This is a genomic window from Psychroserpens mesophilus, assembly GCF_050617655.1.
Lineage (GTDB): Bacteria > Bacteroidota > Bacteroidia > Flavobacteriales > Flavobacteriaceae > Psychroserpens > Psychroserpens mesophilus_A.
This window is the reverse complement of record NZ_JBODQC010000011.1, coordinates 1-80880: the sequence shown is the minus strand read 5'-3', so window position 1 is coordinate 80880 and position 80880 is coordinate 1. Positions and strand designations below refer to the sequence as shown.

The following is an 80880-nucleotide window of genomic DNA, read 5'->3' as shown; positions in this document are numbered from 1 at the left end:
CTTTTTTAATCTTTTTTGAAACTTTTTTTATTAATACTCGCTATACCCTTATTATGAGACGATTGAAGATTATGATTTCATGTTACCCCTAGTTCTCTTTAATATATATGCATTTTTTTTTATCTGTTAACTTATTATTGTATCTAAATATATAAGATGTTATCTTTGCGTTCCTAATTATATTCATTATATGATAAATATTACACTACCTGATGGTACTATAAAAAATTTTGATAAAGGAATAACTCCTATCGAAGTTGCTAAAAATATAAGTGAAGGCTTTGCAAGAAATGTTATTTCAGCAAGCTTCAATAATGAAACTATTGAAACTTCTACTCCATTATTAACAGATGGTTCATTGATACTATATACATGGACAAATGATGAAGGCAAAAAAGCTTTTTGGCATTCAAGTTCCCATGTTTTAGCCCAAGCCCTCGAAGAACTCTATCCAGGTATAAAACTATCTATTGGTCCAGCTATTGAAAATGGTTTTTATTACGATGTTGATTTTGGGGATAATGCGATTTCAGAAAAGGATTTTAAAACCATTGAAAATAAGATGATGGAAATTGCCAGAGGCAAGCACGATTTTAAAATGCGCTCTGTTTCTAAAAATGAAGCACTCTCTTTATACAAATCTCAAAACAATGAATACAAAGTTGAATTGATTGAAAACCTTGAGGATGGCACAATCACTTTCTGCGACCATTCTACATTTACAGATTTATGCCGTGGAGGACATATTCCTAACACTGGAATTATCAAAGCTGTCAAATTATTATCTGTAGCTGGTGCTTATTGGAGAGGCGATGAAAACAATAAGCAATTGACACGTGTTTACGGAATATCATTTCCTAAACAAAAAGAACTAACTGAGTATTTACACTTATTAGAGGAAGCAAAGAAGCGTGATCATAGAAAACTTGGGAAAGAACTTGAATTATTTACTTTTTCACAAAAAGTAGGTCAAGGTCTTCCTCTATGGCTACCAAAAGGTGCCGCTCTCAGAGAACGTTTAGAAAATTTCTTAAAAAGTGCCCAGAAAAAGGCTGGATATGAAATGGTTGTTACACCGCATATTGGACAAAAAGAACTGTATGTTACATCTGGACACTTTGCTAAATATGGTGAAGATAGTTTTCAACCTATAAACACTCCTGCTGAAGGTGAAGAATTCTTATTAAAACCTATGAATTGCCCTCATCACTGTGAAATCTATAACACAAGACCATTTTCTTATAAAGAACTACCTAAACGATATGCAGAATTTGGCACAGTATACAGATATGAACAAAGTGGTGAATTACATGGTTTAACCCGAGTTAGAGGATTTACTCAAGATGACGCTCATATTTTCTGTACTCCTGACCAATTGGATAAAGAATTTAAAGATGTTATCGATCTTGTTTTATATGTTTTTGGCTCATTAGGTTTTGAAAATTTCAAGGCTCAGGTATCTTTGAGAGATCCTGAAAATCCTGAAAAATACATAGGTAGTGACGAAAACTGGAAAAAAGCTGAAAATGCCATTTTAAATGCTGCTATAGATAAAGGTTTGGATTATGTTGTTGAAACTGGTGAAGCAGCTTTCTACGGACCAAAATTAGATTTCATGGTAAAAGATGCGTTAGGCAGAAACTGGCAATTAGGAACAATTCAAGTCGATTACAACCTGCCTGAACGATTTGATTTAACTTATAAAGGTAGTGATAATGAGCTTCACAGACCAGTTATGATACATCGTGCACCTTTTGGAAGCATGGAACGTTTTATCGCTATTTTACTTGAACATACAGGTGGAAATTTCCCTATATGGCTTATGCCAACCCAAGCAATTATATTATCAATTAGCGAGAAATATGAAAAATACGCCGAAAAAGTTTTAAATTTGCTAGAAAATAACGAAATTCGCGCCCTCGTTGATAACAGAAATGAAACTATAGGTAAGAAAATTCGGGAAGCTGAAATGAATAAAACCCCTTTTATGATTATTATTGGTGAGAACGAAGAAAATGAAAATAAAATTTCTGTTCGTCAACATGGTGGTGAAGATTTAGGCATGATTAGTGTAGATGAATTTTCAGAAATTGTTGATAGTGAAATAAAAAAGACATTAAAAACATTTAAATAAAATAATTAAGTTTAACTAAAATATATAAGCCATAGCAATACGAAGAAGAAATTACTCCAAGCGAGTAGTAAAAGAAGATCAACACAAAATTAACTCTAAAATTAGAGCTGAGAAGGTACGCCTTGTTGGTGACAATGTAGAAGTTGGAATTTATTCTACTAAAGAAGCACTTGCCATTGCAGATGAACAAGGGTTTGATTTGGTTGAAATATCTCCTAAAGCTGATCCTCCAGTATGTAAAGTCATGGACTATAAGAAGTTTCTTTACGAACAGAAGAAACGTGAAAAAGCTCTGAAAGCAAAAGCTTCGAAAGTGACAATAAAAGAAATTCGTTTCGGTCCTCAAACTGATGATCATGACTACGAATTTAAAAAGAAACACGCTGAGAAGTTTTTAAGAGATGGAGCTAAATTGAAAGCTTTTGTTTTCTTTAAAGGTCGCTCAATTGTTTTTAAAGAACAAGGCCAAATCTTATTATTAAGATTAGCTCAAGATCTTGAAGACTTAGGAAAAGTAGAACAAATGCCAAGATTAGAAGGTAAGCGTATGACCATGTTCATTGCGCCAAAAAAAGCAAAATAAGCTGAAAAGTTCAGCTATTAAGATAATAAGCGAAACGTAAATAAAACTAGGAAACAATGCCTAAAATGAAAACCAAATCAAGTGCTAAGAAACGTTTTAAACTCACTGGCACTGGTAAAATTAAAAGAAAGCACGCTTTTAAGAGTCATATTTTGACAAAAAAATCGAAAAAGCGTAAGCTGGCTTTAACTCATGACACTTTGGTTCACAAAGCAGATGAGGACAATATTAAAACAATGTTACGTTTAAAGTAAGATCGTTTTAATCGGTTAAAACAAATTATAAACCCTGGAGTTAGGCAAAACAATTTAGCAAGTGTCAATATTTGACCGCCTACTACAAAAAAAACAATTTAAGAAATGCCAAGATCAGTAAATTCAGTAGCGAAAAGAGCCAGAAGAAAAAAGGTTCTTAAGCAAGCAAAAGGTTACTTCGGAAGACGTAAAAACGTTTGGACAGTAGCAAAAAATGCGGTTGATAAAGCGATGCAATATTCGTACAGAGACCGTAGAGTAAAAAAGAGAACATTCCGTTCATTATGGATTATGCGTATCAACGCAGGTGCCAGACAACATGGAATGAGCTATTCAAAATTTATGGGAAAACTTAAAGCTAATAATATCGAATTGAACCGTAAAGTTCTTGCAGATTTAGCGATGAATAACCCAGAAGCTTTTGAAGCAATAGTAAACAAAGTTAAGTAAGGCGTTCGCCTAAATAATAATAACAATTCGCTTATAAAAACCGATTCATTTCTGAATCGGTTTTTTTATATTTATTCCACAATGAATTAGAATTTCACAATTCAAATTAACTGTTCTTTTCATTATTTATAATTAACTTACAGGTTTATTAAAATTTATTTCATGAAGCACATTCAACTCATTACAACCCTTTTTCTACTCATTACTTTTAGCTCATTTAGTCAAGACAAATCTGAAGAAACATCTTGGGACGTATCCAATCCTGAAGGTAACTGGAACTTTAAAGAATTGAAATTATCTACAAACGAAGGAACCTGGATGAACCTCGATGTGAGTCCTGATGGGAAATCAATCGTTTTTGATCTCTTAGGCGATATCTATAAATTAGATATTAATGGCGGAAAAGCTAGCGTTTTAAGAGAAGGGCTTGCCTTTGAAATCCAACCACGATTTAGTCCTGATGGAGCATACATTTCATTTACCAGTGATGCTGGTGGAGGAGATAATATCTGGGTTATGAAAAGTGATGGTTCTGATGCAAAACAAGTGACTAAAGAAACATTCAGATTGCTTAATAATGCTGTTTGGACTCCAGACAGCAATTACCTTATTGCTAGAAAACATTTTACTTCTGGTCGCTCACTTGGCGCTGGTGAACTATGGATGTATCATAAAACTGGCGGAAGTGGTATTCAGCTAACAAAAAAGAAAAATGATCAACAGGATGTTAATGAACCCACATTATCTCCTGATGGTAAATATTTATACTATAGCGAAGATGTTTATCCTGGAGGATACTTTCAATATAATAAAGATCCTAATAGCCAAATCTATGTTATTAACCGCTACAACATTGAAACTGGTGAAATCAACAGAGTAACTGGTGGACCTGGAGGAGCAGCCCGTCCACAAATTTCCAGAGATGGAAAACAACTGGCATTTATCAAACGTGTACGTACAAAATCGGTGTTATATATTCATGATTTAGAAACTGGCGAAGAATGGCCTATTTATGATGAACTTAATAAAGATCAACAGGAAGCCTGGGCCATTTTTGGAGTATATACTAACTATAACTGGATGCCAAATAACGAAGATATCATCATCTGGTCTGGAGGAAAAATAAACAAAATCAATAGCAAGACTTTACAGGTATCTAATATTCCTTTTGAAGTGGATGCTACTATTAAAATTGCTGAAGCTATTGAATTTGACACTCCTGTAGCTCCTGAAACTTTTGATGCCAAAGTGATTCGCCATGTCGTAACGTCTCCTGATGAAACATCAATAGTGTTTAATGCCTTAGGTTACTTATATACTCAAAAATTGCCAAACGGAAAAGCGAAACGCCTCACATCTGGAGCCGATTTTGAATTTGAACCTAGCTACTCTCCTAACGGAAAAACCATTACCTATGTGACTTGGAACGATGAAAATTTAGGTGCAATACATACCATACCTGCTTCTGGTGGAAGCTCAACTAAATTGACTTCTGAAAAAGGAATTTATAGAAATCCGTCATACTCCCATAACGGGAAACATATAGTCTACAGAAAAGAAGGAGGCAACAATGAACAAGGCCACACTTTTGATAAAAAGACAGGTTTGTATTTGATGAATGCGGATGGATCAAATCCTAAATTAGTTACAAAAGAAGGTGATTATCCTATGTTTAATAAAGATGACTCTAGGATAATATATCAAAAAGGCGGACAGTTTTTTGGTGAATTGACTAAAGAATTAAAAAGTGTAAATCTCAATGGTTTTAAAGAACGTATTCTTGTGAAATCAAAACATGGAAACATATTGGTTCCAAGTCCTGACGGAAACTGGATTGCATTTGTCCATTTGCACAAAGTATATATGGCTCCAATGCCCAAAGCTGGACAAACTTTAGATTTGACAGATAAAAGCAAGTTTGTTCCAATCACTCAACTTTCAAAAGATGCTGGTATAAATTTACATTGGTCAGAAGATAGTAAAATGATTCACTGGACGTTAGGAAATATGTATTATTCGGCTAAAGCTTCCGAAGACACAGAGCTTATTGAAAATGGCACCAAAATTAATTTAGAAGTAAAAACAGATAAACCTCAAGGTAAAATAGCGCTTAAAGGTGCACGAATTATTACTATGGAAGGTAATGAAGTTATTGAAAATGGTACCATCGTAATTAATAATAACAGGATTGAAGCTATAGGTAAGACTTCAGAAATCTCAATACCTTCTAACGCTAAAGTTTATGATGTAACAGGGAAAACAATTATGCCTGGAATGGTTGATGCTCATGCGCATATTGGTGGTTTTCGTTATGGATTAACAACTCAAAAGCACTGGCAGTTTTATGCTAATCTTGCTTTTGGTGTCACTACAGCACATGATCCTTCGGCACATTCTGAAACTGTTTTTGCACTTTCCGAATTACAAAAAAACGGAACGCTCGTTGGTCCTCGTCTCTACTCTACAGGTTTTATTCTATATGGTGCTGATGGCGATTTTAAAGCAGTAATCAATAATCTTGAAGATGCGCGTTCATCAATTAGAAGGACCAAAGCATTTGGTGCGTTGTCTGTTAAAAGTTATAATCAGCCAAGACGTGAGCAAAGACAACAGGTTCTGCAAGCTGCACGTGAAGAAGGTATCTTTGTAGTTCCTGAAGGTGGATCTACATTTTATCACAACATCACCATGGTTATAGATGGACATACAGGTGTTGAACACAATATTCCTGTAGCTCCAGTATATAAAGATGTATTAGAACTTTGGGGACATAGCAATGTAGGTTATACGCCTACTCTTATTGTGAATTATGGTGGGATAAATGGCGAAATGTATTGGTATCAAAATACCAATGTTTGGGAAAATGAAAAACTTCTGAAATATACACCCAGAGGCATTATCGATTCACGTTCAAGACATCGTATTATGATTCCTGATGAAGAATATAAAAATGGGCATATTCTTGTTTCAGAAACAATGAAATCTTTAAGCGATGCAGGTGTTAAGGTCAATCTTGGTGCTCACGGACAATTACAAGGTCTTGGCGCACACTGGGAGTTATGGATGCTTCAGCAAGGTGGATTATCAAATCATGACGCATTAAAAGCAGCCACTATTAATGGTGCAAATTATATTGGAGCCGGAAATGATATTGGATCTCTTAAAGTAGGGAAACTAGCCGATTTAATTGTCATGGATAAAAATCCGTTAGAAGATATTAGACACTCTGAAAGTATCATTTATACCATGATTAATGGCAGAATGTACGACACTGAAACCATGAATGAAATTGGTAATCATCCCAAAGAACGTGGCAAATTCTATTGGGAAAACAACAAATATAATCAAGCTTTTCAGTGGCATGAAAACACACAGAGTTTTACCAGAGGAACATGTGGATGTCATGTAGGTTCTCATTAAAATAGTCAGTAAAGAAAACTATGATTGATGGCTAAGTTGAATAGCATGCAATTTTAAAGTTTCTGTTTTCCCTTCTAAGAGTTCCTCTCCAAGAGGTAAAGACTTAAATTTAGGTGTCAACTTAAGGTTATGCAATAGGTCTTCAGAAATTAATAATGATTCTTGATACTCATTACATTGTTCTTGTATTCGGGAGGTTGTATTGATGACGTCTCCATGGTAAGCAAGTTCTTTTTTTACTGTACCAACTTCGGTAATTATTATTTTACCGGAATGAAGTCCTGCCTTGAATTCTGGTATTACTCCATATTTTTTTATAAAATACCTGGAATTCTTTTTGAGTTTTCGATCGTATTCGAAAAACAAATTAAGACAATTTAACTTGTTTACCCCTTTTTTTAAATGCCATGTTAAAACAGCTTCATCTCCTACGTATTGATAAATTTCTGCATCATATTTTCCAACAATCCTATTTAAATAGTAAAAACAATCCTGTATGAAGCGACTATAGCTTAAATGTCCTAATTCCTCAGCTATGGTTGTTGATGATTTTAAATCAATAAACATCAAAATACGTTCTACTTCACGAGGTTTTCTATAGCGACCAATAATCATGTTGAGAATCACTCCCTTACCAAATTTATCGTTAGTTAATCTCATAAAAGAGAAAATTAATGAGCAAAGCACAAAATAGAGTGCTACAATCCAGAATATTTTATTGGAAATCCACCAGCCTCTCTGATTTGGAAAATCGACTTTTATATAAGCTTCAGCCAAGTAAGCGATGAGCGTTAAAGAAAATATTAAAAATATAAAATAAATTAAAAATTTGAAAAGTAATATAAAACCGAGATGCAATATTTTGGAAAGAAATTTATCAAAAAGGAACTCTATAATAGCATATACTGAACCTACCATTACTCCCAATATCAATCCAAAAACTAAATATTCAGAAGCGGTTGTAATCTCATTCAACTGAACCGTAGAAACCTGCTCATGATTTCTACCATAATAACGTATTAGAATAAAAAAACAGAATGCAAACGACCAGAAAGCAATCGAATAAATTAAAAGCTTAAAAAATTGTTTGAGTACGAATTTCAATTTTTTTGATTTATTTTAGTTATGCCAAGCTTATTACCTCATTCATGTGAAAATTTCAACCTTTAATATCAAATAACGAATTATGTCTTTTGCTTTTTCTTTTTAGCTGCAGGAAACAACACATTATTCAAAATTAAACGATATCCTGGAGATGTTGGATGCAAATCTAATTCGGTTTTTGGATCTCCAACTTTATGAGTATAATCTTCAGGATCGTGACCTCCATAAAATGTAAAGAACCCTTTTCCTTTAATACCATGAATGTATTTTGCTTCGCCATTGGTTTTATTCTCTCCCATGACCAGAACATTAGATTTTATTTCATCTCTTGTGAATGACGTTGTTTGTCCCATAAATCCCTTAACCAATGCTGTATGATTTTGACATAACATCGATGGAATTGGATCCCATTTTGCTGAAAATTCCATTAAAGAAAAATAATCTGTCGTTGGAGGAATTCGGCGCTTTTGGGTCATATCTATTGATGAAAATTCATACACATTAGGATTACGCTCTAATAAAAAATCTTTAAAGGCAAATGTTCTGTTATAATCTATCTTACTTTGATAACTAGGGTCACTTCCATCACCATCAAACATGGGTTCACAAATATCTACACCTTCAGCAGACAATGCAATATCAAAACTATCAGTAGCGCTGCACATAGCAAACATGAAGCCTCCTCCAACAACATAATCGCGTATTTTTTTTGCGACAGCTAATTTTTCTTGTGATACTTTGTCATAACCCAGCTTCAGTGCTAATGTTTCAGCTTCTTTTTTTTCTTGAATATACCAGGATGCCGATTTGTAGGCTCTGTAAAATTTACCATATTGTCCTGTAAAATCTTCATGATGTAAGTGTAGCCAATCAAATAACAACAACCCATCATTCAGTACTTCTTCATCATAAATGGTTTCATATGGAATTTCAGCATACGTTAATACCATTGTTACAGCATCATCCCAAGGTTGTAATCCGCTTGGTGAATAGACTGCAATTTTAGGAGCTTTTTCCAAAACTACTGCTTCCATGTTTTGCGACGGACTAGCAATTATATCGAGAATCTCTTCAGCTTTAGAATTAGAAATTACTTCAAAACTTACACCTCGAATGGTACATTCACGACGAATTTCTTCAGAATCAGGTAATAAGAATGAGCCTCCTTTATAGTTTAATAACCATTTTACTTTTGCTTGTTTTTCAAGTGTCCAATACGTTACACCATAAGCTTTTAAATGATTTTGCTGACCTTCTGAATCCATTGGAATTAGAATGTAAGACGCATAACTATTAAAAGCTATACATAAAAATACGATAAGGGCAAATGTCTTCTTCATAATCGAAAGATACTTAAAAATTATTCCCAAACTAAATGCTTTAATATAGTTTTAGGTTTTTTAGTTAAAACGATGCTTTTTTAAGATAACGCTAACTGTGATAATTGATTGTAGTAAGGCATGCATTCGTTCAATAGCGGAATTAAATGCTCAGGAAAGGGATCTGTTTTTGGTTTATAAGATGAAAATTTAGAAGATTTATGAACATTTTCATACCAATATTCTGCCCAAACACCATCTTCTTCTAGCTTTTGAGGCTGCCACTCTAACATATTTTTATCAAAAGGGATGTCAACATGATGACACAATTGTTTAAGAACATGTTCAGGATTTGACAAGACCTTTTTTGCATCTAAAACAACATACTTGATATTTTTTTCTTCAAAATAGTCAACCAAATCCATATGTAACTTATAGCCAACATCATTCATCGTTGGATGTGCTATCACTTTAGCAAATGAAGGTAACATTTCCTCAGGATTTCGAGTGAGAATAACATTGTAAATATTAGTCATAAAACTCCTATCTAAATCCAGAAGGTGATGCGTCATGTTTTTAAAAAATAAAACTGGTTTTTCAGAATAATTAAGCATCATGTTCACGACTTTATCACCATCATTGTCCATGGTTTTTAAAATAGTTTTTGCGCCAGGATGATAGTTTTTTGCGTTAGTATTCCTAAGGTAATAGGCATATAAAGGTTCGTCAAACACTTTCGTGTCTTTTCTTTGTGCGAAACTATACATCAATGCAGTTGAAATATTTCTTGGACCAGACCACAATGAAATTCTCTTAATTAAATTACTTTTCATTGCTAACAGCTTCTTTAATTAAATCCTTATAAAATCCTGAAAGTGCTCTGGTTATATCTCCATAAGTCTGTTCTCCTATTCGCCTTCCATCAATTTTTGTCACTGGTGTTAATCCACCAAATGTTCCGGTTACAAAAGCTTCATCTGCTCCATACACATCAAATAGCGAAAAGTTTTTTTGATGACAAACAATTCCATTTCTAAGACAGGCTTCAATCACTTTAGCTCTCGTAATACCATTCATACAATATTGACCAGTTGATGTCCAAACCTCTCCGTTTTTAACGATAAAAAAGTTTGTTGCATTACAAGTAGACACAAAACCATTCACATCGAGCATTAAAGCTTCATCTGCTCCTGCTTCAATGGCTTGAATGAGCGCCTGAACTTCATGGAGTTTGCTATGGCAATTCAATCTTGGATCGAGATAATCTGGAGAACCTCTTCTAATCGTACTTGTAAATAACGTGATTCCTTTGTTTTTACTGTCTTCGGAAGCTTTTTTATATTCAGGAATGATTACAATATTAGGTCCGGAAATCGTTAATCTTGGATCTTGAGAAGGTGTTTTTTTGATGCCTCTGGTAATCATTATTCTAACATGGACATCATCTGTCATATCATTTTTTTTGAGAACGCTCCATATGGTATGTATTAATTCATCTTTAGTAAATGGTAATTGCATACCAACCGTTGCAGCAGACATCCATAGACGTTCCAGATGATCATCAAGAAACACCAAAACACCTTGATGTAAGCGTAAGGCCTCCCAAATACCATCACCTACCAGATAACCACTATCAAACACAGATATTTTTGCATCTTCTCTATTAAAGAATTCGCCATTGATATAAATCTTTATGTTTTTATTTCTGTCGTCTGCAACAGCATTATGTGTTCCGTGAACCATGTGAAATGAATTAGATATGATTCTGAAAGATAAGAAAAAGATATATAGGCTTACATAACTTTAAAACGATACGATTCTTTTAAAGTTTACATATAGAGTCTTCTGGGAAAGCATATCAAAGGGAATGTTTATTTAAGTGGCTTTATAGAACGTTCAGGTCCAGACAAGAGAGAGGCAATTACCTTGGTGCCTGGAAATTGTTCTAAAATAATTTTAATAAACACTGTAATTGGAATGGCCATAATTAAACCTGGAATTCCCCAAATAAAACCCCAAAGCATCAACATAATAAGTACTGTAATTACATTTATTGAAAAAGATTTTCCCATAAATATAGGTTCTAGAATTGCTCCAAATATAACTTGTACACCAGTAATCGATAAAATAAAGAAAAATAAGGTGCTTGTTGGATCTAATTCAACAAAGGCAAAAATGGATAGAAGTATCACTGAAATGAATGAGCCGACCATTTGAACAAAATTGATTAAAAACGCAAAAAGTCCCCAAAAAATAGGAAAGCTTACATCAAAAAACACACAAGCCAATCCTGTAAAAACACCTGTTAATAAGCTGACTAAAAACTTTACTTTAATAAATGTGATTAAGTCTTTTTCTATTTTCATAAATGCCTTTATAGACGTGTGTTTTCGTTTTAAAATGGTGTTGTTCATCACCTTATGCATATTGATAGATTCTGATAGCCATAAGATGGTAAAAAAGGTAATCATCAATATATTTGTTAGAAATTTTCTAATAAAATCAAATGTAGATCCTATATTTTCTTTCTGAAAAAATTGAGCAAAAAGGTTACTATCTGTGTCATAAATAATTCCAAATTTATTCTGCAAGTACAGCATTAAATCATTGATTTTTATTTCAGCTTTACCAAAGAAACCTGTGTTGTTCGATAAAATTTGTCGGCTAGACAATTGAACCAGTTCCACACCAATAAAAACACCAATAGCGATAAGAGAAATCACAATAATTATACTTACTAACCTAGGTACATTTCTCCTACCTAACCAACGCATTAAAGGTAAAAATAGTAATGCGATGAACATTGATGAAATAAGAGGAATAAATATAAAAGACAGAAGCTTTAGTAAGTAGAATACCAAAGGAATTACTATAAATAATAAGAGTGTATTAGTGGTACGTCTTTCTTCTAACATGAGGCAATTATTTAGTCTTGATGAACTAACAAATTTAAGTTAATTAGTTAATATTCTTCCCTAAAAAATCTTAAAAAGGCACATCATTGTCATCTTCTTCTGGTGCATCGAAAGCATCTGAAGGTGATGGAAAATGATCTGTTTTAAACGTATCGTCATTTGCGGCAGCATTCATTTTAGAATGAAACTCACCAAAAGGTGTATCAAAATCATCAAGATTATCAAACTTACCTAAGTGACCGATAAATTTCAATCTGATATTTTCTAAACCACCATTTCTATGTTTGGCGACAATAAATTCACCTTGACCTTCGGTTGGAGAGCGATCGTCATCGTCCCATTCATCAATTTTATAGTACTCTGGTCTGTAAATAAAACTTACAATATCGGCATCTTGCTCAATGGCTCCAGATTCACGTAAATCTGACAACAACGGTCGTTTGCTTCCTCCTCGAGTTTCAACAGCACGTGATAACTGAGATAAAGCAATCACAGGAATAGATAATTCTTTAGCCAATGCTTTTAGATTACGGGAAATGGTTGATATTTCTTGTTCTCGATTTCCTCCTTTTTGACTTCCACCTGCTGTCATTAACTGCAAGTAATCAATCATAATCATTTTAATACCATATTGAGATGCCAGACGACGTGCTTTTGCTCTTAAGTCAAAAATTGATAATGAAGGCGTATCATCAATAAATAAAGGTGCTTTTTCTAAGGTTTTTACTTTAACATTTAATTGTTCCCATTCGTGCTTTTCTAATTTACCAGTTCTTAATTTTTCTGAAGACAGGTTCGTTTCAGAAGAAATCAAACGCGTTATTAATTGCACTGAAGACATTTCTAAAGAGAAAAATGCCACAGGAATATTACTATCAACAGCAATATTTCTCGCCATTGTTAATGTTAATGCTGTTTTACCCATACCAGGACGAGCTGCAATAATGATTAAGTCACTCGGTTGCCATCCAGAAGTTAATTTGTCGAGTTTGGTAAATCCTGTTGGAATACCACTCATTCCTTCTTTATTAGAAATCTCTTCTATTTTCTTTTTGGCCTGAATCACTAAACTTTGAGCCGTTTCGGTAGATTTTTTAACGTTCCCTTGAGTTACTTCGTAAAGTTTTGCTTCAGCGTTGTCTAACAAATCAAAAACATCTTTAGTTTCATCGTAAGCTTCTTCTATAATTTCATTTGAAATTTTAATCAAACTACGTTGAATATACTTTTGAAGAATGATACGAGCATGGAATTCAATATGAGCTGAAGACGACACACGTTGGGTTAAAGAAATAAGATAAAAATCACCACCAATCAAATCTAATTTTGCGTCTTTCTTAAGTTGGCTCGAAACGGTTAATAAATCGATAGGTTCACTGTTTTCAAATAATTTGAAAATTGCTTCGAAGATAATTTTATGAGCTTCCTTGTAAAAAGCTTCGGCACTTAAGATGTCAATAACCTCATCGACACCTTTCTTGTCAATCATCATTGCGCCAAGCACAACTTCCTCTAAATCAATAGCTTGAGGAGGTATTTTTCCTTTTTCTAAGCTAATAATTGTGCTTTTATCGACTTTATAGCCTTGTATTGGGTTGGGTTGCTTCATAACTGCGAATGTAAAACAATTGAGACCTAAAACTGAATTTACGAAATTTTCAATCTTAACAGGTCATCAACAATTTAACTGTTAATAACTTGTATATATTGTTAATAGTGATAAAAAAAACCGAAACTTATGGTTTCAGTTTTTTCAATCCTTTATGTTATAAGGATTAACCTTTAAAAACTCCCATGGATAAGTATTTGTCCATACGTTGAGTTACCAAATCTTTTGGTGATAAGTTTTTAAGTTCTTCATAATTTGATTCAATAGCTTTCTTAACTGCCAAAAAAGTAGCTTCTCGATCAGAATGTGCTCCACCTAAAGGCTCCTTGATAATACCATCGACAACCTTTAATTTTTTAGCATCAGTAGCTGTCAATTTTAAAGCTTCAGCGGCTTGTTCTTTCTGATCCCAACTTCTCCATAATATGGAAGAACAATTTTCAGGAGATATTACAGAATACCATGCATTCTCTAACATTAAAACACGATCTCCAACACCAATACCTAATGCTCCACCTGAAGCTCCTTCACCAATAACGATGGCTATTATAGGTACTTTAAGACGAGACATTTCCAATATGTTTCTGGCAATTGCTTCTCCTTGTCCGCGTTCTTCAGCTTCCAAACCAGGATAAGCTCCAGGAGTATCGATTAAAGTGACGATTGGGATTCCAAATTTTTCAGCAGATTTCATTAAGCGTAAAGCTTTGCGATATCCTTCAGGATTAGACATTCCAAAATTTCTGTACTGTCTTGTTTTGGTGTTATATCCTTTTTGTTGCCCTACAAACATGTAAGTTTGGTCTCCTATTTTGCCTAAACCACCAATCATAGCTTTATCATCTTTAACATTTCTATCGCCATGAAGCTCTAAAAATGAATCTCCACAAAGTGCTTTGATGTGATCTAAAGTGTAAGGTCTGTCGGGATGACGTGACAGTTGTACACGTTGCCAAGCTGTAAGATTTTTATAAATATCCTTTTTGGTTTGAGCTAGTTTTTTTTCAATCTTTTTACATGTTTCAGTAACATCAACTTCACTTTCTTCACCAATGATTTGACATTTTTCTAGTTGCTCCTGCAATTCTTTTATAGGAAGTTCAAATTCTAAATATTCCATTTAAACAATTGTTTAATTTTAGTTAGCATACAAAACTACATATTTTTTCTATTGTAGGCATGCGAAAGGTAAGCTCGATTTTCTCGTTTAACAAAAATAATGAATATCATCATACCAAGACAAACTTTAATCAGTTTTATCAAGTATTGAAGGTGCTTTATTTTTGCGTTTGATATTTTTCAATAAAGCATCCATAAGTACTGTTCCTAATATTAAAATAGCGCCATAATAAAACTGAGTACTCATGATTTCTTTTTCAGGAAATAATAATATAGCCAAAATAATGCCATAAATTGGTTCTAAATTATAGGTTAAGATTACAGTATAAGGACTAATTAACCGCATGACATCTACCGATCCTATAAAGGCATAAGCGGTACAAACTGAAGCTAATATTAAAAGATAAATCCAATCTGAACTACTGAGGTTAAAAAATTCTAAACTAAAACCATCTTGAAATATGAAAATAAAAAGCGTTAAGAATACCACACCACTTATAAATTCATAAAATGAAATAACTGTAGCTTGATGAACTTCAATAAACCGACCATTAATCACAGCAAATAACGTTGAAAACAATGCTGAAATTATTCCTAAAACAATTCCATTTATATACTTGATTTCACTTTGTGTAATTAAAAACACTCCAACAATGACAATGATTCCAAAAATAATTTCATACCAAATAATTCTTCGTTTATAGATTAATGGTTCAATAAACGAAGCAAAAAAAGCTCCTGTAGAAAACATTGCCAGAGTAATCGATACGTTAGATTGATTAATGGCTTCAAAAAAGGTAATCCAATGCAAAGCAATGATTATTCCTGCTCCAAAAAACTTAAGTTTCGTTTTAGTATCTACTCTAATTTTTAGTTTAATAATCTTAATGTATCCATACATTAAAACACCAGCAATTAACATTCGGTACCATACCAGAGCTGTAGAACCTATAGAAATTAATTCTCCTAAAATAGCAGTAAAGCCAGCAATGAAGACTAAAAAATGAAGGTGAAGGTAATTCTTGGTTTTAGCGTTTGGCATTATACAGAAGATATAATGCTAATATACCAAAAACCACATTAGGAAACCATACAGCAATTATTGGAGAGAAATCAGATTGTTCTGCCAGCACACCAAATACTTTATCAAAAAAAACATAAATCATTGCAGCTGTAATCCCAAAGGCTAAATTGACTCCCATTCCTCCTCTTCTTTTTACGGAAGATACAGCAACAGCGATAATCGTTAGAATAAACACAGAAACTGGCAAACTCCATTTCTTATACTTTACAACTTCATAACGACCAATATTTGAAGAGCCTCTTTGTTTTTCTTTTTCAATAAACCTATCAAGTTCTCCATACTGAAGGGTTTCTGCTATGTATTCAACAGGTGTTAAGTCATCTACATCAAATGGGAACAACGTATCTTTTCTTCTGGTGGTTTCAATGATATCACCATGCTTACCTACAAATCTTTTTTCATAATTGCTAAGTCTGTAAATAGAATCTACATACGTAATTGAGTTTGCTGAAATTTTATAGATTAATTTATTGCCTTCAAAATGTTCAAGTGTAAAATGGTTGCCTCGTTTTGAGTTCAAATCAAAACTACTTACATAAATAAATTCGTTATCATTGATCTGTCTGTAAATATTCTGAGTCTGAACAATATTCGAATTATTTTTTAAATATTTATACTTAAAAGTATTAAACCCTTTACTTGCTTTTGGTGCCAGGTACAATCCCAGTAATAAAGCAAAAGCAGACACTATTGTTGCACCTATAATGTATGGTCTTAAAAAACGTGTAAAAGATACTCCTGAGCTTAAAAATGCTACAATTTCTGTATTGTTGGCTAGCTTAGAGGTAAACCAGATTACAGATAAAAATAAAAATACTGGGAATAATAAATTTGCAAAATAAATTGTAAAATCTAAATAATATTGCGCGACTGCTGGAAACGGAACATTGTGCTCTAAAATGCCTCCTATTTTTTCAGCTAAATTCACTGTAATTCCAATTGGAATAAACAGCAACAACATCATTAAAAATGTGAACAAATAGCGTTTTAATATGTACCAATCCAGTATTTTTAACATTACAAGCGTTTATCCATTTGTTTTACCATTTTATCTTTCCATTCTCTAAAATCTCCTGCTAAGATATGTTTTCTAGCTTCTCTTACCAACCACATGTAAAATCCGAGATTGTGTATGGTTGCTATTTGCTTTCCTAATAATTCATTTACAGTAAACAAATGTCTCAAATATGCTTTGCTATATTCTGTATCTACAAAAGTGATTCCCATCTCATCGATAGGTGAAAAATCATCAGCCCATTTCAGGTTTTTAATATTAATTGAACCATGCGCTGTAAATAACATCCCATTTCTGGCATTACGTGTAGGCATGACGCAGTCAAACATATCAACACCTAGAGCTATATTTTCCAAAATATTTATTGGAGTTCCAACTCCCATTAAATAGCGAGGCTTATCCCAAGGTAAAATATCACAAACCACATCTGTCATGGCATACATTTCTTCAGCAGGTTCACCAACAGATAAACCACCTATAGCATTTCCCTGAGCTCCTGCATTTGCAATATATTCTGCAGACTGCTGTCTTAAATCTTTATATGTACTTCCTTGAACAATAGGAAAAAATGTTTGCTCATAATCATACGTAAAAGGTGTTTTTTCTAAATGCTTTAAACAACGTTCTAACCAGCGATGTGTCATATGCATGGATCTTTTTGCATAGTTATAATCACATGGGTAAGGTGTACATTCGTCAAAAGCCATTATAATATCTGCTCCAATACTACGTTGAATTTCCATAACATTTTCAGGAGTAAACACATGATAACTACCATCAATATGTGATTTAAACTTTACACCTTCTTCCTTGATTTTACGGTTTGCAGATAACGAATACACTTGATATCCTCCAGAATCGGTCAAAATATTTCTGTCCCAATTCATAAACTTATGTAAACCTCCAGCTTTCTCTAAAATTGCTGTTTGTGGTCTAAGGTACAGATGATAAGTATTTCCAAGTATGATATCTGGATTGATGTCATTTTTAAGTTCCCTCTGGTGAACACCTTTAACTGATGCCACAGTTCCGACAGGCATAAATATTGGTGTCTCAATCTGACCATGATCTGTGGTTAATACTCCAGCTCTGGCCTTACTTTGAGGATCGTTTGCTTTTAGTTCAAAATTCATAAAATAGGTGAATCAGTGAGCAAAGATAATTATCTAGATGTATTATGGTCTTAAACATTTAATAAAATTATACTTCGGAAAACTTAAAAATCTAATTCTATATTTTCATTGCAATTTAAATTGTTAGCAACTGTCCAAAATCGTTAATAAGTGACAGGTTTCAATTTTTGATTAGGCCTATGAAAACTTTATTTTTGATGCTGAAATTATTCACACTATTTATATGCCAAACACACAACAATTACAAGACTTAACAACACAAGTTCGTAGAGATATTTTACGAATGGTACACAAAGTAAATTCAGGTCATCCAGGAGGTTCTTTAGGATGTGCCGAATTCTTCGTCGCACTTTATCAAAACATCATGGACCGAAAAGATACTTTTGATATGGATGGAATTGGTGAAGACCTTTTCTTTCTTTCAAATGGTCATATTTCACCTGTTTTTTATAGTGTTCTTGCTCGATCAGGTTATTTTCCTGTAGATGAATTAAATACATTCAGGCTTATTAATTCAAGATTACAAGGACATCCAACAACACATGAAGGACTACCTGGTGTAAGAGTTGCTTCTGGTTCACTCGGACAAGGTTTTAGTGTTGCCTTAGGTGCTGCTCAAACAAAAAAATTAAATAACGATGCACACCTCGTATACAGTTTGCATGGTGATGGTGAATTACAAGAAGGGCAAAACTGGGAAGGTATTATGTATGCTGCAGCAAATAATGTTGATAATATCATTTCTACTATTGATTTAAACGGACAACAAATTGATGGACCAACAGATGTTGTGCTTCCAATGGGTAATCTTAAAGATAAATTTGAAGCTTTTGGTTGGACAGTTATAGAAATTAATCAAGGTAATACTATTGACGAAGTTATTAAAGGGATGGAAGTTGCAAAATCAAAAACTGGAAAAGGAAAACCAGTTTGTGTCTTATTAAAAACAATTATGGGCAATGGTGTTGATTTTATGATGCATACTCACGCTTGGCATGGTAAAGCTCCAAATGATGAGCAATTAGAAATTGGATTAGCACAAAATCCTGAAACTCTGGGAGATTATTAATCATCAATCAAGAAAACAATGAAAACATATACAAATACAGGAAATAAAGACACACGCTCAGGTTTTGGAGCTGGATTAACCGAATTAGGAAAAACCAATGAAAATGTGGTTGCACTTTGTGCTGATTTAATTGGCTCTCTAAAAATGGACGATTTCAAAGCCAATCATCCAGAACGCTTTTTTCAAGTTGGAATTGCTGAAGCCAATATGATTGGTTTAGCCGCTGGAATGACTATTGGCGGAAAAATACCTTTTACCGGAACATTTGCTAACTTTTCTACTGGTCGTGTTTATGATCAAATTAGACAGAGTGTTGCCTATTCTGACAAAAACGTAAAAATTTGTGCTTCTCATGCTGGATTGACCTTAGGCGAAGATGGAGCAACACACCAAATCTTGGAAGATATTGGTTTAATGAAAATGTTACCAGGAATGACAGTCATTAATACTTGTGATTACAACCAAACTAAAGCAGCTACTATGGCTATTGCTGATCATCATGGACCAGTTTATTTACGTTTTGGACGCCCTAAAGTAGCTAACTTCACACCTGAAAATCAAACCTTTGAAATCGGCAAAGCTGTTCGTTTAACTGAAGGAAATGATATCACAATTGTTGCTACTGGTCATTTAGTATGGGAAGCTCTTGAAGCTGCAAAAACACTTCATGACAAAGGAATTTCGGCTGAAGTTATCAATATTCATACTATTAAACCCTTAGATGACAAGGCTATTTTAGATTCAGTATCTAAAACGGGTTGTATTGTAACTGCTGAGGAACATAATTATTTAGGAGGTTTAGGAGAAAGTGTCGCTAGAGTTCTGGCACAACACCATCCTACGCCTCAAGAATTTGTTGCTACAAATGATACATTTGGAGAATCTGGAACTCCAGAGCAATTAATGGATAAGTACGGACTTAATGCTGATGCGATTGTAAAAGCTTCTGAAAACGTATTAAAAAGAAAATAACTGTTCTTATTATATTATTAAAATCTAGCTTAAACAGGCTAGATTTTTTTTGTCTATACCTAAAATCAGCAAAATGAAATAATAGTCCTTTGGCAGCGTTTTTGATACTATATATCAAAATCACAAAAAACGACTATTATGAAAATTTTAAAAAAATTTTACAAGCACCTTTTCAATAAGAATAAGGTGCGCAAAAAACTAGTTATCAGTACATTTGTTTTAGCGTTATTATCTTTTAATATTAATGCTCAAGATGGAACTTCATTTGGTATTAAGGGAGGTTTAAATTACAATGCCAATGGTGATTATTTTGAATCTATTGGTAATAATGCCAGAAATCCTGATCGCAACATTGGTTATCATATTGGCATTTTTGGAAAGATTGGAGACAGATTATACTTCAGACCAGAATTGGTTTACACAGCTACTAAAAGCTCATATAATAGTGACGACTTCTCAATGACTAAAATTGATGCACCTCTATTGATTGGTGCTAAAGTTCTTGGTCCTGTTAGTCTTTTTGGAGGACCATCATTGCAATATATATTAAATACAGAATTTGAAGGTATAGATATTAATGATATTAAAGATGACTTTTCTTTAGGGCTAAACTTTGGAATAGGTTTAAATTTAAATAAGATTGGAATTGATTTGAGATATGAAAGAGGGTTTAGCAATAATGAAGCGCTCTTTATTGACAACAATTTAGGTGATGGAGTTGTTAGTAGAATTGACACCAGACCTGATCAATTAATACTTAGTCTGTCTGTTGCTTTCTAAGATCCTAAAACATAAAAAAAGCCGCTAATAGCGGCTTTTTTTTTTATTTAGTTATCATCTTGATTAGATAATGCTGTACCAGAATCTAAATAGTTAGGAATTCCATCTTCGTCAGTATCGTCGTTTGTAGGATCTCCATCATTATTAAGATCTTCAAAACGAGTTATTACACCATCGCCATCATCATCTATATCGAAATAATTAGGGACGCCATCAAGATCTGTATCATCATCAGAAACATCACCATTTCCATTTAAGTCTTCTATAAACGAGAATACTAAATCAGAATCATGATCATTAGCCTCTGTTGTGTATAATTCAAATTTAAAGACAAGGTTTTCATATTGTGAAAGGCCTGTAGGAGCTGCACTAAAATAAGCTAATCCTGAAGGAATAAACATGACACCTAATCCGTAATTATCGTAAGAAAATGTTCCATCTTCGTTTTCAACAATACTGGTAGCAGTTCCAAAGCGTGGTATTACATATCTCCATGCTGGGATAAGGCTTAAAAGATCAAAGTTTGCAGAGTTAGCAGAACTATCAAAAGCTTCGCCATCAAATTGTTGCCCAAGATAATTAACATTTATAGTATCTGATGAATTTGGAGACTCTCCTCCTCCTTCATTAAGTGTTAAAGTATAATATTCATATTCGACATCAAGATATTCAATAGTAAAGGTTTCAATAGCATCAATTAATAAGGTTTGATTATCTGGATCTGGCAAATCTAAATATTCACCAGTATCTATATCTACAGGTAATTCTTCGATAACTATATCTTCATAAGTATAATTACCAGGAACTTCAAATACAGCAGAATTATAATAATGTGTATTCAAATAATTCAATAAAGAATCTTTATCAGCAGCCTGTTGTTCAGTTCTATCTCGTATTGGTATCGTTACAATGTCATCATCATCTTTTTTACAAGATGTAAAACACAAAACAGAAAGTAGTAGAACCACTATAGTATTTCTAAAAATCATAATTGGGTTTGTTTTCTTTATAAAGCCTTTCAAAATATAAGAACTATTTTAAATGACACAATATTGCTTATTTTTAAGGCGCAAGATACAATAATATATATTTTTGCATCAAACAATTAACGCCATTTTTACAACTTTAATATGCGAGTAGATAAATACCTTTGGAGTATTAGATATTTTAAAACCAGAAGCCTGGCAACTAACGCATGTAAAAAAGGTCATGTAAAAGTAAATGATCAGGTTGTTAAGCCAAGTAGAGACGTTTATCCTACCGATAAAATTGAATTGCGAAAAGACCAAATTAATTATTGTATTATTGTCAATGATGTTCCAGAAAGTAGAGTTGGCGCTAAATTAGTTGATATTTACAGAACAGACATTACACCAAAAGAAGCTTTTGAAGCAAAGGACTTACTTAAGTATTCAAAAGACTATTACAGAAAAAAAGGGGCTGGAAGACCTACAAAAAAAGACAGAAGAGATATTGATGATTTTTATGAAACTTCTGATGAAGATATCTAATATTTAAAGCAGCATTAACAAACTCTTTTTTATCTTTGAGAAAACCATAACAAGCATGAGCATTACAAAAAATACAATTTTAAATCATCAGGAAATTCAACATAAAATAAGACGTATTGCTTATCAAATTTATGAAAGCAATGTTTATGAAGAAGCTATTATTTTAGCTGGAATTCAAGACAATGGATTTATATTAGCAAAAAAACTAAAGCAAAATCTTGAAAAAATTTCAGAATTAAAACCTATTCTATGTAAAGTTGTTATTGATAAAAAAAATCCACTTGCTGAAATAAAGACCTCTCTTAGTAAAGAAGAATACACTAATAAATCATTGGTACTAATTGATGATGTTCTAAACTCGGGAAGCACGCTTATATATGGTGTGAAACATTTTTTAGATGTTCCACTTAAACAGTTTAAAACGGCTGTATTGGTAAACAGAAACCATAAAAAATATCCTGTAAAAGCTGATTTTAAAGGCATTTCGCTATCTACATCTTTAAATGAACATGTTGAAGTTACTTTATCTGGAAAACAGTTTGAAGCTTACTTAAAATAATTTGAGTAAAATAGATTCTGTAACTTGGTCTACTGATAATGAATCTGTAAGAATTATAACATCTGATTGCTCATAAAATGGAGATCTTTCAAATACATGTTTACCAATAAATTCCAATAGCTGGTCTTGAGTATCCAAATGTGAAATAAGAGGTCTGGTAGATTTTTCATAAAATAACCGTTCAGCAAGGTTGTTTATTGAAGCTTTTAAATAAATAGTCTTAGAACGTTCAGCTTCTTTAATCATCTTCAAATTGTTACCATAACATGGAGTTCCTCCTCCTAGAGCAACAATTGTGTTCTCTTTTTTTATAACGTCTTTTAAATAAAGACTTTCTTGTTTCCTAAAAAACACTTCTCCTTTGGTTTTAAAAATGTCATTTATCGTCATATTTAATTTAGTTTCAATGTAAACATCGAAATCAATAACATCATAGTTTAAAATCTTTGCCAATTTCTTAGCTACAGAAGACTTTCCTGATCCCATATACCCAACTAAAATTAACGTCATTTTCTTCTTATAAATTGATTATTAAAAACATAAGATAAGCAAGTACAAAAAAACAAAAAAATATCTAATAATAGGTTTGGATTATTAATTAAACGTTTTATATTTGCACCCTCGTTACAGAGACTTATTGACCAGTTAGCTCAGTTGGTAGAGCATCTCCCTTTTAAGGAGAGGGTCCTGGGTTCGAGCCCCAGACTGGTCACTGAAAAAAAGTTAAGCAAATGCTTAACTTTTTTTTTACCTTTATTGAAATAATGCGCACGTGGCGGAATTGGTAGACGCGCCAGCTTGAGGGGTTGGTGGACATTAGTCCGTGGAAGTTCGAGTCTTCTCGTGCGCACTTTCTTTCTCCTTTCCGTAAACAAAAATAGTTATCAAAATCTTAAATTAAACTTTAATATTCATATGCATTAAAAAAAAAGGTTATTTTTGTTTAATCTTTTTATTTTAAAAATGAACAATATTAAAAGCACCTTTAGTATTAAGGATTTAGAACATCTGACTGGTATAAAAGCTCATACGATAAGAATATGGGAGAAACGATACAATCTACTAAAGCCCGAGAGAACAGATACCAATATTAGATATTACAGTCTGGATAACCTTCAAAAGCTACTTAATATTAGCTACCTCAACAATAACGGTTATAAAATATCAAAAATAGCGTCTTTAGACAACGAAGACATTCCGAAACTTGTAAAAAAAGTCGCTGAAAATGACACCACCAATAACCATGCTATTGACGCTTTTAAATTAGCTATGCTTAACTTTGATCAAAAGCTGTTTTATGATACTTATGAAAATTTGATAAAAGAGAAATCGTTCAGTGATATTTTTTATCAAGATTTGATACCTCTGCTTTCTGAAATTGGAATGCTTTGGCAAACAGACACCATAACACCAGCTCAAGAACATTTTCTAACGTCACTCATAAGACAAAAAATATTAATTAATACTGAAATCATTCAATCTCAAAATCAAGTAAAAACTGATGAGATTTTTGTATTATACCTTCCTGATAATGAAATCCATGAATTAGGATTAATGATTATCAACTATGAAATCATTGCCAAAGGACATCAAGCCATATTTTTAGGGCAAAGTGTTCCGCTTGACAGCCTAAAAGATCTTCTAAATTATTACGATAAAATCACTTTTATATCTTATTTTACAGTCAAACCCGAAAAAGACGAGATTGACAACTATATCAAAGATTTTTCCGAAAAATTAATTATTAAAGACTCTATTAAATTTTGGGTCTTAGGACGAATGTTAAACGAAATTGATTTAAATTCACTACCAAAACAAATTGTTCCTTTTATAACAATTAAAGATTTAGTTAAAAAACTCTAAAATTTTATTTCTAAAGCTAAAATTGTTTAACTTTTGTGTAAGTTTGTTAAACAATGAAAAAACATATTGCCATAATCGGTTCGGGATTCTCAGCGTTATCTGCTTCTTGCTATTTAGCTCAAGATGGCTATGATGTATCTGTATTTGAAAAAAATGCTACTGTTGGTGGTCGCTGCAGACAATTAAAAAAGGAAGGATTTATATTTGACATTGGTCCGAGTTGGTACTGGATGCCTGATATTTTTGAGAAATTTTTTGGGGACTTCGGAAAATCTACATCTGATTACTATGAGCTGGATAAACTAAATCCTGCCTACAAAATCTTTTTCAAAGATGAAATCATCACTATTGGAGATACTCTAGACAAAATCTGTGAAGAATTTGAACGCATTGAAGCTGGAAGCTCTAAGCCTTTGAAAAAATTTATTGATAAAGCGGCATCCAATTATGACATTGCTATAAATAAAGTTGTACTAAAACCAGGAATTTCTCCCTTTGAGTTAATAACTCCAGATACTGCTTTACGAGTAGATCAGTTTTTTAAAACCATTAGTGGAGATGTCAGGAAAAACTTTAAAAACCCAAAACTCATATCAACTCTTGAATTTCCTGTCTTGTTTTTAGGTGCTAAACCTAGCAATACACCATCTTTTTACAGCTTTATGAACTATGCCGATTTTGGTCTAGGCACTTGGCATCCTAAAGGTGGCATGTATGAAGTTATTAAAGCCATGAAGTCTTTAGCAGAAAGTTTGGGCGTGCGAATACATACCAATAGTTCAGTAGAAAAAATCGTGGTAGAACATAAAAATGCTACATCTGTCATTGTAAATGGTGATACCAAACATTTCGATGTAGTACTAAGCGGAGCAGATTATCATCATTCTGAAACTTTACTTAATCAAGAATACCGTCAATATTCTGAATCGTACTGGAGTAAGAAAACTTTTGCTCCTTCTTCACTCCTATTCTATATTGGTTTTGACAAAAAATTAAGTAATATCGAACATCACAATTTATTTTTTGATACAGACTTCGAAACTCACGCTGAAGAGATTTACGATAATCCTCAGTGGCCTAAAGATCCGCTGTTTTATGCTAATTTCCCTTCTGTAACAGATAAATCTATGGCTCCAGCAGATTGTGAGACAGGTTTTTTCTTAATTCCTATTGCTCCAGGAATTGAAGATACAAATGAGCTGAGAGCTCAATATTTTGACATCATCATGTCTCGTTTTGAAAAACTAACACATCAAAGTGTGAAAAATAATATTATTTTTAAAGAGTCTTTCTGTATTAAAGACTTTATAAAGGATTATAACTCCTATAAAGGGAATGCTTACGGAATGGCTAACACACTTTCTCAAACCGCATTTTTAAGACCTAAATTAAAAAGCAAAAAGGTAAATAATCTTTATTTCACAGGACAATTAACGGTTCCAGGACCAGGAGTTCCTCCATCACTAATTTCAGGTAAATTAGTAGCTCAATTAATTAAAAAACACCACAATAACTAATATGAAAGCCATTTTTGATACCGTTTCAAACCACTGTAGCAAGACTGTCACTAAGTCTTACAGCACGTCGTTTTCATTAGCAACGAAGATGCTATCAAATTCTATTCGTCAAGACATTTACAATATTTATGGCTTTGTAAGATTCGCTGATGAAATTGTTGATAGCTTCCATGATTATGACAAGGAATTATTATTCAATAATTTCTCAAAGGATCTAGAATTAGCACTTGAGCATAAAATAAGTCTGAACCCTATTTTAAACTCATTTCAAGACACCTATCATAAATATGGTATTGATAAAAATATGGTTGATGCGTTTATGAAAAGTATGCGACTTGATTTGCACAAACAAAATTATCTTACAGATGCCGAATATAAAGATTATATTTATGGCTCGGCTGACGTTGTAGGTTTGATGTGTTTAAAGGTTTTTGTGAAAGGTAATCAAGATAAATTTGACGAACTGAAAGACTCTGCTATGAGTCTAGGGTCTGCCTTTCAAAAAGTAAATTTTTTGAGAGATCTGAAAGCTGATTTTGAAGATTTGAGCAGAACGTATTTTCCTAATACAGACTTAAATCATCTCGATGAAGTTTCAAAGCAAAGAATCATTGATGACATAGAAAGTGATTTTGCAAAAGGTCTTCAAGGGATTAAAAATCTTCCTATCGAAGCTAAGTTTGGTGTATTTATGGCGTACAGATATTACAGTCAGTTACTAAAAAAATTAAAGAAAACACCAGCTTTGGAAATAAAATCAACCAGAATCAGAGTACCAAACTACAAGAAGTTTGAATTACTCACTAGAAGTTATGTTAAATATCAATTAAATCTATTATAAACTCATGCAAACTGTATTATGGATTCTTGTCTTTTTAGGTGTTTTTTGCACCATGGAATTTATGGCGTGGTTTACTCATAAATATGTCATGCATGGTTTTTTGTGGAGTTTACATAAAGACCATCACCATAAAGATCACGATAGCTGGTTTGAGCGCAATGACGCCTTTTTTATTTTTTACGCTGTCGTGAGTATGACGTGTTTTTATTTGTGGAGCTACGAAAATATTTGGTATTGTTTACCTATCGGTTTAGGGATTATGGCATATGGAGCTGCTTATTTTCTAGTGCATGATATTTTTATTCATCAACGTTTCAAGATGTTTAGAAATGCTAACAACTGGTATGCAAAAGGTGTAAGACGTGCCCATAAAATACATCACAAACACTTAGGGAAAGCCGATGGCGAATGCTTCGGAATGTTATTCGTACCTTTCAAATATTTCAAAAAGTAAACGTTTTTTATGTATGTCTGAAAGTTCCCATTTTGATTATATCATCATTGGAAATGGATTAGCTGGTTTACAACTGGCTTTGAAACTTTCGGAAGATTCCTTTTTTAAGAACAAGAAAATTGCTCTGATTGATCCTTCAGAAAAAAACTCAAATGATAAAACCTGGAGTTTCTGGCAAAACAACACCTCTCAATGGCATTCTATTATTCATAAATCTTGGAAGAAAGCTTCCGTAATAACTTCGGAAAAAAAAATACATTTAGACATTAGTCCATATAGTTACAATACAATTAAATCTATTGACTTTTATAAGTACGCTAAAACGCAACTTCAGACCAAAAAACACATTCATTTTAAAATTGAAACCGTAACTTCTATTAAAGAAAACAAAATGGTTTTGGTGACGACTAATAAAAACACCTATTCGGCAACTCATGTGTTTGATAGTCGTATTCCTGAAGAATTTTCAAAAGAATACGACACCAGTATTTCAATCATTCAGCATTTTAAAGGTTGGATCATTAAAACGGAAACAGAAGCTTTTGATGAAACTAAAGTTATCATGATGGATTATCGTTTAAAAGACGGCAATCAAACCACATTCATGTATGTGTTGCCATTTTCTAAAACGGAAGCTTTGGTTGAATTTACATATTTTACTGAACACACTGTTCCTGATGATATTTATGATGGCTATATTAAAACCTACATTAGAGATTATTTAAAAATAGCTCGCTACACTATTGTTGAAACTGAGCAAGGTCAAATTCCGATGACCAATTATAACTTCTCTAAATTTAACACTCAAAACATTACCAAAATTGGAACTGGTGGTGGATGGGTAAAAGGTTCGACAGGCTATTCCTTTAAACATACTGAAAAAAAAATTGCTAAAATTATAGAGAACCTCAAAGCGGATAAAGTTCCTTCTGAAAAGTTATTCAACAGCAAATACAAGTTTTATGACAAGGTGTTTCTAAAAGTTCTCAAAGATGAAAATCATAAAGGCGAATGGATTTTTAAGCAGTTTTACAGCAAGAACTCTGTCCAAACAATGTTTCGTTTTTTAGATGAAGAATCTACTTTTTCAGAAGAACTTCACATCATGTGGTCGTTATTCTCCTGGTCGTTTATAAAAGCCTTTTTTAAAACGCTTTAAGCAATTCATCAATCGTATTGGTAACACGTTCACTATTCCAATCTGCTGCTCCAGATTTATCAATAACGATTTCTCCTTTTTTACTAATGATGAATGTTCTTGGGATTGAAGTCACATTAAATTCTCTAGGATATTCAGTTAAAGATTGATAGACATTAAAGCTGTAATCCTTGTTGGACATGAACGTTTTAATAACCGATACATCTTCATTAGACACAAATAAAAACACGACATTATCATTCGTTTTATAGGTTTGATAAAGTTGCTCCATACTAGGCATTTCAGCTATACATGGTGGACACCAAGTGGCCCAGAAATTAATGACGACCACCTTTCCCTTAACTGAATTAAAATCATACGTCTGACCAGAAATATCCATTAACTTCCAATCATAACTTGACATCGTTTCTCGTTCAGAATGATCAATTACTGAAGGCTTAACGATGAATGCAATCCCTTTATTTATGAACACTTGAATTGGTTGTCTTGTCTGCGGAATAATTAATAACACAATTACAACAATGAAGATAAGATTATAAATTTTTGATTTTTTTGATTTTGCCATAGGTATTTATAAAACAGAAATGTAACATCGTAGTCGGTAAAATGGTTCAAATCTAACAAGATGTTTATGTATAAATTACGTCTTAAAGTAATAAAAAAGCCCTTGAGATTTCAAGAGCTTTTCTTTATTTAATTATGCCTTTATTTAGGCTGCATTTTCTCTTTTAATTTTATTTAAAGCAGAACCTTCATTATACCAGTCAATTTGCGCCTGGTTATAGGTATGGTTGACTTTAATAGTATCTTTACTTCCATCAGCATGAACCACTTCAATCGTTAATTGCTTATCTGGAGCAAATTCATTTAAATCTAAGAAATTGAACGTATCATCTTCCTGAATTAAATCATAATCACTTTCGTTAGCAAATGTTAATCCTAACATCCCTTGTTTTTTAAGGTTAGTTTCGTGGATACGAGCAAACGATTTTACAATCACAGCTGCAACACCTAAATGACGAGGTTGCATTGCTGCATGCTCACGAGAAGAACCCTCTCCATAATTGTGATCACCAACAACAATAGATTTAATTCCTGCAGCTTTATAAGCTCTTGCAGTATCAGGAACACCTCCAAATTCACCTGTCAGTTGGTTTTTAACAAAGTTTGTTTTCTTTCCAAAAGCATTTACAGCACCAATTAAGGTATTATTTGCAATGTTATCTAAATGGCCTCGGAAACGCAACCAAGGTCCAGCCATACTAATATGATCTGTAGTACATTTTCCATAGGCTTTTATCAGTAATTTGGCTCCTGTAATGGAATCTCCAATAGGTTCAAAAGGGGTTAATAACTGCAAACGTTCAGAATCTGAAGCTACTTTGACCTCAACTCCACTTCCATCTTTCATAGGTGCTAAATAGCCATTATCTTTCACATCAAACCCTTTTGGTGGTAATTCCCATCCTGTTGGTTCATCTAGCATCACTTCTTCTCCATTCTCACTGATTAATGCATCTGTCATCGGATTAAAATCCAAACGACCAGCAAGTGCAATAGCAGCAGTTAATTCTGGTGATGCCACGAAAGCATGTGTATTTGGATTTCCATCTGCACGTTTTGCAAAGTTTCGGTTAAAGGAATGTACGATACTGTTTTTAGGTGCATTTTTAGGATCTTCATATCGAGCCCATTGTCCGATACAAGGTCCGCAAGCATTCGTGAAAATCTTAGCATCCAGTTTTTCAAAAATCTGAAGAATTCCGTCACGTTCAGCAGTATAGCGCACTTGTTCAGAGCCTGGATTGATACCCAACTCTGACTTTATTTTTACACCTTTATCCAAAGCTTGTTGTGCTATAGAAGAGGCACGAGATAAATCTTCATAAGAAGAATTGGTACATGACCCAATTAATCCCCATTCTACTTTAATTGGCCAATCGTTAGCTTTCGCTTTTTCAGTCATTTCTTTACCTACATTTGTAGATAAATCAGGAGTAAAAGGACCATTTAGTAAAGGACCTAATTCAGAAAGATTAATATCAATGACCTGATCAAAATAGTGCTCAGGGTTTGCATATACCTCTTCATCACCTGTTAAATAATTTTTAATTTTATTTGCTTCATCAGCGACATCTGCTCTGTCAGTAGAGCGTAAATAACGCTCCATAGATTCGTCATATCCAAACGTAGAAGTTGTTGCTCCTATTTCGGCTCCCATATTACAAATGGTTCCTTTTCCTGTACAAGACATGGCTGTAGCTCCAGGACCAAAATATTCTACAATAGCTCCAGTTCCTCCTTTTACAGTCAAGATATCTGCAACTCTTAAAATCACATCTTTAGGTGCTGTCCAACCAGATAATTTCCCTGTTAATCTTACACCAATAAGTTTAGGAAACTTTAATTCCCAAGCCATTCCTGCCATAACGTCAACAGCATCTGCTCCTCCAACGCCTACAGCAACCATTCCCAATCCACCAGCATTTACTGTATGTGAATCTGTTCCAATCATCATTCCGCCTGGAAATGCATAATTTTCAAGAACTACTTGATGAATAATTCCAGCTCCTGGTTTCCAGAAACCAATTCCGTATTTATTAGAGACAGACTCCAGAAAATTGAAGACTTCATTACTGGTATTAATAGCATGTTGTAAATCGGAAGCCGCTCCATTTTTAGCTTGTATCAAGTGATCACAATGCACTGTTGTTGGCACTGCTACTTTATGCTTACCAGCTTGCATAAACTGTAATAAAGCCATTTGAGCTGTTGCATCTTGACATGCTACTCTATCTGGAGCAAAATCTACATAATCTTTACCTCTAGTGAACGCTTTATCTGGCATTCCTTCCCAAAGGTGTGAGTATAAAATCTTTTCTGAAAGTGTAAGGGGTTTACCTACAATATCGCGAGCAGCATCTACACGCTCTACCATATTTGAGTAAACTTTTTTAATCATGTCAATATCAAATGCCATATGTGTAATTTATAAGGTGAATATTCGTTTGTTTACTTGATGTCAAGGATTGCAAAATTACAAATTTTTAGGCAAATTTAAAAATATGTAATAAAAAGTGTTAAACACTGAATATAAATCAATAAACAATCGTTTTTATAACATAAAATTACATTATTGTTAGTTTTTTAGGAGATAAAATAATAAATTAACAATATTAACTATTCAAAGTGCTTTTTAATTTTTGGAGAATCTCTTAAATCTGTCATTGGTTTTTCATACAAGCGATACACTAAATACGACACAACAAATGTTATCAGAACATATACTAACAGATAAATAATCAGATCTAATCCTTCCATTGGTTCTGAAGGAATTAAGTATTTCATCAACTGCATAATGATTGAATAGTGAAACACATAAATAGCATATGACAACATACTGACATATGTTATGGGTATTCTAATTGATTTTGGTGCCGATTTCATAACACTTAACAATGGTAAGGTACAGGCAATAGCTAATGACTTGATCACAAAGTACCAAACGTTCCAGAATTGTGGATAGTCTTCAATAAACCAACCCTTTAGTGGTACTAAAAAATTTATTCCTATCAATACTAAAATTCCAAAAGCACAAGCGAAATATTTAATATTATCCCAGAATTCTGGCTTAATAATTGAAATATAAGCTGCTAAAACACCATAATAAATAGCATCTATTCTATAAATTACAATCGATTTCACATTGAGTGTCCAATGTCTCATATGACGAATGGTTTGCTCATGATTGTACATTAATTTTGAAAGTATAAACAGAAGTAAAATAAAAAGAGTGACTTGCAAAAACAAACGTGGTCGAGAAGTGTTTTTTCTAATGAATAACACTAAATACAACAGTAGAGGACCTAAAATATAAGCAAACTCTTCCACTGACAAACTCCATGATTCAGGAAAAAACCAGGGCAATTGTGTGCTAAAATTATGCAGAAAAAAAACATACTTCCAAAGTTGGTCTGGCAATTGATGACCAATATAAATGAATACAAGAATGTTTATAGTTAAGGTCAGATAGTAGTTAGGAAGCGTTCTAAACCAACGTCTGATCCAAAAATAACCAACGTCTTTAAATGTAAATTCGCTGGACACATACATTTTATATAAAATTCTTCCGATTAAAAATCCACTCAACACAAAAAAGACATCGACGCCTAGAATCCCGAAAACACTAAACAATTTACGAGTAACACCTCGCATTTCAGGTGCTATCCAAAGTGTATGCGAACACATGACCATAATTATGGCCACAGCTCTCATAAGATCTAAGCCAAAAATTCGTTTTTCATAATCTATTCGCATCAAAAAAAGCCTTAGTTTTGTTTAGGTCGTTTAAAAAATAAGATTCCACTTTTAAGTGGGACTAGTTCAATTTACAATTTTGAGTTGGCCTTTTAGGCGTCTCAAAATCGAATTTCACTAAAATGAAGTCCAAAATACTAAAATATACATTGTGGTTCATTGTTTTATTAACTATTGTTGGTGGAATCTATTATTTAAAGCTTCCAAACAGGCATAAAGCTATTGTAAAAACCAAGTTGTATCATGGATTAGGCATTGTAGATGAACGATGGAATATTCAGTCAAATGATTCTTCTATCAGTTTAATTACGCCTACTTTGGTTCTCGACAATATTTATAAATCTATGGAAGGTCCGAAAGTAGTACGTTCATTTCAATTGGATGAGACTAAAAATGAATTGGTATGGATCACCTCATTTCAAACCAAAGCGTTGAGTACGAATGAAGTCGATCAACTTTCTAATGATTACATTTGTCATACCAATATAGATATATACGAAGGCGAACATTACTCAAGATGGCAACTTAATCATCGAATAGGTGAGCAATATCCTCGTTTAACATCTATGAGTAATGGTATTGAAAGCTACGCGTTTCCTAAAGGATTTGGATTTGCAGTATTTACTAATGAAAATTTATTGCTGGCTACACAATCTTTAAATCACAATATAAAAGGTGATCCTTTTGACATAAAGCATGAAATCAATATTGGTTTCAAACCGCATGACAAACAAATGAAACCTTTAATGAGTAAAACGGTTTTTGTAATGCTTCCATATGATGCTGAACACCCTTTTGAAAACCCAACAGATTCAAATCCTAATATGTGTTTGCCTGTAGAAACAAAAAACCATTCGTATAAAAATGACAAAGGCGAATCTCTTTCTGGTCATTGGGTGATTTTCCCTGGAAAAGACACGTATCATTATGATATTACACATCAACTTAAACTTAAGGATAGTACAACGCTGCATCACATTGCAACACACATACATCCTTTTGCCGAAACTTTAGCATTGCGAGATAAAACTAAAGACACTACGTTATTCATGTCTAAAGCTGAAAATTACAGTGATAAAATCGGACTTAAAAACGTGTCTTATTTTTCAAGCACTCAAGGCATTATGTTGTATCCTGAACATGAATATGAATTGGTGCTTCAAACTAATAATACGACTACAGTAAACCAAGACATGATGGCGAGTATGTTTTTATTTTTATATGATAAGGAAATGCATGACAAAATAAAAACCTATCAACCTTGAGAGTTTTATTTGGTTTCTTTCTTTTGCTTTTCACAAGCTGCAACACGACAACGAAACAGTTACCCATATTGAGCTACACCATAGATGCTTCTGGAAATAAGAATTTTTATAAAATAAACTATAACGGCTTTACAAACCAGTTAGGTGACTCTTTTTCTACGGAAGATTTAAAAGGAAAAATTTGTATTGCAAACTTCTTCTTCACAAGATGCCCAAGTATTTGTCCGCCAATGCGAACCGAATTAATTTCAATAGCTGAAACATTTTCTGAAGAAAACAACATAATGATCATCTCGCATACTATAGACCCAAAACATGATTCGGTTTCTGTTTTAAAAACTTATGCTGAAGCTACAGGGATTCCGACAAACAAATGGCAATTTATTAGAGCATCTGAAGAACACACGAAACGCCAAGCTAAATCTTATATGACAAATTTCAAACCCAATGAAGATGGTTCTGATTTCTATCATAGTAGTTTTGTGGCTTTAGTTGATCAAAAACAACAAATCAGAGGATTTTATAATGTGTTAATTAAGGAAGAGCTCGAACGTTTGAAAACAGACGTTAACTATATATTACATCAATAATATTCTAGATACGTATTTGGGACCTCTAAATAAGTATCAAGATAGTTTTTAATCTTTTTATATACTCTTTCTTCTGGATACACAATGACACCAATTGTGCTTCCAGACCATTCGTTTAAATCAATATAATAATCTTCAGCTTCATGTTTTACGTTTAATTTTATATGTTCTGGTAAGGTGTCAATATCTTTTAAATTATTGAAATGAATCTTACAATATTTCGGTTTCCCAGAAAAATAACTAAATGCCAAAATATGATCATAAAATCCCAATAAGTTAAAAACAGGAAATACAATTGCAATAAGAAATAACGCAATTGATTGAGGGTGTTTTAAAACACATAAATCTTTAAGTGAAAATGAGGATTTATAGAACAAATAAAACAGCACAAATACGTTAAACAAAGTCATAGGAAACACAATGTATCCATAACCTCCTGTTACAAAAGTTATAATAATGATAGCATGCATTAGTGTTATGGACCAGATGCCTATTTTTCTGGTCTTAGAAAAGATTAAAAACACTCCAAATAAGGCTTCTAAAAAAGGCACAGCATAGGTAAATATCAATCGCATCCATTCTGGTACAAAAGGAATACGTTTACTGAGTCCGAAAGCCCATTTTTCAAAAAATAGAGCATTCCATTTGTGCATACCACTCCAAAAGTAGGTACCTACTAAAATTAAAAGAACACATTGTTTAACGCGTTTCGGATTGTCATTAAATTGCGTCAACGCCAAAACCATAAAAATAATTTCAAAATAGAAAGGCTGGATTCTATTTTGATCTAACAACACCCAAAAGACATAAATACCAATAACAAATGCACTAAACTTCCAGCTTGGCTTAAAAACAAAGCCGAGAAAGCTAATTACAAACAGAGCTATAAGTACAACATCAAAGGTGAAATTAGGAACTGGAATGCCTTCAAAAAAAGACACTAAAGGAAACAAACGCTCCGAAAACCAAATTCTTGGCGACATGATTAACGGAATTAAAAAGGCAAAAAAAGCACAAAGTCTCACCCAAAACAGTTTATCTTTTTTAAGATTTTGAAACGTGTTTTTTAGAGTCTTCACTGTTATAGAGCTTATAGATTACTTATTAGAAATTTAAGATACTATAAAACATAAAAACAAAAGTGTTATGACACATACTTTAAATCTAAAACAAACTCTTTATGATTTGTTCATCAGAAATACCTTCAGCTTCTGCCTTGTAGTTTTTAATAATTCTATGACGAAGAATACCTTGTGCAACAGCTTGTACGTTTTCAATATCTGGTGAAAACTTACCATTAATTGCAGCATGTGTTTTTGACGCTAAAATTAAATTTTGAGATGCTCTTGGTCCTGCTCCCCAATCTACAAACTCTTTTACTAAATCTGAAGCTGTATCTGCATTTGGTCGCGTTTTGCTTACCATTTTTACGGCATATTCAATCACATTATCTGCAACAGGAATACGACGAATTACGTTTTGGTAACCGATAATTTCTTCAGCTGTAAATAAAGAATTTACGGTAGCTTGAATATCTGTTGTTGTTGCTTTTACCACTTGTACTTCTTCAGCAAAAGAAGGATATTCTAAATTTATTGCGAACATAAAACGGTCTAATTGCGCTTCTGGTAAAGGATAAGTTCCTTCTTGCTCAATTGGATTTTGAGTTGCTAAAACAAAGTATGGTAAATTTAATTTGTATTGATGACCAGCAACAGTTACAACACGTTCTTGCATGGCTTCTAATAGAGCTGCTTGTGTTTTAGGTGGTGTTCTATTGATTTCGTCTGCTAAAATGATATTAGCAAATATGGGTCCTTTTAGGAATTTAAAATGTCTGTTTTCGTCTAATATTTCACTTCCTAAAATATCACTAGGCATTAAATCTGGAGTAAACTGAATTCGTTTAAAATCTAAACCAAGTGCTTGTGCAATGGTATTAACCATTAACGTTTTTGCCAGACCAGGAACACCTATTAACAACGAGTGACCACCAGAAAAAATTGAAATCAGTATTTGATTAACAACCTCATCCTGACCAACAATAACTTTGGCTACTTCGGTTTTAAGGGCATTATATTTTTTTACAAACTGTTCTATTGCAGCAACGTCAGACATACTTTAATTTTTTTCTTTTTTTAACCAGTTACTTGTAAACTCACAATCTCTGTAATCGCCATTAATCTTGATGTAAGTATCATTAATTTTTTCTTCTTGCCATTTAGCGATTTCTTGTATCTGTTTATCCTGAAGGGTTAAGTTTTTGATTTTTAAATAATCTTTTGCAAAATTGGCTTCATGTTCATCAATTCTGTCAGTAACCATTAATAATTTATATTTTATATCGTTTACTCTATCTTGATCCTGTAATACCAAACTCACTTCTCCATCTTTTAAATCTTGAATTTGTCCGTATAACTCTGGATCCATTTTAGTCAGTTCAAAATTAAAATCCTGCGTGTAAGGATTGATTAATTGTCCACCATCATTTCGCGTCTCTTTTTCATCACTAAATTCTTTTGCAGCAGCAGCAAATGTTAATTCTCCAGCGACAATACGTTCTCTTATTTTATTGATCTTATCCTTAGCGGCTGTTTTAGCTTCTTCTGTAACTTTAGGTCTAAGTAAAATATGTCTAACATCATACTCTTGCCCTCTAATTTTTTCTAATAAAATAATATGGTATCCAAAATCGGTTTCAAAAGGCTCAGATATTTCTCCTTCTTGCATAGAAAAAGCGACATCTCTAAACTCTTTTACCATTCGAGGACGCTTTTTATTTAAAGTGTATTTACCTCCATCTTTACGAGAAGGAATATCATCTGAATAAAATACAGCTTTAGTCGTAAAACTGGCTCCATTTTCTATAACATCTGCTTTAAACTCTTTCAGTTTGTCGATGACTCTTTGTTTTTCTTCTTTAGATATCTCAGGAATGATTACAATTTGAGCAACTTTTAATTCTGTACCAAAAACTGGACGTTCATCTTCTGGAATAGTATTAAAGTATTCTCTAACTTCTTCTGGAGTAACTTCAATCTCTGATACAATTTTACGCTGCATATCTCCAGCTAACTTTGAGTTTTTGTTAAGCTCAAACATTTCGTCACGTAAGCTTTGCTCGCTATCTTTATTATAAAATGAAAGCAATTCTTCCATCGTGCCTCCTTTAGTTTCTAAAAAAGCATTGATTTGTTGTTCTATACTAGAACGGATTTCTAATTCATTAATAGGAATACTATCCTGAATGGCATGATGCGCATACAATTTATCTTCTAACAATTTACCAAACAATTGGCATCGTGTTATATCTGCTGTAGAAACGCCTCTGGCTTGAAGCTGAATAAATTCTTTATCAACATCAGAATCCAGAACGACAAAATCACCAACAACAGCAATAACGCCATCAATTTTAACGCGATCACTTGATTTAACAGTGTCTTTTTGCGTTTTAGACTCCACAACTTCATCTTCAATGATCTCTTGCCCTACAGCGATTTGCGCACACAGAATCAAGGCTATTGCAATAGTTCGTTTGGTGTTATTTATAAATTTCAAATTGTTTATTTTTAATAGCATCTTTGGTAATATCTGTTTCAAGCTTTTTTATAAGCTCTAATTTTCTTTTGTTGATAATAATCTGGTCAATAGTAGGTTTTACATAGTCTAAAGGTGCTGTATCATTCTGAAATAAAACATCTTTAATTTGCACCAAATATAGGTCTAATGAATCTTTGAGCTGTATAAAATTAGATTTTTTTAACAGTTCTTTTTTATTTTCTGAATTTACAGCTGGAATTTTATTTACAATCTGTGAGGTTTGAATCCATATGGAATCATTAAGCGAATAAGATTTAAATTGCACAGAAATGGAATCCAGGTATTGTTTGTCGTCTTCATCAAAGCGTTTAAACCGTTCTTTAATATCGTCTTCATTAATAGCATTATTTGGAATAGTGATGTATCTAAATTGCACTAATTCTTCATTGAGTTTAAAGGTTTCTTTATTGGCTTCATAAACCTGAAGTGCTTCCTCATCATTAATCACTGTATCGATACTTTTTTTAACCAAAGCTTCAAGATAGGCTTTTGTAAAAAGGTCGTTTTTATATTGATTTACTAACCTTTGGTAGCTGTCTTGTTTTTCCTCAGAAAGATTCCGCTCTGCGCCATCCACAAGAAGTAACTGCGTTGCCCAACGATTTATAAATCCGTTTACTACAAACGTACTGTCTTCTTCCGAAACACCTTCTCCTACAAGTGTTTTTATATCTTCTTCGTACAGATAAGAATCATTAACTCTTGCCACAGGAATTCGATCATCTGTTGTCTTAAAAAAATTACAGGATGATAATCCAAAAGCGCACAATATGAGAATGATATAGTTTTTAAACAACTAGTTTAGTATTTGAGATTTTACCTTTTTAAGTACTTTATTGTTGACTTTTACCGTGTAACGTTCATGGAGAGATTTGATCCAATCACTTTCAATTTGGTTTTGATAATCACTAACAACTTTTCCGCGAGCTTCATCAATTGTTTTTGGACTTTTTGGTAATACCGAATCTACGTTTATAACGTGATATGCATCATTATGTCTGTATATTTTTGAAACTCCTTTTTTAAATTCAAAATCTTTAGGCAATGCTTGATTTCCAAATTCAAAAACAGCACTTGTCGATATGATATTTTGAGTTTCCCCTTTATTTAGTTCTGTTTTTATTGCCTCAATAGAGTCGCCTTTTTCTAATAAGCTCATTGCTTTTTTAATCATTTTTTCATCTGCTGAACTTAAAATTACAGCATCTACTCTATCTTCCCACATGTAGTCACTTTTGTGACTTTCGTAATATGCTTTTAATCCTACAGAATCTTTAGAGGCAGCATTCCACACTTGTTTTTCCATAAGATCAAACAATAGTAATCCATCTCTATATTCTTTCAAAACATGAGCAAAATCTTCGTTTTCAAACTCTAAATTATTTTTATGATAAAGAATAATTTGTTCTTCTTTGTAACTATCGTAAATACCATTGATAACAGCATTTGCACTAATGACTTTATTGGTATAATTACGTTGATTTTTAAATAAATGCTGGGCAAAATCAGCATAGGTTATGGTTTTGGTGCCAATGGTCATAAATACTTTGTCTGCTTCTAAATCTTCAGGAACAACCCAAGATTGCTTAAAATAATTATCATTAATAATGCTTTCAAAATAAGCTAAAGCTTCTTCATTATCGGCAACCTTATATTTTTCGTTTAGTTGGTTTGCCAAAGCAGAGTTGATAAGTTGAGAACGTGAGTCACGTCTTACTTTATTTTCTAATGCCGCTTTAGCATCTTCGTAAGGCTCAATCCCTTTTTTGTTGATTAACTTCACAATATGCCAACCAAAATCGGTTTTAAAGGGTTTAGTGACTTCATCCTTTTTATTTAGACTGAAAGCCATATCTTCAAATTCTTGAGAGCCTAATTGCCCACCCGTAAACGGAGTTAAAAGTCCGCCTTTAGCAGAACTGCTTTTATCATCTGAAAACTGTTTAGCTAAGGATTCAAACTTTTCGCCTTGCTGTAATTTTTTATAAATCTCATTGATACGTGTTTCAGGATTAACTAAACTATCCTTTTGATTGCTTTTATTAGCAACCATTATATGTGCTACTGTCACTTCACCCAATGAAGGACGTTTATCTGTAACATTAACAATGTGATAACCAAAACGCGTTCTGAACGGCATTGAAACCTCACCTACCTTTGTATTGTATGCCGCAGTTTCAAAAGGATACACCATTTTAAAGGTAGAAAAATAGCCTAAATCTTCTGCAAAAACCATTTTTCCGTCATGTACTTGCTTTTGAACAGGAGCATAACCTTCTTTGATAATGCGGTCGCGTAATTCTAATAACCGATTATAAACCTGTATGGTATCCTTCTCATTTTCATCAATTCTAATCAATACGTGAGATGCTTTGATATCCATTTTTGATCGCTCATAAGCTTCTTTTACTAAAAGATCAGTCACTTCGCTATCAGACATAAAATTCTTTGTGAGTTGCGACTTATAATTAGAAAACTCCCTAACGTATTTTGCGTCTTTGTCAAGTTCCAAACGCTTTGCTTCTTTAACTTTTAACTGATAATTAATAAAAAGTTCAAGATAGGCATCAATATCTTTTTGGGATTCATCTTTTACTAAATCTAGATTTTTGTTATAAACTCTAACAAATTCCGAAGCCTTAACAGAATCATCATCAACAGTAAACAAGACATCGTTTTTATCAATTTGTGCAAAAACAGTAAGCGATAAACAAAAGAAAATTACAGTAATAAGTTGTTTCATTGTTTTATAATTATAAATTAAAAATACCATACGAATGTATCAAATTTCAGCAAAAATAATACAATTCATAGATTTAACAAGTTGCTTTTTTCTAAACGTCTAACATAGTAATTTAGTATCAACTAAAAGACACTTAAGTGACATTAATTTACAGTTTTCCTTTATGTGGCATTTACGATTATCCGATTTTATGAACCACTAAACTAAAATGACACCTGAAACTACACAAACACCATTATAATTATAAAAAAAGACAGTATATTTAGTGCAACAAAATTAATCCCTCGAAATGCTTTACACTACAGAAATTATAGTTAAAGTCCCTCTTGATGTATTTGTAAAAAAAATGAACAACATCGATAATATGAAACATTGGCAAAGAGGACTTGTTTCTACTGAACATATATTAGGGAATCCAGGAGATTTAGGCTCAAAACTTAAGCTTAAATATAAATTTGGTAAACGACACATGGAAATCATAGAAACGATTACCAATAGCGCTTTTCCTAATGAATTCTCTGCTACGTACAGCACGAAAAGCATGAATAACATTCAAAAAAATTATTTTTCGGAAACCGATGAAGGATTTACAAAATGGACTTCTGTTAATGAATTTATCCCTTTGAGTTTATCAATGAGAATTATGCTATTTTTAATGCCTAATGCTTTTAAAAAACAATCCTTAAAATACATGCAGGATTTTAAAAATTTTGCTGAAAAAGGCACTTCTGTATGCGTAAACTAAAACTCATTTGGGATTTTCGTGGTCCTAATGCATTAAAAACAGCAGAACACCACACAATTCATTTAAAAGAATATATTACTATTCAAAAATTAAACGTTAGCATTACAGACTTTAATGCTTTAAATGATATGCATGCTATTGCCTTTATGGTTGTAAACGAACAAGACATGAAGCCCATTAGAGATGCATTAAAACCTCACAGAGGAAAAGTTTATCAAGACTAATTAAATTATTATATAATGACTATTACAAAAAAAGCTGCTTTTTTTAAACTATCACTATTATTACTGGTTTTCGGTTGTAAAGCTGAACCTAAAGAAGAAGAAAAAACAATGACTTATGCTGAAGAATTACATTCATACGCTAAACCTAACACTTCTGTAATCAATCATTTAGATTTAGATATAACAGTAGATTTTGATTCAGAAATTATTAGTGGAAAAGCAACTTATTCCATAAAAAACAACAATGCCGACAACATCATATTAGACACAAAATTCTTAGAGATTAATAAGGTTGAAGCTGATGGAAAACAGACAACATTTGAACTTGGGGAATTTGATGAGCAGTTAGGACAAGCACTTATTATCGATATAAAAAACACTACTAAAACCATAACTGTATATTACAATACAACAGATAAAACTGAAGCCTTGCAGTGGCTAAGTCCGCAACAAACAGCAGACAAAACACATCCTTTTTTATTCACGCAAGGGCAAGCCATTTTAACCAGAACATGGATTCCCATTCAAGACAGTCCGCAAATTCGTATCACCTATGATGCCACTGTAAAAGTTCCCAAAGAACTTATGGCAGTGATGAGTGCTGAAAATCCGAAAACAAAATCACCCGATGGTGTCTATTCCTTTACAATGAAACAACCTATTTCTCCTTATCTAATGGCACTTGCCGTTGGAGATATTGAGTACAAAGCAGTAAGTGAACGTACAGGAGTTTATGCAGAAAAATCAATGATTGAGAAAGCTCATAATGAATTTTCAGATATGGAAAAAATGGTTGTTGCTGCCGAAAATTTATATGGTGATTACGACTGGGATCAGTTTGATGTGATTGTCTTACCTCCTAGTTTTCCATTTGGAGGCATGGAAAATCCGCGTTTAACATTTGCAACACCAACTGTCATTGCAGGCGACAAGAGTTTGACCTCATTAATTGCACATGAATTAGCACATTCCTGGTCTGGAAATCTGGTAACCAATGCCACATGGAATGATTTCTGGCTAAACGAAGGGTTTACAGTCTATTTTGAAATACGAATCATGGAAGCGCTCTACGGAAAAGACAGAGCTAATATGATTGCTTTAATTGGCAGACAAGACTTAGATGATGAAATTGAAAGTTTTAAAGAGGAACCCAACAGAACCAAACTCAAACTGGATCTCGCAGATAAAAATCCAGATGATGGCATGAACAGTATTGCATACGACAAAGGATATTTATTTTTAAGAACCCTAGAAGAAACTGTGGGTCGCGAAAAATTTGATGCCTTTTTAAAAAACTATTTTAAAACCCATGCCTTTTCGACCATTACAACTGAAAAATTTGTGGACTACCTAAACACAAATTTATTAGAACCAAATAATGTAACCTTTAATACTGAAGAATGGATTTATCAACCAGGTATTCCGTCTAACCAAGCTATAATCAGCTCAGATAAATTTGTCAACGCTGAAAAAGCCTTAGAGCAGTTTTTAGAAAGCGATACTATTGATACTTCCATTACAAAAGACTGGACAACTTTAGAGTGGGTTCACTTTATCAGAAACTTCCCAGAAACTATGACAGCTAAAGACATGATGCGATTGGACGATGCTTTTAATCTAAGTAATGCCAGCAATTCACACATTGCAATGGTGTGGTTTGAACAAGCGATAAATTTAGATTATCACGGAAATAACGTAGATCAAAATATTGAAGACTTTCTGATTCGAGTTGGCAGACGTTGGTATGTGAATACCCTTTTTAAAGCTTTCGAAAAAAATGGTAAAACGGAAGAAGCCTTAGCCATTTATAAAAAATCCCGACCTAACTATCATTCGGTTACAGCAAATACGATTGATGAGTTGTTGGACTTTAATAACGAATAAAAAGACTTCTGTTTCCTCTAAATTTAAGACTCACTTTACTTGCTTTTGTTTAGATAATTTTCTACATTACATGATTGGATAATTTAATCTTGTACTTATGAAACAACCTGATATTACTCTAAAAATAAAGTATCATAACAAAGCTGAGCAAATACTAATTTGTTTCAAATACAATGATGCCATTATTGATTTGGTAAAAACAATTCCAGGAAGAAAGTGGAGTCTATTTTTAAAATGTTGGTATGTTGAGCGTTCAGAAAAGAATTTAAAAACCATTCGAGACACATTAAAAAATTACATCATAGACGACACTGAAGTTGTGAATACACCAGTTTTAAAAATAGAACACAATGTGAGTTTGCTTACTTCAAATCAACGTGATATTTTAAATGGATTTTTTAAATATTTAAAAGGGAAACGCTACAGCAAAAGCACCATTGACACGTATACTCTATTAGTAGCAGATTTTTTAGCTTATTATCACAAATCACCTTCAGAAGAATTAACAAATAGAGCAATTGAGCTATATATTGAAGACGTATATATTAAAAGAAAATATTCTATTAGTAAACAACGACAGTTTATAAGTGCTTTAAAAATTTTCAAAACGTTTTATCCGGAAATTGCCTTTGACACTATTGAATTGGTACGTCCAAAAAGAGACAGGTATTTACCAACAGTACTTTCTAAAAATGAAGTTATTGAACTAATAAGAGTCACAAAAAATTTAAAACACAGAGCTATTATTGCTATGATTTATTCATGTGGTTTTCGAATTAGTGAGCTAATAAATTTAGAATTAAGAGATATTGATATTAGAAGAAGGCAAATTCTAATTAAGAATTCAAAAGGCAGAAAAGACCGTTATGTGATTGTTGCTGAAAGTTTTTTACCGCTATTGCATAACTATATGATCACTTATGTGCCTAAACGGTATTTTGTTGAAGGACAAAGCCATCAAAAATACAGTGCAGAAAGTGTACGTCAATTTTTAAAAAAATCTTGTCGTTTAGCAAAAATTTACAAACGAGTTACACCGCACACATTGCGTCATAGCTATGCCACACATTTATTAGAAGATGGTATTGATTTAAGATACATACAGGAGCTATTAGGTCATGCAAAACCAGAAACTACAATGATTTACACACATGTTGCCAAAAAGGATTTACTGATGATTAAAAGCCCTTTAGATATTGCTGTAAATCAATATATGAACACTGATAAACAAAAGCAAAAACTTGTCATATCCGGAACATAATACTCAAAAAACGATATATTTGTTTGGATATAACCAGTTAGCAACTATTAGAAAAAACTTACTTCAATAATCGATTAACATTAGCCTTATAATATTTACCAATAGGAATAATATGGTCTGAAATAAATATCCTGTTTCCCTCGATACTTTTAATATGCTTTGGAGCAACAGCAAATGATTTATGAACCTGCAAAAAACCTTCTTTCGGTAACAAATCTAATACGTTCGATATTTTTTCTCGAACAGTAATGGTTTCGTTTTTTGTTATCACTTTTGTGTAATTTCCTGATGCTTCGATAAACAAAACAATATCGGTTTCTACTTGTATATACTTTTTATTGCTTCGAAGAAAAATACGCTTTGAATCTACATTGCTTTTAAACGAGATAGATTCTTGTGTATTTGATGTACTGAACGTTTTATTAATCGCCTTTAAAAAGCGTTCAAACCCAAAGGGTTTTAATAAATAGTCAGAAATATTAAGTTCATATCCTTCAAGAGCGAATTCTTTATAGGCAGTTGTCACAATTACTTTTGGCGGATTTTTTAATGTTTTAAGAAATTCAAAACCTTTCAGTTTGGGCATATTCAAGTCTAAAAAAATCAAATCCACCTCATTTTTATTCAGATATTCAAATGCTTCCAATCCATCGTAACAATTTTTCATTAATTCCATATTTGGCAATAAATCACAATAGTCTTTTATAATGTCGTGTGCTATATGCTCATCATCAATAATTAAATAAGTAATCATATTAGTTTAAAGTTAATTGTGCATTGAAAGTATTTTCGGTATTCGAAAACAACAAGCTGTGCTTATTTGGATACGTCAATTCTAATCTTCGTTTTAAATTTTTCAAACCAATTCCAGGCTTTTTTTTCAAGTTTTCAGAACTATCAAAATCATTTTCTATCGTAAACTTTATATTGCTTTCTGATGAAGTTAAATTGATTGTCACGGTCGCATCTTCCCTTAAATTCTCAACGCCGTGTTTAAAAGCATTTTCTAAAAGAATTATAAATAGCAACGGAGCAACTCTTCTATTTTCATCGATATTACACTTGAAGTCAACTACTATATTCTTGTGGTAACGCATTTTGTGAAGCTCAATGTAATTCTTTAAATAATCAACTTCCTCTTTTAAGGTTACCGTTTCATTTTCACTTTCGTAGATGCTGTAACGCATCATATCAGATAATTTTAAAATTAATTCTTGTGCTTTTATTACGTCCTTATTTATCAAACCATATAAATTGTTAAGCATATTAAAGAAAAAATGCGGACTAACTTGACTTTTTAAGAGCATTAATTCAACTTTTGATTGTTCGCTTTTCAGCTTTGCAATAAAAATAAGCTGACGAATAAACCAATAAACGCCCAAACCAAGAAGCAGAACATAATAGGAAATAACAATTATAGCTATTTTAGAATTGTAATTTCCTAGAAAGACAACGGATTTATCATCTGTAAAAATGACTTCATAAATTGTAATTAGTATAGGTATTAAAGCAACTGATATTAAAAATAGTATCACCCACTTCTTATTGCGTTTTTTGGTTTTCATACGACAAAAATAGAAGTATAAATAACCTTTCACAAAAAGGTTGACAAACATCTAATTCAAGGTTTTGTAAGGAGGCTAAAGCGTGATGAAATGACTTTACATACGTTACAAAATTCTTTGTACATCTACCAAGGTTGTATATCACTATTATTATACACGTACAATAACTCGATTTATGTTTGCTGAAATTAAAATCACAAATAATGAAAAAAAGAATTCTTAGATACGTAAAACACGTATTCATAACATTTTTAATCATCACTATTTCAGTAATTCTATTTGGTCTTTATCACGGAGCAAGTATGCACTATGGAGATAATCCTAAAATGATGGATTGGGATAAAGATGGACCTTATGTTTTTTATAAAAATGATAGTATTTTAAACGTAAATTATATTAAAGGAAATCAAAATGATGGCTTCTTTCTAGAACAAAAAGAACATTCAACAAACTCAAAAATTCCAGCTTTTTGTTACTTCCCACTTGATTCGACACGCTTTGAATTTTCTATAAATGCAGACATCAAAAAGCCCTTAAGTACCTATAATGATATTAATAAAATTTTAGCAATTTCTGATATAGAAAGTGGCTATAAAACGTTTCGTGATTTTCTTATTAACAACAAGGTTATCGACAAAAACTTAAACTGGATATTTGATACTGGGCATTTAGTTCTAGTAGGAGATTTTGTTGATAGAGGTTTTTCAACAACCCAAGTCCTATGGTTTATATACAAATTAGAACAAGATGCTATAAAAAAGGGTGGTTTTGTTCATTTTATTTTGGGTAATCACGAATTGAAAAATATGCAAGGAAATTATGATTCTTCATCCCCAAAGTATTTTCACGTTGCTTCAATTTTAGAAAAACAACAACATCAATTGTACAATTCAAATTCTTTTATAGGTAAATGGATGTCAAGTAAAAACACAATGGAACTCATTAACGGCACACTTTTCACACACGGAGGAATACATCCAGATTTAGTTGATTATAATTTGAGCATAGATGAAGTCAATGAGATTACGAGCAATAATTATTATAAACCATTTTATCCCAAACTCAAAAAAACCAAAGAACAGTTTTTAAATTCAACCCATACAGGAATTTCTTGGTATAGAGGCTATTTTAAAGACGATTTAACCCAAGAAGATGTTGAACTGGGTCTTCAGAATTTTAATGCTAAATCAATTGTAGTTGGCCACACACTTCAGTCTAAAGTGAATAGAAAGTTTAATGGAAAAGTAATAGGAATTGACGTAAAGCATCCGAAAGATTATCATAAAAACTTTCCCAATAGTGAATCAGAAGGTTTACTCATAGAAAAAGGTAAATATTACAGAGTTTTACACGACGGACAGAAAGTAGAAATATAACAGTTGCTAACAACGTGTATAACTAATTGCTAGTCAATGTGTACTCGGAAAATCCTAGCGGATTTTCCTAATGGTTCGTTTCTTTTTACTAACTTAGTTCTTGCCAACGCAACTAGCCATAACACAAACACGTTACCTGCAATATGGAGCAACGTTGTGGAAAAAACAACAAACGAATGGAATTTGAGAATGTGATAATCAACGCTGTTGGGTATGGAGTTATATTGACAACATTGATAACTCTTATTATAAATAGGGAAAAGAATATAGAAAGACTAAAAGATTTTTTCAACCCATTCTTTAGGAATTTTACTAAAGACAAAAAAGATAAAAGTCAGTATTGCGACTAACCAAGCAAGTCTTTGTAACCAAAGGTTAGCCTTTTTATTGCGAATTTCAGAAACAAATCCTTCTGTTTTATTCTTTACGAAACCTTTAGTATTTATAAAAACAGTCTCTTCTGACTTATCATAAGCAACTAAACCCTCTGAATTAAGAAACATAATAGCATTAATTATGTTTGATTTATAAGGACTGTCAGCAATTAGCCCATCTAAACCACTAGAGATTTTACTATTGTTTTTTATTTCTTTCTTATAAATATGATTTACAACTTCATTGATAGTAAATGTACGATTATAATCGGAAGAAAGAAAAGTGAGAATTTTATCAAAGTATTTAGAAGGATTTTTATCCATAATTAATTAAATTAAACAACTAATATAAACAACAAACGAATGGAGATAAAAGATTTAGAAGCATTTATGAAATTTAGAACACGAAGAGGAGAAATGGACCATTCTCTGACTAGATTATATGCTGTAACACTAACTCACGACCCACAAACAGGAGATGTAAATTTACCAATGGCAAATGGAATTTGGGATTTTGTTATGACAGGTTCTTGGAATTCAGGAGCGGGATACGAAGGACGAACAATTGACCGTATTGTAGGAACAGATGACGAACCTACTCGATAGAGTGGACTGATTTAATTTTATCTACAATAGAATGAACAGAATCCAAATCAAAATCTGTAGAGATATAAGCATAGTCACCTTCTAACGAATTTAGACATTTATCGTTTAAGTTTGTATAAAAACCAACAGATTTATAAACCCTTTTACTTTTATATTTCGGACTAAATGTTGTAACGATACAGTTTTTAAAATCTATTTTATCTTCAGTAGGTAAAGAGTAACAAAATTGGACATTTAAAAATGCTTTTTCGGTCAGAGAAATAAAATCGGCATTAGAAACAGGTTGTCTTGACATAATTGATTAATTTTAGACAACTAATATAAACAAATCGGAATAAAAATACAGCAGGTAACACCGTATATAAAACATTGCTTTTCCTCGCACATTTGGAAAAACTATTTTAAAACCAAAAATAAGAGTAAATTAATTAAAACAGAGTTTAACCCAACGCAACGTTCCATATACAACAACGTTGTGCGGCATACAAGAAAAGCCAACCGCACAAACAGCACATTTGGTTTTTGCCGACACAAAAGCCAACGCTGAAAAACCAAAAGAGCTGTTTTTTTGCCAACGCTCTAAACGAAATAAAAAAGAAGAAACTGAAATATGAGTTTTGAACAGACTTTTAAAAACATAGATGACCTGCTCTACAAAGATTCAGGAGCAGACAGCGAATTAGATTACATAGGACAAACCTCTTGGGTGATGTTCCTACGCTACTTGGATGAATTGGAACAAGACAAAGCAGACGAAGCAGAACTACGTGGAGAAGAATACAACTTCATTTTAGATGAAGAATACCGTTGGCCAAATTGGGCAATGCCAAAAGGAGCAGACGGAAAACTCGACCACCACAAAGCCATGACAGGACCAGATTTGGTTCAGTTTGTAGACAACAAGTTGTTTCCATACTTGGCTGAATTCAAACAAAAAGCCGACAACCCCAAAACCATCGAATACAAGATTGGAGAAATTTTCTCTGAACTGAAAAACAAAATCCAAAGTGGGTACAACCTGCGTGAAATTTTGGAATATGCAGACGAACTGCCTTTCCGTGCTTCAACCGATAAACACGAGTTGAGCCACTTGTACGAAAGCAAGATAAAAAACATGGGTAATGCAGGTCGTAATGGTGGACAATACTACACACCAAGACCGCTTATTCGTGCGATGATAAATGTTGTTGACCCACAAATTGGCGAAAAAATCTATGACGGTGCGGCAGGTTCTTGTGGTTTCTTATGCGAAGCATATGAGTATTTGTACGAGCGTATGGAGAAAACCACCGACAATCTTAAAACGCTACAAGAAGAAACACTCTTTGGAAAAGAGAAAAAGAACTTGGCGTATGTGATTGGAATTATGAACATGATTCTTCATGGCATTGAAGCACCAAACCTAATCCACATAAATACACTTGGGGAGAACATACGTGACATTCAAGAGAAAAACCGTTATCACGTAATTCTTGCAAATCCACCATTTGGTGGAAAAGAACGAAAAGAAGTACAACAAAACTTTGACATAAAAACAGGAGAAACAGCTTCGCTGTTTCTACAGCATTTTATCAAAAGTTTAAAAGCAGGCGGTCGAGCAGCCATTGTAATCAAAAACACTTTTTTAAGCAACGCTGATAATGCTTCAATATCATTAAGAAAGCATTTATTGGAAAGCTGTGATTTACACACAATCCTTGATTTACCAGTTGGAACATTTACAGGAGTAGGACAAAAGACAGTTGTACTTTTCTTTACCAAAGGTTCACCGACTAAAAGAATTTGGACATACGAGCTTAAAGTAGACAGAAGCCTTGGTAAACGTTCACCTATAACAGATAATGATTTAATCGATTTTCTTGAAAAGCAAAATAGCTTTGAGCAATCAGACATATCTTGGATTACGCCAATTTCTGAAATTGATGGTTCCACTTATGATTTAACCATTTCAAACCCAAATAAAGCTGAAGAAATTTCAGATAGATTACCTAATGAGATTGTAGAAGAAATTAACAGTCTCAATGATGAAACAAACCAATTGCTTAATGACAATTTTTTTCAAGGATACCTGCAAACTCTTGATGCAAACAGACAAGATGATTGGGAAATAAGTACCGTTGGAGAATCATGTGAATTTTTTAATGGTAAGGCTCATGAAAAAGCCATTGACAGTAATGGAGAATTCGTAGTAGTAAACTCAAAGTTTATTTCTTCTGACGGTGATATCAGAAAATTTACTCTTAACCAAATTTTTCCCTTATATGAAAATGACGTTGTATTAGTAATGAGTGATGTACCTAATGGAAAAGCACTTGCCAAGTGTTTTTTAATTGATGAAGATGACAAATACTCTCTAAATCAACGTATATGTGCAATTCGCTCTGATAGGTTTAACAGCAAGTTTCTTTATTATCAATTAAATAGAAATAAATACTATTTAAAATTCAACAATGGTGAAAATCAAACAAACCTGAGAAAAGCAGATATTTTAAATTGTCCGTTAATAATACCACCTATTGAAATTCAAAACAATATCGTGGAAGTATTAGACAGAATGAAAGAAATAACAGACCAGGTTGAATTGAATATAAAAGCAAATACCAAATTAATTGAAGAATTGAAATTATCTGTGTTTGGCTTGCCTTTTTTAATCAATGATAATCAGTTAGTAGAAGATTAAAATGAACGGAGCACAAACCAAACACGATTTAATATGCACTTTTTTTATATAGATGAAGCAGGATGTAATTTAAGGGATTTAACCAATCCTGAATCGCCTATTTTCACTTTAGGAGGTGTTATTGTAAAAGATAAAGGTTGGAACAAAACTCATGGAGAATTTGAAAAAATAGTCAAAGCATATTTTGGTGGTACGATCCCAGATAACTTTGAGCTACACTCTCACGAACTGTTAAGCCCAAATGGTGATGGGCTATTTGCAGGTCATGACCGAGCAAGACGAAACAAACTTGCCATAGACTTATTAACTCTTTTGCAAACAAGAGGACACCAAATATTTCTTCACGCAGTAGATAAGAATCAGCTTAACGCTTATGATGTAGCACCAATCAGAAACAAAGACCATGTTGAACTAAAAACGCCATACTTACTCTGCTATGACAATGGCATTACAACAATTGAATGGTTTGTAAAAGCAAGACTCGGGTCAACTGCAAGAGGCATGGTAATTATTGACGAGAAAGACGGTTTAAAAACGGAAATTGAAACCTTAACAAAACATAGAAGATTTCACCCAACCAAAACTAAAAGAGTTAAATGGATTTCAGAATTTAGTTATCCAATTGATTCAGAAAAAAATCCAATGGTTCAGTTGAGCGATTTGGTGTGTTTCGCTTCAAAGAAATATTTAGGAATTGAAGCAGGTTATCATGACAATTATCCGAAAGCTGCAAAGGACTTTTTCAGAGAATTATATCTAATCATTGACGAGCGATTAATCAAAAAAGGCATAGTACCAGAAGAAGGCAGATATGCAGCCGACTTCAATAATTTTATGCGTCAAATAACACCAAAACCTAGAAACGGTTGGAAACAAAGAGTTTATTAGTATGAATGAAGCACAAACCAAACATGATTTAATAGAACCTGCTTTACGTGAGGCAGGTTGGGGCATTATTGAAGGCAGTCGTTTGCGTTTGGAGTTTCCTATTACAAAAGGTCGTCTTATTGGTCAAAATAGACGTGCTACACCTTTGTTTGCCGATTATGTTTTGGAGTATAAAAACAGACGAATAGGAATTGTTGAAGCCAAAAAAAGAGATGACTATTACACACAAGGTTTAGGACAAGCCAAAGATTATGCAGAGCGTTTATATATTCGTTTTACCTATTGTACCAATGGGTTGCAGATTTATGGTGTAGATATGCAAGAAGGTACAGAAGGTGATGTGTCAAAATATCCAACACCTGATGAGCTTTGGGAAATGACCTACCCAACACCCAAAGAAGATTACAAAGTTGAGATTGCCAATTGGAAAGAACGCTTGTTTTCGATTCCTTTTGAAGACAGAGGTGGAACTTGGCAACCAAGATATTACCAACAAAATGCCATTGCCAAAGTGTTGGAAGCTGTAGCAGAGAAAAAAGATAGAATCCTACTAACATTAGCCACAGGAACAGGAAAAACAGCCATAGCTTTTCAAATCGCTTGGAAACTGTTTCACGCCAAATGGAATTTAAGACGTGATGCAAGCAGAGCACCAAGAATTTTATTTTTGGCTGATAGAAATATATTGGCAGACCAAGCTTTTAATGCTTTCAATGCATTCGACACCATAGACGAAAATATAAAAGTTCGTATTCGCCCTTCCGAGATAAGGAAGAAAGGTAGTGTGCCTAAAAATGGTAATGTCTTTTTTACCATTTTTCAAAGTTTCATGACCAATGTGCAAACAGAAACAGAACTTGAAGACCAAAGACAAGCTGCTGAACCACAAGTGGTTTATGATGTAGTAAATTTTAATTTTGGTCGATACCCAAATGATTTTTTCGATTTTATAATTATTGACGAGTGCCACAGAGGTGGTGCAAATGACGAAAGTTCTTGGCGTGCCATAATGGACTACTTCTCACCTGCTGTTCAATTGGGTTTAACTGCAACACCAAAACGAGATGTAAACGGTGATACTTATGACTATTTTGGCGACCCAGTTTACAGTTACAAATTAAAAGACGGAATCAATGACGGTTTCTTAACGCCTTTTAAGGTCAAAGAAATTGACACGACCATTGATGATTACACCTACACTTCTGATGATGAAGTGGAAGGCGAAATTGAAGAAGGACGAGAATATACAGAAGCTGATTTCAACAGAATCATTGAGATAAAGGCAAGAGAAGAATATAGAGTAAAACTCTTTATGGATTTGATAAATCAAAATCAGAAAACATTGGTTTTCTGTGCTACTCAAATTCATGCAGCAGCAGTTAGAGATTTAATCAATCAATATGCAACAAGCAGAAATACAAACTACTGCCACAGAGTAACAGCGGATGATGGAAAAATTGGAGAGCAACATTTACGAGATTTTCAAGACAACGAAAAGAGCATTCCAACCATTTTAACCACTTCTCAAAAATTGAGTACAGGAGTTGACGCACCTGAAATCAGAAACATTGTTTTAATGCGTCCTGTAAATTCAATGGTTGAGTTTAAACAAATTGTTGGTAGAGGAACTCGCCTATTTGATGGAAAAGACTATTTCACAATTTTCGATTTTGTGAATGCTCACAATCATTTCCAAGACCCAGAATGGGATGGAGAACCATTAGAACCGGAACCACCAACAGGAGGCGGAGTACCAAGACCTTGCAACATTTGTGGAGAAAGACCATGTGTTTGTGAACGACCTGAACCAGAACCATGTCCTGAATGTGATAATATCCCTTGCGTTTGTGAAACGCCACCAAGGCAAATGATAAAAGTAAAATTGTCGGACAATAAAGTGCGTGAAATTGATTCAATGATTAAAACGTCTTTTTGGAGTCCAACAGGAAAACCAATTTCGTCAGCGGAATTTATCGAGCAACTATTTGGCGATTTACCAGAATTCTTCAAAAGCGAAAGTGAATTACGAAAGATTTGGAGTTTGCCAAGTACAAGAAAAAAACTACTGACAGAATTAAGCGAAAAAGGATATACCAATACTCAATTAGAAGATTTAAGAAACTTGATACATGGAGAAGACAGCGACCTTTTTGATGTATTGAGTTACGTTGCTTATCACAAAGACCTTGTTCCGAGATTAGAACGTGCAGGAAGAGCGAAAATTCAATTGAACGATTACAACCAAAAACAACAAGAGTTTTTAAATTTTGTATTGGAGCAATACGTAAAAGAAGGAGTTAACGAATTGGACGATTCAAAACTTCCTGACTTATTGGAATTGAAATACAAAGCGATTGCAGATGCAAAGAGAGAATTAGGAGATATAAAGTCGATTAGAGAAACCTTTATCGGATTTCAAGAACATTTATATCAAGAAAGAGCAATGTAGAATGAAAGCCAACGCACAAAGCCATACACATTTGCAATTCGCACATGCCAACGCTGCAACCAAAAATTGCAAAAGAGTATGTCTTTCGCCAACGCTGACTGACAAACGGAATGAAAAAAAGTACGACCGCACAACATTGTGTATAAGCAATAGCGGGTTGAGTGCTAATTTGAAACATAAAAACATTAATCAAAGGTCTGTGCTATCTGACAGTTTAGTGGCTTGAAATCCGCTACTGCTCATACACGAGACCGTTACAAACAAGTACTCCGAAATTGTAACTCCAAACGAAATTGAATTACTAAAATTTAAACTTCGGAACTTGTTCTCACTCAAACTCTGAATTTCATTGTAGCGAAAAAAAGCCTGGTTTTTTTTCGCGATTTTTTTTTGTGTTTAAGCAAGTATTCTCCAAAACAACCAAATGAAGTTTTCGAAATTTACAGAATCGGAATCTTACTCGCTCGGAATTTCTTAATCTAACGGATTTTGAGCTTGTTTGCGGAATTTTTAACTCTTATGGCTTATTCTGATTACTCAAACTCGCTAAATGTGATTACTCGTACTCCAACGCTCTTTATCTAATCGTGATTACTCAAATGTGTCGTACCAGTTTATAACAACGTGTATAATGTATTGCTACCACTAGCCTACTCGGAAAATCCTACGGATTTTCCTCTGGTTCGTGACTTTTTACTAACTTAGTTCCTTATCAACGCAACACATCATAACACGAAGCCGTTGGCAGTAATTAAACGAAACAGATGGAGAATAAAATCAAGGATTGGTTACTGAAAGGAGGATTTCCTCTTGAAATGAAATTTGTAAACTCTCTATTGAAAGAAGATTTTGAAGTTGCTCAATCTGTTTACTATCAAGATTTTGAAACAGAAAAATTTCGAGAAACAGATATTATAGCCAGTAAGTTTAAAAGAATAAATAACACTTGGACTCATATTACTTTTGTTATTGAATGTAAAAAATCTAATGACAAACCTTGGATAGTCCTAAAGAATGATAAGATTTTGAACCATATTGGAGAAGAACTTCCTGTTTATTTTACTAAAAATGGAGAATATTTTATAAAATCAATAAACGGAAAAGAAGATTATAAGTCTGACCTTTTCTTTAAAAATAACAGAAGCATTGGATACTCTATTCAAACAGCATTTCACAAAGGAGTTGATAAATCATATGAGGCTGTTCAATCAGTTACAAAAGCTTGTGAATATTTTTCACAAAAAATCAATGAACGAAAAAATACTTGTGCTTTCTATTTTCCTGTTTTATTAATAGAGGGAAGATTATTTGAGGGTAAATTAGCAAATGATGAAATTGAAATTGAAGAAGTTAAAAATTCAGAAGTTTTAATCACTAGGTCTTTTCATAAATATGGTAATTCACATTTAATGATATTTGAGAGTTCTGACCTTGATTTAGTTACTTTAAAATTGAAAAAATTAGCTGAAAAGTTTTTTGAGGAATATGAGGAAATTCTAAATGAAACTATTTCACCGAAGTTAGAACCACCATTTGGATGATAAAATAACTACTGCCAACACCGTGTAAAATTAATTGCTTGGTGCAAGCCTACTTACGAAAATCCTCGCGGATTTTCTATTTGGTTTGTATTTGCTAAATTAGGTGCTTAAACCACGCAACTAATCTTACACAAACACGTTGGCGGTAATTAAAGAAAACAATGTACCAAGAAATAAAACCATCAAAAGGACTTGACGATTTAATTGACTCTTTTTGGACTTTTTCGAAAAATAAAACGAGTGAGAATTTCAAAGTATTACCTGATACGTGTGCGGATTTAATTTTTGACTTAAACCAAAACAAAGGTTTTTTGTCGGGAGTAATGACAAATTATCAGAGAATGGAATTAGCGACAGAATCGAATTTAATCGGAATTCGTTTCAAAACCGAAAAGTTCGGCTCTTTATCCAAAATACCGCTTAACGAAACCAAAAACTTACGGGTTGAATTGTCACAAATATTTCCAACAAAAAACCTTGTTAGTTTAAATCAACTAAATGAATTAGAAACCATTACAGATAAAGTGAACTTTCTCGAAAATTTTATAGAGACATCCTTTAGAGAAAATTACGAAAGACAAGACCAAATGATTTTGTCGGTAACAAAAAATATAAGGCTATTCAACGGAGTTGTAAATATTGGAGATTTAGCAAAATCACATCATATAAGTTTAAGGCAATTGGAAAGACGTTTCAAAAATTATATTGGTTTGACCCTAAAAGAATTTGCAAATATTGTGCGTTTCAAGAATGCAAAAAAAACAATAGCTACTTCAACAGATATGAGCCTTTTAGAAATAGCATTCGATATGGGATTTTTTGACAATTCACATATGACTTATGAATTCAAGCGAATTTCAGGCGAAAATCCGAATTGTTTTAGGTAATGTCGTTTTTTTACAAAGCAGACTTTATCCAGTCGACTAACTTTGTGAAAAAATCAACGATATGAAAATTTGGCTTTTATCAATTAGTTTAGCCTTACTAATTTCCTGCAAAAACAAAGATAACAGCACAGAAGAAAGTATTGTTAAATATCAACAATCTAAAACATTAAAAATGGACATTCAGTACGCTTACACAATTCTTTACGTTTCGGACGTACCAAAAACAATGGAGTTTTACAAAAAAGCATTTGGCTTTGAGCAAAAATTCTTGACACCAGAAAACGATTATGGGGAAATTAATTCAGGAACTACCACAATCGCATTTGCGAATCTTGGACTTGGCAATTCTAACTTTAAAAAAGGATTTACAGAGAGTAAATTAAGTGAAAAACCATTTGGAATTGAATTAGCATTTACGACCACAGAAGTTGAGAAAGTAATGGAAAGTGCAATTAAAAGTGGAGCTGAACTCTTGGAAGAAACGGTAACAAAACCTTGGGGGCAAAAAGTTGGTTATCTGCGTGATTTAAATGGATTTATAATTGAGATTTGTACACCAATTCAAAGTGCGGAATAAAAACTACCGCCAACAATGTATTATATTAATTAACTCAAATAACCCTTATAAATAAAGGGTTTTAAAAGATTAATTAAAAAAGGGTACAACATAGGTATAACATTTTTACCTATCATTTGAAGTGATCTAAAAATATAAAAAAACCGCTTCTAAATTAATAGAAACGGTTTTCAATATGTATTTAAACTTAAAGTTATTAAGCTGCCGTACCAGAGCCTAAATACACACTATTCGATACTTGTGTACCATCAGCAGAAACAAACGCCATAAATAGCTCTACTGTGTCTCCTGCATAGGTATTCGGTATAGTAATTACTTGAGAACCTACAGTTCTATCAGCACCATCAAGAATTGATACAGATTCTTTTTTACTTGGATTGTAAACTAATACCATCGCTTTATCAGTTGCGTTTGCATTACCTTCTGCCGAGTTATCATCCCAATCAAAAGTTACTTGTCCTGGTGTTGCTAAATCGGTTGAACCATTTAAAACACTTGACAAAGAACCTCTACTTAATAAAGCTAAAGAATAATCGATTGTAAAGTTAGGTGCGATACCTCCTACTGCATTATTTAACACATAAGACATTGCAGCATTAAATTCTGTTTTCTTAACAGCAAAAGCCTTATATCCAACTTTAATAAAATCGCTTGTTGCTTGAAGATACTCCAATGTAATAGTAAATTTATTACGCTGATTTACCTGCCCTTCTGTTCGCGGATTCGCTACGCTTGCTGGCTTGATTCTGATATAGTCAATACCTTTCCAACTACCGCCAATAATACTACCTACCTTTCCTGATAAGCTTCCTAGAATACCCTGTGGAATTTTTCCCATTTTTATAACAATTTAAAATTAATACTTGTTCGGACTTGGTATGGACTTGATATTGCTTTTAAACCTTTTTTACGTTACTAATATAACGAGAATTATGCCATTTTGTTACTGTTTTGGGCTTGTCTGATGCCTTTGCATTATGCTTCTTTAGTTTGCATTAGTTTGAAACAATTACGGATGTATGCGACCTTTAAAACTGCCATTTTATCAATGACATTTTGTAGCTCTTTTTCCTTTTTACTGATAACCTCAACCGCTTTTATGTGTTTTTGCATCTGGTCGCTGACAATATGAGAAGATTTGATGCCATTTTTAAGCGTTTTTTTGCAATCATCTACAGAAATAAACGGAATAACACTACCTTTTAAATAATAAGCGTAAAAACCGCCTATTTGCAACATCATAGACAAGTGAAAAAGCGTGTTTTTATCTGCTTCGGTTTTTGTGATTATTACAAAACAGTTTGGACAAGGATTTGAGAGCGGTTTTCCGCTGTTAAGCCCTTTGTTTAGGATAAAAAAATGAGGGTTCGAGTAGGTTCTTCCGATTTGGTGGGTTTTCATTTCAAAATAAGGCATAGCTATCCAATTAAAAGTTCGCTACGCTCACACATATTTTTTTTGAAAATGAAAAAGAAAAAAATTAAAAAAAGAAAGCCTTCCGCTTTGTGGCTTGGGTAAGGCTGTCAAGCTTTTTTTAAAAAAGTTTTTTAGGAATTTTAATTAAATGGAAAATGCTATAAGCAAAACGAAAAATTGCTTTGAAGTAGTAATAAAAAGTTTTTTAAAAAACCGTAGGCTTGAGCTTTATAGCCTTTTAGCGTTGGCTGTAGGAAGCCACATATATTTGCTATCTTTTATTAATTTAATGTTATACCTGCCAATACTACAATTATAACAAGCATAATGATTGTGAAAAGTTTTGTACCATAAGAATCATCTCCTTCTGGATTTACGATTTTATTACCGTTTTCATCTAAATCGTGAGGAAAGAATAAATCAAATAAATCTTCAATCATTTGTTTCATACTATAAATATAACTTTTCTGGGGAATTAACACTTAAAAAAATAGGTTTTAGACCCAAATTGAGCGTTGGATGAAGCGTTTGTATGGGTAGCGTTTTAAATAGTTGTTTGATAAAACAGCATTTAAACAAGCTACTTATACGGGACTTTTAGACAATAGCTTATTGCTTTTTTGAGGTACGAAAAAAAGTAATATGCTATGGCGTAGTACTACACTTTATAAACCTATTTTTTTATAACCGCTGACTTGGGTGGTGGGGAAAAGTGGATTTATTGGTAATTATAACCAATCTTTTGGTTTAGTTAAAGTTTTGCCATTAGCTAAATTAATTGTTGAGCTAAATTGGTTATCGATAAGTGTTTTTCTACCTATTGTAAAATAACCTTTTGCTACACGACGTACATCATCATTTGCACGATTTGGGGGAAATGCTACAAAAACTCTCTTTTTTTGAAAAGATGAGTGTACTGCATTTATAGGTGGAACTAAATCACTATCACCTGAAATTAACATTGCAGCATCATATCTATCTTCCATTGCGTGTTTAATTAAATCAACAGAGATATTTACATCTGTCATTTTTTCTTCGTGCGTAAACCAAGTTGATTTACAAGACCGACAGTGTTTTTTCTTTTTTTTGTAATGACCTAATGTTATTGTAACGCCAGAATTTTTTAAAGCATCAACATAAGAAACTTGACGTTTAACTTTTGCATCGTTGTTTGAAATCATTGCAGTGTAATATCTAACCTCTTCAAGTGTTTGATTAGATTTTAAAAGACTTTTGGATAGTGAATATAAGTCAAGCCACTTGGTATTTTTATATTTTGAGGTCATCCCAAAATAAAGGTTAAAACCATCTACGTAGACAATAACCCTTTCTTTTTTAACATTTTTTTTAAATACTTTCAAATTATTATTGTAAATTTGCACTATAAAACATCACCAAGGATAGTATCCTTGGCCCGACGCATCAGAAATGATGCGTTTCTTTTTTTTAGCGGTTATACTTCTAGGCTAAAATACAATCTTTCAATGAATTAAATAGCAAAAGGACAACACAATTGTTACTATTCATATTTGTTAACGAAATGAAACAAACAAAGACTTGAGGTAAGGAAAACTTGGACTTAACGATGGTTTTGTGCAGCTTGAATGAGATAACTAATAATTAAAACAATTTAGATTATTATACCTTCATATTTTACTTCATCGATAATTGATGCTGTATCTGAATTGATTCTTGGACTAAATAAATCACGACTTACTGTGTATGTATCTAATACCTCTTCATTAAAATTTAGATTAATTAATTCATTAATTCCGTTTTCGTTTAAATCATCTTTTAACCATTCTTGTTCAAAGTCCTTTTGAAGTATTACCGGTTGTCTATTCTTTTTATTGTGAATTTTTGCAAATAATGGTGATGCTTTTTTAGTAAGAATGGTAAAGGTAACAACATCGCCAATTATTGTATATAAACCTGCTAAAGACAATACATCATTGTTTTTATTTTTTATATGAAATGGAAATTTTTTTCCTTTGTATTCGTGAGGTTCAAAAAATCCTGTTACTGGAATTATACAACGTCTTGTTAAGGCTGAATTTTTGTATATAAAATGATTAAATAATTTTTCAGATTGAGCATTGAGACCTCCTCCATACCGAACAGCTTCTTTGTAATAATCGGTTAATTGTTCAGGTTTTTTATTGCCTGGAACTATACCCCATAATGCAGGCGCTAAAGCTGATGGACCTTCTTGTGGTATTATAAGCATATCAGGATGAGAAAAACCGTTTAAGTGGTATCTTGGAATATCATACACTTCTCTTGCGTCATCCTTTGTCAATGAAACATCATAGCGGTTTTCAAGCTCTATTACTTTTTTAGTTTGAGAAGTATGGAAACACATAAAGTTTTATTTAGGTTATTAAATATACTAATTAAACTCTTATGTCGATTATTTCATTAATATTGGTTGAATATCGTGGGGATAGGCGCTCTTGTTTCATCTTCCATTGTCTACCTAATGATTGACTACCAAACTTTATTTTATTGTTACCATAGGCTTTATTTAGCCTATCTACGATATGCATTATTGGTTGATGTTTTGGGTTTTCGGAAGTAAATAGTGTGAATTGTTTTTGATTACTTGGGGTTAAACCCATAACAATAACACCTGCTTTTTTATAATGAAAGCCTTCTCTATAAATTGCTTGTAAACCTGCTTCTGCATATTTAACTAAATCTATGCTCGAATTGGTTGGAAATTCTGTTTTTACAACTATGTTTCTACCATATTGAGGTAAATCTTTTCGGAAACCGTTGGTATGCAAAAATACCATAAGCATATTACATTGTGATTTTTGTTTACGCAATTTTTCTGCACAAGACACAGCAAACGTAGATACACGTTCTCTAATATCTTGATATGATGTTAGCATTCCATCAAATGAGCGTGTTGTTGCTATCATTTTCTTGTTTGCAGTAGTTTCTAAATCTAAAGTAGGTTTACCCTCTAAATCGTGCTTTAGACGTAAACCAACTACAGACATATTTTTACGCACCCAATCATCTGATAGTTGAGAAAATTGATAAGCATTATGAATATTGAGATTTTTAAGTCTTTGTGAGTGTTTTCTACCAATGCCCCAAACATCTTCGATTGGCAACCACTTTAAGGCTTTTATTCTCTTTTCTTCATTATCTATTACATAAACATTGTTTGTACGTTCCGGGAACTTCTTTGCTATTTTATTGGCTACTTTTGATAATGCTTTTGTTGGCGCAAAGCCAATACTAATTGGAATGCCTGTACCTTTTGTTACACGATTACGCATTGTTACTCCAATTTCCTGAAGGCTAAAAAGTTCAAAACCTATAAACTTTAAAAATGCTTCATCGATACTGTATATTTCAACTTCTGGTGTAAACTCTGAAAGTAGATTCATCACTCTACTACTCATATCGCCATATAAAGCGTAATTTGAAGAAAAAACGTTTACGTTTTGTTTTTCAAATGTTTTAGCATATTCAAATGCAGGTGCGCCCATTGGAATACCTAACGCTTTGGCCTCGTTGGATCTTGCAATAACACAACCATCGTTATTTGATAAAACCACTACAGGTTTACCATTTAATGATGGGTTAAAAACACGCTCACAGGAAGCGTAAAAGTTATTGCAATCAACGAGTGCGAACATATCATAGGTTTTTGATTACGTTAGTAACAATACCCCAAATGATAAAATCATTGTCTTTAGTGACTTGAATAGGTTTGTAATTTTGATTTTCTGCAATTAACCAAACACAGTCTTTTTCTATTCCAATGCGTTTAACAGTAAATTCACCATCAATAAAACAAACAGCAATTTTGTTATTTGTAGGTTCTAAACTTTTATCAATAATTAGTAAATCACCATCGTGAATACCTGCATCTATCATTGAATCGCCACGAACACGACCATAAAATGTTGTGCTTGGGTTTTTAATTAGATGTTTATTTAGGTCTATGTTTATGTCTAAAAAGTCATCTGCTGGGGATGGAAACCCTGCACTTATACCATTAGCCACAAAAGGCAATTTTAGATGTGTTGAAACATCTGCACCATAAAATTCTATTGCTCTTGTGTTATATAATTTTCTGACTTGCATATTGCAAAGTTATATAAAAAGGTTTTCGTTTTTTATATCAAAACTTTCAATTTATTAACGGAATTGAGCGTAAAGGCAGAGCGGATATTTTACATAATACCAGTTATAGCTACAAAATGCATTAACACTGCGATAGCAAACCTTTGAAAAGTGCCGTTTGCTACTATAACTTGTATTATGTAAACATAGCTTTGGGTAGTTTTTGGTCTGTGCGTTGGCAACAGCTTTTTACTTTTTTATTGTACCTATTTAATAAAATATAAAAGTTTAAATAAAACAAGTAATGTGCTGTGTGAGGGTTGGCAACCAAAAACTACAAGCGCGTTGGCGAGCGGAACAAAACAAAAGACAGAGGGTTTTTGTTTTTCACAAAAAACTGGGTTTTGTTTTGTGGGGAATTTATTGGCTTACCCTTTCAATAAAATCAGAGAATTTAATTATTGATTCAGAATTTTTAATACTAGCAGTTACAGATGGTAAAAAATTTGTATCGATTATAGAATATGGATAATCATCTTCTTTTTGTTCCATTAAAATTTCATACAACTTATGGTACGATGATTTAGAACCTTTATAAGGGTCGATTACAAGATAATGATTAGCGTTATCTTCATCAAGAGAATATTCTTTACTAAATAAATCAAGACGGTAATTCAAACTCTCTAAATCTGAAATTTCACGCCTAATTATATCTATTGGTTTTTCTGAATTTAAATCTATTGACTTGACAGAGTAAACACTCCCATTAACACCAATTCCATCTAAAGTATAATCGAAAAAAAGGTTGGGTATCTGTTCTTTTTTTACTTTGTAATTTAAATCAATTACATCTTTTAATGGTTCAAAAAACACCTTTTTTATAGTTCTATTGAAAGCCTTATCAACTATCTGCTTTTTTTGAGGTTTAAGATTAAGTTCTATATATTTTTTGAAAAAATCATTGAAGTTAGATGAATTTATAGACATATGTAAAACAGAAGGATTATCAAATTGGATAAAACCATTGTTATAGATTGACAACCTGTTTAAATATTCTAAATTAACAGAAACATCCTTAGAAAATAAGGAAACTTCCTCTTTCAATTGAAAATCAATAAAATCTGAAATTTTCTTAATAGTATAATCTAATAATTTACTATTCGAGTTATTGATTTTATGAGATAAAGCAATTTTTTCTTTTGAAAACTTATAATATACTTCATTACCAGATATCAATATCATACCGATAGCAAGGTTCTCCCTACTCAATGGGTTGTTTACAAAACGAATTATACTGTAGTATGATTTCATTATTTATAATTAAAGTATATTCTTGATACCTCTTTGTTTCTATCTTGATTTGACAAAATTTCTTTTATCTTTTTTTTGCCCTTTTTACTTAAACCAAATGAATTTGGAACTTGCTCAAACACAAAATCAATATTATCTAAAATATCATTAAAACTTTCAAATATAACATTGTGAAAGTTACTGATAATTTTTGAGTCTGCAAAGTTAAGAATACTTTTTGACATAGGTGTTTTTAGGATACTTTTAGGATTAGGATTAGACATTAATGATAGACGTAAAGCTTTATATTGGCTTTGATAACCATAAAGATATGTGTGGTCAATAGGCAAAAATTTAAATCTACCATCAGCAGTTTCATCTATCAAAATATTTGGATTACTTCCTCTTCTATCCATATTACCAATCCAATAATCAAAAACACCAATTTTTATAAAGTCCAAAGGATTCACATACTTATTATAATCAAACTTATTTTTAAGTGTTGTATTATACAATTCCACCTCTGTGGTTGTTAATTGATATAAAGAACCAAAAAATAACATATCGTCAAACTGAAAATTGTTATACCTGTTATCATACTTCTTATCAGTAATTTTAAAAGTTTCAAAAACTTCCTGTGGAATTTTAATAAGACAAGATTTTATGGTATTTACTTGCATTAATTCCAAAAAATAAACACCTAAAATTTCATTTATTAAATCTTCAAATGGTGGATGTGATTTGAAAATTGACTTGGCTATATACATTTCGCCATCATCACATAAAACAAGGAAAGGAACACTATTAGTGCCTTTTTGCTCTAATATTTGAATTGCTGTTATGTATTTAAGTTCTTCCAATAAATAATATCACCAAATAATTTGTTTGAACACTAATAGTAAAGTAAATAATGTGTTTAAAAATACTTATTAACTTATAGTCATTAATTTTCACGTCTTTAAATACCATCCAAACCTAATTCCTTTAAATAGGAATTATGCTCTTCTCTACTTACTTTTATTCTTTTCTCTACATCAACAAGCTTACTATTAACTTCTTTTAAGTTGATAATTGGTTCTGGTTTTGCTGTACTAACGTATCTTGAAATATTAAGATTAAAATCGTTTTTCACGATTTCTTCCATTGATACGCTACGTGCATATCTTTCTTCTATTTCTGGTCTGTTTTGGTAAGTATCAACAATTCTCTTTATATCTTTTTTTCGTAAAAAGTTTTGACGTTTTTCTTTTGCAAAATTCTCATCGCCACTAGCATTTATAAATAACACATCATCTTCTTTTTTACATTTTTTCAATACTAAAATACATACTGGAATACCTGTTGAAAAGAATAAATTTGAAGGCAAACCAATTACTGTATCGATATTACCATCTTTCAATAATTTTGTACGAATACGTTGTTCTGCACCACCTCTAAATAACACACCGTGTGGTAATATAATAGCCATTGTACCTTCATCGCTTAAAAAGTGAAAACCGTGTAATAGGAAAGCAAAATCTGCTGCCGATTTAGGTGCTAAACCATAGTTTTTAAATCTAAAATCTTCTGCTGTGGTTTCACTTGGATTCCAACGTAAACTAAATGGTGGATTTGCTACAATAGCATCAAACTCTACTTTTTTAGCAGGGTTCATTTCATTTAAAATATCCCAATCATTTTTTAAGGTATCACCGTGAAATATTTCAAACTCAGAATCCTTAACACCGTGCAACAGCATATTCATACGTGCTAAGTTGTAAGTGGTTATATTCTTTTCTTGACCATATATTCTACTTATTGTACCACCACCTTCTTGTTTTTCTATTTTATTCTTTACGTTTAATAGCAATGACCCAGAACCACAAGCAAAATCTAATACCTTATTGATTTTTTTCTTTTTACCTGCTTTTGGGTTTTGACTATCTAAGCTTACTATTTCTGAAAGTACGGTAGATAATTCTTGTGGGGTATAAAATTCTCCTGCCTTTTTACCAGAACCTGCCGCAAACTGACCAATTAAGTACTCGTAAGCATTACCTAAACTATCGGTATCTGTATCGAAACCTTCAATGCCTTCTGCGATTTTTTGAATAATGGTACATAGCTTTTTATTACGTGCCTCATAGTTTTTACCTAACTTTTCAGAATCTAAATTGATTTCTGAGAATAACCCTTTAAAAGAATTATCAAACGATTCGTTTTCTATGTATTTAAACCCTTTTTGTAAGGTTAATAGTAGTTCGCTATTCTGTGTTCTTGCTAATTCTGCAATGCTATTCCATAAATATGCTGGCTCAATAACGTAGTGTACTTTTCTACGCATTTGCTTTTCAAAGTCTACAATAAACTCTGGATTGTCTTGATACCAAACCGATAACGGTGTACGACTATCTTCTTCATCTAACTTTGGATAATCAGAACCTAATTCTTTTTTAACTGATGTTTCGTAGTTGTCTGATAAATAACGTAAAAAGAGAAATGACAACATATAATCACGGAAATCATCCGCATTCATTGCCCCTCTTAAACTATCTGCTATTTTCCAAAGGGTTTTTCCTAATTCGTCTTGTTTTTGTTTTGCTGTCATAATGACTAAAATCTAAAATTGTATTTTATTAAAAGTTTATCAAATATCTCTTTAAAGTCTTTTTCTTCGTTTTCATTCATCTTGCTAATTTGCGGTACAAAAACTTTTTTGTGAGACATTGAGTTTAACATATATATTTTTTCCTCTGGATTATCTACCTTAATTTCTTCAAGCACAAACCTTAATTGACTCTTACCTAAAAATGAAGCAATGTATTCTATTAATTGTCTCAACAATACGAAGTGATATGTATATAATTGAGAATTATTCGCTTCATCTAAGGTCTTGAATAAATGCAAATGATATAAAAAGACTTCTTTTTCAAATGGTTTTAATTCCAATTCATTGTTGTCTTTTTTAAGCATAAAAAACTTTGAGTTGTTTTTATATCTTCCACTTTTCTCACCGTATTTAAAACGGTCATATAAAACACTGAATAAACCTATATGATGAGTTGTAATTATTATATCTCTATCTGTCTCAAAATTTTCTTCTACTATATCTACTAATGTATCTGCGGTTAAGAAAATATTGTTATCATCTAAACTAGAGATGGGGTCATCAATAAAAAAGTGAGCATCTTGTTGGTCTGCCCAACCATCATTTTTGAATAGGGTAAGAAAAAAACTCCAAACAAATATGCGAGTTTCACCACTAGATATTTTGATATTTTCTTTAGGCGTATCTTCTTTAAAAAAACGCACAGCATCAACACCTATTTCTTCATTAGCATTTCTAATTAATTCAAATTTATATGTTGGATTATATCTTAAAAGTTGCTCTTCAATTAAGTCATCTGTTAACTGATTATATAAAACATTAAGACTACTTTGTTTTATTTCCAACTTAACACCTACATTATCATTAGGTTCATCGTTATCCCAATTAAAAAGGTCTTCACTGTAGGCATTATAATAAACACCTGCGTGATTACCATCATTTTCTACTTTGGTTAAATCTTTGTAGGCAACTGATAACCTAGTTTTACCTGTGCCGTTGAATGCATATACACACCTCACATATTCCCCAACGTTTTTTAATTCTTCTGCTATTTCTGATATAGTGCTCATAAATTACAAAGTATTAATGTTTGGAAACAATTGTTGCAACAAGCCTTTTTTATGAGCTTGCAAATCTTCTATTTTTTGAGTTTGGGCTTCTATTAATGTACTTGCGGAAGTAAGTGTATTTGCAATCTTATCTTGTTCTTTAGGGTTTGTAGGTTTTAAAATTGGACAATTCAACACATCAACTTTTCTTAAGTTTGTCTGTTTATTACCATCATCAAAACGTAAGAAATACTTATTTCTATTAAGTTGATAAAATAGAAAAATATTATTGATATTGGTTGATGTTATTTTACAAATACGCTGATTTACCGTATAAGTATCATTTTTATCCACGTAAAAACATTTCGCCAATGCTTTACCATTTGGTATATCACTTAACACCATTAAAACATCTCCTACTGTAGTTTCTAAGTTTACAGAATCACTAAACTTTACAACTTCTCCTTCAGTTGAAATGAATTTAGAGTTGACTACTTTATATTTTCCTGTTTTAGAAATCTCTTTTTCGTGAGCTTTCCCATTTTCATAGTCGGCAACCGCATCTAAAGTGGTTTCTTTCCAATCTCCATCGTTTTTAAACTCTGGAAAGCGGTATTTAGGTTGTGTTTCGCCTTCTTGTGGAAATAACTGTTGTAACAAGCCTTTTTTATGATCTTTTAACAACTCTAGTTTTTCGGTTTCTGCATTAATGACTTCATCTAAAGAAGATAAACAATCGGCTATTTTTTTTTGTTCCGTTGTTTCTTTAGGTAATGGAATACGAAGTTTCGAATAAACAGAAATCCAATGTCGTTTATGTACACCAACTTCAAAATTCAAATTTTGAATAGATTCAAATACAAACTTTATGTTGGAATCATTTTTTGGTATTAAAATCTTCATTGCTGAAGATTTTGTTTTAAAAGGAAAATCAACAAACTGAGTTCCTGTCGTGAAATCATCAAATATTATTACTGGAAGATTTTTATCAAAAACACCTTCCTCTTCCTTAGTATAACCAAGTATGAAAGTTTTACCAGCTGTTAAAACAGGTGTTTTGTAACTGTCATTATAATCTGTGCTTTTTACCAAATAGGGCGTTGGTTGAAGATAGCCTAAACAATTTGCCAATTCATCCATTTTCCATTCTCCATCATTAATAAACTCAGGAAAGCGTAATTCAGGCACTATATTTTTTTCTTTATTATTCATAAGCATTTAATCCCGCTATTTCACGCCCTTGGGCTAGTTTGTTTAATAATGGTACTAGGTCTTCCATTAGAGCTAATTCTTTAATTCTTCGGTCTTTCCACCCTAATTCTAAAGGCTCTAATAAGTCGGTTAACTTTTCGCCATCAAAGAGCATACGGTTCATAATTTCGGCAATAAAGGCTTTTAGGCTATCGGTTGTAATACCGTGCTTTTCAGAAATTGTTAGTAGTTCTTTTTCTGCTTTTTCGTCTTTGTATTTTTGATAACCTTGTCGTATGTCTTTTTCGGTTAAACCATTACCTACTTCTAGCGTGTTAATGTATTCAATAATATCGTCACGTTCTTCAATTAAATTGGCACTAGAGCTTAATAGATTAATTAGCTGCTGGCGTGTCATTTTTTGTTTAGACGGTTTGTCTTGGGTGTATTTGGCAATTAAACTAATGATATAATCGTAATCAATTACCGCAGAAGAAAACAATACAAATTCAAAATCTAGTTGCTCTACTTCTGGTGGTACGTTATCACCGCCTTTATCTTGTTGTGCTTTTAAGCGTTTAGCCGTATCTAAATACACCGATTTAAAGGAACGTAAATCATCAATTGGCAATAATGCTTCTATAGCTTCTGTTTGTTGTTCTTCTAAGTCTGTGTATTGGTCTAATTGTGTTTTTAAGCGTTGTACCTCTTTAAAGGTGTTGATAAACTCTGCACGTGCTTCATCACCACGTAAATTACTAACTTCTGAAGGTGTACAGTCTAAACCTTTTGATTGCATAAACTCGTTTAAGTTCTGTACTGCCTTTTCGTATTTTTCAATTACCTTTGGTGCAGCATCCACTAACCAGATTTCTTTAGGGTTGTCTACCTTTTCGCCAGAGAATAATACCATTGCTTTATCTACACTTTCTTCTTGATGTCTAAAGTCTAAGATATTCCCATAAGGCTTGGTATCGTTAATTACTCTGTTTGTACGTGAAAAGGCTTGTATTAAACCGTGGTACTTTAAGTTTTTATCTACATACAAGGTATTTAGATATTTAGAATCGAAGCCAGTTAAGAGCATATCTACTACTATCATAACATCAATTTTGTTTTGATGTGGATAGTCTTTGTTGCTATACTTTTGGTCTTTTATGCGCTGTTGCACATCTTGATAATATAAATCGAACTCTGTTATGGTATGATTTGTACCGTATTGCGTATTGTAATCTGAAATGATTTCAGTTAAGGCTTCTTTCTTTTTATTCGGTTCTACCTCATTATCTTTCTTTTCTTGCTCTAAATCTTCTTGTAGCTGTTTAATATCTTTATTACCCTCGGCAGGTGGCGAAAATACACAAGCAATATTTAAAGGTTTATAGTCTTCATTTTCTGCAATTAATTGAGCCTGTAATTCTTTAAATATAGTATAGTACTGAATAGCATCGTTAATTGAAGCTGTAGCTAAAACACTATTGAATCTTCTATCGTTTGTAGCCTTATCGTGTTTATTGATTACTGCGTTGGCTACTGCTAATTTATGTACATCGCTACCAATATTTACATCGCCATCAGGTTTAAAATAATCGATATGAAAACGTAATACATTTTTATCTTCTATAGCGTGCGTGATGGTGTAAGAATGTAACTCTTGCTGAAACACATCTGTAGTTGTTTTATAAGATGCTTCGTTACCTTCAATAGTTTTATAAGTAGCATTGTCTTCAAAAATTGGTGTTCCTGTAAAGCCAAACAACTGTGCTTTTGGAAAAAATTCTTTAATAGCATCGTGATTATCTCCAAATTGTGAACGGTGACATTCATCGAAAATAAAGACTACTCTTTTATTTCTTAGCGGTGCTAATCTATCGTAATAGGTTTCTTTTTTTTCTTCTCTTTGCTGTACGTTACGCTTACTATTTTGATTGAGTGCTAAACCTAATTTTTGAATCGTTGTTACAATTACTTTATCGGCATAATCGGTTGACAACATACGACGTACCAATGTTTCGGTATTCGTATTTTCTTCAACACTGCCTTCTTGAAATTTATTAAACTCTTCTCGTGTTTGTCTATCTAAGTCCTTTCTATCAACTACAAATAAACATTTTTCGATATTTGGGTTTTCTTTTAAAAGTGTAGATGCCTTAAAAGATGTTAATGTTTTACCACTACCCGTAGTATGCCATATATAGCCATTTCCTCTATTTTGGTCTATACAATCTACTATTGCTTTAACCGCATAGATTTGATAAGGTCGCATTACCAGCATTTTTTGTTCACTAGCAACTAATACCATATAGCGGCTAATCATTTGACCAAGGGTACACTTTGATAAAAACTTATCTGTAAAATCGTCTAAATGACTTATTTTTTTATTGTCTTCGCTCGCTAATTCATAAACAGGTAAAAATTGTTCATCTGCATTAAAAGCAAAATGTTGATTGTTATTATTCGCAAAATAAAACGTTCTTGTTTTATTGCTCACAATAAACAATTGCATAAAACACATTAATGAATTGGTGTAACCATTACCAGGATCGGTTTTATACTCAACGATTTGTTGCATTGCACGATTAGGACTAATCTGCAAGGTTTTTAATTCTATTTGAACAACAGGAACACCATTAATTAATAATATAACATCGTAACGATGGTTACTGTTATCTGTGTTTATTCTGAGTTGATTAATAACTTCAAAGTCATTTTTGCACCAATCTTTAATATTTACAAGCGTATAGTGTAACGGTGTACCATCTTCTCTTGAAAATGTGTTGGTATTTCTTAAATAGTTTGAAGCCTTGAAAACATCAGGGTTTACTATTTCTTCTCTAAGTTTTTTAAATTCGGAATCTGTTAAATTTACTCTATTTAACTTTTCAAACTTTTCTCTGAAGTTTTGTTCTAATGTATTTTTATCACGAATATCAGGACGATAAGTGTATTTTAAATCGCTTAATCGACTAATTAATTCATTTTCTATTTGTTGCTCCTTGGTCATTGGTTATAGACTGCTTTTTTAAAATGTTAAAAATATAAATCTTTTAAAGATAAACCACAAGGGAAATGAGGAAAGTGAGGAAAATAATACTAAACCTCCTCACTACCCTCATTTTCCTCACTTTCTTCTTTTGATGGGTTGTAGTAATTACCTTGAGATTCTCTTAATAAAAACTTTGTTTTACAAAGATTAGTGATATAACGCTCTGCTGTTTTTTGGGTGATATTTAATTTAGATGCATAGCTGATATAATCTTGTGTAGAAAAACGTAATGGTAGACTATCTATAAACTGTTCTTTTTTATTCTTGTAGTTTATAGCAGTTTTATCAACCGGCAAACTAGAATACACTTTACTACTGTGTTTTATTAAGGCTTTTACTATTGTTAATGTGGATTGAAAATCTTCATCAGAACAGTGTAAAGGATTTGAAACATCGCCTGTTTCTAATACCCTTAAAACAGTTAAAATCATACTGATTCTAAACGCTATTATGCCCATTCTTTTGATTGAAGAATTGTATTCTAAAGGGTTTACGTTTAAATAGTATAAATTAATTTTTGAAAAAAATTGATGAAATACTTCTTGCTGTTCTTCTGTATATGAAAACTGAATTCCAGTATTTGTTATTAGCTGTCTGTATAACTCATAAAATTCATTACCCAATTGGTCGTAATACTCATTTAAGCCTTTCTTGGTGTTAATAGCAAAAACATTTTTCCAAGTCGTACTTGTTGGCATTTGATAAAACATAAAACGACTAAATAAACCATTTTCAGCATTTGGCATTAACGCTAAAACTTGTTTTGGTGTTCCTGTTAAGGCACAAGACAAACAAGGCTCTTCAATCTCTACATATTCTCTATCTGTTCTTCGATAATATTTTATAGTTTCGTGATGAAAGGCGTTTCTAAAACCATCGGAATAATCGCCATAATCAGTTTTAAAGTTTTTTGCTAATGTATCTGCTTCGGTTTCAAAAATTAACCCTCTACCCTTGCTATCTGATAATAATTGAAACATACCTGTTGAACTGTTATTAGCTGGAATAAACAACATTCTTTTAGGTGGTTTTTGAGGTTTCTTTAAATTTTCATCCTTTCCTTTGTTCTTATTGTATATTGCTAATTCCTTGTCGTATTCTTCTTCCATTAGTTTAGCTTCTTCACGCATTGTTTTGTGAATTTTATAAACCAATCTTTTACAAAATTTTAGTTTACCCTTTCCTGAAGCTGCTGCCGCTGTTATGAATAAATATAAATTAGAATACACTTTATCGCCATCATAGATACCGTATATTTTAGGCAAACAAGCACTTATAGCTGTTATAGCACCTAATATCATTATGTCCTTTTCCTGGTCTGTTTTAGTATATTTAACTACTTGTTGAAGGAACTGCGGAAGTTGAGGAATTAAGGAAGTTGAGAACGTTGGACTATCTGAATAATCTTCTGAATTGGATTCTTCTTTTTGTATTAACACTTCTTCTTCAATAGGTTCTTTATATGGTTTGATATTATTTTGGTGAGCTATATAGTAAAATGTAGAAATATTGATTCCTGTGCCTTTCGCTTTTAGACAGTTGGTGTATTGTTTATTGCATTCTTGATAGTTGTAGTTTATATAAAATCTGCTTATTCTGTGATAGTAATCTCTTCCTGTTTCTCCATATTCTTCTGAAATTGCAAAACCTAAATTTCGCCACGTTTCATAATGTCCTGTAATATCGGTTGCTGTTTTTTCTATTTCGGATATATAGGCATCTATGTCATCACTTATTGAATTATTCTGTTTTATTGGAATTGGTTTTTCTTCTTCTATTTTTATATTGACTTCAAAAGTATCTGCATTTGAATTGATAAAACAATCTGCATCATAAGACATAAAACATAAGCGACAAATATCACTTCCAGAGGTGTCAATATCTATATTTAAAGCTTGTTCATAATAGTCAACTACTTGTTTATAGGCTTCTTTGTGATGCTCTTTAGTAGCATTAACTTTTACAATGATTTTTAAACCTTTACCACTAGGACTAATAAATGTCGCATAGGTGTAAGGTGCTAAACGTGTGATTTGTTTAACCTCTTTTAATTGAGATTCTGAAAGTTTATCAATATCCAAAATTACATATTGGCTGTAAGTATCAATTTTATCAATACTTCTCCCATTGCTAAAAGTACCTGATACTGTAAACGCTTGTAATTGCTTTTTTAATTGTTCAGCTTCCTTTTTATTGTCATTAGATAGTAGGTTTCTTATATCGCTTATTTTGGCTTTATAAGTACCTGATTTAATATCATTAAGGATTTTTTCTAAAGGCTTATCCTCAACCTTATAAATGAAGTCGTTAAATACTGATACGGCAACTTGCATAACTTTAAGATTTAAGGATTAGTAATTATTTCTTTTTGTTGTGAATGCTTTACGATAGTTATTGTCTAATAGCTTTTGCACGTCACTCATACGATAATAGATTTTAGAGCCTATTTGTGAAAATGAAATAACACCTTCATCACGCCAAGTTTGCGCTGTTCGTTTGCTAATATTCATTAGCTGAAGAAATTCTTGATTGTCTAAAAAGGTGTCTTGAGGTGTCTTTTGTTTTTCCTCTAATTGCTTGTTTAAATCGTCTAAACGATTAACTAACTCTTTGTACTGTTGGGTGCTTAAAATGATTGCTTCCATTACGATATATTTTTAAAATTATACCGCAAGAATGCAATAGTGATAGGGTGCTAAAAACACACCCTTATAATACCCTTATAAGAGGTGTATTTTAATGTATTGGATTGTTATTAATGTACTGTAATGCTTCCTTTTTATAATTCTCTGATGTCGTAGATGCATCCAACTCCGACCTTAATTCTAAATTTATTTTATCTGCAAAAACATTGCATAAGGTTGATAAACCAATATTAGGAATTATCATCTTTTCTCTTAATGCTTCAATCACTCCTCTCAATGCACCTTTTTTCCTCGGTGTTAAAATGCTTGTTCCATTTAATGTTATGCTTAAATCTTCAAGCAACCGTACAATGTAGTCTTGTTTGTTAGCTTGTGGAATAAGAGAATTGAAATCTTCTTTTAGTACTTTTACTGGCTTTTTAGTTGTAGATGTGATACCACTTTTAAAATCGTTTAATGCATTTATTGTAGCGTCTTTAAATAAGTGAAAATGGTTCGCGTAATGCCTCCAAACGTGCATTGCATATTTATCATCGTGTTCATTTTCTTTGTATTCCATTTTATTTGGATGCCAATATGTAGCTTGGTAAATTCTTTTAAATGTTTCGGCTCTTTTTGTTGGGGTGTGTGTCTTAAATTGGTTTACTGATAGTGTTAGGTATTTATTAATTTCAAAGTCATTTAAAGGCTTTATTCTTTCGTATATAGCGTTTAAAAATACATTGTATAAATCCCCAGAGATAAATGTATCAAAATAGGTTGGGTCAAAAGTATAGGTCTGCCAGAGTTCATCAATTTTAGTTTTATACTCAACTGCTTCAATTGCTAGACGTTTTTCTAATTCTTCTACTAATAATAAATCTTTGAAGTCGTCTTTTTGGTAGTTAGAGTAGTCAATTTGAATAGGTTGAACCTCTATTTTTTCTTTTGGTTTTTCGAAATGTTCTTTTAGATATTCACATATTGATTTAAAATGACTTAAATTTTCAAAGCCTTTTATTTCGTGCTGAAAAAACCCATCGTGATACTCAATCATTAAATTATTTAAGTAGATAACTTTTAACTTTTTTGGGTCTGCTACTTTAGAAAATCCACCTACATTGAATATAGTTAGTTTATTGTCTATCTCTTTTATAAAATGCTGCACTTTTAGTTTATCCTCATCACTTAAATACAAGTATTCCAAATTATGGTCAAATTGATTAATAGCATCTTTTATGTCGTCGTCTTTTACTTCAAACATAAAATCCAAAGATTTCATTTCAAATGCTGAATAAATTTCTCTTAACAGCAGATCTCTAGAACTATCTGTTGAGTTCGTTTCTATGTATTGAACAATTTCAAAAAATGACATTTCATTTTTTAAAATAGAATCTATCAGTTCTTTAACTTTCATACTTTAATTGATGTATTTATCTACTGCGTTATCTAATTCACTACTTATAATTTTTGCATACACTTGTGTAATACCAATATCTGAATGGTCCATCAATTTAGAAACGTGTTCTATACGCATACCATTGTTTAATGCCCTTGTAGCAAATGTATGTCGGCTTATATGAAAGGATAAATTGAAAGGCAATTCTAATTCTTCTCCCATTCTGCTTAAATACATATTACTCAATGAAATTGCTCTATTGGTTATTAAACTTCTGTGTTCCCTATCTTTAAAATATAACTCGTCAACTTTAGCAAATGGAAAAATTATATCATTTTGCTTTTGGTCTACGGTTCTGTATTTTTCTAAAATATCAACTGCTTTTTGACCTATTCTAATACTATGCTGTCTTTTCGTTTTTCTTATCGTCTTTGTAATTCTGTGATTTTTGCTATCGTAATGCTTCCATTGTAATTCGATAACATCGCCAAAACGTAGCCCTCCAGAAAAAACAGAAAAGATAAACATATCCTTAATAACCTGTGCTTTGTGCTGTTGCGGAACCTCTAAATTGATAAAGGCTTCAAATTGTTCTTCGTTTAAATAACGCTTTGTAGTCTTGTTTTTCTTCACTTTAAACTTAGTAAATGGTACAAGCTCATTGGATATTAAATCTTCTTTCTTCGCTTCTCTAAACATTAGGTTTAGGATTCTAAACGCATAATTTATAGTCGTGTTATTGTTACCTAATTTAGAACTGCAATGTGATGCATAATCTTTTAAGGTAGTAGCTGTAATATCATCAAACATTATTTCACGATGCCCTATAAACCTTTCAAATTTTTCGATATTGTTTTTATAGCTTCTATAAGTGGATAGCGTAACAGTATCTTTTAGCTTCTCGCATCTATCATAAGCAAACTCAAAGAAGTTAATTAAAGGCTTACCTTTAATAGCTTCTTTTATTCTTCTTGCTGATGTAGATTGATTTCTTCTTTCAAGGTCTGCAATCTCTCCCTCTGCATCTGCTATCTTTCTGGATATGTATGCATTTAACCTTGTTGAAGTTTTGTGATTCTTCTTTACTTTTTGCTTATCTTCATCCCATTCATTAGGCTGTAATTTTACACTTAATGAAATGAATTTAGTTTTTCTGTTTTTGATTACTCGTAAATAAAGAGGTGCAAGTCCAGCTTTATCTATCTTGTTTGTTCTTAATACTACTTTAATTGAAGACATAAAACCCTGATTAATAGGCGGTGCAAAAGAGTGCAACGCAATACGAAGGTACAACAATAGGTACAACAAACCTAACTTTTAGTAGCATTTTATTGCATTATTTTGCATTGACTAAAAACATAAAACCCTTATAAATAAAGGGTTTAAAAGCAATTTGATAAAAATGAATAACAATACTATATAACAATGTATAACCGCAATTACGGCGGATTCGACTACGTCCGAATCCACTCGGAATTGCTAACGTCGGTGTTAAACCGAAAATCATTAACTTTAATCCCGTAACTGACGGTTATACGAGACCGTTAGTAACAATAGCTCCGAAAATCGTAACTCCTAACATAAAAAGTTTTTAAAATTTAAAATTATCGGATTTACTTACTCAAACTCGGAAATTTATTTTTCATCAAAAAGAAATTAATTATTCATCAATTACTTTTAATATTAATAATATTGGAATTTTACTCTTGCGGATTTTTGAGCTGGTTTGTGGAAAAAATTCTACATCAAAAAGTATTATGTAAATCAACTATTATCTTAAAATCAAATTAATCGGAATCCTACTCTTTCGGAATTTCTTACTCAAAGGATAAATGCTACAAAGAGTTTTATAAACACTTTTCGCTATCAATGGTAAAAGCAAAACTTGAGTTTAGCTTTTTTCTCTTTTTATTGTCCAATCTTTATCGCTTAGCTGATTCTGATCACTCAATCCTGTCGCTACAGTAACTAACAGCGTGTATAATTTATGCTTACATCATAACTTCATTGAAAAATTTATATCTTTAACTTTATGATTTGCAACGATGGAAAATCCTACGGATTCTCAATCGCACAAATCATACACAACACGTTAGCATACATTGAACGAAAAACTAGTCTACATGAAAAAAATATTTTATTTGTTAAGCATTATAATTCTATCCTCTTGTACGAAAGAAGAAAAAAAATATGCTGAAATCACTATAAATATAGACAACATAGAGTTTATTGAAGTTAGAAACCCTTTGGAGGATATTTATATTTGGGATATGAAAAATGATACTATTTATCCAAATAAAAAAAATAAATTCTTATTCAAAAAAGAAATTGAAAAGCCAGAAAATATAACCCTCGTAATAGGCAATGAAAGATTAAAATGTATTCTATTTCCAAATAGTAAAATTGAGCTTGCTTACATTGATTCAACTTTAGTTTTCAAAGGGAAAAATGAAATAGGAATGAATATGCTAAACGATTTCAAAAGGCCTTATTTCGATGTAAATGAGTCCCGTAAATATGAATTAGACACTACATCTTATCAGATTACGAAAAAAATAAAAACACATAAAGATAGAGAATTAAAAAGTTTGCAAAACCTTATTGATAATGCTCAAATTGAAAAAAGGTTTGCTATAATATTAAAAGATGAAATAAATTATTACTATGCATTAAAAACTCAACAGATAATTTTAGACAAGCAATACCAAAGTATACCCATTAAAGAAGATTTGATTAAACTATTAAATAAAACAATTGAAACGTACCCTTTAAATAATGACTATAAATCTAGCTCTTGGCTAGATTATGCTGATAATATTTTACTACAAAAACCTTTATATGAATTAATAGCTAATGCTTCAATTACTGAAGATTCTACTCAAAAATGGTATAAGAATGATAAATGGCATCAGTTTCAATATAGTTTAATAAATGAATACAAAAATCCAGTAATTACAGAAAAAATATCAGCTAATTATATTATCAATTCTTCCAAACAAAAAAATTTTGAAAAAAGTTTAGTAGGAGTTTTTAATGATTTTAAAAAAAAATATCCTAATAGTATTTACACAAGCTATCTAGAACCTGAAATTGAAATTATTGAAAAATATCATAAAAAAATATCAAGAGAAATGCCTAGTTCTGTTGAATTTATAGATGGAAAGAATATATCTACTATGGAGCAACTTCTAGAAAAACTTAATGGGGAAAAGTATTATGTAGATGTTTGGGCAACTTGGTGTGGACCTTGTAAGAGTGAATTTAAATTTAATAATGAATTAAATGTTGTTTTAAAATCTAACGGTTACAAAAAACTATATATCTCATTAGATAAAGCTGAACTTGAGGATAAATGGAAAGATAATATTAAATATTACGATTTAAATGGCTTACATATGTTAGCAAATTTAGACTTCTTTAAGCATTTTGCACAGAATCATTCAACTTATAAAGGGTACGTAAGCATACCTCAATATTTAATAATTGACGAAAATGGTAAAATCGTTACTAATAATGCGCCAAGACCAAGTAACTTGACAGATCTTAAAAAAATACTAACCGAATAAAAACGTATGCTAACACCGTGTATAATTCATTGCTAGTGATAGCTTACTTACGAAAGTCCTCGCGGACTTTCTATCTGTGAATTATTTGCTAACTTTAGTGCTGAAACACGCAACGAAATCATACACAAAACCGTTACCAAAAATACGTAGAAAACCAACTCTATTCAATAACTTAACGCAACAAATCAAGAGG

The 80880-nt window shown here is 32.3% G+C and carries 71 protein-coding genes and 2 tRNA genes; 32 read left to right on the top strand and 41 right to left on the bottom strand.

Features of this window, described 5'->3' with window-relative positions; genetic code table 11:
* Positions 1-190 precede the first annotated feature (190 nt).
* From thrS to ACRHNM_RS14875, 5 genes are all read left to right on the top strand, one after another.
* Positions 191-2134: a threonine--tRNA ligase gene (thrS, locus tag ACRHNM_RS14895; protein WP_431137444.1), complete on the top strand. Its 1944-nt coding sequence runs from the start codon at positions 191-193 to the stop codon at positions 2132-2134.
* Between the two features lie 88 nt (positions 2135-2222).
* On the top strand, positions 2223-2717 hold the full coding sequence (infC, locus tag ACRHNM_RS14890) for a translation initiation factor IF-3 (protein WP_431137447.1): 495 nt from the start codon (positions 2223-2225) through the stop codon (positions 2715-2717).
* 56 nt (positions 2718-2773) lie between these two features.
* Positions 2774-2971 (top strand): 50S ribosomal protein L35, encoded by a 198-nt coding sequence (gene rpmI, locus ACRHNM_RS14885; RefSeq protein WP_019388182.1) that lies wholly within the window; start codon positions 2774-2776, stop codon positions 2969-2971.
* A 105-nt stretch (positions 2972-3076) separates the two neighbouring features.
* On the top strand, positions 3077-3421 hold the full coding sequence (gene rplT, locus ACRHNM_RS14880; protein WP_040250654.1) for a 50S ribosomal protein L20: 345 nt from the start codon (positions 3077-3079) through the stop codon (positions 3419-3421).
* Between the two features lie 162 nt (positions 3422-3583).
* Positions 3584-6841: an amidohydrolase family protein gene (locus ACRHNM_RS14875; RefSeq protein ID WP_431137443.1), complete on the top strand. Its 3258-nt coding sequence runs from the start codon at positions 3584-3586 to the stop codon at positions 6839-6841.
* An 18-nt stretch (positions 6842-6859) separates the two neighbouring features.
* Here ACRHNM_RS14875 and ACRHNM_RS14870 read toward each other — a convergent pair whose 3' ends face one another.
* The 10 genes from ACRHNM_RS14870 to tgt all read right to left on the bottom strand — a co-directional run bounded on the left by ACRHNM_RS14870 (position 6860) and on the right by tgt (position 18139).
* Positions 6860-7945, bottom strand: coding sequence for an adenylate/guanylate cyclase domain-containing protein (locus tag ACRHNM_RS14870; protein WP_431137442.1), 1086 nt, complete (start codon positions 7943-7945; stop codon positions 6860-6862).
* 80 nt (positions 7946-8025) lie between these two features.
* Entirely contained in the window at positions 8026-9210 is a 1185-nt protein-coding gene (locus tag ACRHNM_RS14865) for an asparagine synthetase B (RefSeq protein ID WP_431137446.1), read from the bottom strand.
* Positions 9211-9365: 155 nt separating this feature from the next.
* Positions 9366-10097, bottom strand: coding sequence for a sulfotransferase family protein (locus ACRHNM_RS14860; RefSeq protein ID WP_431137441.1), 732 nt, complete (start codon positions 10095-10097; stop codon positions 9366-9368).
* Positions 10087-11007, bottom strand: coding sequence for an aminotransferase class IV (locus tag ACRHNM_RS14855; protein ID WP_431137440.1), 921 nt, complete (start codon positions 11005-11007; stop codon positions 10087-10089). Before ACRHNM_RS14855 ends, ACRHNM_RS14860 begins: the two co-directional genes overlap by 11 nt.
* Before the next feature lie 128 nt (positions 11008-11135).
* Positions 11136-12179, bottom strand: a complete 1044-nt coding sequence (locus ACRHNM_RS14850; protein WP_431137439.1) for an AI-2E family transporter — start codon at positions 12177-12179, stop codon at positions 11136-11138.
* A gap of 70 nt (positions 12180-12249) precedes the next feature.
* A complete protein-coding gene (gene dnaB, locus ACRHNM_RS14845; RefSeq protein ID WP_431137438.1) occupies positions 12250-13788 on the bottom strand; it encodes a replicative DNA helicase in 1539 nt (512 codons plus the stop codon).
* 166 nt (positions 13789-13954) lie between these two features.
* Positions 13955-14908 (bottom strand): acetyl-CoA carboxylase carboxyltransferase subunit alpha, encoded by a 954-nt coding sequence (locus tag ACRHNM_RS14840; protein ID WP_431137437.1) that lies wholly within the window; start codon positions 14906-14908, stop codon positions 13955-13957.
* A gap of 126 nt (positions 14909-15034) precedes the next feature.
* Entirely contained in the window at positions 15035-15949 is a 915-nt protein-coding gene (locus ACRHNM_RS14835) for a DMT family transporter (protein WP_431137436.1), read from the bottom strand.
* Positions 15936-17009 carry an LptF/LptG family permease gene (locus ACRHNM_RS14830; RefSeq protein WP_431137435.1) on the bottom strand — a complete coding sequence of 358 codons (1074 nt, stop codon included), beginning with the start codon at positions 17007-17009 and terminating at the stop codon, positions 15936-15938. The genes ACRHNM_RS14835 and ACRHNM_RS14830 overlap by 14 nt, the downstream gene beginning before the upstream one ends.
* Positions 17009-18139 (bottom strand): tRNA guanosine(34) transglycosylase Tgt, encoded by a 1131-nt coding sequence (gene tgt / locus ACRHNM_RS14825; protein WP_431137434.1) that lies wholly within the window; start codon positions 18137-18139, stop codon positions 17009-17011. The genes ACRHNM_RS14830 and tgt overlap by 1 nt, the downstream gene beginning before the upstream one ends.
* Positions 18140-18362: 223 nt before the next feature.
* On the opposite strand from tgt, the gene ACRHNM_RS14820 reads away from it, so the two are divergent.
* The 3 genes from ACRHNM_RS14820 (at position 18363) to ACRHNM_RS14810 (ending at position 20960) form a co-directional block, all read left to right on the top strand.
* Positions 18363-19208, top strand: coding sequence for a transketolase (locus tag ACRHNM_RS14820; protein ID WP_431137433.1), 846 nt, complete (start codon positions 18363-18365; stop codon positions 19206-19208).
* 18 nt (positions 19209-19226) lie between these two features.
* On the top strand, positions 19227-20180 hold the full coding sequence (locus ACRHNM_RS14815) for a transketolase family protein (protein ID WP_431137432.1): 954 nt from the start codon (positions 19227-19229) through the stop codon (positions 20178-20180).
* A gap of 138 nt (positions 20181-20318) precedes the next feature.
* Positions 20319-20960: an outer membrane beta-barrel protein gene (locus tag ACRHNM_RS14810; protein WP_431137431.1), complete on the top strand. Its 642-nt coding sequence runs from the start codon at positions 20319-20321 to the stop codon at positions 20958-20960.
* A 47-nt stretch (positions 20961-21007) separates the two neighbouring features.
* Here ACRHNM_RS14810 and ACRHNM_RS14805 read toward each other — a convergent pair whose 3' ends face one another.
* Entirely contained in the window at positions 21008-21982 is a 975-nt protein-coding gene (locus tag ACRHNM_RS14805; RefSeq protein WP_431137430.1) for an FKBP-type peptidyl-prolyl cis-trans isomerase, read from the bottom strand.
* A 108-nt stretch (positions 21983-22090) separates the two neighbouring features.
* Between ACRHNM_RS14805 and ACRHNM_RS14800 the strand changes: the two genes are divergently transcribed.
* Positions 22091-22471, top strand: coding sequence for an RNA-binding S4 domain-containing protein (locus ACRHNM_RS14800; RefSeq protein ID WP_431137429.1), 381 nt, complete (start codon positions 22091-22093; stop codon positions 22469-22471).
* Between the two features lie 55 nt (positions 22472-22526).
* Positions 22527-23030 carry a phosphoribosyltransferase family protein gene (locus ACRHNM_RS14795; RefSeq protein WP_431137428.1) on the top strand — a complete coding sequence of 168 codons (504 nt, stop codon included), beginning with the start codon at positions 22527-22529 and terminating at the stop codon, positions 23028-23030.
* Here ACRHNM_RS14795 and ACRHNM_RS14790 read toward each other — a convergent pair.
* On the bottom strand, positions 23022-23540 hold the full coding sequence (locus ACRHNM_RS14790) for a shikimate kinase (RefSeq protein ID WP_431137427.1): 519 nt from the start codon (positions 23538-23540) through the stop codon (positions 23022-23024). The two genes, ACRHNM_RS14795 and ACRHNM_RS14790, sit on opposite strands and share 9 nt — an antisense overlap.
* 129 nt (positions 23541-23669) lie before the next feature.
* On the opposite strand from ACRHNM_RS14790, the gene ACRHNM_RS14785 reads away from it, so the two are divergent.
* The 7 genes from ACRHNM_RS14785 (at position 23670) to ACRHNM_RS14755 (ending at position 28864) form a co-directional block, all read left to right on the top strand.
* Positions 23670-23742, top strand: a tRNA-Lys gene (locus tag ACRHNM_RS14785).
* 54 nt (positions 23743-23796) lie between these two features.
* A tRNA-Leu gene (locus ACRHNM_RS14780) sits at positions 23797-23880 on the top strand.
* A gap of 113 nt (positions 23881-23993) precedes the next feature.
* Positions 23994-24893 (top strand): MerR family transcriptional regulator, encoded by a 900-nt coding sequence (locus tag ACRHNM_RS14775; RefSeq protein ID WP_431137426.1) that lies wholly within the window; start codon positions 23994-23996, stop codon positions 24891-24893.
* 53 nt (positions 24894-24946) lie between these two features.
* Positions 24947-26410 carry a phytoene desaturase family protein gene (locus ACRHNM_RS14770; RefSeq protein ID WP_431137425.1) on the top strand — a complete coding sequence of 488 codons (1464 nt, stop codon included), beginning with the start codon at positions 24947-24949 and terminating at the stop codon, positions 26408-26410.
* A 1-nt stretch (position 26411) separates the two neighbouring features.
* Positions 26412-27251, top strand: coding sequence for a phytoene/squalene synthase family protein (locus ACRHNM_RS14765; protein ID WP_431137424.1), 840 nt, complete (start codon positions 26412-26414; stop codon positions 27249-27251).
* A gap of 4 nt (positions 27252-27255) precedes the next feature.
* Complete coding sequence (locus tag ACRHNM_RS14760; RefSeq protein WP_431137423.1) at positions 27256-27705, top strand: beta-carotene hydroxylase; 450 nt, start codon at positions 27256-27258, stop codon at positions 27703-27705.
* Positions 27706-27718: 13 nt separating this feature from the next.
* A complete protein-coding gene (locus ACRHNM_RS14755) occupies positions 27719-28864 on the top strand; it encodes a lycopene cyclase family protein (RefSeq protein WP_431137422.1) in 1146 nt (381 codons plus the stop codon).
* Here ACRHNM_RS14755 and ACRHNM_RS14750 read toward each other — a convergent pair.
* From ACRHNM_RS14750 to ACRHNM_RS14740, 3 genes are all read right to left on the bottom strand, one after another.
* Positions 28851-29429, bottom strand: a complete 579-nt coding sequence (locus ACRHNM_RS14750) for a TlpA family protein disulfide reductase (RefSeq protein ID WP_431137421.1) — start codon at positions 29427-29429, stop codon at positions 28851-28853. The genes ACRHNM_RS14755 and ACRHNM_RS14750 overlap by 14 nt on opposite strands.
* A gap of 144 nt (positions 29430-29573) precedes the next feature.
* A complete protein-coding gene (locus ACRHNM_RS14745) occupies positions 29574-31844 on the bottom strand; it encodes an aconitate hydratase (protein WP_431137420.1) in 2271 nt (756 codons plus the stop codon).
* A 200-nt stretch (positions 31845-32044) separates the two neighbouring features.
* Positions 32045-33181 carry an acyltransferase family protein gene (locus tag ACRHNM_RS14740; protein ID WP_431137445.1) on the bottom strand — a complete coding sequence of 379 codons (1137 nt, stop codon included), beginning with the start codon at positions 33179-33181 and terminating at the stop codon, positions 32045-32047.
* A gap of 122 nt (positions 33182-33303) precedes the next feature.
* On the opposite strand from ACRHNM_RS14740, the gene ACRHNM_RS14735 reads away from it, so the two are divergent.
* Both ACRHNM_RS14735 and ACRHNM_RS14730 read left to right on the top strand, forming a co-directional pair.
* Complete coding sequence (locus ACRHNM_RS14735) at positions 33304-34446, top strand: hypothetical protein (protein ID WP_431137419.1); 1143 nt, start codon at positions 33304-33306, stop codon at positions 34444-34446.
* A 68-nt stretch (positions 34447-34514) separates the two neighbouring features.
* The gene (locus tag ACRHNM_RS14730) at positions 34515-35036 is read left to right on the top strand and encodes an SCO family protein (protein WP_431137418.1); all 522 of its coding nucleotides are present in this window, start codon (positions 34515-34517) and stop codon (positions 35034-35036) included.
* Here ACRHNM_RS14730 and ACRHNM_RS14725 read toward each other — a convergent pair.
* The 5 genes from ACRHNM_RS14725 to ACRHNM_RS14705 form a co-directional block, all read right to left on the bottom strand.
* Complete coding sequence (locus ACRHNM_RS14725) at positions 35030-36115, bottom strand: MauE/DoxX family redox-associated membrane protein (RefSeq protein ID WP_431137417.1); 1086 nt, start codon at positions 36113-36115, stop codon at positions 35030-35032. The two genes, ACRHNM_RS14730 and ACRHNM_RS14725, sit on opposite strands and share 7 nt — an antisense overlap.
* Before the next feature lie 85 nt (positions 36116-36200).
* A complete protein-coding gene (locus ACRHNM_RS14720; RefSeq protein WP_431137416.1) occupies positions 36201-37154 on the bottom strand; it encodes an AAA family ATPase in 954 nt (317 codons plus the stop codon).
* 3 nt (positions 37155-37157) lie between these two features.
* Complete coding sequence (locus ACRHNM_RS14715; protein WP_431137415.1) at positions 37158-38615, bottom strand: peptidylprolyl isomerase; 1458 nt, start codon at positions 38613-38615, stop codon at positions 37158-37160.
* Positions 38578-39432: a peptidyl-prolyl cis-trans isomerase gene (locus ACRHNM_RS14710; RefSeq protein ID WP_431137414.1), complete on the bottom strand. Its 855-nt coding sequence runs from the start codon at positions 39430-39432 to the stop codon at positions 38578-38580. The genes ACRHNM_RS14715 and ACRHNM_RS14710 overlap by 38 nt, the downstream gene beginning before the upstream one ends.
* Entirely contained in the window at positions 39433-41379 is a 1947-nt protein-coding gene (locus tag ACRHNM_RS14705; RefSeq protein ID WP_431137413.1) for a peptidylprolyl isomerase, read from the bottom strand. It abuts the gene before it with no gap.
* Positions 41380-41668: 289 nt separating this feature from the next.
* On the opposite strand from ACRHNM_RS14705, the gene ACRHNM_RS14700 reads away from it, so the two are divergent.
* The 4 genes from ACRHNM_RS14700 to ACRHNM_RS14685 all read left to right on the top strand — a co-directional run bounded on the left by ACRHNM_RS14700 (position 41669) and on the right by ACRHNM_RS14685 (position 45493).
* Positions 41669-42124 carry an SRPBCC family protein gene (locus tag ACRHNM_RS14700; protein ID WP_431137411.1) on the top strand — a complete coding sequence of 152 codons (456 nt, stop codon included), beginning with the start codon at positions 41669-41671 and terminating at the stop codon, positions 42122-42124.
* Positions 42112-42348: a hypothetical protein gene (locus ACRHNM_RS14695; RefSeq protein WP_431137410.1), complete on the top strand. Its 237-nt coding sequence runs from the start codon at positions 42112-42114 to the stop codon at positions 42346-42348. The genes ACRHNM_RS14700 and ACRHNM_RS14695 overlap by 13 nt, the downstream gene beginning before the upstream one ends.
* 15 nt (positions 42349-42363) lie before the next feature.
* The gene (locus ACRHNM_RS14690) at positions 42364-44232 is read left to right on the top strand and encodes a leukotriene A4 hydrolase C-terminal domain-containing protein (RefSeq protein WP_431137409.1); all 1869 of its coding nucleotides are present in this window, start codon (positions 42364-42366) and stop codon (positions 44230-44232) included.
* 97 nt (positions 44233-44329) lie between these two features.
* Entirely contained in the window at positions 44330-45493 is a 1164-nt protein-coding gene (locus ACRHNM_RS14685; RefSeq protein WP_431137408.1) for a tyrosine-type recombinase/integrase, read from the top strand.
* Between the two features lie 58 nt (positions 45494-45551).
* Here the strand turns inward: ACRHNM_RS14685 and ACRHNM_RS14680 are convergent, their stop codons facing one another.
* Together ACRHNM_RS14680 and ACRHNM_RS14675 are read right to left on the bottom strand one after the other, a co-directional pair.
* A complete protein-coding gene (locus tag ACRHNM_RS14680) occupies positions 45552-46247 on the bottom strand; it encodes a LytR/AlgR family response regulator transcription factor (RefSeq protein ID WP_299009812.1) in 696 nt (231 codons plus the stop codon).
* 1 nt (position 46248) lies between these two features.
* Positions 46249-47058, bottom strand: coding sequence for a sensor histidine kinase (locus tag ACRHNM_RS14675; RefSeq protein WP_431137407.1), 810 nt, complete (start codon positions 47056-47058; stop codon positions 46249-46251).
* A gap of 203 nt (positions 47059-47261) precedes the next feature.
* Between ACRHNM_RS14675 and ACRHNM_RS14670 the strand changes: the two genes are divergently transcribed.
* The gene (locus tag ACRHNM_RS14670) at positions 47262-48434 is read left to right on the top strand and encodes a metallophosphoesterase (protein WP_431137406.1); all 1173 of its coding nucleotides are present in this window, start codon (positions 47262-47264) and stop codon (positions 48432-48434) included.
* Positions 48435-48709: 275 nt separating this feature from the next.
* On the opposite strand, the gene ACRHNM_RS14665 is transcribed toward ACRHNM_RS14670, so the two are convergent.
* A complete protein-coding gene (locus ACRHNM_RS14665) occupies positions 48710-49132 on the bottom strand; it encodes a hypothetical protein (protein ID WP_431137405.1) in 423 nt (140 codons plus the stop codon).
* Positions 49133-49171: 39 nt separating this feature from the next.
* Here ACRHNM_RS14665 and ACRHNM_RS14660 point away from each other — a divergent pair, with 39 nt between their 5' ends.
* On the top strand, positions 49172-49414 hold the full coding sequence (locus ACRHNM_RS14660) for a hypothetical protein (protein WP_431137404.1): 243 nt from the start codon (positions 49172-49174) through the stop codon (positions 49412-49414).
* Here the strand turns inward: ACRHNM_RS14660 and ACRHNM_RS14655 are convergent.
* Positions 49404-49709 carry a hypothetical protein gene (locus tag ACRHNM_RS14655; protein ID WP_431137403.1) on the bottom strand — a complete coding sequence of 102 codons (306 nt, stop codon included), beginning with the start codon at positions 49707-49709 and terminating at the stop codon, positions 49404-49406. The two genes, ACRHNM_RS14660 and ACRHNM_RS14655, sit on opposite strands and share 11 nt — an antisense overlap.
* 315 nt (positions 49710-50024) lie before the next feature.
* Between ACRHNM_RS14655 and ACRHNM_RS14650 the strand changes: the two genes are divergently transcribed.
* The 6 genes from ACRHNM_RS14650 to ACRHNM_RS14625 all read left to right on the top strand — a co-directional run bounded on the left by ACRHNM_RS14650 (position 50025) and on the right by ACRHNM_RS14625 (position 58436).
* Positions 50025-52094 carry an N-6 DNA methylase gene (locus tag ACRHNM_RS14650; protein WP_431137402.1) on the top strand — a complete coding sequence of 690 codons (2070 nt, stop codon included), beginning with the start codon at positions 50025-50027 and terminating at the stop codon, positions 52092-52094.
* Positions 52095-52127: 33 nt separating this feature from the next.
* Positions 52128-52982: a DUF3800 domain-containing protein gene (locus ACRHNM_RS14645; RefSeq protein WP_431137401.1), complete on the top strand. Its 855-nt coding sequence runs from the start codon at positions 52128-52130 to the stop codon at positions 52980-52982.
* 1 nt (position 52983) lies between these two features.
* Positions 52984-55431 (top strand): EcoAI/FtnUII family type I restriction enzme subunit R, encoded by a 2448-nt coding sequence (hsdR, locus tag ACRHNM_RS14640; protein WP_431137400.1) that lies wholly within the window; start codon positions 52984-52986, stop codon positions 55429-55431.
* Positions 55432-56195: 764 nt separating this feature from the next.
* Entirely contained in the window at positions 56196-56972 is a 777-nt protein-coding gene (locus tag ACRHNM_RS14635; RefSeq protein WP_431137399.1) for a hypothetical protein, read from the top strand.
* A gap of 161 nt (positions 56973-57133) precedes the next feature.
* A complete protein-coding gene (locus tag ACRHNM_RS14630; RefSeq protein ID WP_431137398.1) occupies positions 57134-57859 on the top strand; it encodes an AraC family transcriptional regulator in 726 nt (241 codons plus the stop codon).
* Between the two features lie 61 nt (positions 57860-57920).
* Positions 57921-58436: a VOC family protein gene (locus tag ACRHNM_RS14625; protein WP_431137397.1), complete on the top strand. Its 516-nt coding sequence runs from the start codon at positions 57921-57923 to the stop codon at positions 58434-58436.
* Between the two features lie 196 nt (positions 58437-58632).
* Here the strand turns inward: ACRHNM_RS14625 and ACRHNM_RS14620 are convergent, their stop codons facing one another.
* The 17 genes from ACRHNM_RS14620 to ACRHNM_RS14540 all read right to left on the bottom strand — a co-directional run bounded on the left by ACRHNM_RS14620 (position 58633) and on the right by ACRHNM_RS14540 (position 78360).
* Positions 58633-59274, bottom strand: coding sequence for a DUF6266 family protein (locus ACRHNM_RS14620; RefSeq protein ID WP_148870633.1), 642 nt, complete (start codon positions 59272-59274; stop codon positions 58633-58635).
* 137 nt (positions 59275-59411) lie between these two features.
* The gene (locus tag ACRHNM_RS14615) at positions 59412-59837 is read right to left on the bottom strand and encodes a DUF6943 family protein (protein WP_431137396.1); all 426 of its coding nucleotides are present in this window, start codon (positions 59835-59837) and stop codon (positions 59412-59414) included.
* A 296-nt stretch (positions 59838-60133) separates the two neighbouring features.
* Positions 60134-60301 carry a hypothetical protein gene (locus tag ACRHNM_RS14610; RefSeq protein ID WP_431137395.1) on the bottom strand — a complete coding sequence of 56 codons (168 nt, stop codon included), beginning with the start codon at positions 60299-60301 and terminating at the stop codon, positions 60134-60136.
* Between the two features lie 279 nt (positions 60302-60580).
* Positions 60581-61213, bottom strand: coding sequence for an NYN domain-containing protein (locus ACRHNM_RS14605; RefSeq protein ID WP_431137394.1), 633 nt, complete (start codon positions 61211-61213; stop codon positions 60581-60583).
* A gap of 269 nt (positions 61214-61482) precedes the next feature.
* Entirely contained in the window at positions 61483-62214 is a 732-nt protein-coding gene (locus ACRHNM_RS14600; RefSeq protein ID WP_431137393.1) for an SOS response-associated peptidase, read from the bottom strand.
* 31 nt (positions 62215-62245) lie between these two features.
* Positions 62246-63505 (bottom strand): Y-family DNA polymerase, encoded by a 1260-nt coding sequence (locus ACRHNM_RS14595; RefSeq protein WP_431137392.1) that lies wholly within the window; start codon positions 63503-63505, stop codon positions 62246-62248.
* A gap of 1 nt (position 63506) precedes the next feature.
* Positions 63507-63956 (bottom strand): LexA family protein, encoded by a 450-nt coding sequence (locus ACRHNM_RS14590; protein WP_431137391.1) that lies wholly within the window; start codon positions 63954-63956, stop codon positions 63507-63509.
* Positions 63957-64355: 399 nt separating this feature from the next.
* The gene (locus tag ACRHNM_RS14585; RefSeq protein WP_431137390.1) at positions 64356-65246 is read right to left on the bottom strand and encodes a hypothetical protein; all 891 of its coding nucleotides are present in this window, start codon (positions 65244-65246) and stop codon (positions 64356-64358) included.
* Positions 65246-66085, bottom strand: coding sequence for a HipA family kinase (locus tag ACRHNM_RS14580; protein ID WP_431137389.1), 840 nt, complete (start codon positions 66083-66085; stop codon positions 65246-65248). The genes ACRHNM_RS14585 and ACRHNM_RS14580 overlap by 1 nt, the downstream gene beginning before the upstream one ends.
* Positions 66086-66183: 98 nt before the next feature.
* Positions 66184-67812: a type I restriction-modification system subunit M gene (locus ACRHNM_RS14575; protein WP_431137388.1), complete on the bottom strand. Its 1629-nt coding sequence runs from the start codon at positions 67810-67812 to the stop codon at positions 66184-66186.
* 5 nt (positions 67813-67817) lie between these two features.
* The gene (locus tag ACRHNM_RS14570; RefSeq protein ID WP_431137387.1) at positions 67818-68882 is read right to left on the bottom strand and encodes an AAA family ATPase; all 1065 of its coding nucleotides are present in this window, start codon (positions 68880-68882) and stop codon (positions 67818-67820) included.
* 3 nt (positions 68883-68885) lie between these two features.
* Positions 68886-70073: a restriction endonuclease subunit S gene (locus ACRHNM_RS14565; RefSeq protein ID WP_431137386.1), complete on the bottom strand. Its 1188-nt coding sequence runs from the start codon at positions 70071-70073 to the stop codon at positions 68886-68888.
* A complete protein-coding gene (locus ACRHNM_RS14560) occupies positions 70066-73056 on the bottom strand; it encodes a type I restriction endonuclease subunit R (protein WP_431137385.1) in 2991 nt (996 codons plus the stop codon). The genes ACRHNM_RS14565 and ACRHNM_RS14560 overlap by 8 nt, the downstream gene beginning before the upstream one ends.
* An 89-nt stretch (positions 73057-73145) precedes the next feature.
* Positions 73146-75431 (bottom strand): DUF3987 domain-containing protein, encoded by a 2286-nt coding sequence (locus ACRHNM_RS14555; protein ID WP_431137384.1) that lies wholly within the window; start codon positions 75429-75431, stop codon positions 73146-73148.
* Between the two features lie 18 nt (positions 75432-75449).
* The gene (locus tag ACRHNM_RS14550) at positions 75450-75743 is read right to left on the bottom strand and encodes a helix-turn-helix domain-containing protein (protein ID WP_431137383.1); all 294 of its coding nucleotides are present in this window, start codon (positions 75741-75743) and stop codon (positions 75450-75452) included.
* A 91-nt stretch (positions 75744-75834) separates the two neighbouring features.
* Positions 75835-77139, bottom strand: a complete 1305-nt coding sequence (locus tag ACRHNM_RS14545; RefSeq protein ID WP_431137382.1) for a hypothetical protein — start codon at positions 77137-77139, stop codon at positions 75835-75837.
* A gap of 3 nt (positions 77140-77142) precedes the next feature.
* Positions 77143-78360: a tyrosine-type recombinase/integrase gene (locus ACRHNM_RS14540; protein ID WP_431137381.1), complete on the bottom strand. Its 1218-nt coding sequence runs from the start codon at positions 78358-78360 to the stop codon at positions 77143-77145.
* 884 nt (positions 78361-79244) lie between these two features.
* Here ACRHNM_RS14540 and ACRHNM_RS14535 point away from each other — a divergent pair.
* Entirely contained in the window at positions 79245-80687 is a 1443-nt protein-coding gene (locus ACRHNM_RS14535) for a TlpA family protein disulfide reductase (RefSeq protein ID WP_431137380.1), read from the top strand.
* Positions 80688-80880: the final 193 nt, after the last annotated feature.

Coding starts and splice junctions, on each gene's coding strand:
- thrS (WP_431137444.1), top strand. CDS start 191: ATGATAAATATTACACTACCTGATGGTACTATAAAAAATTTTGATAAA.
- rpmI (WP_019388182.1), top strand. CDS start 2,774: ATGCCTAAAATGAAAACCAAATCAAGTGCTAAGAAACGTTTTAAACTC.
- rplT (WP_040250654.1), top strand. CDS start 3,077: ATGCCAAGATCAGTAAATTCAGTAGCGAAAAGAGCCAGAAGAAAAAAG.
- ACRHNM_RS14875 (WP_431137443.1), top strand. CDS start 3,584: ATGAAGCACATTCAACTCATTACAACCCTTTTTCTACTCATTACTTTT.
- ACRHNM_RS14865 (WP_431137446.1), bottom strand. CDS start 9,210: ATGGATTCAGAAGGTCAGCAAAATCATTTAAAAGCTTATGGTGTAACG.
- ACRHNM_RS14860 (WP_431137441.1), bottom strand. CDS start 10,097: ATGAAAAGTAATTTAATTAAGAGAATTTCATTGTGGTCTGGTCCAAGA.
- ACRHNM_RS14855 (WP_431137440.1), bottom strand. CDS start 11,007: ATGGTTCACGGAACACATAATGCTGTTGCAGACGACAGAAATAAAAAC.
- ACRHNM_RS14850 (WP_431137439.1), bottom strand. CDS start 12,179: ATGTTAGAAGAAAGACGTACCACTAATACACTCTTATTATTTATAGTA.
- dnaB (WP_431137438.1), bottom strand. CDS start 13,788: ATGAAGCAACCCAACCCAATACAAGGCTATAAAGTCGATAAAAGCACA.
- ACRHNM_RS14840 (WP_431137437.1), bottom strand. CDS start 14,908: ATGGAATATTTAGAATTTGAACTTCCTATAAAAGAATTGCAGGAGCAA.
- ACRHNM_RS14835 (WP_431137436.1), bottom strand. CDS start 15,949: ATGCCAAACGCTAAAACCAAGAATTACCTTCACCTTCATTTTTTAGTC.
- ACRHNM_RS14830 (WP_431137435.1), bottom strand. CDS start 17,009: ATGTTAAAAATACTGGATTGGTACATATTAAAACGCTATTTGTTCACA.
- tgt (WP_431137434.1), bottom strand. CDS start 18,139: ATGAATTTTGAACTAAAAGCAAACGATCCTCAAAGTAAGGCCAGAGCT.
- ACRHNM_RS14820 (WP_431137433.1), top strand. CDS start 18,363: ATGCCAAACACACAACAATTACAAGACTTAACAACACAAGTTCGTAGA.
- ACRHNM_RS14815 (WP_431137432.1), top strand. CDS start 19,227: ATGAAAACATATACAAATACAGGAAATAAAGACACACGCTCAGGTTTT.
- ACRHNM_RS14810 (WP_431137431.1), top strand. CDS start 20,319: ATGAAAATTTTAAAAAAATTTTACAAGCACCTTTTCAATAAGAATAAG.
- ACRHNM_RS14800 (WP_431137429.1), top strand. CDS start 22,091: ATGCGAGTAGATAAATACCTTTGGAGTATTAGATATTTTAAAACCAGA.
- ACRHNM_RS14795 (WP_431137428.1), top strand. CDS start 22,527: ATGAGCATTACAAAAAATACAATTTTAAATCATCAGGAAATTCAACAT.
- ACRHNM_RS14790 (WP_431137427.1), bottom strand. CDS start 23,540: ATGACGTTAATTTTAGTTGGGTATATGGGATCAGGAAAGTCTTCTGTA.
- ACRHNM_RS14775 (WP_431137426.1), top strand. CDS start 23,994: ATGAACAATATTAAAAGCACCTTTAGTATTAAGGATTTAGAACATCTG.
- ACRHNM_RS14770 (WP_431137425.1), top strand. CDS start 24,947: ATGAAAAAACATATTGCCATAATCGGTTCGGGATTCTCAGCGTTATCT.
- ACRHNM_RS14765 (WP_431137424.1), top strand. CDS start 26,412: ATGAAAGCCATTTTTGATACCGTTTCAAACCACTGTAGCAAGACTGTC.
- ACRHNM_RS14760 (WP_431137423.1), top strand. CDS start 27,256: ATGCAAACTGTATTATGGATTCTTGTCTTTTTAGGTGTTTTTTGCACC.
- ACRHNM_RS14755 (WP_431137422.1), top strand. CDS start 27,719: ATGTCTGAAAGTTCCCATTTTGATTATATCATCATTGGAAATGGATTA.
- ACRHNM_RS14750 (WP_431137421.1), bottom strand. CDS start 29,429: ATGGCAAAATCAAAAAAATCAAAAATTTATAATCTTATCTTCATTGTT.
- ACRHNM_RS14745 (WP_431137420.1), bottom strand. CDS start 31,844: ATGGCATTTGATATTGACATGATTAAAAAAGTTTACTCAAATATGGTA.
- ACRHNM_RS14740 (WP_431137445.1), bottom strand. CDS start 33,181: ATGCGAATAGATTATGAAAAACGAATTTTTGGCTTAGATCTTATGAGA.
- ACRHNM_RS14735 (WP_431137419.1), top strand. CDS start 33,304: ATGAAGTCCAAAATACTAAAATATACATTGTGGTTCATTGTTTTATTA.
- ACRHNM_RS14720 (WP_431137416.1), bottom strand. CDS start 37,154: ATGTCTGACGTTGCTGCAATAGAACAGTTTGTAAAAAAATATAATGCC.
- ACRHNM_RS14715 (WP_431137415.1), bottom strand. CDS start 38,615: ATGCTATTAAAAATAAACAATTTGAAATTTATAAATAACACCAAACGA.
- ACRHNM_RS14705 (WP_431137413.1), bottom strand. CDS start 41,379: ATGAAACAACTTATTACTGTAATTTTCTTTTGTTTATCGCTTACTGTT.
- ACRHNM_RS14700 (WP_431137411.1), top strand. CDS start 41,669: ATGCTTTACACTACAGAAATTATAGTTAAAGTCCCTCTTGATGTATTT.
- ACRHNM_RS14695 (WP_431137410.1), top strand. CDS start 42,112: ATGCGTAAACTAAAACTCATTTGGGATTTTCGTGGTCCTAATGCATTA.
- ACRHNM_RS14690 (WP_431137409.1), top strand. CDS start 42,364: ATGACTATTACAAAAAAAGCTGCTTTTTTTAAACTATCACTATTATTA.
- ACRHNM_RS14685 (WP_431137408.1), top strand. CDS start 44,330: ATGAAACAACCTGATATTACTCTAAAAATAAAGTATCATAACAAAGCT.
- ACRHNM_RS14680 (WP_299009812.1), bottom strand. CDS start 46,247: ATGATTACTTATTTAATTATTGATGATGAGCATATAGCACACGACATT.
- ACRHNM_RS14675 (WP_431137407.1), bottom strand. CDS start 47,058: ATGAAAACCAAAAAACGCAATAAGAAGTGGGTGATACTATTTTTAATA.
- ACRHNM_RS14670 (WP_431137406.1), top strand. CDS start 47,262: ATGAAAAAAAGAATTCTTAGATACGTAAAACACGTATTCATAACATTT.
- ACRHNM_RS14665 (WP_431137405.1), bottom strand. CDS start 49,132: ATGGATAAAAATCCTTCTAAATACTTTGATAAAATTCTCACTTTTCTT.
- ACRHNM_RS14660 (WP_431137404.1), top strand. CDS start 49,172: ATGGAGATAAAAGATTTAGAAGCATTTATGAAATTTAGAACACGAAGA.
- ACRHNM_RS14655 (WP_431137403.1), bottom strand. CDS start 49,709: ATGTCAAGACAACCTGTTTCTAATGCCGATTTTATTTCTCTGACCGAA.
- ACRHNM_RS14650 (WP_431137402.1), top strand. CDS start 50,025: ATGAGTTTTGAACAGACTTTTAAAAACATAGATGACCTGCTCTACAAA.
- ACRHNM_RS14645 (WP_431137401.1), top strand. CDS start 52,128: ATGCACTTTTTTTATATAGATGAAGCAGGATGTAATTTAAGGGATTTA.
- hsdR (WP_431137400.1), top strand. CDS start 52,984: ATGAATGAAGCACAAACCAAACATGATTTAATAGAACCTGCTTTACGT.
- ACRHNM_RS14635 (WP_431137399.1), top strand. CDS start 56,196: ATGGAGAATAAAATCAAGGATTGGTTACTGAAAGGAGGATTTCCTCTT.
- ACRHNM_RS14630 (WP_431137398.1), top strand. CDS start 57,134: ATGTACCAAGAAATAAAACCATCAAAAGGACTTGACGATTTAATTGAC.
- ACRHNM_RS14625 (WP_431137397.1), top strand. CDS start 57,921: ATGAAAATTTGGCTTTTATCAATTAGTTTAGCCTTACTAATTTCCTGC.
- ACRHNM_RS14620 (WP_148870633.1), bottom strand. CDS start 59,274: ATGGGAAAAATTCCACAGGGTATTCTAGGAAGCTTATCAGGAAAGGTA.
- ACRHNM_RS14615 (WP_431137396.1), bottom strand. CDS start 59,837: ATGAAAACCCACCAAATCGGAAGAACCTACTCGAACCCTCATTTTTTT.
- ACRHNM_RS14610 (WP_431137395.1), bottom strand. CDS start 60,301: ATGAAACAAATGATTGAAGATTTATTTGATTTATTCTTTCCTCACGAT.
- ACRHNM_RS14600 (WP_431137393.1), bottom strand. CDS start 62,214: ATGTGTTTCCATACTTCTCAAACTAAAAAAGTAATAGAGCTTGAAAAC.
- ACRHNM_RS14595 (WP_431137392.1), bottom strand. CDS start 63,505: ATGTTCGCACTCGTTGATTGCAATAACTTTTACGCTTCCTGTGAGCGT.
- ACRHNM_RS14590 (WP_431137391.1), bottom strand. CDS start 63,956: ATGCAAGTCAGAAAATTATATAACACAAGAGCAATAGAATTTTATGGT.
- ACRHNM_RS14585 (WP_431137390.1), bottom strand. CDS start 65,246: ATGAAATCATACTACAGTATAATTCGTTTTGTAAACAACCCATTGAGT.
- ACRHNM_RS14575 (WP_431137388.1), bottom strand. CDS start 67,812: ATGACAGCAAAACAAAAACAAGACGAATTAGGAAAAACCCTTTGGAAA.
- ACRHNM_RS14570 (WP_431137387.1), bottom strand. CDS start 68,882: ATGAGCACTATATCAGAAATAGCAGAAGAATTAAAAAACGTTGGGGAA.
- ACRHNM_RS14565 (WP_431137386.1), bottom strand. CDS start 70,073: ATGAATAATAAAGAAAAAAATATAGTGCCTGAATTACGCTTTCCTGAG.
- ACRHNM_RS14560 (WP_431137385.1), bottom strand. CDS start 73,056: ATGACCAAGGAGCAACAAATAGAAAATGAATTAATTAGTCGATTAAGC.
- ACRHNM_RS14555 (WP_431137384.1), bottom strand. CDS start 75,431: ATGCAAGTTGCCGTATCAGTATTTAACGACTTCATTTATAAGGTTGAG.
- ACRHNM_RS14550 (WP_431137383.1), bottom strand. CDS start 75,743: ATGGAAGCAATCATTTTAAGCACCCAACAGTACAAAGAGTTAGTTAAT.
- ACRHNM_RS14545 (WP_431137382.1), bottom strand. CDS start 77,139: ATGAAAGTTAAAGAACTGATAGATTCTATTTTAAAAAATGAAATGTCA.
- ACRHNM_RS14540 (WP_431137381.1), bottom strand. CDS start 78,360: ATGTCTTCAATTAAAGTAGTATTAAGAACAAACAAGATAGATAAAGCT.
- ACRHNM_RS14535 (WP_431137380.1), top strand. CDS start 79,245: ATGAAAAAAATATTTTATTTGTTAAGCATTATAATTCTATCCTCTTGT.